This window comes from Desulfosporosinus shakirovi (assembly GCF_020595055.1).
Classification (GTDB): Bacteria; Bacillota; Desulfitobacteriia; order Desulfitobacteriales; family Desulfitobacteriaceae; genus Desulfosporosinus; species Desulfosporosinus shakirovi.
The window spans coordinates 57,672-143,057 of sequence record NZ_JAJDOO010000012.1; the positions used below are offsets into that span (position 1 = coordinate 57,672).

75 protein-coding genes, 2 tRNA genes, 1 pseudogene and 1 riboswitch (1 of these 79 cut by a window edge) are annotated in these 85,386 nt (G+C 40.5%); of the genes and pseudogenes, 15 read left to right on the plus strand and 63 right to left on the minus strand.

Annotated elements, in window-relative coordinates:
- Positions 1-95, plus strand: the 3' portion of a protein-coding gene (locus tag LJE72_RS12350; RefSeq protein WP_229247869.1) for a GGDEF domain-containing protein. The gene continues 2,065 nt to the left of window position 1, outside the view; 95 of the gene's 2,160 nt are visible here — the last part of the coding sequence; its start codon lies off the left edge, out of view; it ends in the stop codon at positions 93-95.
- A gap of 14 nt (positions 96-109) precedes the next feature.
- On the plus strand, positions 110-1,828 hold the full coding sequence (locus LJE72_RS12355; protein WP_229247870.1) for a methyl-accepting chemotaxis protein: 1,719 nt from the start codon (positions 110-112) through the stop codon (positions 1,826-1,828).
- 211 nt (positions 1,829-2,039) lie between these two features.
- On the opposite strand, the gene LJE72_RS12360 is transcribed toward LJE72_RS12355, so the two are convergent.
- The 16 genes from LJE72_RS12360 to trxB all read right to left on the minus strand — a co-directional run bounded on the left by LJE72_RS12360 (position 2,040) and on the right by trxB (position 17,269).
- Positions 2,040-2,261 (minus strand): hypothetical protein, encoded by a 222-nt coding sequence (locus LJE72_RS12360; RefSeq protein ID WP_229247871.1) that lies wholly within the window; start codon positions 2,259-2,261, stop codon positions 2,040-2,042.
- A gap of 400 nt (positions 2,262-2,661) precedes the next feature.
- On the minus strand, positions 2,662-2,805 hold the full coding sequence (locus tag LJE72_RS12365; RefSeq protein ID WP_229247872.1) for a TRAP transporter large permease subunit: 144 nt from the start codon (positions 2,803-2,805) through the stop codon (positions 2,662-2,664).
- Between the two features lie 165 nt (positions 2,806-2,970).
- The gene (locus LJE72_RS12370; RefSeq protein WP_229247873.1) at positions 2,971-3,765 is read right to left on the minus strand and encodes an IclR family transcriptional regulator; all 795 of its coding nucleotides are present in this window, start codon (positions 3,763-3,765) and stop codon (positions 2,971-2,973) included.
- Between the two features lie 322 nt (positions 3,766-4,087).
- The gene (locus LJE72_RS12375) at positions 4,088-4,570 is read right to left on the minus strand and encodes a hypothetical protein (RefSeq protein WP_229247874.1); all 483 of its coding nucleotides are present in this window, start codon (positions 4,568-4,570) and stop codon (positions 4,088-4,090) included.
- 259 nt (positions 4,571-4,829) lie between these two features.
- Positions 4,830-4,905: transfer RNA gene (locus LJE72_RS12380), tRNA-Lys, on the minus strand.
- A gap of 126 nt (positions 4,906-5,031) precedes the next feature.
- Positions 5,032-6,426, minus strand: coding sequence for a dipeptidase PepV (pepV, locus tag LJE72_RS12385; protein ID WP_229247875.1), 1,395 nt, complete (start codon positions 6,424-6,426; stop codon positions 5,032-5,034).
- 111 nt (positions 6,427-6,537) lie between these two features.
- On the minus strand, positions 6,538-8,535 hold the full coding sequence (locus LJE72_RS12390) for a penicillin-binding transpeptidase domain-containing protein (protein ID WP_396390984.1): 1,998 nt from the start codon (positions 8,533-8,535) through the stop codon (positions 6,538-6,540).
- A gap of 346 nt (positions 8,536-8,881) precedes the next feature.
- On the minus strand, positions 8,882-9,829 hold the full coding sequence (locus LJE72_RS12395) for a rhomboid family intramembrane serine protease (RefSeq protein ID WP_229247877.1): 948 nt from the start codon (positions 9,827-9,829) through the stop codon (positions 8,882-8,884).
- Between the two features lie 13 nt (positions 9,830-9,842).
- Positions 9,843-10,640 (minus strand): LarC family nickel insertion protein, encoded by a 798-nt coding sequence (locus LJE72_RS12400; RefSeq protein WP_229247878.1) that lies wholly within the window; start codon positions 10,638-10,640, stop codon positions 9,843-9,845.
- A 15-nt stretch (positions 10,641-10,655) separates the two neighbouring features.
- A complete protein-coding gene (larB, locus tag LJE72_RS12405; protein WP_229247879.1) occupies positions 10,656-11,417 on the minus strand; it encodes a nickel pincer cofactor biosynthesis protein LarB in 762 nt (253 codons plus the stop codon).
- Between the two features lie 14 nt (positions 11,418-11,431).
- Complete coding sequence (gene larE, locus LJE72_RS12410; protein WP_229247880.1) at positions 11,432-12,244, minus strand: ATP-dependent sacrificial sulfur transferase LarE; 813 nt, start codon at positions 12,242-12,244, stop codon at positions 11,432-11,434.
- 204 nt (positions 12,245-12,448) lie between these two features.
- Positions 12,449-12,730 carry a ferredoxin family protein gene (locus LJE72_RS12415; RefSeq protein ID WP_073029009.1) on the minus strand — a complete coding sequence of 94 codons (282 nt, stop codon included), beginning with the start codon at positions 12,728-12,730 and terminating at the stop codon, positions 12,449-12,451.
- The gene (locus tag LJE72_RS12420) at positions 12,727-14,019 is read right to left on the minus strand and encodes an FAD-dependent oxidoreductase (protein WP_229247881.1); all 1,293 of its coding nucleotides are present in this window, start codon (positions 14,017-14,019) and stop codon (positions 12,727-12,729) included. Before LJE72_RS12420 ends, LJE72_RS12415 begins: the two co-directional genes overlap by 4 nt.
- Before the next feature lie 12 nt (positions 14,020-14,031).
- On the minus strand, positions 14,032-15,363 hold the full coding sequence (locus LJE72_RS12425) for an electron transfer flavoprotein subunit alpha/FixB family protein (protein ID WP_229247882.1): 1,332 nt from the start codon (positions 15,361-15,363) through the stop codon (positions 14,032-14,034).
- A complete protein-coding gene (locus tag LJE72_RS12430) occupies positions 15,363-16,196 on the minus strand; it encodes an electron transfer flavoprotein subunit beta/FixA family protein (protein WP_229247883.1) in 834 nt (277 codons plus the stop codon). Before LJE72_RS12430 ends, LJE72_RS12425 begins: the two co-directional genes overlap by 1 nt.
- 158 nt (positions 16,197-16,354) lie before the next feature.
- Positions 16,355-17,269, minus strand: a complete 915-nt coding sequence (trxB, locus tag LJE72_RS12435) for a thioredoxin-disulfide reductase (RefSeq protein WP_229247884.1) — start codon at positions 17,267-17,269, stop codon at positions 16,355-16,357.
- 228 nt (positions 17,270-17,497) lie between these two features.
- Here trxB and LJE72_RS12440 point away from each other — a divergent pair, with 228 nt between their 5' ends.
- Positions 17,498-20,320 carry a UPF0182 family membrane protein gene (locus LJE72_RS12440; RefSeq protein WP_229247973.1) on the plus strand — a complete coding sequence of 941 codons (2,823 nt, stop codon included), beginning with the start codon at positions 17,498-17,500 and terminating at the stop codon, positions 20,318-20,320.
- Positions 20,321-20,517: 197 nt separating this feature from the next.
- Here the strand turns inward: LJE72_RS12440 and LJE72_RS12445 are convergent, their stop codons facing one another.
- The 11 genes from LJE72_RS12445 to LJE72_RS12495 all read right to left on the minus strand — a co-directional run bounded on the left by LJE72_RS12445 (position 20,518) and on the right by LJE72_RS12495 (position 30,342).
- A complete protein-coding gene (locus tag LJE72_RS12445; RefSeq protein WP_229247885.1) occupies positions 20,518-21,993 on the minus strand; it encodes an IS1182 family transposase in 1,476 nt (491 codons plus the stop codon).
- A gap of 185 nt (positions 21,994-22,178) precedes the next feature.
- Positions 22,179-23,435 (minus strand): hypothetical protein, encoded by a 1,257-nt coding sequence (locus LJE72_RS12450; protein ID WP_229247886.1) that lies wholly within the window; start codon positions 23,433-23,435, stop codon positions 22,179-22,181.
- A 39-nt stretch (positions 23,436-23,474) separates the two neighbouring features.
- The gene (locus LJE72_RS12455; RefSeq protein WP_229247888.1) at positions 23,475-24,440 is read right to left on the minus strand and encodes a phosphodiester glycosidase family protein; all 966 of its coding nucleotides are present in this window, start codon (positions 24,438-24,440) and stop codon (positions 23,475-23,477) included.
- A 161-nt stretch (positions 24,441-24,601) separates the two neighbouring features.
- The gene (locus tag LJE72_RS12460) at positions 24,602-24,880 is read right to left on the minus strand and encodes a hypothetical protein (protein WP_229247889.1); all 279 of its coding nucleotides are present in this window, start codon (positions 24,878-24,880) and stop codon (positions 24,602-24,604) included.
- Between the two features lie 178 nt (positions 24,881-25,058).
- The gene (locus LJE72_RS12465) at positions 25,059-25,472 is read right to left on the minus strand and encodes an OsmC family protein (RefSeq protein ID WP_229247890.1); all 414 of its coding nucleotides are present in this window, start codon (positions 25,470-25,472) and stop codon (positions 25,059-25,061) included.
- 60 nt (positions 25,473-25,532) lie between these two features.
- The gene (locus tag LJE72_RS12470) at positions 25,533-26,189 is read right to left on the minus strand and encodes a hypothetical protein (RefSeq protein WP_229247891.1); all 657 of its coding nucleotides are present in this window, start codon (positions 26,187-26,189) and stop codon (positions 25,533-25,535) included.
- Positions 26,190-26,395: 206 nt separating this feature from the next.
- Entirely contained in the window at positions 26,396-27,106 is a 711-nt protein-coding gene (locus LJE72_RS12475; protein WP_229247892.1) for a hypothetical protein, read from the minus strand.
- Positions 27,107-27,167: 61 nt separating this feature from the next.
- Positions 27,168-27,899 carry a phosphatase gene (locus LJE72_RS12480; protein ID WP_229247893.1) on the minus strand — a complete coding sequence of 244 codons (732 nt, stop codon included), beginning with the start codon at positions 27,897-27,899 and terminating at the stop codon, positions 27,168-27,170.
- An 87-nt stretch (positions 27,900-27,986) separates the two neighbouring features.
- Complete coding sequence (locus LJE72_RS12485) at positions 27,987-28,565, minus strand: hypothetical protein (protein ID WP_229247894.1); 579 nt, start codon at positions 28,563-28,565, stop codon at positions 27,987-27,989.
- 155 nt (positions 28,566-28,720) lie between these two features.
- On the minus strand, positions 28,721-29,530 hold the full coding sequence (locus LJE72_RS12490; RefSeq protein ID WP_229247895.1) for an ATP-binding protein: 810 nt from the start codon (positions 29,528-29,530) through the stop codon (positions 28,721-28,723).
- 41 nt (positions 29,531-29,571) lie between these two features.
- Positions 29,572-30,342 carry a DnaD domain-containing protein gene (locus LJE72_RS12495; RefSeq protein ID WP_229247896.1) on the minus strand — a complete coding sequence of 257 codons (771 nt, stop codon included), beginning with the start codon at positions 30,340-30,342 and terminating at the stop codon, positions 29,572-29,574.
- A 216-nt stretch (positions 30,343-30,558) separates the two neighbouring features.
- Between LJE72_RS12495 and LJE72_RS12500 the strand changes: the two genes are divergently transcribed.
- Positions 30,559-31,149, plus strand: coding sequence for an HD domain-containing protein (locus LJE72_RS12500; RefSeq protein ID WP_229247897.1), 591 nt, complete (start codon positions 30,559-30,561; stop codon positions 31,147-31,149).
- A 9-nt stretch (positions 31,150-31,158) separates the two neighbouring features.
- Here the strand turns inward: LJE72_RS12500 and LJE72_RS12505 are convergent, their stop codons facing one another.
- The 13 genes from LJE72_RS12505 to LJE72_RS12565 form a co-directional block, all read right to left on the minus strand.
- Complete coding sequence (locus tag LJE72_RS12505; protein WP_229247899.1) at positions 31,159-32,883, minus strand: MBL fold metallo-hydrolase; 1,725 nt, start codon at positions 32,881-32,883, stop codon at positions 31,159-31,161.
- A 192-nt stretch (positions 32,884-33,075) separates the two neighbouring features.
- Complete coding sequence (locus tag LJE72_RS12510; RefSeq protein ID WP_229247901.1) at positions 33,076-33,714, minus strand: response regulator; 639 nt, start codon at positions 33,712-33,714, stop codon at positions 33,076-33,078.
- Positions 33,711-34,853 carry a sensor histidine kinase gene (locus LJE72_RS12515; RefSeq protein WP_229247903.1) on the minus strand — a complete coding sequence of 381 codons (1,143 nt, stop codon included), beginning with the start codon at positions 34,851-34,853 and terminating at the stop codon, positions 33,711-33,713. The genes LJE72_RS12510 and LJE72_RS12515 overlap by 4 nt, the downstream gene beginning before the upstream one ends.
- Before the next feature lie 119 nt (positions 34,854-34,972).
- Entirely contained in the window at positions 34,973-35,842 is an 870-nt protein-coding gene (locus LJE72_RS12520; protein WP_229247905.1) for a hypothetical protein, read from the minus strand.
- A gap of 200 nt (positions 35,843-36,042) precedes the next feature.
- Positions 36,043-36,837, minus strand: a complete 795-nt coding sequence (locus tag LJE72_RS12525) for a methyltetrahydrofolate cobalamin methyltransferase (protein ID WP_229247907.1) — start codon at positions 36,835-36,837, stop codon at positions 36,043-36,045.
- Between the two features lie 83 nt (positions 36,838-36,920).
- Complete coding sequence (locus LJE72_RS12530; protein WP_229247909.1) at positions 36,921-37,883, minus strand: acetyl-CoA decarbonylase/synthase complex subunit delta; 963 nt, start codon at positions 37,881-37,883, stop codon at positions 36,921-36,923.
- Positions 37,884-37,898: 15 nt separating this feature from the next.
- Complete coding sequence (locus tag LJE72_RS12535; RefSeq protein WP_229247911.1) at positions 37,899-38,660, minus strand: ATP-binding protein; 762 nt, start codon at positions 38,658-38,660, stop codon at positions 37,899-37,901.
- Positions 38,661-38,681: 21 nt separating this feature from the next.
- On the minus strand, positions 38,682-40,592 hold the full coding sequence (locus LJE72_RS12540) for an ASKHA domain-containing protein (RefSeq protein ID WP_229247913.1): 1,911 nt from the start codon (positions 40,590-40,592) through the stop codon (positions 38,682-38,684).
- A gap of 108 nt (positions 40,593-40,700) precedes the next feature.
- A complete protein-coding gene (gene acsC, locus LJE72_RS12545; RefSeq protein WP_229247915.1) occupies positions 40,701-42,026 on the minus strand; it encodes an acetyl-CoA decarbonylase/synthase complex subunit gamma in 1,326 nt (441 codons plus the stop codon).
- Positions 42,027-42,106: 80 nt separating this feature from the next.
- Positions 42,107-44,287 (minus strand): acetyl-CoA decarbonylase/synthase complex subunit alpha/beta, encoded by a 2,181-nt coding sequence (gene acsB, locus LJE72_RS12550; protein WP_229247917.1) that lies wholly within the window; start codon positions 44,285-44,287, stop codon positions 42,107-42,109.
- A gap of 16 nt (positions 44,288-44,303) precedes the next feature.
- Positions 44,304-46,322: an anaerobic carbon-monoxide dehydrogenase catalytic subunit gene (gene cooS / locus LJE72_RS12555; protein ID WP_229247919.1), complete on the minus strand. Its 2,019-nt coding sequence runs from the start codon at positions 46,320-46,322 to the stop codon at positions 44,304-44,306.
- A 67-nt stretch (positions 46,323-46,389) separates the two neighbouring features.
- Positions 46,390-47,154 carry an ATP-binding protein gene (locus LJE72_RS12560; RefSeq protein WP_229247921.1) on the minus strand — a complete coding sequence of 255 codons (765 nt, stop codon included), beginning with the start codon at positions 47,152-47,154 and terminating at the stop codon, positions 46,390-46,392.
- Between the two features lie 480 nt (positions 47,155-47,634).
- A complete protein-coding gene (locus LJE72_RS12565) occupies positions 47,635-48,501 on the minus strand; it encodes a DegV family protein (protein ID WP_229247923.1) in 867 nt (288 codons plus the stop codon).
- Between the two features lie 338 nt (positions 48,502-48,839).
- Between LJE72_RS12565 and LJE72_RS12570 the strand changes: the two genes are divergently transcribed.
- The 7 genes from LJE72_RS12570 (at position 48,840) to LJE72_RS12600 (ending at position 54,705) form a co-directional block, all read left to right on the plus strand.
- Positions 48,840-48,916 (plus strand) — tRNA-Pro (locus LJE72_RS12570).
- Positions 48,917-49,457: 541 nt separating this feature from the next.
- Positions 49,458-49,997: a GNAT family N-acetyltransferase gene (locus LJE72_RS12575; protein WP_229247925.1), complete on the plus strand. Its 540-nt coding sequence runs from the start codon at positions 49,458-49,460 to the stop codon at positions 49,995-49,997.
- An 81-nt stretch (positions 49,998-50,078) separates the two neighbouring features.
- Positions 50,079-50,194, plus strand: a riboswitch (FMN riboswitch).
- A gap of 141 nt (positions 50,195-50,335) precedes the next feature.
- Complete coding sequence (gene ribD / locus LJE72_RS12580) at positions 50,336-51,460, plus strand: bifunctional diaminohydroxyphosphoribosylaminopyrimidine deaminase/5-amino-6-(5-phosphoribosylamino)uracil reductase RibD (protein ID WP_229247927.1); 1,125 nt, start codon at positions 50,336-50,338, stop codon at positions 51,458-51,460.
- A gap of 53 nt (positions 51,461-51,513) precedes the next feature.
- A complete protein-coding gene (locus LJE72_RS12585) occupies positions 51,514-52,167 on the plus strand; it encodes a riboflavin synthase (RefSeq protein ID WP_229247928.1) in 654 nt (217 codons plus the stop codon).
- Positions 52,168-52,210: 43 nt separating this feature from the next.
- Positions 52,211-53,413 carry a bifunctional 3,4-dihydroxy-2-butanone-4-phosphate synthase/GTP cyclohydrolase II gene (locus tag LJE72_RS12590; protein WP_229247929.1) on the plus strand — a complete coding sequence of 401 codons (1,203 nt, stop codon included), beginning with the start codon at positions 52,211-52,213 and terminating at the stop codon, positions 53,411-53,413.
- 68 nt (positions 53,414-53,481) lie between these two features.
- Positions 53,482-53,943 carry a 6,7-dimethyl-8-ribityllumazine synthase gene (ribH, locus tag LJE72_RS12595; protein WP_229247930.1) on the plus strand — a complete coding sequence of 154 codons (462 nt, stop codon included), beginning with the start codon at positions 53,482-53,484 and terminating at the stop codon, positions 53,941-53,943.
- Between the two features lie 141 nt (positions 53,944-54,084).
- Entirely contained in the window at positions 54,085-54,705 is a 621-nt protein-coding gene (locus LJE72_RS12600; RefSeq protein ID WP_229247931.1) for a sigma-70 family RNA polymerase sigma factor, read from the plus strand.
- 90 nt (positions 54,706-54,795) lie between these two features.
- Here the strand turns inward: LJE72_RS12600 and ltrA are convergent.
- From ltrA to LJE72_RS12615, 3 genes and pseudogenes are all read right to left on the minus strand, one after another.
- A pseudogene (gene ltrA, locus LJE72_RS12605) lies at positions 54,796-56,033 on the minus strand (group II intron reverse transcriptase/maturase).
- Between the two features lie 606 nt (positions 56,034-56,639).
- Positions 56,640-56,837: a spore coat protein gene (locus LJE72_RS12610; protein ID WP_229247933.1), complete on the minus strand. Its 198-nt coding sequence runs from the start codon at positions 56,835-56,837 to the stop codon at positions 56,640-56,642.
- A 15-nt stretch (positions 56,838-56,852) separates the two neighbouring features.
- Complete coding sequence (locus LJE72_RS12615; protein WP_229247934.1) at positions 56,853-57,062, minus strand: hypothetical protein; 210 nt, start codon at positions 57,060-57,062, stop codon at positions 56,853-56,855.
- Positions 57,063-57,283: 221 nt separating this feature from the next.
- On the opposite strand from LJE72_RS12615, the gene LJE72_RS12620 reads away from it, so the two are divergent.
- Positions 57,284-57,781: a DivIVA domain-containing protein gene (locus tag LJE72_RS12620; protein ID WP_229247935.1), complete on the plus strand. Its 498-nt coding sequence runs from the start codon at positions 57,284-57,286 to the stop codon at positions 57,779-57,781.
- Positions 57,782-57,858: 77 nt separating this feature from the next.
- On the opposite strand, the gene clpB is transcribed toward LJE72_RS12620, so the two are convergent.
- From clpB to LJE72_RS12655, 7 genes are all read right to left on the minus strand, one after another.
- On the minus strand, positions 57,859-60,465 hold the full coding sequence (clpB, locus tag LJE72_RS12625; protein ID WP_229247937.1) for an ATP-dependent chaperone ClpB: 2,607 nt from the start codon (positions 60,463-60,465) through the stop codon (positions 57,859-57,861).
- Between the two features lie 54 nt (positions 60,466-60,519).
- Entirely contained in the window at positions 60,520-61,512 is a 993-nt protein-coding gene (locus LJE72_RS12630) for a DnaJ C-terminal domain-containing protein (RefSeq protein WP_229247939.1), read from the minus strand.
- 330 nt (positions 61,513-61,842) lie between these two features.
- Positions 61,843-62,772: a diacylglycerol/lipid kinase family protein gene (locus LJE72_RS12635; RefSeq protein WP_229247941.1), complete on the minus strand. Its 930-nt coding sequence runs from the start codon at positions 62,770-62,772 to the stop codon at positions 61,843-61,845.
- Between the two features lie 228 nt (positions 62,773-63,000).
- Positions 63,001-64,779 (minus strand): phospho-sugar mutase, encoded by a 1,779-nt coding sequence (locus tag LJE72_RS12640; RefSeq protein ID WP_248286344.1) that lies wholly within the window; start codon positions 64,777-64,779, stop codon positions 63,001-63,003.
- A gap of 137 nt (positions 64,780-64,916) precedes the next feature.
- Positions 64,917-65,801 (minus strand): DegV family protein, encoded by an 885-nt coding sequence (locus LJE72_RS12645; protein WP_229247945.1) that lies wholly within the window; start codon positions 65,799-65,801, stop codon positions 64,917-64,919.
- Between the two features lie 90 nt (positions 65,802-65,891).
- Entirely contained in the window at positions 65,892-66,473 is a 582-nt protein-coding gene (locus tag LJE72_RS12650) for a flavodoxin family protein (RefSeq protein ID WP_229247946.1), read from the minus strand.
- 478 nt (positions 66,474-66,951) lie between these two features.
- The gene (locus LJE72_RS12655) at positions 66,952-67,782 is read right to left on the minus strand and encodes a GNAT family N-acetyltransferase (RefSeq protein WP_229247948.1); all 831 of its coding nucleotides are present in this window, start codon (positions 67,780-67,782) and stop codon (positions 66,952-66,954) included.
- Positions 67,783-67,967: 185 nt separating this feature from the next.
- Here LJE72_RS12655 and LJE72_RS12660 point away from each other — a divergent pair, with 185 nt between their 5' ends.
- A complete protein-coding gene (locus LJE72_RS12660; RefSeq protein ID WP_229247950.1) occupies positions 67,968-69,290 on the plus strand; it encodes a M18 family aminopeptidase in 1,323 nt (440 codons plus the stop codon).
- A gap of 134 nt (positions 69,291-69,424) precedes the next feature.
- Here LJE72_RS12660 and LJE72_RS12665 read toward each other — a convergent pair whose 3' ends face one another.
- Positions 69,425-69,817: a response regulator gene (locus LJE72_RS12665; protein ID WP_229247952.1), complete on the minus strand. Its 393-nt coding sequence runs from the start codon at positions 69,815-69,817 to the stop codon at positions 69,425-69,427.
- 1,081 nt (positions 69,818-70,898) lie between these two features.
- Positions 70,899-71,135 (minus strand): hypothetical protein, encoded by a 237-nt coding sequence (locus tag LJE72_RS12670; protein WP_229247953.1) that lies wholly within the window; start codon positions 71,133-71,135, stop codon positions 70,899-70,901.
- A gap of 324 nt (positions 71,136-71,459) precedes the next feature.
- Between LJE72_RS12670 and LJE72_RS12675 the strand changes: the two genes are divergently transcribed.
- Entirely contained in the window at positions 71,460-71,768 is a 309-nt protein-coding gene (locus LJE72_RS12675; RefSeq protein WP_229247954.1) for a zinc-ribbon domain containing protein, read from the plus strand.
- A gap of 108 nt (positions 71,769-71,876) precedes the next feature.
- Here the strand turns inward: LJE72_RS12675 and LJE72_RS12680 are convergent, their stop codons facing one another.
- From LJE72_RS12680 to LJE72_RS12720, 9 genes are all read right to left on the minus strand, one after another.
- Complete coding sequence (locus LJE72_RS12680; protein ID WP_229247955.1) at positions 71,877-72,728, minus strand: nitrilase-related carbon-nitrogen hydrolase; 852 nt, start codon at positions 72,726-72,728, stop codon at positions 71,877-71,879.
- Between the two features lie 43 nt (positions 72,729-72,771).
- Positions 72,772-73,713 (minus strand): LysR family transcriptional regulator, encoded by a 942-nt coding sequence (locus tag LJE72_RS12685; protein ID WP_200797885.1) that lies wholly within the window; start codon positions 73,711-73,713, stop codon positions 72,772-72,774.
- Between the two features lie 405 nt (positions 73,714-74,118).
- On the minus strand, positions 74,119-75,582 hold the full coding sequence (locus tag LJE72_RS12690) for a cobyrinate a,c-diamide synthase (protein ID WP_229247956.1): 1,464 nt from the start codon (positions 75,580-75,582) through the stop codon (positions 74,119-74,121).
- Between the two features lie 213 nt (positions 75,583-75,795).
- Entirely contained in the window at positions 75,796-76,017 is a 222-nt protein-coding gene (locus LJE72_RS12695; RefSeq protein ID WP_073029409.1) for a hypothetical protein, read from the minus strand.
- A gap of 32 nt (positions 76,018-76,049) precedes the next feature.
- Positions 76,050-77,108, minus strand: coding sequence for a dissimilatory-type sulfite reductase subunit beta (gene dsrB / locus LJE72_RS12700; RefSeq protein WP_229247957.1), 1,059 nt, complete (start codon positions 77,106-77,108; stop codon positions 76,050-76,052).
- Between the two features lie 39 nt (positions 77,109-77,147).
- Positions 77,148-78,371 (minus strand): dissimilatory-type sulfite reductase subunit alpha, encoded by a 1,224-nt coding sequence (gene dsrA / locus LJE72_RS12705; protein ID WP_229247958.1) that lies wholly within the window; start codon positions 78,369-78,371, stop codon positions 77,148-77,150.
- Between the two features lie 34 nt (positions 78,372-78,405).
- Positions 78,406-78,594: an ATP-binding protein gene (locus tag LJE72_RS12710; protein ID WP_007784269.1), complete on the minus strand. Its 189-nt coding sequence runs from the start codon at positions 78,592-78,594 to the stop codon at positions 78,406-78,408.
- 805 nt (positions 78,595-79,399) lie between these two features.
- Positions 79,400-81,001, minus strand: a complete 1,602-nt coding sequence (locus LJE72_RS12715; protein ID WP_229247959.1) for a (Fe-S)-binding protein — start codon at positions 80,999-81,001, stop codon at positions 79,400-79,402.
- Between the two features lie 44 nt (positions 81,002-81,045).
- On the minus strand, positions 81,046-81,936 hold the full coding sequence (locus LJE72_RS12720; protein WP_229247961.1) for a respiratory nitrate reductase subunit gamma: 891 nt from the start codon (positions 81,934-81,936) through the stop codon (positions 81,046-81,048).
- A 683-nt stretch (positions 81,937-82,619) separates the two neighbouring features.
- Here LJE72_RS12720 and LJE72_RS12725 point away from each other — a divergent pair.
- The gene (locus tag LJE72_RS12725) at positions 82,620-83,381 is read left to right on the plus strand and encodes a hypothetical protein (RefSeq protein ID WP_229247963.1); all 762 of its coding nucleotides are present in this window, start codon (positions 82,620-82,622) and stop codon (positions 83,379-83,381) included.
- A 146-nt stretch (positions 83,382-83,527) separates the two neighbouring features.
- Here the strand turns inward: LJE72_RS12725 and LJE72_RS12730 are convergent, their stop codons facing one another.
- The gene (locus LJE72_RS12730; protein ID WP_229247965.1) at positions 83,528-84,676 is read right to left on the minus strand and encodes a THUMP domain-containing class I SAM-dependent RNA methyltransferase; all 1,149 of its coding nucleotides are present in this window, start codon (positions 84,674-84,676) and stop codon (positions 83,528-83,530) included.
- A gap of 239 nt (positions 84,677-84,915) precedes the next feature.
- Positions 84,916-85,125, minus strand: coding sequence for a hypothetical protein (locus tag LJE72_RS12735; RefSeq protein WP_229247967.1), 210 nt, complete (start codon positions 85,123-85,125; stop codon positions 84,916-84,918).
- Positions 85,126-85,386 lie beyond the last annotated feature (261 nt).

The following is an 85,386-nucleotide window of genomic DNA, read 5'->3' on the forward strand; positions in this document are numbered from 1 at the left end:
AGCAAAATTGGACACCTTTGCTCGTTTCCGAGCGGGCTGCCCAGATCAAGAAAGAAGTTAAAGCAATTGGAGGCAACTCTTATTTAGTTAGATAGGGGGAGTAAATGTAATGAAGTGGTTCAATAACTGGAAAACATTTTATAAAATCAATGCTTTGGTTCTTATCATGGTTGTCTTCATGCTTGGTTTAAGTTTTATGGGGTATTACTATTATCGACAAGCCAAAGTGGCTATGAACGATATCTATTCAAATTCCCTGATTTCAGTGAAATTGATTAATGAGGCTAATGCTAATGTCCGAATGATCCGCAGTGTCAACACAGAACTTCTTTTGGCCCCTCTGGACTCTTCTCAGAAACAAAACTTGCTTATTCAGACAACTGTACTGCAAGGCTTGATCAATGAGTCTCTAGACAACTATACTTCCCATGCCCTTGAGCCCTTTGAAGTTGCAAAACTGACAAAAGTAAGAGATGGACTGCAAAAATACAGTAATGAATGGCAGCAGGTAGTTCTTCTCCTAGATCGTAATGACAAGGACGCTGCCTACGCCTATTTTTCTGTTAACGTTACCAAAATTCTAGAGGAAATAAACACCTTGCTTCCCGAACTTGTAGATTTCAGCGCCCAGAAAGCCCAAAGTACCATCTCCCGCGAAAATCTTAATTTCATTCGTGCCGAGAAAGTTTTATTTGGCTTTCCTCTTGCCGCCGCAGTACTGGCTGTGACCATCGGGGCCCTGGTAGCTCGTGCCATTTCCAAGCCTTTGCAAATAATGCTGGCAAATGTTCGAGAGCTGGCTGCAGGAAATCTAACAGTAACCCGGATCAATACTGAATCCAAGGACGAAGCCGGACAATTAACACAGGCTTTTAATCAGATGACAATAAGTCTGTCAACTTTGGTAAGCAGAGTTTCAAAGTCCTCCGAACAAGTAACCTCCTCTGCCAACCAGCTCTTAACTATTACAGAACAGGGATCGAAGGCCTCCGGCCAAATCTCCCAGTCCGTCTCAGAGGTGGCATGCGGCACGGAAAGACAAGCTGGCGCAGTCAGCGAGACTGTGGTAGCTCTAGAACAAATAAACGCTAACATTCAAATAGTAGCAGAGGCAGGTCAGCGCGTCACAGACCTGACAACAAAAACGGCTATTGCTACGAAAGACGGGCAAATGGCTCTCACACAGGCCGTTAAACAAATGGACAACGTCAGTGAAGGAACCCAAGTTGTAAAAAATGCTATTACTTTACTGGCTGATAGCTCTGAACAAATAGCAAACATTGCTCACTTAATAACCAGTATCACCGAACAAACCAACCTTCTTGCCTTGAACGCCGCCATTGAAGCTGCCCGGGCCGGTGAACACGGACGCGGTTTTTCCGTAGTAGCTGAAGAGGTTCGAAAGTTGGCTGAAAAGGCTAAATCAGCAACTGGACAAATCTCAGATTTGGTTGTTGTTAACCGGGAAAATATCTCCCACGCTACTGATGCAATGAATGCTGAAGAGATTTATGTCAATGATAGTATTAAAGCGGTAAATAAAGTAGGTTACGACCTCAAGGATATTCTGAAAATGGTTGATGAAGTGTCTGAACAAATTGGTGGAGTTTCCTCTTCCATACAGCAAATGGCGGCAGGAAGTCAACAAATCGTTTCAGGGGTTCAAGATATCGGCACAGTTAGTCAGAGTACAGCTGGACAGGCGGCAAATGTATCTTCAGCCATTGATGAATTCACTGCTTCTATCGATGAGATAAACCTTTCTTGTCATAGTCTGTCAAACTTTGCTCAGGACTTACAAAATGGGGTTAGCAAATTTAGGATTTAAAGCGTGCTTCACTATCAACTCTGCAATAATGATGGGGATGTAACGAAACTTGTTTTCTAGTTTATTACATCCCTGCTCTGTTTGTAATCCCCTTATATATTTGAGGACTGTTCACCACTTCAAAGGTGTACAGTCCTCTATTTTAGGATAACGCACCACCAGTTTGAAAAAATCTCAAGTTTCGTTACGGCCCCATCTTTATCAAAACTAATTAGGCATATTGGTAGTGATAACCTTCTTTAATCAACATTTTTTTAACTTTAGTCAACTCCGTTGGATCAAAGAAATGTACCTCTTTTCCGTTGCGACTTGTCCAAATCTGCGGAGATAAATGTCCTTCCTTAATAAGCTTTTTAAATTTAAACCTTGAAACTTCCAGATAGTATGTAGCTTCTTTGGAATTTAATAAGGAATATTGATATTGCTGGGTCATTGATCTTGCCTCCTTTTTAATACAGACAGGCGTAAAACCTTTAAGAAATAAATCTTTTCGGAACCGACGCAAAGTATTAATAGGATTCCGTCGCAAAAAAGTTATTAAGAGATTTTTCGATACTTTTGTCAGAGTATTGATAATACAAGGCTTGTTGTTAGTGAACCCATTTTATAGGTACCTCCTCTTTTCTATATGTATTAACACTATTAAATATATACTTTCATTGTAAAGTTTTGCTTAACGAACTTTTAGGTTTAGGTTAAAAGCATCACTCGAGATAGAATTTTAGCAACAAAGGTAAACAATCGCTATCAGGGGCAATATGAGATGCCCCCGCTCTTTCATGACCACTCCCATAATGGGTTATTTGTCACGCGACACGCCCACTAATCCCGTCTTAACGGCTTCTAGATGCACCATCGTAAAGACCTCTAAGTAATAGAGAAACAGCCGGTATTAACGCTGCCAGCATTATGTCCTTATAAGGGATATTTGAAAATTCTGCCATGATAAACGCCGCTGCTCCCATGACTGGAGGCATTAACTGACCGCCCCCGCAAAGTAAGGCCTATAACCAATGTTTTGTTCAGCGTCAAGAAATTCACATCAATATAGTGAACTCTTTCATTAAAACTTTTCTATAGAAATCGAAAATCCTACCATCTAAGTAGGAAGATCTAAATCTAAATCTTATTCTTATTTCTGTTTAATTATCAAACTCCTCACCCTTTACTCCATGATGAGGATAACCCAGTTTCACAGAAATCTCACGGGCCGCTTTCTTTACCAGTAACGAGATTTGCTCTGCCCTTTCCTCTAAGAACCCAAAAGACCTTCCTGAAACAGAAATACTTGCAAAAACGTTTCCATTATCATCATATATGGGAGCAGCCACTCCATATGCTCCAAAATCTACGTCTCCGGCCGTCACAGCAACACCTTCCTGGCGAATGCGGGTGAGTTCTTCCTTTAGTACATTCGCATCAATTGTGCCCTTATCACTTACCCTAATTAAATTCTCGTTTTGAAGATATGTATCAATAAACTCCTGTGTTTGGAAAGCTAACAAAACCTTTTTCGATGCACCGCAATGCAGTGGAAGACCGATTCCGAAAGCAGCACGAATTGCTATTGAGTATGGCCCTTCAACAATTTCTATTCCCAAACCCATTTTGCCTTGTTTCTTTGTTAAGAGAACTGATTCCCCTGTGAGTTTGCCCATCTCCTGCATTATCGGCAGTGCAATTTTACGCAAGCCCAGCTGATTAGTTGCCACTTTTCCTAATTCAATCACCTTCATACCAAGACGGTATTTGTCAGTATAGACATCCTTTTCTACAAATCCATTACGGTGCAACGTAACCAATATTCTATGTATTACACTCTTAGAAAGTTCTAATTTCTTGCTAAGCTCCGTGACTCCCCATATGTCGTCTTCGTTGGTAAAACAATTTAGGATTGCCAAAGCCCTTTCGACGGTTTGTACACCCTCACTTTGCATTGCACCACCTCCTCTCATTTACCTGCATACTGAAAGCATAGTACTCATGTTTGTTATAATATTGTATATCTCTCAACATTTAAATGCAATTCATATAGGTTATTTAATCATAGGCATCTATTTCTTAAATATATCAATGTCGTAATACACTTCGTTTCGTGACTTTTTCGAGATAGGTGTCGTTATCTGTATCACTCTCTTTTCGGACATTTTTCTGCATTATTCTCGACGTAAAGCTGTATCTGCGAAATCATAAACAGCTTAATAAGCATTCAATCTTTTATAACCATAATATAATAGTAAAACCTCTGACTTCTAAGTTTCAGAGGTTATTTAAAGAATCTCTTTTCGCAATTGAACTTGTCTCAATAAATACCCAAGTAATGATGGACCACCAAACTAAAAAGGTGAAATATGCCATAACTGGGTAAAACCAAGGTTTAAAATCAAATAATCCAACATTATGAACTAAATAACCATACATAACGCTGAATGCAGCAAACCCAAGGACATAGAAGTATTGAAACATTTTTTGTGGGGGTAAAAATCGAAGAAAACACATAACTGTAAGAATCCAACTAGGTGGAGAAAGTATGTTTTGCCCCAATACGTTGAATATTCCAGCATTTTCAAACCAAATAATATGAAATAGATTTTGAAATAAACCTACTACTACTACATCACCTAATCCTCCAAGAAGCATTGCATAAATAAAATATTCCTTAAAATCTTTCTTAGGGATGGTTATAAGTACGACAATAAACATTAGAAATATGAACGACGGATAAAAAAGTATAGATAGCATATACTCTACTCACCTTTTCCTTCTAGTTTCTTAATCAATTCAGAGACTCCTACAAGTAGGTTTTCCTTATTCTCACACAAATTTCTTATGGTTATAGTTTTAACAAAAGTTCATGAATGTATTCACAAGTATTAACTCAACTCTCATTGTCGGACCTTAATCAACTTATCGCGGGGGGATAGAAAGAAAGGCTTCAAACTGTCTAAATAACAAAAAAAGCATCTTGAAAACTCAAAATGCTTACTAACCATAACAATTTTGGTGCGCCACCCCAGATTCGAACTGGGGACCTGCCGATTAAGAGTCGGATGCTCTACCAGCTGAGCTAGTGGCGCACATGCAACAATTAAGAGTATACTTTCCGAATGTTAAATTGTCAATAACTTTATGATTATGACTTATTAATATATAGATATTATGTTTATGTCATCATGCAATCAGCTAATTTCTAGTTATTGATTTTATACGGCGGCTGCTAAGTTAAGAATAGCTTGAGCATATACTTTGGTTGTTAAAAGGAGATTGTTGATAGGAATGTATTCATCTGGACAATGGATTACTTCCGGCTCGCCTGGAAAAGTTGGGCCAAAGGCAACTCCTTGGGGCAGAGCTTTAGCATATGTTCCTCCGCCAATTGCAAAAGCAAAGGGCTCGAGGCCGGTTACATCAGAATAGGCTTTCAACAAAGACTGAACTAAATTGCTCTCTTTTGGGACGTGATGTGCCTCTTGATGATTTAATATCTTAATTCGAAATTGCCTTTCTAAAGCAATCTTTTCGATCGGCTGAAAAACATCGTCAAGCTGATACGTAACAGGATATCGGATATCAATTACTAAGCGAGTATCCTCTGATGTCAATTCTAAAATACCAAGGTTGAGGGAAAGTTTACCTGAAGGTTCATCCCTTAAAGCCACTCCAAACCCTTCTCCATAAAAGCCTGTGCCGGGATTGGTTAAAATGAAATCTAAAACTTGTTGTTCCTCGGAGCTCAGTGGTAACGTTCCCAGGAATCTTAAGGCGTAGAGAACTGCATTTTTACCATTTTGGGGGAGGCTTCCATGGGCACCTACTCCTTTAAAAACAAGCTTGATCTCTTGTTCCGATTTCTCGCTTACCAAACTACCGCTAACCCCTTCCGGGAAAGAGAAGTCGTTTAATACCTTAGCCAGATCATCGTAAGAGATCCCCTTTAAAGCAACATCACAGCGATCGGGAACAACGTTAGCTCGTTCTCCGCCGCGGACGCTTACTAGATGCGGAAAAGAGGTTGCGTGTGATTTAGCTAATTCCAGATGGAGGATACCTTTCTCAGCATGAATTACAGGGAATTCAGCATCCGGTGCAAATCCGATTTTAGGAGTTTCTTCTTTTTTTAGATAATAAGCCATATCCTCCCAACCAGATTCTTCATCAGTGCCTAAAATTAGCCGAACTCTCATCTTTAAGGGAATGTTGGCATCTTTAATGGCTTTCATAGCAAAGAGCGCTGCCAAAGTTGGCCCTTTATCATCCAAAGCTCCTCTGCCCAGAATCTTGCCATCAACAATAGTTGCACTGTATGGAGGCACTGACCATCCATCCCCTTCCGGAACAACATCAATGTGCCCCAGAATACCTAATAGTTCACCAGTGCCCATCTCAATATGTCCTGCATAACCATCAACATTTTTGACTGTAAAACCAAACATTTGTCCAAGTGCCAAAGTCCATTCTAAAGCATCTTTAATCCCCGGGCCGAAGGGTGCACCCTCTGAAGCGTGCTCAATATCTTTGACGCTCTTAATTTGGATACAGGCCTGTACTGCGGATATTATGTCCGCTTTCATTAAGTCAATCTGTTGGTCAAGACGCATATTCTAATCATTCCTTCATAATTTTATATTTGCTGATCCAACCTAGCATACCCGAATTAAGAAATGAAGTTGCATAAAACAGCAAATCGACTCTAATTCTGAATTAAGGTGTTATGTTAATGGAGAAAACTTAACTTCTACGGTTGCACCTCTGATTACAATTTTCCCCGCTTGGGGTGATTGTTGATTCACCAAGCCGCTGCCTGAGAAGTTAAAGTGTAATTCTGACTTTGCCAGCGTTTCTCCGGCCTGTCGCATAGTCATGCCTGTTAAATCCGGAATAACTATTTCCCCCCCAACGGGTGTGCGCTCAGGGATAACCGGTTGAGGCAATGGTCTGACGGCAGTGTCACTAGGGGAAATGACAACTGTGCTCTGCGTATCATTGGATACAGGAAGTCCATAATATTGCAATGCACCTTCTATTATCGCTTTAGCTCTCGGTCCCGCTAATGTCCCACCCTGATGTCCATCTTCGGTTTTGGGGGTATCGATTATTACAAGTACTGCAATTTTAGGATCTTCTGCCGGTGCGTAAGCTGCAAATGAGGCAATGAAGTCTGTTGTCGAATACCCCCCTGTTTTGGGGTCTACTTTTTGAGCAGTTCCCGTCTTTCCTGCAACCCTTATACCAGGAATACTAGCTGTATTTCCTGTTCCATTAGAAACCACTTGTTCAAGAATATTTGTCATTTGGTTTGCCGTGGATTGTGAAACAACCTGCCGCACAGAAGTGGGTTGTTTTTGTTCAACGATTTGACCATCAAAGGTTGAAATCTTATCTACTATATAGGGTCGATAAAGTGTTCCACCATTGGCGATTGCGGAAATTGCCGTTAATAATTGGATTGGAGTAACAGAATTGGCTTGGCCAAAGGACATAGTTGCAATATCAATTTCCCGAATTTTTTCTTCGGGAAGGAGTAATCCACTTTCTTCTCCAGAAATATCAATGCCTGTCTTAGACCCAAAACCGAAAGCCTTCAGATATGTATCAAAGATTTCTTTACCCATCTTTAATCCGACCTGGGCTAGTACGACATTGGAAGACAACTGCATTCCTTCGGTAAAAGTAGGATAACCATGAGGCTTTTGATCAGAATCCCAGTTTGTAATATAGAGGGGCGATATGCGTAAGAATCCAGGATCTTCAAACGTATCCTCCGGTTGAATTTTCCCTTCTTCAAGTGCCGCAGCACCAGTAATAATTTTGAAAGTCGAACCTGGTTCATAGGACATACTGATAGCTAAATTTCGCCGAACTTCGGGTGCAACATTATTATAGTCTGTAGGATCAAACGAGGGGCGGGATCCCATGCCCAAAACACGTCCTGTCATCGGATCCATAGCCAGAATCGTGACACTATTAGCATTAGTAGCTTCCATTGCCTGATCTAATTGTTGTTCAATATAATATTGAATTGTGGCATCTAAGGTTAAGGTTATCGAGTTTCCAGGCCTTGAGGGGTCTCCTTGGTTGAGCGCATCCAATATAGAACGTGCTTTTGTGTCTTGCTCTTCGGATTGGAACCCTGGCTTACCAAATAACTCCTTATCATAATAGTATTCAACACCTTCTACACCATGACCGTCTTGCTTCACGATTCCCAGTGCTGAGGCAGCAAACATTCCCATAGGATAAACACGTTTCTCTTCTTCACTGTAGCCTACTCCTGGAATTTTCAAAGCATTAATTTCATCTGCTTTTTGAATATCCACTTGATGTGCCAGACTTATCCAAGCCAGATCTTTATTGAGCTTATCAAGTATAACTTGCGGATCAATTTCTAAGATACTTCCCAGTTCTTTAGCTACATCTTCTTTGCTTCGCTTAAATTGATTGTTCTCAATCTGTTCACTCAACATCCTAGGGTCAGCATAGACTTCTTTGACAGGGATACTTTGAGCTAAGACGTTGCCTTGGGAATCAAAGATTGCGCCTCTATCTGGTCTAAGGCTTTGATCAATCGTTCGTCTCTCAATACCTTTAGCCTTGAGGTTTGAAGCCTGAACAACTTGAAGAACGACTAGCCTTCCACACACAAGAAAAATTATCACAAGCAATATTAATTGTATCCAACGATCGCGTGAAAAATAGTTGGTTTTTATTCTGCCTTTTTTCAAAGTGTCCCTCCTCTCTTCTTACATTATAACATTTAAGTGAGTACTTCCTAGTTCAATAATCGTTAATTTTAAGCTTTTATATCTTGTATGTGAAGAGAGTTATTTTAGAAAGATTATCTTCAAATCCTGGATATGTAAGAAGGGATGAAGGTACTTAGGTAAGCTTAGTTCCGAAAAAGAACTTACGCTTTCCTAACTAACGATGACTCTGTAAAAAGCCACCTTGCTAAGAAACCGCAAGTTCTTGATTCTATTTTGTCCCCTGAAGGCTCAAAAATACACTTCAAAATAGAGGTATTTTATGTAAATCCGGAACAACTTAGACCTTTTTTTAAGTATTAAATCTTGATTGATTGGACAAGAGAACAGTGGTTATTATACCCATAAGCAGACCTCCAAGATGAGCGAAATTATCAATACCCGGCTGAGTAAGTCCAAACCCAAAATTGATAAGTATGACAATAACCAGATTCATACCGAAGCCAGACTTCCAAAGCAATGGCCGTTTTAAGCTATAGTACAAGAGCGATCCTAAAAGTCCAAAAATAGCACCTGAAGCTCCCGCAGATAAGGCTGAGGAAAAGAAAAAGCTGGCAATTGATCCCCCAAGCCCACTCATAATATAGATCACAAAAAAACGTCCATGTCCAAACCTTTCCTCACTGAATGGACCTAACGACCATAATGCATAAAGGTTAAAGACGAGGTGCAAGTAACCTATATGAATAAAAGTGCTTGTAAGTAAACGCCATACTTCACCTGCTTGAATCAGGGTGTTTACCTTAGCTCCAAATGCAATAAGGACTCGCTGTTCTGTAGACCCTCCTGCTAGGGTCATTAATATAAAGACGATAAGGTTTATCCCTAAAAAAATGTAGGTTAAAAACGGAATGAACTCTTTCTCTGCCCTCTTGTTTATCCCCACGTCATTTCCGTTGGCTAGTTGTTTTAACCATTTAGGTATCAATGGATCATTTGTTGGAGGAAAGGGGAACAGGTTACCTTGTTGAGTATCCCAATACCAAAGCTGTACACCCGGAAAATGGTTATTCTTCAAATCAGAAGAATCAATTCCATTAGGGCAAAAAACAATTACATCCCATTGCGAAAGATTGCCGCAGCTTTGTATCAAGGTTCTAAAGTCTTGGGGAAGATTGTTTATATTTCCAAATAAAAGCCCGCGTTTCAGTGACTCGTGCGTCGCAGACATCCAGTTCCCTTCTAAAGTAACGAGCTTCCATCCCGATTGTCGAAGGGTATTAAATATTTGTTCGAACATATCTCACCTCTATTCAAATATCTCCTAATACTGCTCGCAACAAACTCGGTATGCCATAATCATTTTTTCCAGATCCATACCCGACATTGAGCAAAGCCATCTCCGGAAAAGTTGATTGCTCGGCTAAAGCACGAATAAGAGCAGCTCCCGTCGGGGTAATAAGTTCGCCGGTGATTCCTGAATCACGGAATTTAAATCCCTTCAACAGCATTAGTGATGCGGGTGCAGGTAAAGGCAGAGTTCCATGGGCACATTTCACAAAACCATGTGACCAAGGCAGCGTCGAAACCTTGATGGAATCAATATCAAGCTGATCTAAGGCGATACACGTTCCAACAATATCAACTAGGGAATCAACTGCGCCCACTTCATGAAAATGAACCTCATCAATCGTCGTTCCATGAATATTAGCCTCTGCCTCGGCCAAAACATTAAAGACCTTAAGGGCATTCATTCTGGCTCGTTCGGATAAATCCCCACTAATAATCATTTTTCGAATATCCGGGAGACGGCGGTTATGGTTATGCTCGTAGTCATGTTTATGTTTATGATCGTGTTCGTGTTCGTGTTCGTGGTGATCGTGATCTTCGTGATTGTCATACTCTAAGTTTTGTCCAGGAATTTCGACATTAATGTCTGTAGCTTTAATCCCATGAACTTGTCGTTCCCGTACATCAAGCACAAATTCGGTCAATCCCATCGAGTGAAGCTGATTTACAATAATTCCCGGATCAGCTCCTAAGGCAATCAAGGACCCTAGAGCCATGTCGCCGCTTATGCCAGCAAATGTATCCCAGTATAAAATTTTCAAAGTCAATACTCCCTCCTACTGATGTCTCGTTATACGGCGCACTATTGCAGAGGCTAAAGAGGCTGCCCCAAAACCGTTGTCAATATTCACGACTCCAATTCCTGAGGCACAGCTGTTTAACATACTGAGTAAGGCTGCCAGGCCTTGAAAATGAGCACCATACCCTACGCTGGTTGGCACTGCGATAACTGGTTGCTCTACCAGCCCGCCAACAACGCTTGCTAATGCCCCCTCCATTCCTGCAACAACAATTAACACTTCAGCTCGATCCATAAGTTCTCTCTGTCCCAGAAGTCGATGTATCCCGGCCACCCCGACATCAAAAAGTGTATCAACGTCATGGCCCATATAACGAGCTGTCAGCCAAGCTTCTTGGGCTACCGCCAAATCCGCAGTTCCGGCAGTCATGATTAGTATTTTGCCAAGAATTGTGGGTTCAGATAAGGGGCGCAAGAGGAGACAACGAGCTAGTCGATCATAGATAGCGTCTGGAAAATGAGCTAAGATCAGTTCTGCATTTTGGGGGTCAAGTCTGGTACCCAAAACATTTTGGTCTTTTTCGCCTAAGTGTTTAAGTATCGAAATTATATGTTCGGGTTGTTTCCCTTGACAAAAAATCACTTCTGCTTGCCCAGTTCTGAGGGCACGATGATGATCTAAGCGGGCAAAGTCTAAGTTTTCATAAGGAAGATCTTTTAATTGGTGAAACGCTTTATCTGGGGAACACGAACCTTGATGAACAGATTCTAGAAGGGCTCTTATAGTCTCTTCATTCATTAATAAACCTCCTGTTAAATGGGATTGAGACTTCCCGAACGGAGCCCCATTAAGTCTAAGGTAACAAATCGAAAACCCAATTCTAACAAAGGGGCTGTGATTTCAGCATGTTCCTGGATACATTTCGGAAAACTGTTAATGGGAATCTCAATGCGGGCAATTTCTCCGTGAACTCGCACCCGACATTCTAAGTGTCCCTTTTGCTGAAGTATGGCTTCAGCTCGTGCAATACGCTTCAGTAATTCGGCATCAATTGCATCTCCATAAGGGACTCTGGAGGCTAAACAAGCCATCGAGGGTTTGTTCCAGGTTGGTAAATTGCGAAGTTTTGATAAAATTCGTATTTCAGCTTTAGTGAGACCTGCTTCCAAAAGCGGACTAATAATGCCTAACTCTTCAAGAGCTATCCGCCCCGGACGATAATCTTGGGCATCTGAAGCATTTGTTCCATCAATAACTGTAGTATTATCCTTGCTTTTGCTCAATTCAAGAAATGTCTCGAAGAGTTTCTTCTTACAAAAATAACAACGATTTGGCGGATTATTTCGGAACTCCTGAAGACCCAAAACATCAAAGTCAATCACTTGTACCGGAAAATTATATTTTGGGACTAAAGCGAGAGCCTCCTGTTCTTCTTGAGTCGAAATCATCAGCCCGCGGGCAAAAACCGCTTGGCAATTTTGACCTAAGGATTCTTGAGCGACAGCTAAAAGATAGGTTGAATCTACTCCGCCCGAAAAGGCAACCAGGACCTTATTTAAGGATTTTAATCGTTTAATAAGTTGAACTTCTTTCTCGCAGACCGCTTCTTGCAGATTGATATCCAATGAGGATCGATCCCTTCCTTCGTCTATATTCTACCCATTGCAGAAATGCCTGTCAAAGATCTTATACAAAGAAAAGAGCAAAGATGGGTGTCAGCCCTCCCTGCTCAGTATTAAAGTTTACTACTTTGTAAGAGTACTTATCTTTTGTTCTTGCAATAAGATAAGTACCTTACGTAAAAACTTAACTCTTACGGCTATTCTAGATTACCCATTTTTCCAGGAAACTCCGAATCCACCTCTAGGATACTTCCAATCAATATTCCCAAAGGGACACCCGATAAGGCAGGTGCCACACTCAAGGCATCCTTCATAACCAACTGCAATACGTTTTTCTTCTTCGTCCCAATCATAAACATGAGCCGGGCAAAAACGGGTGCAAGGTTTATCTTGACACTGCTGCAAGCATACATTGGGGTTAGCGATCTTAATGTGACTCAATTTATCAGTGTTAAAACGAACCAAATATAGTTTGTCATCTAATTTCATAAGAGCGCCCTCCATGCTCCATAAATATCTTTAATTAAACCGCCTTTCGAACGGTTTTCGAAGGCCATCTTGATAATTTCCTTTTGACGTTGTTTCTTAGGCGTCCCATCTGCTGTTAAATACATCTTAGCAGCTTTAGATAATAACTTGGGATATACTTTTAAAAGATGTGGATTTTCCTCAAAGAATTTGCCCATATGGCGATAATGGTGAAGGTCTTTAAGAACAAAGGAATCTCGCAGGCGGGTTTCGTAAACAGTCATGGCATGGTCACTGACATCGCCAGCCTTGATGGCCTGAGCAGCAACTTCTCCTGCTATTTTACCTGAAATCATGGCAAGATTTGATCCTTCTCTATTCAACGAATTCATAAGCATTGCCGTATCTCCGACGACAAGAACCCCTTGTCGATGCAGTTTAGGAACTTGAGTATATCCGCCTTCAGGTATTAAGTGAGACAAGTATTCCTTAGTTTCACCGCCTTGAAGAAGTCGTTTTACATAAGGTTTTGATTTTAAATTCTCGAGAAGATCATTAGGGGTCCAATTATTGCGAATTAAAGGTTGAAGGATTGCACCAACGCCAATTGAAATGGATTCTTTATTGGTATAGATAAACCCTACACCCATCATCCCTGCAGTGGAATCCCCATATAATTCAATGGTCGCCCCTTGCCCTTTCTCAAGACAGAAACGATCTTCTATCTTTTCCTTAGGTAAGGCGATGACTTCTTTTACGGTAACTGCAACCGATTCTGGCCTTAGGGGTTTAGCTAATCCTGCTTTAACAGCTATGAAGTTATTTACCCCTTCAGCAAGGATTACAACCTTGGCTCCTAAATCTCCTTCAGCTCGTCCTGTACGAACTCCGACGACCTGATCTCCCTTATATAGCAGATTTTCCACCAGAGTTTCTGTAATAATCATAACACCAGCTTTTTCAGCCTGCTCCGCAAGCCAACGGTCGAACTTTACTCGGAAAATTGAATGTGCATTATACGGCTCTTTACCCCAAGCAGGATCTCGGTAACCTGCCATGATAGACTCATCGCCACTCAACATGGCGATACGTTGTTCAATGATTGGACGTTCTAAGGGTGCTTCTTTCCAAAACTCTGGTACAACCATATCAGTAGCTTTTGTATAAAGTATGCCTCCCATTACGTTCTTAGTTCCTGGATAGTCTCCACGCTCGATGACGACAGTTTTCATGCCGGCACGTGCAGCACTGAGCGCGGCAGACAGGCCAGCAGGACCACCGCCGATGACGATTACATCAAAGTTTTCCATGTTTGCCCCTCCTTAATTTGCCACGCCATGCTGAAGGCGTTTCTTAAACTCTGCAGTCATTGCAGGAACTATTTGAAAAAGGTCTCCAACAATGCCGAAATTAGCAACTTTTAATATTGAAGCTTCCGGGTCATTGTTAATCGCAATAATGCAGTCAGATGTTTCCATACCCACTAAATGTTGTACGGCTCCTGAAATTCCGATAGCGATATAAACTTTAGGCCGAACCGTTACCCCGGATTGCCCCACTTGTTGATCGTGAGTCAGCCAACCAGCTTCCACTGCTCCGCGCGTACCAGCTATAGTTCCTCCTAGGACATCCGCTAATTCTTCAGCAATTGCCAAGTTCTTCTTGGCCGCAAGACCTAAGCCAACCGCCACAATTATTTCTGCCTTATCCAAGAAGGCGCTCTTAGCATCGCTCCTGATAAACTCGATAATTTTAGTGCGGAAATCACTTTCGTCTAAGGTGAATTCCTCTCGAATCAATTCACCTTCTCGACCATCTATGCGTTCTGGCATTGCCATAACTCTTGGGCGTACCGTTGACATTTGTGGACGACTAGTGCGACAAAGAATTGTCGCCATAATATTTCCGCCAAAGGCAGGGCGGGTTTGTTGTAAGAGCTTTGTCTCTGGATCAATGCCAAGCACCGTACAATCAGCAGTTAATCCAGTTTGTAATTTAGTAGCGATAGCTGGAAAAACATCTCTTCCCATAGAAGTTGCGCCCATTAAAATAATTTCTGGTTGATATTTTTTAACCAGACTGGTAATTGCTTCGGCATAAGGTTCAGTTCGGTAATCGTTAAGAATAGGGTGATCAACTACATAGACTTTCTCAGCCCCATAAGCAAAAGCTTCCGGAATAACACTGTCGATCTCATTGCCCGTGATCACTCCGCTGAGTCCGCACCCTATAGCATCGGCTAGCTTTCTCCCTTCGCCCAGTAATTCCCAAGAGACAGGAGCTACTTTCCCATTAGTGTATTCAATAATAACCCAAACCCCACTCCATACATCTCCACCGGCAACCGGCGTAACTTGAGCAGGAATTGTCTTTTTATCATTATCTTGAGCATAGTCTTTAACCGCTTCGGGCAGAGGATCTTTTAAGTTAAATTTAGAACCAGCCTCTGGATCAAGCTCTTCTTTAGACATTAAAGGTTGATTGGGAATGGCAAGTGCATTCGTAGGGCATACAAGGACGCATTTACCGTGGTCTTCGCATTTTTTCGGATCCACCACTGCTATCCCATCGATCAGGTCCATAGCTTCCACTGGGCATTCCACGACACAAGCTCCGCACCCAATACATTTTGTCTTGTCAACTGCGACAGTCATTAGCGCTTGCCTCCCTTCGCAAGGGGATTAACCATGATAACATTCGACTGAAATAGTTTTTGTACTACAGTTGCGGCTATCGAGGCTGGATCTTTTGAAGCATCTATTATTTCCCCGCCACTGCGACTAGGTGGTGCAAAAATTCTAGAAACGCTGGTAGGTGACCCTTTAAGGCCCATTTGTTTGACATCAAACAGAAGGGTCTTGGCATCCCACGTTTCAGGTTCATAGGCGGCGGCTTTCATCATATTCGGAAGGGACGCGTAACTCAAATCGTTAAGTTCTTTCTCTACGGTAAGTAATGCAGGCAACTGAGCTTGAACAACTTGACGCCCGCTTTCTGTCTTGCGTTCGACGGTTATAGAAGTTTCAGTAAGCTCTCTAACCTTTATGGCATATGTCAACTGAGGGAATCCCAGGCGTTGAGCAATCCCCGGACCCGTTTGGGCGGTATCTCCGTCAATGGCTTCTTTTCCTGCGAATACGAGATCGATAGGTTCCGTTTCATGCAACTTTTTTAGGGCCATCGAAAGAATATAAGCTGTAGCTAAGGAATCTGAACCACCAAAAGCACGATCACTTAGGAGGATTGCTCGATCAGCACCATAAGACATAGCTTTCTTCAATGCTTCTTTAGCTTGCGGAGGACCCATACATACTATTGTAACCTTCCCTCCGACTTTTTCTTTAAGGCGAATTGCTTCTTCCAAACCATGTGCATCATAGGGATTAATAATTGATGGCACGCCCTCTCGCATGAGGGTATTAGTCACTGGGTCGATACGTACTTCAGATGTATCTGGAACTTGCTTAAGGCAGACCACGAAGTTCACAACAAATCCCTCCTTTGTATTTAATCTCCAGATTAAAAAAAACTGCCTGAAATAGTTATTATTTTTATATACTAGTATAAAAGCAACCTTATTTCAAGATTTAAACCATGTATCTTGATAATTTTAATAGGAATTCTCATAATTAGTATTATTTATACCTACTCGGAATCTGCTAAATACTTTTCAACCTCAACCCCAGCCAAAGCACCATCTCCAACTGCAGTCGCTACTTGACGCAGCGGCGTGTTGCGAATGTCTCCTGCAGCATATACGCCTTGGATATTGGTTTGTAAAAGAGCATCAGTCAGAATATAACCACGGTCATCTGTTTCAATTTCCTCATCAATAAATTGGGCATTTGGATCTGTCCCAACATAAATAAACACTCCATCCGCTGGGATATTTCGTGTTTCATTACTGAGTACATTGCGGACGCGTACCCCTTCAACATGGTTTGAACCAAGTATTTCCTCGACAACAGCATTTAGTTCAAAACGTATTTTCGGATTATCTTTGGCGCGATTTAAGACGATCTGAGAAGCACGAAAACCTACTCTTCTGTGTACAATCGTCACTTCTTCTGCAAATTTAGTAAGGTATGCCCCTTCTTCAATGGCAGCATCCCCTCCACCAACAACCACAACCTTCTTTCCTTTAAAGAAGGCACCATCACAGGTTGCACAGTAGGAAACTCCGCTTCCTCGGAAATTGTCTTCACCAGGGACACCTAATAACCTAGGCTTGGAACCTGCAGTGATAATAATAGAACGCGCTTCAAGAACTTGACCGGTTGTATGTATTTTCTTTACTGCTTCCTTTAGCTCTAATTTTTGAACTTCCTCAAAGATAAAGTCAACACCAAACGCCAAAGCTTGCTTATGAAACAGATTCATAAGTTCATATCCATTAATTCCGTCCGGAAATCCAGGATAGTTCTCGATATTTTCCGTTGATGCAGCTTGACCGCCAGGCATCGCTAATTCTACTACCGCTGTTTTAAGTCCTCCCCGTGCGGTATATATTCCAGCTGTTAGACCTGCAGGACCAGCACCCACAATAATAACGTCATACATGACTTTCAACTCCTCTTTACTATTTACTCACATACCCCTTAAGGGTATTAAATACGTAGATAGTATATCATAGTTTATCCAGAATTAAAAAGAATTTAACCCAAGTGAAATATATTAATGAAGGGATTTTAATTAATTGGGAAGAATATAATAATACGGGTTTAGTATTACACAACTGTTGCCGTTATATTTTAAGAAAGCTCGGAAGTTTCGAAGGAGGAATTTGTTCTGAAACGTTTTATTAAAATCCTAATCGGCTTTATAGTATTAGTCTCATTCTTAACCGCCTCAAGTGGGTTATACGAAGATTGGTTGTGGTTTACTAACCTTGGTTATTCTCAACTGTTCTGGACTCCATTTCTAAGCAAAGTGCTCTTTCAGGCAGTAAATGGAACCATTCTCTTCCTCTTTATTGCCGGAACCTTGCTATCTATTCGACATGCCATTGTGACCTTTGTTAATGAACGTTTACGCCTCCGGTTACGTTTAGTACAAGATATGAACCGTCCTGTTTTCAACCTGAGTCAACGCAAAGTCACTGTATGGTTGCTTGTGATTTCGGCAATCGTTAGTTTTGGCATAAGTTTCGTAGCTGGGTTTACAGGATGGTTAGATATCTTAGCTTTTACCCATGCCACGCAATTTAATCAGGTCGATCCGATTTTTGGTAAGGATTTAGCTTTTTACTTTTTTAGACTTCCCTTTTTAAGGACAATCTTTGATGCATTTTTCGGTCCCCTCTTTTTGCTCACCTTGTTTACCATTATCTTTTATATCGTTACAGGAGTCATTCGTTTCCACTCAAGAAAGCTTTGGCAAAGTGGTGCTGTCTTAATGGGACCCAGCTGTCGGAAGCACTTAGCATTTTTAATCGGAATCCTCTTTGCGTTAAAAGCCTACGGTTATTACTTAGATATTTTCAAGTTGCTCTATTCTACCCATGGACACGTAGTAGGTGCCGGATTTGCAGATTTAAATTTCACACTTCCAGCCCTCAAAATTCTAATTTTTATAAGTATTTTAGGATCCATTCTAGCTTTTATCTCACTGACTCATAGAGATTCCCGGCTATTAACAGTCCCAATTGTAGGAAGTTTTGTCTTTGGCATCCTAATCTACAGTGTCTTGCCCGCTCTTATCCAATCGTTTATTGTTCTTCCAAATGAGCTGAGTAAGGAGCAACCATATATTAAGCATGAGATAGAGTTAACTCGCTTTGGATACAGCTTGGACAATATTAAAGAAATTGATTATCCGGGTAATACACCAGTTACAGCAGAAACGTTAAAAACAGAACTAGCAACTCTTAACAATATCCGACTTAATGACGCTCGTCCCATGTTACAGACTTATAATCAAAAACAGGGTATCCGACTGTATTATAAATTTAATGACATTGATATCGACCGTTATACAATTAATGGAGAGACTCGCCAAGTAATGATAGGCCCTCGAGAAATCTCTACTCCTGATCTAACTTCTAATGCAAAAACTTTTGTAAACATGCGCTTTAAGTACACCCACGGTTTCGGAGCATCTGCTTCCTTTGCCAATGCAGTCACTTCTGAAGGACTTCCTTCTTATGCAATTAAAGATGTCCCACCTGTAAGTGAATTCCCTGAATTTAGGATGACCGAGCCAAGGATCTATTATGGTGAATTGACTAACGAATGGGTCGTTGCCAATACCACGGCCAAAGAATTTGATTATCCTCTGGGGAACTCCAATGCAGAAAATTCTTATAATGGCAAAACCGGGATCCCGTTAACTCCACTCAATAAGTTTATGCTTTCTCTTCGCCATGGAACCCCGCGCTTCTACCTTGCCAATGAAGTAACTTCAGCAAGTAAAATGCTCGTATACCGCAATATAAGTGAGCGGGTTGAAAAGCTGGCTCCGTTCTTAACTTATGACATGGACCCTTATGTGATTATTAATGCCGGCCGTTTGAAATGGATTATTGATGCCTATACAACGTCTGATTCCCTGCCCTATTCCAATATGTATCCTAATCAAGATTTTAACTATATTCGGAACTCAGTAAAAGTAATTATCGATGCCTATGATGGCACCGTCGATTTTTATGCAGCTGATCCCAGCGATCCTATCCTGAAAACCTATATGAAGATATTCCCAGGCGTTTTTAAAGACCTAGACAGTATGCCACCTAACATAAAAAACCATCTGCGATACCCAGAATCCCTTTTTAGTGTTCAAAGCAATATGCTTAAAAACTTTCATATGACTAATTCATCTGTTTTTTATAATAAGGAAGATTCTTGGGATATTGCAAAAGAACTTTTCGATGAAACAACCCCACAAAGTGTAGATCCCTACTACACGATCATGAAGATTCCCGGAGAAGCTAAACCTGAGTTCGTGCTCATGCTTCCGTTTACCCCAGCTTCTAGTGCCACGAATACACGTAACAATATGGTTGCCTGGATGGCTGCTCGAATGGATGGAGAGCATTATGGCGAATTATTACTATATAAGTTGCCTAAAAATATTGAAATTGATGGTCCATTACAAATTGAATCTCGAATAGATCAAGACCCTAAGATTTCTGAACAGCTTTCTCTGTGGGATCAAAAAGGTTCAAGCGTAATTCGAGGAAATCTTTTGGCTCTTCCAATCGGCGGCAACTTCCTCTATGTTGAACCTATTTATCTGCAATCAGATAAAGAGGGCAGTATTCCTGAGATGAAAAGAGTCGTACTCGCTTATCAAAACCAGCTAGTAATGACAGAAACTTTAGGAAAAGCCTTAATTGAACTTTTTGGTGAAGGGGCGCCTCAACCTACAACACTTGGACAAAGTAGTACACTCCCAGTCCTTTCTGAGCAAGACGAAACAGAAGTTGATCTTAACTCTCTGGACATGACGTCTGTCATTGAACAAATGAATCAAATCCGTGCGCTGCTCGACAATCTTGAAACTCAACTTAAAGGATTGCCAACTTCCTCTGGAGAAACTATACCCTCTGACGAAACTCCCACCTTAAGTGATACTCCCTCCTCTATCAAACCTCCTAATGACAGTTTTCGCTAAAACCCAAATCAGTCTTCATGTCAAGAAAAAGAACACTCTAAAGGAGGCCACTGAAAAAGATTTAGTTTTTACAACCACTAGAGGTATGTAAACCTCAGCAATAAAAACAAACCAGTAGTTGAGACAATTTGGTGGTAAATTGCTCATCTACTGGTTCTTTTTTGACTTATGTTAGTACACTTTACCGATAATATTTTTTATTTTTCTCTCATCAAGGTTATTATCCTCTTCAGATTAACCGCAAATATTGTAGTTGCCCCTTGTAAACGCATACCAAACAGACCTGAGGCTGATGCAACATCATACCCATGTCTATGCTTTAGTTCGCTATTTTTAGCCTCTATCTTGTAGCGTTCCTTGGATTTTTCTTTGAAGTACTCACTTTCTTGAAATGCAGCCTGCTCCTCATGCATATGGTGCTTTAGGGTCACAGAATAAGATTTTGTTTTTGACCCTTCTTTGTAGCACCCAGCCTTAAAGGAGCAGCTTTTACACTTTTCTACATCGAAAAAGTAGGATTCAACGGTTCCCGTACCATCTTTTGCATGTTTTTTGGGCCGGCTACTTGTTTTTTTGAAACTCATGTGCCCAGCCTGACAGACATACATCTCTGCATCTTTATTAAATTCAAAAGCGTTGGGATTTGTGCGGCCTGCCTGAAGGTGTGTTACGCTTTTGCTTAGTTTAGAGACCAAGCAAATATTATTTTCCTTTGTATAACCAATATTATCTTTTTCTGAATAAGCTTTATCTCCTATTATATTCCTGACTTCAATACCTGCCTCTTCACTTTTCTCCACCAACTCCTGGAGTTGCTTGCCATCGTGTTTTTCTCCAGATGTAACTACAGCTGCGGTGATGATCCGCTCTTCAGTCATTGCAATATGTGTTTTATATCCGAAAAATGAAGTATCGGCTGTCTTATGACCAACCTTAGCGTCAGCATCCTTTGACGATAAGGCCAACTGCTCAAGGTCATCGTCAACTAGTTCTTTTAGCATATTTATTTTTTCTTTCACAGCCGGATAGCCAGAAATGATTTCTTCATTTTCTAAGATCGTTATTAGCTTTTGGCAATATTCCAGCTCGTCTTCAAGTAATCCATTATTAACCTTTGGAGGAAATTGCTCTTTCATCGTTTCATCTATGGCATAGACCGCTTTGCGCAGCCTCTTTGAATGTTCTACTAGGTTTTCCCTCGGTGATTTTTGATTGTACCTCGCCTTTGTATGGGTGGAATCTACAATGATGGATTTGCTTTTTATGACTCCTTGCTCCAGAGCGATTTCCACAGTTTTATTGATCAATAGATCAAGAAGGTTTGAATCTTTTAGCCGGAGCTTTCTGAATTTGGTGAGTGAGCTTGCATCAATAACTCCTTCTTCTGGGGGCATATCCAAAAAGCACTTAAACGACATGTCATATTTTGATCGTTCAACTACATCTACATCTGATATATCAAAAATGCTTTTTAGCAGTAGATATTTAAACATCCGTACAGGATCTATCGCGCCTCTGCCATTATCTTGACAATAGACGTTGGCTAACTCGTCATAGATAAACGTAAAGTCCACCAATTCATTCATCTGTCGCAATAAATTATCTTTTGGTATGATCAGCTCATATATGCCTGAATATGGGCTCAGGACTAGGCTCATCTGCTTTTTTATCATCTAATCACCCACTTATGTTATTGCTTCAATTATATCAAAAAAAGAACCGGTGTTACTCATTTCTTCGTAATCCGGCTCTTTTCTTAATTTGATACTTAATTTACTTTTTCAGTGGCCTCCTCTAAAGTGTTCTTTTTTCTTGCTAAACTTAGCTTAAGTTAATTGATATCTAAATATATTTTTGACTAGTCTTTAAGGGGTTTTAACTCAACAATCGTTGATGTTCCTGATTTTTTCAGTTGAATGAGCTCAGCACCATCATCAGAGATATAATTTTCCTCCCCAAGCAATGAGATCTCTTCAAGTTGTCCGGCAGTGATTACATTGGCCGTTTGTTGACTATATATAACTATCTGCCCTTTGGAACCGATAAGCGTACGTACGTCATTAAAAGGAATTGAACCGTCCCATTCTGTTTGGAAAGTAGGATTATCCTTAATTTCGGAGCGATCCTCAGTTGATTTTATTTTAACTAAAACATCATTTTCGACTTCACCAATATACACCTTGCCATCTAGAACTCCTATGACCCTGTCATTAGCATTTTTAGAAATAGTATGACGATTCCCTACTCCTAAAGAGATGACTTGCTTGGTCCCTCCCACTTTGCTGGTAATGAAAAGTGTGCCATATCGATCAGAGGCTGCCATGCTATCAATAGTCTCTCCCGTTTTATTTAATGTACGTACGTTTTTCATGACGTCAATTTCCATGAGTCTCTCTGTCGATCCGTTTTTAATTGTGAGGTATATAAGATTTGTAGAAGTTGAGACGACAAATTCCTCGATTTTCCCGCCAGCCGGAAATTCATTAATTGTTTGATTAAAACGGTCATCTGGGACAGTATCTTCATCACTATTCGGCAGTTCAAGTGTGTACAGTTCTGTAATTTGTGGATTACCATACTTCGGTACAGTTTTAGTCTGAACAGGGACTTTTTGTTTGACTTCTTCTTCCACTTGCTTATCGGTTTTTTGATTAGGATCTTCGGGATTAAGTGGTACTGTTGACTTAGGAGGCGTCGTTGCAGGAGGTACAACAGGGTCAACAGGTACAGTTACGTAAGTTACCGGATTAGGATTTTTTTTACCATAAAAATAGACTAGGGTATCACGATCCGGAAGCCATTGATAGTTGAGAACGCCCATTGTGTTATCATTCGCAGGGGCTTTCTTTTCGAAAACCATTTTTTCTTTTTTAAGGTTAAAGATTTTGAGTGTGCCATTTTCCGTATAAGCTAAATAATCCTTAGCATAAGAAACTTGGACATTTTCAAAATCAGTACCGGGTATCGTTGCCTCAAGTCGCTCTGTTATTGGACCAGCTTCAGCAACAGGGCCCAGAACTTTAGCAACTTTGTTTTCTAAATAAGAATAAGCCCCAAATTGTAGGAAGAGTGAAACTAAAACCCAAGCAAATATCGTGCGCAGTTTCTTTTTCATGCGTTATTTTCTCCTTTTATAACAGTGCTTAATAGTTCCTTAGTTAGTAACTACAAAAGCAGTAGGAATATATCGTTCGCCAAAAATGTTCCAAAGTTTATTCATAACCTTACCATTATAGACGAGCTCTGATGATGATCCTCCATCTAAGTTGACAGCATTGACAGCATTATAATCTTCAAAGACGTTCATGAGGTCACGCAGGGTTGCCCCAATACTCCAAGTAGGTTGACGTCCGTCAATAACAACAAATATCACCGTTCCGTCAGCCATTTGCCCGATTCCTGTCCGAGGAGCAATACCCCAACCACCATCACCCGTAATTGACAGTTTACCATCGACAATTAAATTAGGTTCGAAGGTAACCACTTCACGCATGTTTTTCTCATCCAATTGCTTTGCATTCATTTTACCGAGGACAAGTTTCCCTTTTTCATCAAATCCGACAATGTTAACCGCTTTGTCTCCCACATTGTTATGAATCAACTTTCCGTCATGCATTGTTAAACCGTCCGGAAAAGCCCCATTTCCTTTACCATTAGGGTCATAAAACCCTCCAGCATTAATCCCCGCAATGGCCCCCATATCCTTGACAAAATCTGTTACTCTTTCTCCTGTTACACCAATTTCTTTAGTAACCGCTAATTTTACTCGCATCGGGTCTTTAATTAACATTACTTTACCTTTAAAGCTTTGACCTTTGATATCTTCAATTGTAATACCCGAAGTCTTATCACTCATGACTTCTGTACTTACTAAATCAATCCCGTTACCAGATCCTTGATAGTTATTAGAATTCATAATACGGCTAATCTCTTCTTGAGAAAGAAATGCCTCTACTACCTGTGGATGTCGAGACGTTGCCACTGCGCCTACTGCTACAATTTTGAGAGATTCGAAGGGACCCCAAAACAATATAAATGGAACTAGTATTGCAGCAAAAATAATATTAAAGACCAGATACCCAAAAATCTTTTTTATCCTAATTCTACCCCTTTTTTTCATTTAAGCTCTTTCTCCTTTTATAGAATTATTTGGTAAAAAACTCACTAATCGCCTGTAACAGACCTAGCCACACTCATACCCCAGCCATACTGCCATTGGATGGCAAGATAAGTGGACAGTACAAAAAAACAAGCCGCAGTTTTCAAGATGTGCGGCTTCGACTATTTAGAATGTCGTTTTCTTAACTCTATTGATAGTTTCCACAGAGAGTAGACAACAATAGCAGTCAAAAGGAAGATACTGATCTGAACAGATTCCCAGTTAGAACTTCCAAGTTTTAAATCAATTATCTGAATAGCTAAGTTAGCAAACATTCCAACAATGATGGTAACCCACATTTGAATAACAACATCGTGTTGCTTACGTCGAGTAATAAAATAAACATAAAGGCCGATGGCAATAAAAAAAATGCTTCTTAGAAAACCAAGAACTATTATCATTATGTGTTTATCCTTTAATTAAATTTCATTTATAACGTATTTAGTATAACAAAAGATGTATATTGTATCAAGGATTGTCTGCAAAGTAACACTGGGAACCAATTAACAATGTTAACATAATGGATAAAATCATAAAAAAATAAAAAGAGCCGTCATAAAAATGGCTCAAATCTTACGCTTAAGGGTTAATTTCAATTCGGTATGTGAGATCGGCTGCTTTGTCAATCATATTAGCGACACTGCAATATTTTTCCATAGAGAGTTGCACGGCACGATCAAGCTTATCTTTGGGTAGAAACTCCCCCCAAAATTTATAGACAACTTCGATATCTTTAAAGACCCGAGGATGATCACTGGCACGTTCCCCCTCTACGGTCGTTTCAAAACGATGGACTTTAACCTTCATCTTGTCAAGAATCGTAACAATATCCATTGCACTGCATCCAGCAATTGTCATCAACAAGAGTTCCATAGGACTGGTTCCATGTCCCGTTCCTCCAGCTGTTACACTGGCATCCATATTAGTCAAGACTTTAGAACTTCCTTCGCCTTGGAAATGCAGACCCTTTATGTGTTTAACAGATACTTTCATTGACGCAACTCCTTTCTGTAAAACATTAAAGCTTTTTAGAGATCCAAATTCTGATTATTTTTACTTTGCAACAGCATCTAGTTGCTGTTCTTCCTTACTATACTCCGAATTCTGTAAAATAACCGATTGTGCAGGCAAAGGTGTTTCTAACCTGAGGGGAAATATAAGGATCATCAAAGATAATCCACCTATAGCAAGCGAAAGATATTGCAACGATAAAATCGAAAAGATAACTGATGCCAATCTAGCAGATGTACCAATCGTATAGTTGAACGGCTGAATAAGTTTCAAATTAGCATTCTGTCGTTGATCAAAGGATGTCTCAGAACCAGCACCGTTAAAATTGTGAATCCACACTGGTTTCCCTTCCAAATCTACGGAATTAACCAATTCTTTTCCCATCTTATAAAAGGGATCCAATGACGAAAGGTAAATAAAACCTTTGGTCGTATATATCTTAAATAATTCAACGGTTGAACTAGTCATCCCTGTTTTTTTAGATGTTCTTTCAATTCTTAAAATATCATCCTTACCAATATTCACAGGACCATTATCTGTAATAACTGAATATAAGCCACGATCGATTAATTCGATATTTGTCACTTTAACATTCAGTAACCTGACCCCGGCCAACGTCATTAGTATAACAAACAGACTAATAAATATTATAACTCCCGATATACGTTCACGATCTATCTGTCCTCGTTTAAAAAGCACTATTACACGTCCTTTACTTTTGCTGTACGGATGTACTAGTTTATCAATTGCTTGATCATAGTTTACCCACAAAACTCATTGTACTATAAATAATTTAGTGAAACAAATTAAATTATTCTATACTAACGTTAAGGAAAGGCATTTTGCCTCCCCTTAGCCGACGATTGTACTATTATCTTGGTTTTTAGACATTCTCTTTTAGGACTTTAATCTGAGCCGAAGTGCTTTCCGAATCTAGTCAATAATTTCAGTAGATCATTGGAGTTAAAGGTAAGCGGCATATTGCTGTTAGTCAATGTATCCGGCTTTATCAGAGGCTTGGCACCTGTTGTTTCGGGTGGAACGACGGCTCTTACGAATATCGTAGCTAACAATCCAATGATCAGGAGCGGCAACGCGCCCCGAACGCCGGGAAAGGTCAGTATAGGAACAGTAAAGAGAAGATAGGGCGTATATGGTTTGTTAGAATAGTTTCCAATTACATATATGGCAAATACTAAAGGTGCTTCTGGACTTAAAGGAGTCGGAAAGCCTCGATCAGCTAAAGAACCAGTAATCTCACTATCGGAATTAATAAGTCTATTTATTCCATTAGCTGAAGTATTCAAGTTTGTAGGGTCAGACCCGTTAGCCATCCATCTCAGAAAATCATGAAGCTCAGAAAGAGGTAATTGAAAAGTTTGTTCGTTTCTTAAGTCCAGAATAGGTATACTTTTAACGTTAAAAAAGTGGTGTACGATAAATATAATAAGTTCTGCTCCTATAATAACGGCGGATGATTTAAAAACTTGTCCTGTTAAAAGAGGTTGAGTAAATAACAGTGTTGAACTGCCTGCCACTGAACTAATGGGCGCAAAAAGCTCGATCCCCATAACAATTGGTTCTCCGAAACGGCTTTCTGGTTGATTACCGGACATTTCTACCCCTCCTCAATACATTATATAGAAGGGATAGGCTTCGTGTACCCAGGACTATACCCTAGATAATCGCAGGACGGTTTTTACGGCGAGAAGCTAAATAATCCAGAACAAGCTCGGTTGAAGTATTAAGAATTTGTTCTTCAGGAATTCCGACTTCCCTCACTAAAGCTAGAGCTTGACCAAATTCTCCAACTCGATCCATAAAGTGTGCGTCACTTCCTAAAATGACAGGCCCTTTGTATTGAACCGCATAGCGGGCAAAGCGACGACAGTTTCCCCATGCATCCTTCTTTTCACGTGACAGTGAACTGTTATTGATTTCGACGGGGATGTTTAATTGCGCAGACATATAAGCAATTCGTTCAAGATCCAGCTCAAATTCCGGTCGCCCAGGATGAACCATTATATCCGTAAAAGGATTTTTCATAGCTTTAATGTAGGCCTCAGTATTTTGTTCAGACGTTCCTCCAGGGTAACAAATAACATGTAATCCTACCAGAATAAGTTTCATTCGAGCCAGATATTTAATGGGAATATCTAATTCGCCTTCATAGTTTATTATATTTGCCTCAACGCCAGGTAAGATTTTGACTCCATGCAACACTTCTGGGATAATCGCTAAGTTCCCAAAATGATAGAGAGTTGGTGCGCCCGGCATTGAAGGTCCATGGTCAGTCATACCAAGTAACTTGATACCTTTACGCGAGGCTGCAAGGGCATTTTCGGGAAGGGTACTATAGGCGTGTCCACTTGCAACAGTATGCGTATGTAAATCTACTTTTATTTCCATTTTATCCACCTCACTTAAGGTTATTATATCCTTAAATGAAGTAAAAACAAAAACAAGTGCTTAGACAGCACTTATTTCTATAAGTATTTACTGTTTGTTTACTGTGGAGGGAACCTTAACTGTTGTATCTACATTGAAGCGAAAACTTGCTTCTGTTGCTTGTACTACTCCGCCTTCAGGATTAGGATTAACTCTCAATGTAATCAAATGCTGTCCATCTGTGCCACTTTTACCCAATGCATCGCCCAAGACGTTAATTTGTCGAAATGCAATACGAGCAGTAGCACCCGGTTCTAATGTTTCTAAACTTCCGGGTGAAGTAACTTTTTTGCTGTCATTTCCAATTAAACTCACTTGTAATTCCACGGGTACATTCGTCATTTTTTTAGCAGTCATGTTCTGTACCATAACAATTAGGTCAAAGGTTTTAGTTGTAATCACCTGTGCGCCTTTTAAAGTTACGCTTCCGTAAGTGAGATCCTTGACGATTGAAGCCGGCTCGACAGTAACTCCAATCATTTTAATTTCAGGTGCAGTCATGTTCTTTGCTACATCTTCGTTCTTATTTTCCCAAAGGGAAAACCCGGCAAACCCAATAAGACAAATAACAAAAACACTGGCGACCATGGCAATGTATTTACGGTTAATTGTAATGATTTTAGCCATAGCAGAAAACCTCCTATTAATTTTTATTCACTCTTTTAAGAAACCTATGCACGTCCGGGTGAGGACATGCATAGGTTTAGAAAAATATTTTAAAAATTTTCGGAGTGAGATTATATTAATCCGAATTTTCTTTATCTAATATTAAGGCGGTTTGACTAAATTCTGCCTTCCCGTTCCTGATAAATCTGAAGACGAATATCCTTTTCCACCGTTAATCGAAAAATTCGCGAAGATTGAATTATGCGTGATGTAGTGCGTATACCAATATAAGCTTCCATTTCATCGAGAGAAAGATTGGACGTAATAACAGTAGGAAGTTGCTCATTTAAACGATAATTAATAATTGAGTAGAGTCTGTTTCTTGTCCAATCCGTATAATTATGCGCTCCTAAATCATCAAGGATTAAGATTGGCACAGACCGGGCTGTATCTAATAAATCAAGTTCGTTGAGATCCGATTTGTAGGTTGCTCTCAATTCATCCAAGAGGTCGGGAACAACAAGAAAAAGTACCTTTAAATGAGAATCCATAAGTTCATTAGCTATGGAAGCAGCTAGATACGTTTTTCCTGAACCAACGGGACCAGTAAACAATAGTCCGAGACCATAAGGAGTGCGCAGACAATCATCAACGAAGCTTTTAGCTGCCTTTAAGGCCCTGACTGCTCCGTCATGATGTATATCTGTCATGTCATCGGAATAATAATCAAATCGAAACTTTTCCAATCTGCAGTTCATCAACTCTCTAGAGATGCGAGCATGGCGAAATTGATTTTCGATTTTCCTCGATTGCATACAACTGCAAGGATAGGCAATATCTCCTTCAAGAACAATCCCTCGATCATCACAAATAGGGCACGCAGACTTATCGTTGGAATTGGGATAATCAATAACAGGCTTGGGGTTAGGATTATTTGTTTTTGTATTTAAGACATTACTTTTCAAAATATCATTTATACTTTTCATTTTGGATAACCTCCTCTAAAATCCAGACGTATCCAAATAATTTAAAGATAGAAATTTTCATATTTATTGGATGTAGTTTTTGACCCTTTATTCTTTGGTTTTGTGGTCTTCTTTTCTTGACGAGATTGAAAATTAGCGTCTTCAGCTTCGATTTCTGCTCGTGTACGCAGTCCTTTTTTTTCCCATTCTCTAAGTATTGAATCTAAATAACGGAAATTTCGGATACCTGCACTAACCCCTCTTCTTAATGCCTCAATAATAAGTTCTTCAGTAAAATGAGAAGATAGCCATCGATCTAGATTTTCACACTCCAGACGCGTGAGCAACCGACCTAGTTCTTGCTCAAAAGTCTGAACTAAATTCTCCATTACTGGATTTGTTGGATTGGCTAAAGGTGTGATATTTGGAGAGACTTGATTTTGTTTAAGGACTCGTTCTTCTTCCAATTGTTGAGAACGTTCAATGGCCCAAAGCTCGGCTAGTTCATCGATCAGCCCAACAAAACTATAACTATTTCCCCACTTAAGTTCAACTGGATTCCAATACCTTTCAATGGTCAGGAGTTTTCGCTCCACCAAACCGCCCAAATCTTCTTCTATATTCGAAGATGAAGCATTCATGCGGCCAGCTAAAGTGGCGATTGAAGGATATGGATTTGATTCAGATTCGCATAGAATTTGAATTATCACCATCATCTCATGATCACTAATTCCAATTTTAGTATAGTGTGTCAACAGGTATTTTGGAATTGAAACAACACCTGAAAAGAAAAGAGCTTGTGTAAAGCTCCCATAAACATTTACTTTATTCATTGACAATCATCTCCCCATGTACCGGTCACAGAATTATCTATAAAAATTATTCTCCCATTTCAGACATTATCCTTACTAAAACCTGTAGAGAAAGGATATTTTTTCTATTACATACAAATTAGAACAAAAAGCTTTTATTCTAATTACCACATTATGGAAGGGTTATGGAGCTCTTTTGGCGTATATATTATAAAACGAAAAGGAGGATAAAGAAATATGGATATTAGAAAAGAACTTATTCAAATAGTCGAGAAATCAGGATCTCTCTCAGCCTGGGGGGTTAAGCATTGCTTCAGGGTCTATTACTTGTCAAAAGAACTTTCCAGTCATCTTAGCTTAGATGATGAGGTTCTTTATACTGCTGCAATGTTACACGACACAGGTAAATATCCTGTCTATGCCCTTAAAAACATTGATCATGCCTTACGCTCAAAGGGGGTATCTGCAAACCTTCTGCAACAAATGATGTTCTCTTCCGTTAAACTGCCCATTGTTTTAGACGCTGTTGAAAATCACATGTATTACTCAGAACCAGGACGGAGTGATGAAGCGGTTTATTTAAGAGAAGCAGATATTCTAGATAATATGGGTAATATCGGCTTAATGCGTCTATTTAGTCTCGTAGGACAGGATGAACTAATACTGACTCCTGAAGACGCTATCGACCGCGCACGCCTTTTTGCAGATGCTCTTCCCGACAAAGTAGTCACTAAAGCAGGAAAACGTTTAGCAATTAAGCGACGTGAAGAAAGCCTTCGTTTCCTTGCAGGTATAAAACGTCAAACCTTAGAATATGCGTGGTTGTAATTTTTGAGTTTAACGTCCAGCTCTTCGTTCCTGTTCTTCAAGCCATCGTGTTATGCTGTCGAGCAGGTTAACGACCCGCTCAAAATCACGGGTTCTTTGTCCCTCATCGATAAGCCTTTTAAGATGATGTCGTAATCTTATATATGCTCTATTAACTTGTGAGCGTGATATTTTTGATGCCGATGTCTTAGATCGCTTATAAGAAGGTGCAGCAGGAATTGCAATATTCCTAAGAACCTTCTCTATGGAAACCTCATTGCCATCCTCAGCCTTAATCGCTTTAGACAACCAAACTTTTTCAGGAGCATGCTGTAGAACTTGTTCTTGAGTAAATTCTATAGTTTCTCCAAGCTGGGGTATAAGAGGAGTTTTTGCGAATACTTCTAAAACTTTATTAGAAAAACTTGTCTGAGATTCCAACTCTCCGTGAACAAGAATAATTTGTTCTGCTTTTTTCCCCAGCAGAGAGAGCCAATGAATAAGTTCAGCCTGATCTGCATGAGCGGAAAACCCGTCCATGTGACTAATCTGTGCATTAACTGCAACTTTCTCCCCGTGTATGGTTACAGTCTCAACACCATCTGAGAGAATTCGACCCAGTGTTCCTTGGGCCTGATATCCTACAAATAGAATTGTAGCATTTCTTCGCCATAGATTATGTTTCAAATGATGTTTAATTCGACCAGCATCAGCCATGCCGCTGGCAGCAATAATTATCGATCCACCTTCAATTGAATTAAGAGCCATAGAATCTTGAGCAGTTTGGCTAAAATGAACATTAGGCATATTTAGAGGATTATTTCCAGTTCTAATCAGTTCCTTAGTGATAGAATCAAAATTGTCTGTGTTTTCTTGGAAAATCTTCGTAGCCGCAATAGCCAAAGGGCTGTCAATATAAATCGGTAAAATTGGTATACGATGTTCATTCTGTAGTTTTTGAAGGTAAAAAAGAAGGTCTTGAGTTCGTTCAATGGCAAAAGCAGGGATAACCAAATTTCCGCCAGCTTTGTATGTCTCAGTAATAATTTTAGCGAGTTGTTCATAACGGTCAATTTTGTTGCCATCACTGCTTTCGGAATGAAGACGATTTCCATAAGTCGTTTCCATAACCACGATATCTGCCACACTTAATATGCTTGGATCTTGAATGTAGGGTTGGTTAACATTTCCTATATCACCTGAAAATACAATCGTTTTATGATAGTCAGGTTCTTTGACATGAAAAACTGCATGCGCTGAACCAAGTATATGACCGGCATCGAAGAATTCAAAGGCAATAGTGGGCACAAGGTCTACAATATCCTTGTAGGATACTGCACGAAAGTATTGAATGGTATCGAGTGCATCCTGAACTGTATATATTGGAACCAGGGGTTCGAGCCCTGCTCTATTTCGCTTTCGATTTTTACGTTCCACTTCCATTTCTTGTATATGCCCACTGTCCGGAAGCATTATTGAACATAATTTAATTGTCTCAGGTGTAGCCCAGATCGGACCCTTAAAACCAGCTTTAATAAGTTTAGGTAACATTCCAGAGTGGTCAGTATGAGCATGTGTCAAAATAACAGCGTCAAGACTTGCTGGATTATAGGGGAATTCTCCATAATTTAACTCTTTGAGTGCCTTTGAACCCTGAAACATTCCACAGTCAATTAAAATGCGTGACTTCCCTGATTCGACTAGAAAAGAAGATCCTGTGACAACCTGTGCTGCCCCCAAAAAGCTAATTTTCATCAATCAATCCTCCAAAAATAGCGCCTCATCGCTTTTCCTTTCAGAATATTATTCTGTGAAGAATAGCATTTTGGACGCTTTACTTTAACAATGCTATTTATAGTTTTCAATCATATACTGCTAACTCACATATCTCTACTTATTCTACCTGTTTATTCTAGGTTTAGCAATGACCATAATATATGTTGCTTTCTAATCAAGCTGAAAGAAATTCAGTTTAACAGCCTTTAAGGCAGCTTGAGTCCGATCTTCAACAGTTAGTTTACGATAAATACTTGATAAATGATTCTTTACTGTTTTTTCACTAATAAACAAAGAGGTCCCAATCTCGCGATTGGAAGACCCTTTCACAACATAATGGAGAATTTCCATCTCCCGATCACTTAAACCGCATGTATCTTTTAAAGGAGTCGGTTGGCTCAACTGATCAAGCAGTTTTCCCGTTACAGATGGGGATAAGATTGGTTCTCCAGAATAAACCTTGCGAATTGATTCAATCAGAGTTTTAGAATCAACATCTTTAAGTAAATAACCTGCTACACCAATTTGCAGAACCTGGAAAACTTTTTCGTCGGAATCATCAACCGTAAGCACTAAGATGCCAACGTTTGGACATTCACGACGAATTACCCTACCTGCTTCCAGTCCATTAACCCCAGGCATATTTAAATCCATTAATAGAATATCAAATTTCATTGTCCTTGCTACATTGATGGCACCTTGACCATCTCCTACTTCTGCAACGACTTCAATCCCATCTTCAAATTCTAAAATGCGACGAAGCCCTTCTCTTAATAAGGGATGATCATCTGCAATTACAATTCTTATCAAGTTATCATTCCTCCCTCTTGGTTCGATGGAATTGACAGTTCAATCGTTGTTCCTTTTCCCATAGTTGATTGTATCGAAAAATACCCTGAAAACATTTCAACGCGTTCACGCATTCCCACAAGGCCAAAATGTTCCCCAGGAGAATTCATAGCCGTATTCACTTCAAAGCCTTTCCCATAATCACGTATTCTGGCGATGATCCATTCATCTTTATAAATCAAACAAATCTCTACTTCAGCAGTCTGTGCATGTTTAGCGACATTTGTCATTCCCTCTTGAACTAATCTAAAGAGAGCAACTTCCATGGCTGAAAGAAGTCGCCTTTCTCTGCCTTCAATACGCAGATCACAGTTAATTCCATAGTTATCTTGAAAATTATCCAAGTATTTTGAGATTGCAGGGACAATTCCTAAATCATCCAATGCCATTGGCCGAAGATCGAAAATAATCCTGCGTATGTCTTGCAAATTAGATCGAACTAAATTCTTAAGATCTTGAAGTTCGGACTTGGCACGACTAGTATCCAAATCCAGTAATTTTTCGGCAATTTCTAAACGCAAGACAATATTAGCAAGGGTTTGGGCAGGACCATCGTGGATTTCCCTCGCTACACGGCGACGTTCCTCCTCTTGAGCTTTAATAACACGCAGACCCATCTCTAGCCGTTGCTCGTGATTCTGAGTTTGAAGGGCCTCAACAAGGCCACCTTGCAATAAGCTGATTGCCATACTGACCTGAGTCATAAGGTTTTGGGCACGTTCAATTGTTACTTCCATTTGAGTAAGAGATCTCTCAAGATCGTCGCGCCGTTTACGCAACTGAATTTCTTTTTGTTGCAAAAGTTGCAATTTAACTTGGGCATCTTTTGCTTCCGCATACGTCTGCATCATTTCTTCCTGAGTATGTTCTTGATACGCTCGATTTACCTCCATTAGATTCTGGCGCATGCGTCGTTCTACTTTTTCTTGAAAATCAACTTGTAAAATAATTTCCTGAATATCTGATTTAAGTTGAGAGAGTTCATTAACAAGCCGATGAGTCTCAGTTCGAGATGTTTCAGCTATAAAAAATATTTCTTCTTTTCCTGATTCGATGGCCTTCAAAGTATTTTTTAATATTTCTCCCAACTGATCGGACAAAATTATTCCTCATTTCAATAATATTTAAACATTCAACTTGCTCTTCTATATTATTTTATTCGACACAGAAACAGTATTTCCTACTTCTAAGCAAGAAAAATTAGATAACTTATCCTTCATTAGGACTTTCGTCCTAAACGCAGAATTGTTCTGATTTCTCTCTCTAATCTTCTGGAATAAGGAAGATCATCCTCATGCAGGACTAAAATCCTCCAACCATCTTTTATATATTTATTACTCTCACTAGGGCAGGCTGAATCATAACAGCTGATTAGCATATCCTCTACTTGAGCTAAAAATTCCTGATTCAGTAATGAAACATTCCATAAGACATGTGCTTTAGGGAAAATAAAGCTTAGAACATCATTAAGGCGTTCTGCGCTATATGGGATCTGGGAAGTTTGAACTAACTCACTAGCGTTTGCTAATATTGAAACACTTTTATGTGAATCTATATAAGAAGTATTTGATTTAACATCTGATTCAATGCACTCTTGCAACTTTTCCATACTATTAATCACTTCAAAATCCCCTGATACGATGTCAATTTTTTTATCTTTTTCTTCAATTAATACTTCCTTCTTATCACTCTCTGAAAATAAGATTTTATTTTGGCAGATCGAAGCTAAGGCAGGAATTATTTCAGGGATTTCTATTAGTTCAAACTCTTCAGGGATATCGCCCATCGCTTTTAACATACCTTCATTGATCATTCTATTCATTGTTTCGGTAAATGCAGGAAAGTTATTAATAACACGTGGATCAGGAAGTTGTTGTTCAATAATTTGTTTAAGTCCATCAACTAAATACTGGGAAGGAAATGTTGAAAATCCGTGTAATAAAGATGAGAGTTTTCCTGCAATTTGACATCCCTTTTGATATTCTACTTCTGAATCCTTCCCACTCAACAAAGATGTCGTAAATATTGTTTCAATAATTTGCTCTACCCATTCTTGAATTCTCGGATCGTTATGATAATAAGCCTCCATATTTATCCCCTTCCAAATTCTATATCTTTAATAGCTATGCTTGTATCCTTGACGGTATGAACATTCATATTAATAAAAAGAAGCTACAACAAATTTAAAAATTAAAGTCATTAACTAATTCTTTATGCAAAATAGACCTTTAATAGAATGAAAAAGAACACCCACTTGCAAGAAGCGGATGTTCTAAACTGGCTAAAATTTTAGCGAGCGCGGAAAACTTTAAGATAAGAATCAGCGTAAACGCTTCTATTAAGAAGGATCTGACAAGTAGCAGCAACGTCAACAAGATCATCATCATTGGCATCCATAATGGCTGCATCAAGTCCACTCGCAATTGCCATTGCCATATAAGTCCGATTAATCAAGTTGCGATCCGGAGATTTCTGAGATACGTTTGATAGTCCCAGTACCGTGCGTGGTGCTGGGTTTGCCAGCATTTTCACTTGTCTTAAGGAATCTAGAACTTCTGGTGCATGCTCCTGAGCAACGTTTACAGGAAGAATCAATGGATCAATGAATAGGTCTTCCATTGGCACTCCGTACTCATCTGCCGCAGCTACTAATTCCATTGCAAAAGCCACGCGATTTTCGGCGTCTTTTGGAATACCTTTCTTATCCATGGTCAGCCCGATAATTCCAGCATTATATTGTATAGCCATTGGGAAAACACGTTCTATCTTCACTTGTTCTGCAGGGCAAGAGTTAATAATTGCTGGACGCTTACAAACCTTTAAGCCCGCTTCAATAGCATCATAGTTTGTTGAGTCTAAGACAAGAGGCAATTCGGAAACTTCCTGAATAACATTAACCATCCACTCATAGGCTTCCACTCTTTCGTGAGTCGGAATAGCAGGACCGGAGTTAACGTCAAGGTAGTGTGCTCCTCCTTCTTGTTGCTTTACAGCCCAATATTGAATAGGTTTTGGATCTTTATTGCGAAGTGCATCTCCAATATCAGTAAACATTCCGTTAATCCGTTCGCCAAAAATAAGCATTCGGTCACGTCCTTTCATTTTAATAAATTAATTAGCTAAATGAAGGTAACTTTACAGATAGAAGTGTGAACCTATAATAGGGATTATTTCCCCGTCATATCGGCAATGTTCTTTTTGACAACACTCACTGCAGCAGGGTTACGCATTACAAGAATACTAGCTCCGACTTGAAGTACGCCAGAAGCTGTTACAGCCTCCCAAAGAACGCTGCGATCTGCTAGATCTCCCCATCCGGGAAACTCTTCATTAGATGCATAAGCTTCTTTACAGCGGTTAGCTTCGTATCCAACTGTACAAATGATAGGCATTGAAAGCATTTTATCATTTGCCAAGGCTCCTAGCCGTGCCCGCTCCATGATTGAATAAACATACTCAATTCCAAATCCCAGACCGGCAACCGTAGGATCAATGACAATTTTGTTTAGGGGCAGTCCCATCTCATTGATCAAGATATTGAGCTGTTTGCAGATATTAATGTCAAGTGGTGAACGGGCAATCAGAGTGTGTTTGTGTACCATCGCGGCAGCGGCAATGGACTTATAGTTATCTTGTTCAGCGATACCGATCAGGAGGTTTTCCCCTGTTGCAGCTTCAGCAATAACAGCCATAATCTCATTATTTTTTTCAGAGTCGTCGCACCCTTCCACAATAAGGGGGACCCCCACAGCTGCTAAGACATCTTTTACGATGCGTGCACAATCTTCTGGGGAACGGTTTTCGCCTTCGGGATCAGCGCCGTTCAGTTTTAGATAGATGAGATCTGCACCAAAATCATCAACGCATTTTTTAGCCCAAGCGGCTGGATCATTGATGACATCCCCAATTTGATTCATAATCATCTCATTCCAAGCAGGTACTACGTCTGTGACCTCCATTGCAATCACCGGACGGTTCTTCGTTTCTCCTTCAAAGTGGAGAAACGGTAAGGCACTGTCCCCTCCAACAGTAATTGTGGAGGTTCTAGTTCCTCCCTGTTCAGCAGTTGCGCCGAGTACTACCTCTCCAACTTTACTGGAATATTTTTCTTTTACTAACGTTACGGACATGAACTTCTCTCCTTTCTAGTTAAAGATTCCGGCACGGTTCAGTATGCTATCCACTGCCTGGACCGAGACGGCATCATCAGGCAAATCAAATAGTGGTTTGCCCGCCAAGTCATATTCCACAACTAAAGGATCTAAAGGAATGTCTCCAATAACAGTAAGACCAGTACGCTCAATCTCTTCTCTCAATGATTCCATACTTCCCTCTGTAGTCTTGGTTACAATCAAAAATATGGTTTGTACAGCAGATTTTAGCCCCCGAATAAGATCGTGAACTCTTCCCGCTGAACGAATCCCTCGAGCAGAAGAATCACTAATTACAAACATGACTTCAATGCGGGGAATCGTACGACGACTTATATGTTCCAAGCCTGCTTCAGAATCCACAGCCACAAAGTCATAGTTTTCCCCGATGTTCTCTAGATGTTTACGCAAGATGTCATTAGGATAGCAGTAACACCCGGCCCCTTGAGGCCCTCCCATGACGAGCAGATCAATTTCTTTCGACTCAACTAACGATTGTTGCAGTTTGTACTCGATAAAGATGTTTTTCGGCATACCCTCAGGAATTGCTTTAGGATCTTTACTTTGTTCAAGCAACTCCGATATTGTCGATGTAACATTCAAGCCCAACGCTTCGCCGAGATTTGCATTGGGGTCTGCATCGACTGCGAGTATTGAAGTCCCTTTTTTTCGGTGAACCATCTGCCTTAATAATAAAGCGGTGAATGTGGTTTTTCCTACTCCACCTTTACCTGCAACAGCTATATATTTAGACATAATTGACCTCCATTATAACGTTTATTGAAAAGATGGAAATAGGGACATATCCGTGTGGGGTAAAAACAAGGCGGCCATATATTCGTCCATATATGTCACTCCAACCGAAAGCTCGACATAGGTCATTTTTCGTCCTAATTCTTCTGCTTCCCGCCAGGCATTCTGAGAAAGTAAGGCGAGGCGTGCACCTTTGACGGATGCATTTCCAATAAATTCAAACCGTTCCGGTTCAAGATCTGGAAGCAGTCCAATTTGAACAGAATCATGAATATTAAGGTAATTGCCGAAACCGCCTGCAATGACAATCCGGCTAATCATTTCAATATCCACTGCAACCATATTCAGCAATGATCGGATTCCAGCATAGATAGCACCTTTGGCACGAATGACATTCTTGACATCATTCTCAGTAATGACCACATCTTTTTCTCCACCGGCTTGATAAGCCCAAGCTAAGACAAACTCCTTGTCATCCGTCGTCGCTCTTAATCGCTGTGAGCCCGACTTATGTCCTAGCTGGAAATTCCCAGCGCGGTCGATAATACCTGCACTGAGCAGTTTAGCTATACAATCCACAAGCCCCGATCCGCATATTCCTACAGGAGTTTGGTTATTAATCACCTTAAGGGACACGTCCAAGGTTTCAGGATCAATGATGATCCGTTCTATCGCCCCGGGCATAGCTCGCATACCAAAAGTAATACCGCCACCTTCAAAGCTTGGACCTGCAGAACAAGCGCAAGCGACAAGCCAATCCTGGTTTCCGAGAACAATTTCTCCATTCGTTCCTATATCAATGAAGAGAATAATATCTTCCCCATTGGCCAAGTCCGTCACCAGTGTTCCTGCTATAATGTCCCCTCCAACATAACTTGCTACTGAGGGGTAACAATGCACTATTGCCTCAGGCAACATATGGAGGCCAATCTCTCGAGCCGGGAATGAGGGAACGTTTGTCATAGTGGGAATATAGGGTTCCAACCGAATGTACCGCGGATCTACGCCTAAGAACAATTGGGTCATTGTTGTGTTTCCTGCCACCATTGCGCTAGCGATATTCATATTACTTAATGATTGACGAGTAAGAATCTTGTCAAGAAGTCCATTGACGGTTTCTACAACAGCATCTCTGATCTCTATTAAGTTCTGTTCGTTTTCAACTGCATACACTATCCGAGTTATTACGTCATCCCCATATTTCGCTTGTTTGTTATAAGTACCTTGTTGATCGACAATCTCTCCAGTTATAAGATTAATGAGATAAACAACAACTGTTGTTGTACCTATATCAATAGCAAGCCCATAAGGGGGGGCATCATTTCCCTGCTCAATATGCGTAATGGTTAACCCGGCTTCTGTATCTGTCATGGTAATGGATACATCCCAATTTGCTTTGCGAAGTGATTCAGGCAGCTGTTTAAGAATGGATAGAGGCATATGAATGGGTTTATCTCCAGTTTTTAGGACACGACGGAGTTCAATACTTAGACGTGCCCAATCACTGGAATTTTCGGTCAAGGTCGGTATGGAAAGTGAAATCCTCTGTTTAATAGCTAAAGGGTGATGCCCGAATTTATCGAGTAAATCATGTTCGCTCTCCTGTAGGAGTCCTTTTTGAACATCTCCCATCAACACTTGGTGTTCTTGTAACCTGGACTCAGGAGGCACCTCAATTGTCATATCCCCCTGGACCAAGGTTTTACAGGCAAGCCGAATTCCTTTAGCAAGTTGCTCGGGTGTTAAATTACCCGTCCCATTTACTAAGGAATCTCCACTTAAAACGTCAACTTTACAAGCTCCGCATGTTCCCTTACCACCGCACCCAGATTTGACCATAATTCCGGCTTTCGCGGCTGCGTTAAGCAGAGATGTACCCTGATCAGCTTCAATAACACGGTTCTCTGGCATGAATTTAATTCTAAATTGGGACATCGCTTTCACTTCCTTACTCTACCAAGAAATCCCATTAGTATGATGGTTTGTAGAAAAACATTGCCCATCTCTCAACGTAACGATTTGCTTAAGGTACCCTGCTCAGTCTTAAGTCAAAGATTTCGAGAAAGATACAATCCCGCTGGACTCACGTGGTCCAACAACGGTTTTCCAACCGGACAGTTCAGAAAGTTTTCCGGAAATTACTGCGACATAACCCGGAATGATGACATTGCGGTGTTTTACCTTATCGGCAATTCCACATGCATTCATTGCTTCGACGATTTTCTCAGGCTCGAATTTGCCAGCAGCGTAGGCTGTGAGGACGGATGTTCCGTCGGTATCAATTGGTAAGATATAGCTAGGAATTTTGGATGTTTCAACTTCACCTTCGACACTATAGTACGTTAGGGAGAAGTTAGTGGTAATATAAAATGGCGAATTTTCATCTACATTGCCAACAGAATGCAGTTTTGGTTCAACTTGAATTGGTTTTTGAGGATCTGTATAAATGTTCTGCTTTAAGGTCATTAACGGTAAAAGGTGAGCCTTTTTGCTGGTTTTCAAGACGACAGCACTGGCATATTTAGCCACATATACTGAGGCTTCCATGATTTCTTCCATTGGTTCAGTTTTGCTTGTATAGGCAATGACAGGGAATCCAAGCGGTCTGAATTTTTTCTTAATGGCTAAACGGCGAATATGGGTAAGATTTGCTAAAGTATCGACCGGTGTTCTTGTACCAGGATCTAAAACGAATTCTTTATAACCTAAAGCTTGTGCCTTAACTACAAGTTCTTCGAGAGCATCCAGTCCATCTGCTTTAATGATGACAGGAACTGAGTTTTCTTTAGCTAAGTTGACCATAGCTTCGTAGTTATCTGCAGTTGCCGCTCCAATAAGGGGTTTACGGGAGGCCAATAGTGCGAGAGCAGCTTTCATAGCCTCGGGATCACTGCTTAATAGAAGTAATGATTTATCTGTGGCTTCTGCCACAATAGCAGCTACCTTAACAAAGCGGGTAGCATCTCCGGATTCTTGAACTACAGCTACACCATCAATAGAGTATTGAAGACCGACACGCTCAAATTCTAAGCCCTTGATCTCCTCAATTTTGGCATTCAATTCATCATCACTTAAGGTATCTGACACAGAAATAAGTAAAGTCGTGGAATGATAAAAGGTTTTGTCATGACGGAAAAGAACTGTTTCATCTCCGAGAACAGAATCCTTACCGAATTTTATAGCTTTAATCGGAGGAGCAGCGGCAGAATCCAAGTTCTCTCGGGCAGCTTCAGTTACATAGGGGCAAGAGTCTAGAGCTGCTTTTCCTGAGGCCAATGCCATGGCAAAGGCTAGGCAAGTTGGAACGCCACATTCTCCGCAGTTTTTCTTGGGCATTTGTTTATAGATTTCTAAACCTGTAAGAGCCATTTTAAATCCCCTTTCTAATCGATCTAGGATGAAGCAGACCCGCAAGGTCCCTTTCGGGGACCTTGTCGTCTGCGAGAATATTACATTAGTGGTTCAAGGTTAAAGCATGGATGTCCATTTTCTTCAAGGAAAGGAATTATTTCTTCTACTGTGGTGCCAACGGACTCATCCGCAATCTTGTCTATGAAGTCTGCTCCTAAACCTTCATCAATGGAGCGTTGAATAAAGTCCTCACGCAAGAATTCTTTCAGTTCTTTTGGCATCCAGACAATACGGGCAAGTCCACCATCAGCAGGAATGAACTTTTTGCTGAGCAGATAAGTTCTTCCGATTCCCATGAACCCTGGAGTTTGCATTCCACCACCGCATGTTCCAGCCAGTGATGAGAATGTCATACCGCAAGGGGTCATTCCGGAATGTTCGCGAGTCGTCAGCATGAGACCGTTCGCTTCAGGAACAATTGCCATGATAGCCTCAAAGCAACCGCAAGAGGTCATCGGTTTATCCATTAAAGTATAGAGGTTAACCTCTTCTAAGGTGTTGTTCGAAGCTTTAAACAGATAATCATTCGTACTTTGCCACATACCTTTTAGCTCATCAATTGCTGGCCCTTTAGGAATAGGTTGGTTGGGTCCGTTTGGTGCGATCTCATAGGATGCTTTAGCATCTAGCCAGCTCACTGCACCACACAAACCAACCCTTTCAGGAGTAACTATACAAACATGGTTTGGTGCAAAGGACTGACAAAGTAAACAGGAATAGAAATCTTCGACTGACTCATCGGTTAAACTCCTCATACGATCGTCACGAGCACGATATCGTTCGCGTGCTTTGACAAGGCCTTCCTCAACTGCGGCTTGATCAGTAATAAGAGTCACTTGAACACGGTCTACAATAGCTGGGAATTCTTGTTTTAACTTCGCCAACAGGAGTTCACCCAGATGCTTAATTAAGAAACCCTTTGATCTGGCATCTTTGGAAATCCGCACCCAACATAAATCACGCTGAGCAACGTGCCAGACACCCTCTCCATAGTTTGCAAAGTAGTGGATTCGACGCTCCAAAACTCCTTCAAAATCATCCTGCATTTTACGTCCGAAAATGTCGATCCTAATTCCCAAAGGAAGTCTGGATCCTTCTGGGACAGTATCGATTTCAGGCCCGATGACTGTGACCTGACCGTCAACAACTTCATCAGGTCCCACTGATTGAACAAGCTCAAAGGCTGTAGAACGACCGCCACCAAATTCCACATAGGTTTCAGCTTTGCGGATGGATTCTCCTTCAAAAGCAGGCCCAAAGTTTACAGGAATCGGGATTTCAATATTAGTTAGTTTAATGCCTCGAACTTCCAGTGCTAATGGAACGATTTTCTCATAGTCAGGTTCAGATACGTACCAATCAGGGATTTGCATGTCTTCAGGAAGCACTTGATCTGAAATAGTTGGGAAGCCCATGAAAATTGCGCCCATTGAAGCTGCTAGCTTGACATCATCTGTCTCGCCAAGGCTTAGGACAAATGCCCGAATCCGACGACGTTGATAATCCCGATGGTTTTCACGTTCTCCAGCTGGAATTCCACCGAAAGCTAGACCTGCGCGGAAGGCATAGTTTACAGCGTGAATAATCTGGGTAAAGTTTCCTAGAGGAAAAGCAATGTAGTCTTCCCCAATTTTGACGTTTACTTCGAGTAACTGCTCAATGACCTCATCACACAGAAAGATCATAAATCCTTTACCCATCAGATTATCAACGATTTTCTTAGCTGCTTGAGAATCTTTTGCTCGCCCAAGAATTACCGCAACTCCTGGAATAGTCCAGTCAACCATCTTGATTCCGTGTTTCCGTACTATCGGGTCACCTAAGAATCCAGTCCAAGGTTTAACTTTAGGCTCTTCTCCACGCAGATAATTGATTGTCTCAATGACTTCAGCCGCATATAGGGTAGATTCACCCCAAAGTCTAGCATTTTCAAAGGTAAGATCTGTACGAATTTGACTGCGCATACGGTTCAGAATAGGAACCAGTTCACCTAATTTGGTCACCTTTTCTCCTGAAAGACAGGTGATAACTGGAAGGTGGTAGGCAGTATCTGGATAACCAACTTCTTGCTCAGTACCAAAATCCTTAATTGCTCGATTCAATAAGATTTCCGCATAAGTCATCGCAATGGTTGTACCATCATACGCTCTTCGTAAGAGTTTTTTTGGTTGATTATTAGGATCTTTAATTGCGTCTGCGTAAATTTCCTCCATAGACATAAACATTCCTCCTTTCTTACCAACCTTGCGCTATTGCTGTGTCGTTCTTCTCCGCCGTTTGCCTGTGAATGCCTAATTTCCAAGTTCTATACTCTAAAGCATCTAAGAGTTTTGTCGCTCCAATAGCAGGATCGACTTCAAATATAAAATTTCCGCCAAAAACGTCATGGGCAATTTGAGTCGTAATTCCATAGACAAGGTCACTGCCTTCAACTGGGGGCAATGAACCGACATGGGTGGGCAGTCCTAAAGTGACACACCAAGAACCAATCGCAACAGCTTTTTCATGCATGGCTTCAGGAGCAGATGCGACAAAAGGAACTTTAGGAATATCAACTCCAAGTTCATTAGCCATTGCAACTGCCAAATCTGCCGCTCGGCTGTTATCCACACAAGAGCCAACATGAAATACTAGGGGAAGACCGGTGGCCAATTGGGGATTTGCTGCTTCCAGGGTTTGAATGAATGACTTAAGCCCTTCCCCAGCATAAGTATCAACCGCTAAGGGGGACATAAGACCAAATTTCGCAAACGCTCCTGAGGAACAGCCTGTGGAAATAACGAAAACGTCATTTTTCACGAGTTCTTTCAAGACAGTTATATGGGACTCATCTTGAGCCCGTTTAAGATTGTTACATCCGGCCATGAGACATACTCCTTTGAGCTGTCCACTCTGAATGGCATCTGTCAGGACGGATATCGGACGTTCGGGGTTGATCTTTGAGAAAATCTCGGTAAGCGCTTCTATACTGAAACCAGCTACAAGCTTATGCTTTTCGTTAGGAATGGAGATTTTCTTGGGATCCCGATGCTTATAAGCTTCAATAGCAATCTTTATAAGCTTCTTGGCATCTTCCATAGCTGTGGTGGTGTTGAAAGCGATGTGTTGAGCACTTGGGACTTTCATAATAGCTTCTGTAGTAATAACTTTTGTATGATAGCATTCCGCTATGGTTTGCACAGCTGGATAGATACACTGAATATCTACGACCATCGCATCTAAAGCACCCGTTAAGATGGCCATTTCTTGAGAAGCGGAAGATGTTGCTAAGTATACACCTTCCCGCATGAGCAGTTCATTACCTGTACAGCAGATTCCTACGATATTGACCCCTTCAGCTCCAACTTTTACTGCCTCTTCTTTCATCGCTCGAGCAGCAGCAACTACCATTTCGCTCAGTACCGGGTTATGCCCGTGAACAGCAATATTCACCATTTTGGGGTTAATTACACCTAAGTTTGCTTCCGATACGATAGGTTCGGGAATTCCAAACAACACGTCGCTTAGATTTGTGCCGATATATTCCCCACCTAAGTCAGCAAGTGCACTTTTGAGTCCTCCGAAAATGATATTTACCGGATCACTGTCGACGCCCATGGCGGTCTGAGCAATAAGCTCAGTTATTGATCCGTCAATATTTTTCGGCATAATATTAGTGTGCCGGAATTTCTTACAGCGTCCTTCAGTCATAAATGAATCAAGAAACGCTAACGGACGATCTTGATAACGTCCAAAATCTGCATATCCAATCTCAACAACGTCTCTGAGGATATCCTTATCCCCACGGTCAAGAGTGGCTACTCCAAGTTTTTCTGCTAATTTATGAAGCTTTGCTGGAGATTTGATTTCGTAATCGTCGGCATGTCCATCGACTAATGCATGAGCTGTGTGCAAAACATGGCGTGCATGCTCAGAGTGAGATGCGGCTCCTCCAGCAATCATGCGGACAATGTTACGTGAAACAATGGTATAAGCTGAGGCTCCGCAGATTCCACGACTTCCAGGACCGTCCTCTTTTTTAACACGACAAGGGCCGGCGATACAGATACGGCAACATATCCCTTTGTATCCAAACGCACATTGAGGTTGTTGAGCAACTACCCGATCATAAACCGTCTCAATATTCTTATCCTTAATCATTTCCAACATTTGAAGGGCACCGGGGTCGGTTGTACGAATGGGATTCTTAGGATCTACGACTCGCGGTGCGTCGGATGGTCGGGCGGTATGGGTTAAATCCCGATATCTTGGCATATTACACCCTCCTCTTTATTAAGATCTTGTTTCTTAGAAAATATTCATCTCTACTACGAAACCTCTGTCATCTCCCTTCGTCTACGATTTTTTGGTAAATTATATTGAGCTCAACTCCCAGAGACCCACCAGGCAACTCGATATTACCTGTATTTAAGGACATTTCCAACAGCTCGTCACTGTAAGGGATGATGCCAATAAGCTGTTCTTTAGGAAAGTGGTCTCTAAGAAAACTTTCATCTTTAGAATTGCGAACTTTGTTGCCAACTACAAGTACTCGAGGAATACCCAGTTCAAAAGCGAGCTGTTGTATTACCTTTACGGTTTGAATGCTTACCTTACTCGGTTCTGTGACAATGACTAAAACATCGACTCCTAAAGCTGTGCCCCTGGTTAGTTGTTCAATTCCTGCCCCCATATCTAAGATGACTGTATCTTTCTCCCCAAGGATTAGCGAATTAACTAAGGCTTGAAGAAAGCTGTTTTCTTTACAGTAACAAGAAGTGCCGCCTCCTTTTATGTTTCCCATGCGAAAGAACCTAAGAGCTCCCAACGAGATGCTGTAGTCATCAAGTATATTATCTACGTTGGGATTAAGTGGATAATAAGTTCCACTTCCCCCCATGCGCTCTTCGATTAATTGTTTCATATCAACAATCGGCTTTAGATTCGCAAGTACATCATCAGAGATTCCTAAGATCGTCCCTAAACTGGCATCTGGGTCAGCATCAACTGCTAATACAGATATCTCTTTATTTGAGAGCCATTGGGCAAAATTTGCAGCAAAAGTAGTTTTACCAACGCCACCTTTGCCAGAAATTGCTATTTTCAACGAAACTCAACTCCTTCTCTGCATTTAATCATAAGCCTGTTAATCTAATGCTGCGCTTTTATTAATTATATATTCTTTTTTTGTTTCACAAATCCTGCAAAATTTCTGAATATATTTTTTATTTTAACCAACTTTTTTAAATGACTAAGAACGTGGTTTTATTGTTTAATATTTCTGTATATTCAGATAAATGTCACATTTTTTTAATGTAACTCACAAATTAAACGATTTTACCTTTAAAATTATAATATGCAACTTAATTTCTATTTAGTTTTAAGATATAAAATTAAATTTAGGCTAAATTATGTCTCCGTTATTATATTTGAATTCTAAGAGAATTAATTTATGGATTGCTCGTTTAGAGGTCATTAAACATTGCTCATGCACTCCAATTATGTACGCCTTCAATCGACCTATTCTAAGGGCTCTGATAAATAAAAGATCATTAAATTCACTCTTCCTGAAAACTAATATAAAATTTCAGACAGACAGTTTAGTAGGCCAAGGGTGAAATGCAAGTCCAAACGCGCCTGCTCCAACGTGAGTTGCTATAACTGGTCCGGCTTCAAATAAACGAACTTCATGCTCCGGATAGCGAACCTGAAGTTCGTTAAGCAATACTCTTCCCTCTTCAGGTATATTGACGTGCATAACACAAATTCGATAACGTTTGCCAGCAGATAATGCCCGATCTAATTGTTCAAGAACAGTCTGCCAAGCCCGTGAACGTGAACGTACTTTATCAAAAACATCAATATGGGCGCTTTTATTAAAATAAAGAATTGGTTTAATTTGTAGCAATGTCCCTACCAGAGCAGCCGCTCCACCAATTCGCCCGCCTTTTCGAAGATTTTCTAATGTATCCACTATGAAATAAAGTTCCGTTTCTTGGATCAGAATTTTTAATTTGTCCATAATTTCTAAAGCACTTAAGCCCTGTTGTGACCACTCAGCTGACGCCCATGCCAAAACACCAAGACCTAATGCAGAAGATCTTGAATCAAAAATGTGAATATTTGGGTTTGAGGCCAGCTCCTTAGCCATTTGCGCGGAATGCAATGTGCCGCTTATTGCTGAGGAGAGATGAATACTCACGATATCCTCGATACCTTCAGAAAACATAGCTTCGTAAGTCTCTAAAAATTTGCCAACGGAAGGTTGAGATGTTGTAGAAAGACCGGAGATATAACTTAACTTTTTAAAATAAATCTGATTGGTTAATTCTGTTTCTGAATACGTTTCGTCTCCGATATTCACATTAAGAGGCACTACGCGAATTTGAAATTGTTCAAGAATATCCTTCGATAAATATCCTGTCGAATCCACAACTATCCCTATTTTCCTCAAATCTATTTCTCTCCCTTATGTCTAAAAAACCTTGGAATTTCTTAAAATACATTGTTTGAATAAAGTATATCTTAAATCAAAAGGGGTAGCAATCAAAAAACCCAGCAATTGGATTAATACGCTGCCTTTTTACCTATATTTTAACATTTTTAGTAATTGTGGTAACAAATCGGTATAGGAGTATTCTATTATAAAAAGTAAAATTTTTCAATGAATAGTCATTCATTTTTAGAATATTTTATAATTTTATGTATTATTTTAAATTAAGTAGATTGGTTATGCCTAAATAGGTTGACAGAACTAATATGATTTGTTAGTATGATAGACGTTCTTAAATACGGGGCGTGGCGCAGTTTGGTAGCGTGCTTGGTTCGGGACCAAGAGGCCGTGGGTTCGAATCCCGTCGCCCCGACCACTTTGAACTTCCACTAGGAAAACAGGTTTTGAAATTATTAAAAGTAATCAAGCTACTGCAGGTTAACGATATTTTACTTAAGGTCAACGATTTCTTACTATACTGAACCACTTTGTTCTTGCATATTTTAGAGAACAAAGTGGTTTTTATAATTCTACCACCATCTTCCAGCAGTTACTGCCTACTGTGAGACACCTTGTTTTTCTTAATGATAAATATGTCTTCTTTAAAAATATATCAGCTATGTCAATCACTTGATAAATATAAGAGCACTCTATAAATAGAGGCCTCTAATTAATATTCAGTATATTAAGCTTAATCAAACTATTTGAAACCTCTTAATACAAAATTCTTATAATTCACAGAAGGAAAATATCTTTATAAAAGCCCTTCTTTTAATATAATTCTATTTTTGTTGACTAATGCTCCCTTAGTTGCTCTTAATCTGAGAATAATGATAAAATAATCTTAAGAACCTAACCTAGTTTAAAGTGCAACGTTCTAAATAATTGGGTTAATTTAATCAAAGGAGTCTTTTATAATGTTACAAGGTCTGAAAACATTCGTTCGGACAGTAGAGGAAGATGATATTGACACAATATACCAATGGTATAGTGATCAAGAGGTTAATTTTTGGTCTTCTGGCGCTTGGCCTCTAAATACTCTGCAGAGCAAAGATCAGATTGCTGTTAAATTTCTTGATGGGTCACCAGATATTTACCGCTATTCTATACTCGATGAAAATGATCACCTCATCGGAACTATTGGTTTTAAGGAACTCAATATACCTGGTCGATCAGCGTCAATTTATATTGTTATTGGGGATAAAGCTTATTGGGGAAAAGGGTATGGAACAGATGCCTTAATTGTATTTGCGCGTTTTCTCTTCACGCAGTGGAATTTCCACCGACTCTCGCTAGATACTTGGGATGAGAATATCCGAGCTATAAAAGCGTATGAAAAAGTTGGGTTCAAAGTTGAAGGCCGTCAACGTGAAGCTCGTTACGTGTTAGGAAACTATCATGATGCCATTCTCATGGGTTTGTTAAACAGTGAGTTTCTGGCCCTTCACGGAAAATAATCCGAAGCTAAACTTGAATCTTGGTAATAGGGTTGCTAAAATCAATAGTCTGGAGTAAACTATAAGAAATTCAATAGTTGTATACTCCTCTGGGGTTGGGTGAAATTCCCTACCGGCGGTAAAGCCCGCGAGCCTTTTTTGGCAGATCTGGTGAAATTCCAGGGCCGACAGTACAGTCTGGATGAGAAGAGGAACAGTTACAAATTGCGTACTTACGCTTTTTTTGAGCTGTGTCTTATTCAACACCTAGAGAAAAACGGGTGTTTTTTTGTTTTCATTTTTATCTAATTTATCGCTTTTTGGAGACACTAAATCAAATAATTAGAAAGGGAATTCTTATGCACAAATCAAGTCCCTCCGATCTTAACGATGAACAATTTATGAAAAGGGCGCTCGATTTAGCGGCCATGGCATTGGGCAGGACCAGCCCTAATCCTTTAGTTGGGTGTGTTATCGTTAAGAATGATAAGATTTTAGGTGAGGGGTTTCATCATAAGGCCGGAACCCCTCATGCCGAAATTCACGCTCTGACAGCCGCAGGTGATCAAGCACAAGGAGCTACTGCGTATGTTACACTGGAACCGTGTTCCCATTTTGGCCGAACTCCTCCCTGTGCTGATGCATTAATCCGCGCTAAACTCAGACGGGTTGTCGTTGCCATGAAGGATCCTAATCCACTGGTCGCAGGCCGAGGTCTAGAACGCTTGCTACAAGCCGGAATTCAAGTTGACGTAGGGTTATTCTTAAAAGAAGCCTTACTTCTAAACGAAACCTTCATTAAATCAATAACTGCAGGCCTGCCATTTGTTGTTTACAAATCGGCAATGACCTTAGACGGAAAAATTGCCACAGAAACTGGGGATTCACAGTGGATAAGCAATGAAATCTCACGCCAATATGTTCATCAGCTTCGTGATCGTTATGATGTTATCCTAGTAGGCAGTCAAACCGTTCTTCAGGATAACCCTGCCCTCACTTGCCGTCTTCCCAGTGGGAAAGACCCCATTCGACTTATTGTAGATGGAAAATTAGTCATTGACGAACATGCCCAAGTGCTTACCTCTTCGAAATCCAGTCCCTGTATAATAGCCACTTCGCTTTCAGCATCGAGAGAGAAAGTTGAACGTCTGCGAAGCCTCCATCAAGTTGAAGTGTGGCAATACAATACAGAGAGATATGTCCCTTTGGAAAAGCTGATGCGTGATCTTGTCCAGCGCGGTTGGATAAGTGTCTTATTAGAAGGAGGAGGCGGACTGGCGGGTGCGCTTCTTCAAGAAAAGTTAGTCGACAAAGCAGAGTTTTTTATTGCACCTAAACTTGTTGGCGGAAAAGGTCCTTCTCCCCTTTCAGGTTTACACATCGGACGCATGGCTGATGCTATAGGGCTAGACAATCTCTGCATTGATATGAAGACAGGCGACCTGCACGTTACAGGATATATACACCCGAAAGGTTTAGATTAGGCTATTATGCTATCTATGACTTAGACCGCAGATGCATTAGGGAGGAGAAAGATGTGTTTACCGGAATTGTAGAAGAACTAGGCATCGTCCGAGCCCTTCGACTCTTGCCAGAATCAGGTCAACTTACTCTTGAAGGAAAAAAGGTTCTTGATGGAACCCAAATTGGAGACAGCATTGCTGTCAATGGAGTTTGCTTAACCGTTATTCGACTAGGTGACCGAGAATTCACAGTAGATGTAATGGCCGAATCATTATCAAAAACGAATTTGGCTGGACTAAAGAGTGGCAGTCGTGTTAATCTGGAACGAGCTTTACAGCTTCAAACCCGTTTAGGCGGACATTTAGTTAGCGGGCATGTTGACGGGGTCGGCAACATTCGTCGAATTGTTCCATGGGGCATCGCTCAAGTCTATGAAATCAATGCTCCCCCTACTCTTCTTTCATATATGTTACCGAAAGGTTCAATTGCTATTGACGGAATTTCTCTTACCACGATTGACGTAGAAGCCGATTATTTTACAGTCTCTCTGATACCCCATACTTCCAAGGAGACTACCCTGGGATTCAAGGGAATTGGAGCGAGCGTCAATCTTGAAACAGACCTTATTGGTAAATACGTTGCTCGTTTTATGGGGCTTAATGCGACTTCAAGCGATTACAAAAAGGATTTGTCACTAAGTTTTCTAGCTGAACATGGATTTATCTAATTCGAATCGTCCGATAGATGGAACAATGAGGAGAGTGTAAACAATGTCATTTAATACAATAGAAGAAGCTTTAGAAGATATACGACAAGGTAAAATGGTTGTAATGGTAGATGACGAGGACCGCGAGAACGAAGGTGACCTTGTTATGGCTGCCGAAATGGCAACTCCAGAAGCAATTAACTTTATGGCAACCTACGGACGAGGTTTAATTTGTGTTCCGATGACCAAGGATCGAATTCATGCCTTACAACTTGAGCAGATGGTAACTAATAATACCGATCCTCATGGTACGGCCTTCACGGTAAGTGTTGATTCCGTCACAAGTTCTACTGGAATTTCCGCTTTTGAACGAGCGGAAACTGTCAAGGTTCTTGTGAACCCTCAGAGCAAACCAATCGACTTACAACGTCCCGGGCATATCTTCCCACTCCTGGCTCGAGAAGGCGGAGTTTTAGTTCGTGCAGGTCACACGGAAGGTTCTGTTGATTTAGCACGTCTTGCCGGACTGAAACCAGCAGGCCTGATTTGTGAGGTTATGAATGAAGACGGAACAATGGCAAGAGTACCAGATCTCCAATTATTTGTAGAAAAGCACAATCTTAAATTGGTTACCTTAAAAGATCTAATCAGTTATAGACGCCAAGCGGAAAAACTAATAGAAAAGGTTGAGAGTATTCAGCTCCCTACTGGTTTTGGTGAATTTCGTGCTGTAGGTTATCTCAGTATTCTTGACAAAGAAGAACATGTTGCATTAGTTAAAGGTACAGTTGACGATGGTAAACCTGTGCTGGTCAGGGTTCACTCAGAATGTTTAACCGGTGATGTTTTTCATTCCCGTCGCTGTGACTGTGGAGAGCAACTTTCTGCCGCTATGCAAGAGATTGAGCGTGAAGGACGCGGAGTGTTGCTTTATATGCGTCAAGAAGGCCGCGGAATCGGTTTATTAAATAAATTAAGAGCGTATAAACTTCAGGAAGAAGGGAAAGACACTGTGGAGGCAAATCTCGCCTTAGGATTTCCGGAGGATCTGCGAGACTATGGCGTTGGTGCCCAAATTTTAGCCGATCTTGGAATTTCTCAAGTCCGTTTAATGACCAATAATCCACGCAAGATCGTCGGACTAGAAGGGTATGGTCTAAAAGTAGTTGAACGTGTCCCTTTAGAGATCTCGTGTAAACCAGAAAACACAAAATATCTTTGCACTAAGAAACAAAAAATGGGACATATTTTATCAGAAGTACAGTAGTGGAATCATTAATATTAATTGGTCGTTAAAGATAAGCTTTGTTCAGATACTGAAAGGATGGTTATAAAATGAAAACTTATGAAGGTAATTTAATTGCTCAAGGGCTAAAAATCGGAATTATTGCTGCGCGTTTTAATGAGTTTATTACAAGTAAATTAGTAGGTGGCGCAATTGATGCACTACAGCGACACGGGATAACTGAAAACAATATTGAATTAGCCTGGGTCCCCGGAGCCTTTGAAATCCCCTTAGTTGCTCAAAGAATGGCCCTCTCTAATAACTATGATGCAGTCATATGTCTTGGTGCTGTTATTCGTGGGGCAACACCTCATTTTGACCTTGTCAGCAATGAAGTCAGTAAAGGAATTGCCCAGGTTGGCTTACAAACCGGGATACCAGTGATTTTCGGTGTCATTGCAACTGACAGTATTGAGCAGGCAATTGAACGAGCGGGAACTAAGGCAGGAAACAAAGGCTTTGACGCAGCAATGACTGCAATAGAGACAGCAAATTTACTCAAATCATTTTAATGATAAACTATTTATAGCTTTAAAAAACAAAATTAATTAGAATAATATGGAGGTTTGTCCACTAAAAACTCCTTGTCAAATAGTATAATCTTTATTAAACTCTTATAGGTGTCTATTTTTTGACAAGGAGTTGAGAGTGCCATGACTTCGAACCTTCCCAACGTAGCCAAGGAGATAGCCATGCTTGAAGCTGCGCGCTCCGGCAATAAAGATGCTTTAAATGAAATTATTCAACATTATGAACCTGAAATCCGTATGATTGCTTCTAAGTATTTCTTACCTAGAGCAGACTATGAGGATTTGTTACAAGAAGGTCGAATTGCGATATATCGGGCGATTATATCGTATGACGAAGAATCCGGTATTCCCTTTCTTCATTTTTTAAGGATGGTTATTAAACGGAAACTCATCGATAGCCTTCGTAAATATACACGCCAAAAACACGCGAACCTTAATGAAGCCTATTCTCTTAATAACGTAGTTTCTGAGACAGAGGAAACAAGCTTTTTAGAATTATTACCAAACGCTGAGGACCCAGCATCAATGGTTATCGCTAACGATGAAGTCCATTCCATGATTCAAGATTTAAATAAGAATATGTCAAATCTTGAACGCTTGGTATTTGAACACTATTTCATCCAAGGATTTAAACAACGGGAAGTGTCCGAGCACTTAGGGCTTCATCCGAAATCCTTAGATAATGCAATCCAACGCATACGCCACAAAACTGCACTTTATCGTTCTAGACAAGTTGCAGGTTAATTTTTAAAATATTTTAAATCGAGTAGGAGGCGGAGTTTCTCCACCGTCCTCTCACACCACCGTACGTACGGATCCGTATACGGCGGTTCGTTAAGCGTTGCGAATTTCCAAATATCGGTCCATGAGGCTCATTAGTCCAAGCTTTTGCCAGTATTCCTTCGTCAAGATGAAATTCAGAAGCAGGGATGCAGCCCATGGGCCTTTTCTTGTATTTGAATAGCCCAAGGCCATCCACTCTGGAGCACCATGTGCTCTAAACTCCCGAATTCTGTCTTGACTCTCTTCCATTGCTTCCATACACACATGCGTAAACGATGACGTATCCATTCGTCCATATGCCCAAGTATCTTCTTTGCGTCAGCTAGAGCATAGTAGCCCATCAAGTATTGAGAGAGTTCCTTTACCCGATCCTTCATTGGGATCGGGGTTTTCCTTTGAGTTAGTTCCCGTATTTTCTCTCTCAATCGTTCAATCGTTTTAGGGGCTAGGCGAATGCCAATTTGCTTACCTGTATAGAAGCTAAAACCCAGAAACTTACGTTTCCAGGGACGATCTACTGAACTCTTTTCAAGGTTTACTACTAGCCTCAATTTCCCTTCCAAGTACTTGGTTATGCTATCCATGACTCGTCTGCCTGCTCGGAAGCTCTTTACATAAATGTTCACATCATCTGCATAACGCACAAAGTTGTGCCTTCGACGTGTGAGCTCTTTATCAAAATCATCCAACATGATGTTCCCAAGTAACGGACTCATTGGGCCTCCCTGCTGAACTCCTTCTTCCGATTTAGTTACGATTCCCCTTTGGAGTACTCCTGCTTCTAGATACGCCCGAATGAGTTTCAGGACACGCTTGTCCTTGACCTTTCTGGCTACCCTCGACATTAGCCTATCGTGATTTACGCGGTCGAAAAATTTGGACAGATCGGTATCAACGACGACCTTGTATCCTTGCTGGATGTAGTCCTTTGCTTGACGGACTGCGTCATGCCCCTTCTTTCCTGTTCTGAACCCGTAACTATACGGGGAGAAATCCGGATCAAAGATTAGGGTTAGTACTTGGTTTAGGGCTTGTTGAATTAGACGGTCTACAACGGTAGGTATACCTAGCAATCTTGTTCCGCCGCCGGGTTTTGGTAATTCCACTCGCCGGACTGGACTCGGTTTGTAAGTACCTTCTAGAAGAGTTTCTTTGGTTTTAGCCCAGTTTTCTTTGACATATCGCCGGAGGTCTTTTACCGTCATGCCATCTATTCCCGGGGCTCCTTGGTTTCTCTCCACCCGATGACGTGCCTGAAGCATGTTCTCTCGTTCCAATACCTGCTCCAACAATCCGATTCCTTTGTTCGGGGTTGTTCCTTTGGGTTGCGCCGTCTCAAAACTAGGCCCTTGACCTACGGCCCACTGTGTATTCACCACATTCTTCCGTAAGAAGGCTTCTTGTGAAGTTTTCTGCTGTCTCTGCTTTGAGTTCGAGCTTACCAAATTCCATCCCTCACTTATCGTTCTGGCCTTCACGTTCGTTAATTACCGAAAGCTACTATGCCGTCTGCTGACTTCTGCCACTTCAATCAAACTTCTCAGCTTGAGTTACAAAGTTACTTCGTTAGGTGGCAGATCTCCCCGGGTAAGAACGTTGTCTTTCTCTCCATCTACCTGCCTCATTTACTCCCTGCAATCTTCGACAGCATGGACTTCGTTTTGTAATGCAAACTCATCCAATTGCAAAGAGCCTTATATAAGGTTCGTGTTCCTCAGGCCGGAGATTTGCCGCTTGCTTCCTTCAGATTTCACCTCACGGTGAACACCCTTGCATTAAGCTATGGCTACTGCTGTCTTCACCTTTCGGGACTTTCACCCTAGAGACAACGCCCATGCCGGGCGCACAAAATAAAGAACCGGGAATTATATTCTCGGTTCTTTATTACGCTTGAACTATGCTATTCCACCACTTTGAGTTATCAATTTACTCACTTTACTATGCGCATTAGTCGCTTCGTTGGCTAAGCGTAAGTATATATCTCGTAAATTAGCATGATGAGCACGCGTGGCAAAAGTCATGTACCCAGTAGCAGCAGCCGCAGCGTCTTTTTCATAATCATAAAGCATATCCAAATCGCTAAATTGGCTCATTTTTCTACCCCCTTTCTATTGAATTTCTACCATTCCTTTTTTAAAATAACCTACTACATCTTCTAAACCTTTGGCTTGTTCTTTAAAGAAACCCTTAACAGCGGTGTCTTTTGCCATTTCATTGTAAATTTGGCACTTTCTCATAGCGGTTTCGGTCTCAATTAAGCTTCGGGTTAACATGCCTTGGTCAAGGATTTTCTTCGTTTCCATATCATTTAGTTGCATCAAGAACCCTCCTTCTGAAAAACTAATTTACATAACATTCTCAGGATGCCTAAATAATCCTTAAATTATTCATAATAAATAAACACAAATAGTTCAAATAGATACTATGCTGGACAGGCAGGATGTTCATGAGTTAAACTGAAAAGGTACAAGGATTATTATACACATTGTTAATAGAAACATTACATAATTTTAGGTTTTGAGAATGGAGGTATAAACATTTGGAGACACCAGAATTCAAGCGTGGTTTCCGCGGGTATGATTCCGATGCTGTTGACCAAGCGTGGGCAGAAAGCGAACGACAACTATCTGAAGCAAATGCAGCTAACAAGGAACTGCGCTTACAGATTAACAGTTTAAGGGAACAAAATTCAGAATGGGGAAATCGCCTCAAGTATTATGAGCAGATTGAAAAAGATCTAAGAGATGCCCTTGTAAGCGCCCAAAGAATCGCTAATCAAGTAAAAGATGAAGCAACAATACTGGCAGAAGAGCTTCTTCAATCCGCTCGCAGCGAGAGTGAAGTCATACTAAGTAAAGCAGCGCATCTTTCGGAGTCCAAGGAAATCGAAGCAGACAATATGCTCATTGAAAAGCGGATGGAAATTGTACAACTAGAGGAACAGATTCAAGGACTGATTGAGCAAAAAACGGAACTACAGACTCTCGTTGATCAAGTCAGGCAATATTTGGATAAAATCAAGGACTTAATTATGTAAATAATATTCCATAGATGTAAAGGCAGAATCCCTTGACTAATTTTCATTAGATCAAGGGATTCTGCCTTTAATTATTATTAACTCACTTTATCTTTAAAGGGAGAAAATGAATAGTTCCCCAATTCGTCAACATCGACAAAAATATCTTGCCCTTCCTTAAATTCTCCTTTCAGAAGTTTGAGAGCCAAAGAGTTCTGCAAACGTTGTTGAATCACTCGTTTAAGAGGCCTTGCTCCGTAAATTGGGTCATACCCTTCATTCGTAAGTTGTTCCTTTGCCTTTGATGATAGGGTCAGTGTGAGTTTGCTTTCACTTAAGCGTTTACGTAGCTGACCAAGCTGAATATCGACAATCTGTCCAATATGATGACGTCCAAGTGGATGAAAGATTATAATCTCATCAAGTCGATTGATAAATTCCGGCCGGAAATAGTGTCGAAGTTCTTCATTAATGCTGGATCGCACTTCTTCCTTGCCAGCGTTGCGTTGAGTTAATTCTTGAATAGTCGGACTGGCAATATTACTGGTTAAAATCACTACTGTGTTTTTAAAATTTACTATTCGTCCCTGACCATCGGTTAACCTTCCATCATCTAGAAGTTGCAATAATATATTGGAAACATCGCTATGCGCTTTCTCTACTTCGTCAAAGAGAAGGACACTGTAAGGTTTGCGTCGGACGGCTTCTGTGAGTTGTCCCCCCTCTTCATAACCGACATACCCGGGAGGAGCTCCGATCAGTCGTGACACAGAATGTTTTTCCATATACTCGGACATGTCAATCCGAACCATTGCTTGTTCATCATCAAAGAGGAATTCTGCCAACGCCCTTGAAAGTTCTGTCTTCCCTACCCCCGTAGGACCTAGGAAGAGGAATGAACCTAAGGGTCGATTCGGGTCTTGCAACCCTGCTCGCGCTCGACGCACGGCATCGGCAACAGCACGAACAGCTTCTTCTTGACCAATAACTCGCTGATGAATTCGATCTTCCATCTCAATGAGCTTTTGCATCTCACTTTCCATTAATTTGGATACGGGAACATGGGTCCAGGTTGCCACGATTTCCGCAATGTCTTGTTCAATTACTTCTTGTTTCAGTAAAGTATTTTTCTTATCTTGCAGTTTTTCCTCCGTGCTTTTCAGTTCTTTCTCCAAATTAGGGATTATTCCGTATTGAAGCTCTGCAGCTTTATTATAGTCAAGTTGCTGTTGAGCTTGCTCCATTAAGATACGTGAACGATCTACCTCTTCTTTTAGTTGTTGAATCCTAACAAGAGTTTCACGTTCTCCCTGCAACTGAGCCTCCATGCCAAAACGTTCTTCCTTAAGATTACCTAATTCTTCCTCGATTTTCGCTAAGCGCTCTTTACTGGCATCATCCTTCTCTTTCCTTAAGGCTTCCCGTTCTATTTCGAGTTGCATCATTCGACGTTTAATTTGGTCTAAATCATGAGGGTCACTAGTAATTTCCATACGCATGCGTGCACCGGCTTCATCAATTAAATCAATTGCTTTATCAGGCAGGAAGCGGTCACTAATATAACGATCTGAAAGAACAGCTGCCGCAATAATTGCCCCATCAGTAATACGTACACCGTGATGTGTTTCGTAGCGTTCTTTAAGACCGCGCAGAATTGAAATAGTATCTTCCACTGTGGGTGCTTCCACCATAATAGGTTGGAATCGCCGTTCGAGAGCGGCATCCTTCTCAATGTGCTTGCGATATTCTGCGAGTGTTGTAGCACCCAGCATACTGAGTTCTCCTCGAGCAAGCATCGGCTTGAGCATATTACTGGCATCCATTGCTCCTTCAGCTACTCCGGCTCCTACAACTGTATGCAGTTCATCAATAAATAAGATTACATCATCACGGTCCTGGATTTCTTTGAGTACGGCTTTTAATCGTTCTTCGAACTCCCCACGATACTTAGCTCCAGCAATTAAGGTTCCCATATCTAGAGAAATCACTTGTTTATCCTTAATTGCCTCCGGAACATCTCCACGAACAATTCTTTGAGCTAAACCTTCTGCGATGGCTGTTTTACCAACCCCTGGCTCACCAATGAGGACAGGGTTATTTTTCGTGCGTCTGGATAGAGTTTGAATGACCCTGCGAATTTCTTCGTCCCGGCCGATAACTGGATCTAGACGTCCACGCCTTGCTTGTTGCACTAAATTAAGCCCATATTGCTCGAGCGCAGCGTAGGTCCCTTCAGGATTGGGACTCGTGACACGTTGGGTTCCCCTAACTTCACGCAATGCTTGAAGCAATTTTTCTCGAGTCAATCCGGCTTGCTTTAGAACTTGTTGGGCAGACACTCCGGCCTTTTCCCAGATCCCAAGCAGTAAATGTTCTGTACTGACGTACTCATCGCCAAACGGTGCCATCTCATCATGAGCAGCTACCAAAACACTGCGCAAGCGGGGAGAAATGCTCATTTGCACATTTCCGCCGTTAATTCGAGGAAAGCGGTTGATCTCTTGACGTATAGTTTGGATGATGGATCCAACTGCCATGCCTAGTTTAGTTAATACTTGAGGAACAACGCCATCACCTTGCTCTAAGAGGGTGAGTAATAGATGCTCCGGTTCAACTAGACTGTTCCCGTTGCGTTCCGCCATTATTTGGGCACCTGTGATTGCTTCCTGTGATTTTTGGGTAAAACGGTTGGTATCAAATGACATAATCGCTCACTCCTTTTCAAGCTGGTTTCAATTTTATAGCGCTATGGTATGACACTACAGAACAACTCCTCGTTTATCTGCCAGGTCACGCAGAGCCAAAATTTCAGAATCGCTCATATTTTCGGGTAACTTAATCGAAACTTCTAGAAAAAGATCCCCCTGTTGAGCAGGCTTCTCTAAATTTGGCATACCTTTGCCTTTCAGGCGAAATTTCTTTCCGTTTTGGGAAAGTGGGGGAATTTTTAGCAAGACTTCACCACTAAAAGTTTTGACACTGACTTCTCCTCCTAAAACCGCTCGATAAAAATCAACCGGGATTTCGGCCCTTAAGTCATCTCCATCGCGAAGGAAATAGGAATGCGGTTTTACCGTTATAATTAAATAGAGGTTCCCGGCTGGTCCGCCCGAAATTCCCAGACTGCCTTGACCCGAAAGCCGTACCTTAGAACCGGTCCGTACCCCTTTTGGGATCTTGGCCTCAATTTGCTTTTCACCTGTTCGAATGACTCTAGTTGTACCAGTATAAGATTCCTCCAGAGTTACTTGAACTTCAACTTCAAGATCCTGTCCTTGACGGGGACGACCAGCAGCGGGCCCTCCGCTAAATCCTCGACCTGGTCCTCCAACTCCTCCAAAGAGAGTTGAGAAGAAGTCAGAATACCCTTCCCCTCCAAAATTAAATCCACCTGTTTTACCCGAGCCACCGAACATTTCTGCAAAATCTTCCGGGGACATGGTATAGGTATGCCCTCCGCTCCCACCACTGGGATTCGATTGCCAACGATCCCAATTGTAATCCCCGCGACCTCCTCGGGCTTTCCATTGTTGATAGTCTTGACGCAACTCATCGTATTTACGTCGTTTTTCAGGATCACTAATTGCTTGATATGCCTCTGTAGCCTCTTTGAATTTTTCTTCAGCAACTTTATCTCCGGGATTAACATCCGGATGATACTTTTTAGCTAGTTTCTGATAAGCTTTCTTAATGGTTTTTTCATCGGCATCGGCTGAAACACCTAAGCTCACATAATAGTCTTTAAAATCCATACTTTCACCTCATAACACTACATTTAGTCAGCATTATTTTATATAGAGTAGCTATCCCCTAGATTTTTATATCCTAAAAGACTCTTAATAATTTACAGTATTTTTCCTTGTTGACAAAATTATAGTCTATTTTATCCTGAAGGTCAATATTGGTCAGAGATTTTTATATCACTATTTGATCTGATCACATTAACTTTTTTTAATAAAATACTTTTTTAACCAAAATAATTCTCAATTAAAACAGAGATAGGTATTCAATGAATACCTATCTCTGTTTTAATTGGATGCATTCAATGAGATTTTCTGGCAGGCTTAGAGCCGGCAAATTATTTAACCCCATAAACAAAGAATACGAGGAATATTTTTAAGATAGATAGGTCCTTGACCGGGTTGCTCCCCATCAATATCCAGCAGAATTCTTTCAGCTGAAGTGATGACTACGGAGCGGCCGCGCTGCACGCTAACCCCGGGGATCGAAAGATGAGTGCCTCGATAGATCTTTGGTATATGCCGTAAAATAGTCCAGGTTGAAAAGTCTCCTAGAGACACTATATCAAAAAGACCATCATCAAGTTCTGCATGTGGTGCGATCATCATTCCACCACCAATATAACGACCGTTTGCTACCATAATACTGTTGAGTCGACCATTACAGATTAGCTTTCCATCGATTTCACAGCTCATAACTTTATTACTGTAACGAAGTATGCTTACTACTGATCCAATAAGAAAAGATAGTTTACCTCCAAGCAACTTACTTTGCTGATTGACACGAGCAACTGTCTCCCCACCTAAACCAACGTCTGCAACGTTAAGGAAATAACGGTGGATCTGTTGTCCATAATTATCATCAAAGAGGACTTCCCCGACATCGATTTTTCGTTTTCGACCTTGTTTCAGAATATCGATAAAGCCCTCAATTCCTTTAGGAATTTTTAAGGTGCGAATAAAGTCGCATCCAGTACCATGTGAAAAAACGGCTAGCTCTGCCTGTGGGTTAATCAGCTGATTATTAGAGAAGAATCCATTAACTACTTCATTCATAGTCCCGTCTCCCCCGACAGAAATAATGCGAGTACACCCTTCTTTCAAGGCTTTTTGAGTGATATGAATTGCATCACCGGGTCCAGACGTATAAGTGAAGTCGATAGGATATCCTTCTTCTCGCAGTCGTTTCAAATACTGAGGCCATCGTTTAAGAGTACTGCCATTGGATGAATGCGGATTTACAACAGCGAACCAGTAGTTACTTATTTTCATTAAGAAAACTCTCCCTTTTGGCAGACACATATATCATGTACAGTCAGTTTATACTTTCTGACTAGTATTAGCGATAAAAAATGCCTATATATGCCTCATCTAGAGAGAATTCGACGTTTAAAATGAAAAATCCTTTTCGTTCGTTTACCCTCCATTGCAATTCTCTCTAAGAGTGTTCTTTATATGTTATCGTAAGAGCCAATAAGACAGCCATTTAAATTTCTTTGTTTAAACAGAACGTATCTGATTGATGCGTTGCATGACATCTTCTTTTACTTTGCGAAGGAAATCTTCTGCCCCAGCTAAGGTATCAGCTTTCACTGAGAAGTAAAATTTAATTTTGGGTTCTGTACCAGAAGGTCGTACCATCACAAATCCTCCACCCGCAAAAGAATATCTTAAAACATTTGACTGAGGAAGTTTGAGAGGATATGTTTGTCCTGTTTCATAGTTTTTGCCTATTCTCAGTTCATAATCGTCAAATCTTTCAATAGACATCCCACACAATTCATGAATCTCTTCTTGACGGAGTGAATCCATAATTAAAGCCATCTCTTCTTTTCCAAGTTTCCCTTCTAGGTCAAGGGACTTTTGGTCATCAAGGTAATATCCAAATTGTTGATAGATGCTTTCGAGAACAGCAAAGAAATTGCGTCCTTCAATCTGCTGATAATAGAGGGCAGCTTCAGCCAAGATGACAGAAGCGATAATTCCATCCTTATCTCGGACAAAATCCCCTGCTAAATATCCGTAACTTTCTTCAAAGCCAAATTCGAAGGTTCCCCAACCGCCCTCCTCCATTTCCTTTTCCTTTTCAGCGATGAATTTAAACCCTGTCAGAACATTTTCAACTCGAACATTAAAATATCTTGCAACTTCATCTGCCAAATCAGTTGAAGCAACCGTTTTAATAATCGTTGCATTATCAGAAAGGATTCCTAAAGCCTTTTTCCGAGATAAGATATAGTATGTTAACAGTATTCCGATTTGATTCCCTGTAAGCTGTATATAGTCCCCTTGAGGAGTACGTAAGGCCACCCCCAAACGATCCGCATCAGGATCTGTAGCTAGAAGAAGTTCTGCTTTCACTGCATTTCCATATTTTCGAGCAAGTTCAAACGTTGCCGGAATTTCTGGATTGGGATACGGGACGGTTGTGAATTCCGGATCAGGATGCTCTTGTTCGAGAACAACATTGACCGAACTGAAACCGAGTTCAGACAAAGCCCTTCTGACTAGGATATTTCCCGCTCCGTGAAGCGGCGTATAGACGATACTGAGTTCCTTCCCTTTTTTCTTGTCGAGATCTGGGTACAGTGCCAAATTCCTGACACGAGCAAGATAAGGTTTATCAATTTCTTCTCCAATTATTTGAAGAAGTCCACATCGCTTAGCTTCTTCAAGGGATAGAGGTTCGAGTCCCAACCAGCTCTCACGGGCTTCTATGCGGGCAAGAATTTGATCTGCTTTTGCAGGAGGCACCTGTCCTCCATCATCCCAATATACTTTGTACCCATTGTAGATTTTAGGGTTGTGACTCGCTGTCACAACAATCCCAGCCAAAGCACGCAAATGGCGGACCGTAAAGGAGAGTTCCGGTGTGGGACGAAGTGAATCAAAAAGATATACTTTGATTCCGTTCTTGGCAAGCACCAGGGCGGCCTCGATAGCGAATTCAGGTGAATACCTGCGCGAGTCGTAAGCAATCACAACCCCTCGTCGCATTCCTTCTTGCCCATGATCACAAACACATTCAGCCAACCCCTGGGTTACTTTCCGAACAACATATTTGTTCATTCGATTTGTGCCTGCGCCAATAATACCTCTTAACCCACCTGTACCAAATTCTAGATTCGTATAAAAACGGTCCTCAATTTCTTGTGGATCGGTGATTTCTCTTAGCTCTCGCCGTGTTTCTTCGTCAAAATAGGGGTCTTCCGTCCATAAGTGATAACGATTTTGAATACTCACTCTGACAAACCTCCCATATCGTTGTATTATCGACATAATTAGATTTTCATGACCTCACTGAGATTGCCTTATTGGATAATCTTCCCTTTTAAGCGAGTATAACATAACCTTGTTAAATTTAACAAATTATCATAACGAGGTAAGGCACTTGGTAAAATAGAAATAAGCCCAGTCTAAGACTGAGCTATAAGTACTGGAGAAATTATAACACCAACAAGTCCAGGTCCTGTATGGACCCCCATGACCGGACTGATCTGATTGAACAACAATTCTTTAATATTTGGAAGTTCTTTAGCATTTTTCCACAGCTTACGAGCTTCCTGTTCTGCTCCGCCATGTACAATAGCCACATTATATTGTCCATCCTGAGTACTTTCAATGAGTATATCGTATAATTTTTTGAGTGATTGATCTCTGCCGCGGACTTTCGAATATGTAATATATTTTCCTTCAGAATTTATAGAGATTATTGGTTTTATGTTAAGAAGCTCTCCTATGGTACCTGAAACGTATCCGATACGTCCACCCCGTTTTAGATACTCCAATGTAGATAAGACAAAATATAGTTTAGTCTGCTCCGAAACTTTCTTAGCTACCTTGAGTACAGCCTGAAAATCAATAGATTTTCGAAGCTCTCGAGCCGCCTGGAGAACTGGAAAACCGAGTCCCATGGAAAGCGCTTTAGAATCCAAGACTTCAATTTCCATTTCCTCATAATCTTTGGCTACCTGACATACAGTTTCATAAGTACCGCTTAAACCACTTGATATGTGCATTGTGAGAACATGAGTAAACTTCTCCTCTCTTAGTCGGTCAAACAAATTAGCGATTTCTGCTGGAGAAGGTAATGATGTTGTAGGAACTTCAATATCCATATTGTCATATACCTCATTTGGACTGATACTGACCCCATCGAGATACTCTCGATCTTTATACACAACGTGCAAAGGAAGAATCTCAATCCCAAACTCCTTAGTCATATCTGAGTCTAGATCACTTGTACTGTCTGTAACGATTGCAATTTTTGGAAGGCTTAAAGGTATTGAAGTTTCTCGCATGAGGCATAGTTCCTTTCCATCAAAACTGTAATATTTTAATAATTAGTATATCATAATAGCTAACGATTCGACTAGAAAGTTTTTGTAATATTAGGATATCAAAAGAGTTTGGGTAGCTATACGCACTTCTTCCAATGAAGCCGGAGAAGCTTCAATATCTCCGATTTTATCGACTCCACTATATAAGCAAGCTTGAGAATATTGAATGTCTAACATATGAAAAAAAGTTTTAATGGAACGCTCGGCACACTCAAATACATTTGGGAGACGTGTTCCCGCCGTAGAAATAAAAAGTCCTATTCGTTCAGGTCCAGCTGGATTTAGTAGCGTTTGATTAAGAAGATACTTGCGTGCCCAAAACGTTTGCATTCGATCAATCATTGTTTTAGTTTGAGAATTGACCCCCATAAAATAGATTGGTGCGGCTAAAATGAATCGGTCAGAGTGAATTAGCTTCTCTTGAAGCTTTAGGATGTCGTCATTTATTACACAAATTCCTTTGGCAGAGCAAGCACCACATCCTTGGCAGGGATTGATTTTTAAGTCAGAAAGATAAACCACCTCCGTGCTATGACCCTCGGCCTGGGCAGTTCCAATTCCCTCTAACAGCAATTTCGTCGTATTACCGTTGCGACGTGGACTGCAGGCTATTCCAAGTACTGATAATCCCATATGTAATTTCTCTCCCATCAATTTTAGTTTCTAGCGTGTAAACAAAATATAACTCATCCAAATATAAAAGCGAGGTTCTTAATTATTTAAGAATCTCGCTTTTATATTTGGCTCTTTCCGAATGGGTTTAAGCTCATTAGGTTACACTTTAGGATTAGAATCCGGGTCAAAATACCGCTCCCTTTCTGTAACTACTTATCCTTCTTCATGAACTTGCCTTAGGGTCTGAGTAGACTTAATGGGTTCCAGTCCAACAGACTCTAAAATTGCATTAATCATTAACTGCTCTTTTTTCGTCATACGCATTCTGTCCTTTCATTTTTTTAACAACATTTTAATTATATACCTTCTTTGAAATAATTACAAGTTTTTCGAAAATTAATAATTATTAACATCTGTCGTTTAAAACGAACCAAAATGACCCCGCTTTTGTGTTATTTCATCCGGACTCTATTACCCTATGTGCAGAGAATGCGGTTTATGACAGTTCAATACACATTTCTAGTTGTTTGGCACTAGGGTTAATTCCATGAGCCCTGAGAAAGGTGGAAATCCAATCATTAGGTTGATTAGTAAGTGAGAACGATGGGCCTGACCATTGAAGTATAGTGGGAAGAACTTCTTCTGTTCCAGCTAAATTCGCTCCCCAAATATCAAGCAAAAGACCCGATTTTTCCTCTGCAAACAAGGCACCCGCAGTTTTAGTTTGATTAATATAAGCTAAAAGGTTACCATGTCGTCTGAGATACCCCTCTCTTCGTTGCCAAGCCGGATTAAAAAAGGCATGGTTGCGATTTTGAAAGTATTCGTCTACCGATATTAGTGCAACCGGATGTATCTGAAGCATCTTATCGTTAAAATCAGAGATGTTTTGAGCACGATAAACATTAAGTTGACGCACATCGACAAAACCGACGGACTGATAGATTTTTCTCGCGTAATTCTGTTCCAGTACTTCAAGATAAATCCGTTTAAGAAAAATACTTTTTGCAATATTTAACTGAGAACGTAACAGGACTGCAAAAAGGCCATTTCGTCGGTAATCAGGATCAATACAGGTGCCAGCAATCCATCCATCTTTATCATCTATTGACAGCAAAGTAAACCCTACAACACGATTATCAACAAAAATGGCAACAGAACGCGACAAAGAAACTTGACTCAATGCAAGCCAAGCTTTCATATGTTCTTGTTTATATGCCATATTATAATAATACCCGAGCCAACAACGGTTCCACATCTCAGTAATATCTTGCAAGTTAAAACCTTCAAGAGTTTTTATGTAAACATTTTTAATATTAATCGTCAATTTAATCCCACAATTCTTTTATAATAGATGGTCATCGCTTAACTTTCTATATGGTATGTCAAATATCCTTCAACCTTAAGAAATACCAGCTAATATATTTTAGAGGTTGATTAATATTTGCTTATCTCTTGCTATTTACTTATAGTAAGAATCACCAACAGAAATTTGAAAGGCGGTCTGACATAATGAAAACTACATTTATTAATGACTCCGAACTAACCTTCGCTCATGAACTCTTGCATTTTATTGAGGAAAGCCCATCTTCCTTTCATGCCGTGGAAAGTGTTAAGAAATTGCTGGCTCCTCAGGGATTTCAAGAGTTATCTCTTAACAGGAAATGGACCTTGACTCCGGGCGGGAAATATTTCATAACTCGTAACTATTCAGCACTGATAGCCTTTTCGGTTGGCATGGGTGAGCCAGAAAAACATGGATTTCGCCTGATTGCAACGCATACAGACAGCCCTGCTTTCCGTATTAAGTCCTTACCTGAAATATCAGTAGAAGGTCATTATCTCAAATTAAATATTGAAACGTACGGAGGTCCAATTCTTAATACCTGGTTAGATCGTCCTCTTTCTTTAGCTGGTCGAATTATTCAAAGAGGAGAATCTCCCTTTTCTCCACAAACCAAACTCTTCCATAGTGATCGACCCTTACTTGTGATTCCCAATCTTGCGATTCATATGAACCGCAAAGTTAATGAAGGTTTAGAATTAAATAAACAGAAGGATATGCTGCCTTTATTAGCTCAAGTTACTAAAGACCTACATAAAGAAAATGTTTTAATTCATTTCCTTGCTGAAAGCCTGCATTGTCTGCCTGAAGATATTATTGACTTCGACCTATTTCTTTATGAAGCTGAAAAGGGTTGTCTTGTCGGGCTTCAACAAGAGTTTATATCAAGCGCGCGTTTGGATGATCTAGCCATGATTCATGCAGGAATATGGGCCATTGCCAAGGTAAAACAATCATTGTCCACTCAGGTCCTTGCCTGTTTTGATCATGAGGAATGTGGAAGTATATCCAAGCAGGGGGCGGCATCTCCTCTTCTGTCTCATGTGCTGGAACGAATCCTGCTTGCTCAAAAGAAAAACCGAGAAGCATATTTCCAAGCCTTAGAGCATTCATTTCTTATTTCCGCTGATATGGCCCATGCGCTTCATCCCAATGCCAGTGAGATGCATGATCCTAGTAATCGTCCTATCTTGAATGGCGGCCCAGTGATTAAAACTAGTGCTAATCAGAGCTACACTACTGATGCAGAATCTGCCGCAATATTTTCTGCCCTCTGTCAATTAGCAGATGTACCTGTCCAGAAATTTGTCAATCGTTCTGATGAACGAGGGGGCTCTACCATTGGCCCGATATCCAGTACACACCTCGATATTCGTTCTGTGGATATTGGTAACCCTATCTTAGCAATGCATTCTGTACGCGAACTCGGGGGCGTGAAAGACCACTTAGCTGCTGCAAAAGTCTTTAGTGCGTTCTATGAATCGGTTTAAAGCCTAAATCTGTTCAATAGTGTTGTCTTTCCAGTTCAATTCTTCTCCGTGCTGGGCATTTCTCTATTTCCCCAACCGGCAGAGAATTCCAGAGTTACTAGTTTTGGGGCAGTTAATCACTTTTACCTGTTTTTTCAAAAATTCCTTTTCTGTTGATCTAACTCGTAAACTTTGGCAATAACACTGGAAAGCTCATCTCCAGTAAAGGGCTTGACAATATATTCTCGTGCTCCGGCCATCATTGCCCGACGCAAATATGCCTGTTCTCCTTGTACCGACATAATAATGACAGAGCATTCCGGAGCACGGTGGGCGAGTAACTCTGTTGTACGCATTCCGTCCATTTCCGGCATGTTAAAATCCATCAAAATAATATCAGGCCTGTTTGCTTCTGCAAACAATATTGCTTCAGAGCCTGAACCTACATCACCCACGACTTCAACATTATCTTCAAACTGGAGAAGCCGTCGGATGCTGTCCCGGGTGTCACTGATATCGTCAACAATCAAGATACTGATGTGTCTCACAGTAACCCCTCCTTACTTATAGTTATTAATAAACCTGGTCTATGAATATATTTTCAGCAAAACGTATTTTGGCAAATTCTGTATTTACCGGGTTCTATAACAAATGCAGATTAACTTTTTCACTGCTGAGTGTGACACTCATTGCTCGAGGAACGCTCAATGCTACATCCTGAGCTCTAGAGTGTTTACGGTCACGAGTGTATATTTGCATTTGAGTCAATTATTATCGATTGTCACCCACGCATCAACATGATCACGAAATAATGGCATAACCTACCGACACATACTGTACTTGCCAGTAACTTCTCCCGACACTACTCGTCAACTTTAGCTCTCACCATGAACTGTATTTAGTAACAGTACAGTTAAATAAGCCGAAAAAATTATTATGACTTTTTGTTCTCACCAGTGGTGAAGGCATCAATACTAATTTGAATCCTAATGCAAGGTTTTGACTCCATAGCAAGCCCCTTGTGTCAAGAAACCCTACTGCAGGCAGTAGGGTCCTTTTTATTCCATGTAAGTTAGGCTAGGGCTTTCGTGGCAAATATTTAAAGCTGATGTCAGCGTTGCTACTAAGGCATTAAATAGTGTGCTGAGTTGACCGCCTATGGCTGTTAAAGCAAATAATAACTCCAACCGCTACGAGAGCGATAACGAGTCCCTCCCCTGTCATTGCCAGACCCATGAAATCCTTCAGTCCTTTTTAAACTTGTCTTCCTTTTAATACCTCCCTTTTTAAGTATTCATATCTTCTTAATTTAATTATAGTTACTAACCGTATAAAACCATATAAGGCAATAGTCGCAAAGTTAATATCAGTAAGTCCTAGTCTTTAGTCCTAGCTTAATTATTTAAATTCTATTGTTGTAAGCGCAATTGATTTTGATCCGATACATAAGGATATAATAGAAAATTCACCTTTTGCTAAGTATGCAATCAATGGGAGAGAGAATAGTTATTTTTCCTGACAGACAAAAAAGATAGGGCTGTTAGATAGCTCTACCTTCCTTACCATTATCTATTTGATTAATCTTCGGAGTTATTCTAGTTTTTTAACAGATGTACTGATTGAAGTAACCTATTGAATGCTTGAGATACATTTCTGCACAAAATCCGGCGCGAAGATACTGCTTACTGCTATGACATTGTCAGTTAATGGACTAAGCGGCAAGAAGATCGCTACGACTTCATTAAAGTTATAGATTCTTTCTCCGCTTGACTGACAAATCAAATAACCCTTCTGATTAAATAAGGTTTCAAGTCTCTGCATGCCAACGATCCGATTGGGAAGTGTCTCAATATCATTGTACCTCAACGTGCCCACCCCTGTCTAACAGACCATTGCCCATCATTTCTGACTGGTATCGGTCTCTTGCTTTCCAACTAATTACAATTATAAGACTGTAGGCTTATTATTATGCAGGAAAAGCCTTATTTATTACATATTACCTTACACTTGCTAATACTGGTATATTATAGGACAACTCCTAAAGGGAGCATTGACTAATATTTGGTATTTAGTTTATAATTAAATTGCTCGAAGTACTTGAGGATTTAGACAAACTTCTCGATTGCCTAAGGCTGTGGGAAGATTCTGAACTTCCCATGTCGCGGGTAATAAAATTTCGGAGGTTTTTTAATGTTTAGTGACAAAATATTAGTTTGCAAAGATTGTGGTCGTGATTTTGAATTTACAGCTTCAGAACAAGAGTTCTATGCGGAAAAAGGGTTCACCAATGAGCCTGGCCGTTGCCCGGAGTGTCGTGCTGCCAGAAAAGAACAGAATAGAAATAACAGTGGTGGCGGTTATTCTCGTCAACCTCGTGAAATGTTCCCAGCTATTTGTGCTACTTGTGGAAAAGAAACCACTGTACCTTTCCAGCCTTCCGGCGATAGACCTGTATATTGCAGAGAATGCTACCAACCAAGATCACGAAACAATTGGTAAATAGAGCACTTGTCCTTTCATGAAAGTATAATCACAGATTTTCATTCTTAATGACTAGTATAAAATGAATCCCTTCTCAGGCTCATGCCTAGGAAGGGATTCTATTTTTTATTTATCTAAAATGTCCAATTCTATAAGTTCATGATAAAGCTCCTTGCGTCGATCGGCCAAGAAGAAACTATCTCGCATAGAAGTACGCTCGGGGCGGCGAATATGGTTAATCCGCTCAGCCGAAAGGATGGCAGTATATATGCTCTCATTCTCGATTTGCACCTGCTCAACTAGGTCCCCCTTTGGACCTATAACTAAAGTTCCGCCACTAAATTTTTTTGATTTCCCGTTACTTCCTACTAAATTACAGGCACCTATATACACAGAATTATCATAAGCTCTTGCTCCAAGGTAACGTAACCAAAGCTCTTTTCGATCTCCAGCTACTAAAGGTGAAGCATGAGGCGCAAATAAGACCTCGGCACCTTTAAGCGAATAGATTGCAGCAGTTTCGGGAAAGTGCCAATCCCAACAAATACCTACTGCGAATGAGGTACCGTGGGCTGAGAAAACCGGAAAATGATCTCCTGGAGAAAAGTACTCTAATTCACTCCGACCTAAATGTACTTTACGATAAACCTCAAGTTCCTCTCCTGGAGATAAGATAACCTGCGATATGTAAGGTCTATGTTCTCCTGATCTTTGCTCAATCATACCAACCAAGAGAGTTATCCCTAAGTCCGTTGAGCATTCTCGTAATTGTTTAATCCATTTACAATCCAAGGGGTTGGCAATTGCTGTTGCATCATGTGGCGAATACCCATCTAAAGCGCATTCCGGAAAACACAACAGCGAAATTTCCTGTTTTCGAGCAATTTCGGCTAATCGAGTTATGTTCTGTAAATTCTGTTCAGTCTCCCCTACCATAGACTCCATCTGAACGAGTCCAATCCGACAGTCCTGTTTCATATAATCTTGTACTCGCCCTTTCTTCACTCAATCAATTAAAATCTTATTCAAGATCCACTAATTCATTGTAATCCCTGCTTAGAACATCAGACAGCAACCTATGATCGTGAAGCAGGTTAATTAAGATGCGTTCATCTTTAGTCTGTGTAGTTCGGGCATTGGTAAGAATACTAAGAGGGCGATAAATAGGCGCATCTTGAATTTTCAAAGTCTTAAATAACTTCTGGTCCCCTTCTCGACTTACAGTCAATGAAGAAATTATAGTTATTCCAAGTCCCGCAGAAACGAGCTGCTTAATCGCCTGAGTACTTCCGAGTTCCATTGCTACATTTAACTGCTCAGGATCAAGCCCTCTCTCTTGTAGAGCCATCTCCATTACCTTACGAGTTCCCGATCCATCCTCGCGTGTCACCAGACGCTCATTTGGAAGTTCTGCAAGTGTAATGCTTTTCCTTGAGGCCCAAGGATGAAAATTAGCAATTACGACTACCAACTCATCCTCCCAGAAATTCTCGACATTTAAATCTTTATGCTGAGGGACTGGCCCCTCAATTAACCCAATATGCAATTTTTTTTCAAGCACATCCTGAGAAATTGACTCTGTATTAGCAATCTTTACTTTGAAATCTACGTCAGGATGAGTTTTAAACAAAAACGCCAAGATATTGGGAAGTATATATTCTCCGATGGTTAAAGTGGCTCCGAGATATATCAACCCTCTCTGATCTTTTGCTAAGGCACTTATCTGTTCTTTCGCATTTGATAATATGTCTAAAACACTGCGAACATGGGCATAGAAAATTTTACCCTCTTTAGTTAAAGTTACACCTTTATTGGTTCGATCAAAAAAGCGGGCACCATATTGGTTTTCTAAATTTTGAATTTGCAAACTTATACTGGGTTGACTCATGTGCAGCTTTTTAGCGGCTAACGTAATGTTTCTAGTTTCTGCAACCTCTTTGAAGACAAGAAGGTGTTGTTCCATGATTAATGTATCCCCTTCCCTAGATCTCTATATTAGCTCTCCACTTTAGTTCCTGTTATAAATATTTCCATCCATAATATTCACAATCATAGTATATAAATAATCTATAATACCCAATACTGGTAAGTTTGGGTTTGTCCATTAATCATAAGGAAATATAATGATTGACATTCTTACTCATCCAAGACATGAATGATTCAATTTCAATTCTAAAATGAAGCTTATCACTATTATAATATCATCCAAAGGACTTATTAGCCAGATATAGACTCATCTTTTCAAAAAAAAGGTTTGAAAATCTATTAATAATACTAAATTTAAAAAAGCTTTCCATTTGGAAAGCTTATATATTAATTAGTATAGTCATTTTTAATACATAAAACTAACGATTGTTTAAGGAGCGTATTAGCTTAATAACTCATCTGCCTGTGCCCACTTAGACCTGTGGTAATTTACAGCTAAATTCATCATTCCTGTAGCCCATTCGGGACAGCCTAAAGCATGAATATGATTATATGCAGCAAATACATTTTTATAACAAATCCCATCATGCTGCCCATCAATTCCATGACCGCGCTTAACAATTAACCCGAATTTCACATGCGGCGCTAAGTTAATCACTTTAGAGTTATGAAATTCATGCCCCCTAATTTCTGCCTTTTTCTTAAACCAGGACTGGTCAGGATTGGTTTCCATAATCGTATAGCCATGTCCCTGCGGTTTACCTTCCATTTGAGTGTCAAATGGCAGTAAACCAACCATCTCATAGTTCTGAGAAGACGTCCGAATAGAGCGTCCCAAGTACATAAGACCTCCACACTCTGCATAAATTGGCAAACCCTTTTCTCCGGCTATTCTAATGTCTCCACGCAAAGTTTCATTTCCCTCTAGTTTTGCTGCAAAAATCTCTGGAAAACCTCCGCCAATGTAGAGCCCATCAAGATCACCGGGAAGTCGAATATCTGTAAGAGCACTAATAGGAATCACTTCTGCTCCTAGTCCTTTTAATGCTTCTATATTTTCCGGATAATAAAAACTAAAGGCTGCATCCTGAATAATCCCTATTTTTGCTTTTAAACCCCTATTTTTTAAGGAGCATTCAGCTGTTAGGTTAGGAACGATAGATTCTGAGAAAATCGGGAGTTCAGGTGCGCTTCGAGCTAACGTTAAAATTCTATCTAAATCGACATGTTCACTGATTACATCAGCAAAATAATCTAGCAATTTTTCTGTTTCATCAAACTCACCTTTTGTAACAAGTCCCAGATGACGATCAGGGATACATAAGTTTACATCCTTTGGAATTGCACCTACTACAGGAATTTCGCAAAATTTTTCGATAGCTTCTTTAGCCATCTTCTCATGACGAACTCGGGCAACTTTGTTAAGAACAACCCCAACAATTTGAACATCCGGATCAAAGTGCTGATATCCCATTACCATTGCAGCTATACTCCTAGTCATTCGAGTAGCGTCTACAACTAACAATACAGGTGTACGTGTTACCTTGGCTATTTCGGCAGTTGAACTGCTTCCTTGTAAATCCAGTCCATCATAAAGTCCCATAGCACCTTCAATAATAGTAATATTTTTTTCAACAGATTGATCAAATATGGATTTGCATATTTGATTTCTTTTCATGAAGAAAGAATCCAAGTTGCGACAGGTATAACCGGCTGCCGCAGTATGCCAACTGGCATCAATATAGTCTGGTCCCTTCTTAAAGGGCTGTACTGCCATTCCTTGCCGTGCAAAAGCTCTGAGTAATCCCAAAGTGAACGTTGTTTTTCCACTTCGCCCCTGAGGTGCTCCAATTACTAAGCGAGGGAGATTTTTGTTATTCTGTTCATTTAGTGATAATGATAACATAATACCCACACCTTTCTTGGAGATTTTATTCAGGATAGAGTACGCAAGGCCTATCTCAAAATGAATTTGGATAGAATGAAGATAAAATTGACCACCCTGAAACCCATCCCCATAATGCAGATATGAATCAGCAGAAACAGGGACATGGGCATTTAGGATGGTCTATAACGCTATGATAACAATCTTTATCTCTGGCCCATCAGAAGATCAGGTTTAATCTGGTGTTTGGACCTTTCCTTTAAGGCAAATAAATGTTGTTGTAATATAGAGATATTCAACGAGGTCTTCAGCAGTAAGTTCCTTTACTGCGTTATCCACATCGCTTTTTGTCGCACCAATAGCTACTGCGACATCTCTACTCTTAGCTTTTTGGACTTTCGCAAGGTATTCTAGAACCTTGGCTTTGACTTCGGGATCTGCTGGTCCTCTTGCCATTTTAAATACCAACTTTCTAAATTTTTCCTAGATTAGTACTTAAATGATGCTGAAGTACGGAATGTCTCTCTGGAGAAGATATAATCATCAATCAACATATCTGAGAACGGTAGCTCAGCCAAGCTGAAGAACTTCTCCCAACCAATCCGCTCAACCCACTCACCCACACGCTCACCTTTACGAGCGTTAGCAATCCAGAGTTCAATAATTTTACGAATTGCTTCAGTTGTCTCAGGCCAACGAGGAGCAGTATTCGGCAGGAATGGAATGACCATACGTGAGAAACTCGGTGCTGAACGAGCATTAGAGGTTTTACCACCAATAAGAATCGCAATTCCATCGTTCTTAGGATCATATATTTCCATTCCTGGAGACATTGTATAGCAGTTACCACAATACATGCATTTATCTTCATTGACGATAACACTCTTGTTCTTAGGATCCGGACGAATAGCTCCTGTCGGACAGCTTGCTACGAGACTTGGAATCTCTGTACCTTTGCGAATAACATCATGGTTGATACGAGGTGGAGTTCTGTGAACACCAACGATCGCAATATCACTGCAGTGTGCAGCTCCACACATATTTAAACAACAAGCTAAGCCCATTTTTAATTTAGCAGGGAGTTTCATGGTGTTGAAATACTCATATAAATCGTCCATAACGGCTTTAACAACACCTGATGCATCAGTAGCCGGTGTATGGCAGTGTACCCACCCTTGTGTGTGTACGATGTTGCTTATGGAACGCCCGGTTCCGCCAACACTTAAGCCTTCAGCTTCTAATTTCTCGAGCAATGGGTTAAGTTTAGCGTCATCTGAAACTAAAAATTCAATGTTATTACGGGTTGTCCAGCGAAGGAATCCGTCGCAATATTCATCAGCGATTACGCAAACGTCGCGGATAAAATCAATACTGACAAGACGAGGAGTACCCACACGTACACTGTATAGAGTTGCGCCACTTTCAGCAACATGCTTTAGTACACCTGGACTGGGAATCTCGTGATATTTCCACTGTCCATAGTTTTCTTGTACAATCGGAGGAAGCATCTTTTTATAATGCGGAGGTCCTTGATCTAAAACTGCCATTATTATCCACCTCTCGTTAGCTACTTATTTTTTTAATAATTAGAGTTTCGATCCATCGAGTGCCGTTCCACTTCTGTCAAGATCATCTTGATTCCAGAACACATATGGGTTTGCACGTGGGCGGAAGACCATTTGCGGTACAGGCTCGACTTCAATTCCCTGAAGGAATTTAGTCATTCCTAGACGATAAATAGTCTCACCTATCCGCTCGCGGGATTTACCGTGCTCATCCCACCACTCCCAAATACGACGCATGAGATCTTTAAATGGCTCGAAATCATCTTCTGTTTCCATCTTCATGAAAGGCACAATAACCCAAGACATGAAAGCTGACTGAACGATCGTCGATTTACCACCGATTAAAATAGTAGCACCCTTTTCTTTTCCTGCACGAATAGCTTTAGGCATCATATTAATACAATGCATGCAACGTGTGCAATCTTCACCGACTACGCTGAGTTCTTGAGTCTCTGCATTGAATGAGAGACACTTGGTTGGACATTTGTCACAAACCATTTCTTGAATATCAAATTTATTAGCTACGTACTCTTTCACAGCGTCTTGGTCAATTCTTAAAGTATCGCGCCAAGTACCGATTACAGAGCAGTCAGATCGAGCAATAGAAGAAGTACAGTCATTTGCACAACCGGAGAACTTAATTTTGCTCTTATATGGCCACATAGGACGATGAAGCTCATCCATGAATTCGTTCGTAACATTATAACATGCCTCTAAGGTATCATAGCAAGCATGTTCGCAACGGCCTGGTCCAACGCAACAGTTAGGAGTTCTTAGGCAAGATCCTGAACCACCGAGGTCAAATCCTGCTTCACTAAACTCGTCGAAAATTGGTTGAATTTGATCAGTTTTGCACCCTAAAAGAATTATATCTCCTGTAGAGCCATGCATATTGGTTAAACCGCTACCATGTTTCTCCCAAATATCACATACTGTACGAAGTGTTTTCGTGTTGTAGAACCATCCCGATGGTTGAAGTAAACGGATCGTATGGAACTCAGCAACATTAGGATAAGTTTGAGGCTCATCGACATAACGGCCAATTACGCCACCGCCGTAACCTCTAACTCCAACAATTCCACCATGTTTCCAGTGTCCTCTACGCTCTGCATAGGATCTTTCCAAGACTTGGAGCAACTCGCCTGCAGCTTCACTCTTCACCGCAGCGCGCTTAATTTCCGTCACAAAACTGGGCCATTTTCCTGTTTCTAGCTCGTCCAGTAGTGGCGTTTTCTTTTCTGTCATGGCACACCCTCCGTCTTCTAGTTTATGGGATTACTTACATTTCAGTAATACTGATAGCACCAGTTGGACAAACTGATGTACAGCTTTCACAACCCATGCACTCTGATTCATCACCAGTTACATGAGCCTTGTCCTCACTAAAGCCAAGCAGGTGAGCTGGGCATCCTTCTGTACATGAGTCACATCCTGAGCACAGATCTTCATCGATTGATACAATAAACACAAATTACACCTCCTTAAACTATTAAAGAGAACAAACAAACATTGGACACTGGGAAACTTTTCACTTGTGTAAATTAACACTAGTCCATGTACTTAATTTAACACCTTGAGTTCCATTCGTACAATATATAATACAGATTGTACTATATCGAAAACTAATTATCAACAAGTTATAAAGAAGTAAGGATTTTTACTTAAAGAAAGCTTTCATGACCGAGATCCCCTCCTTGGAGAAAAGCGACCTCTTTTGGTCCTTTTAGCATGCAAACTGCTTCATATCCTCTAATCCCTAATCCACAAACTGTAACAATTAATGAATCAGTTTGGATCTCTTCCTAACGATCCCGTAATTCACTCGATTGGCAGAGGACTGGCTTCAACCTCTTCTAACTCACGTGCATCAAGAATATACAGTCATTCTCCGGCTTTGAGGCGTTTTTGAACCGTTTCCGCAGTAATTCCTTTGGCTAACCCCAAAGGCATATTTTCCATAGTGTTGCGACATGAATCAGAACGTCAATAGCTGTGGCAAATGGCGGTGCATAGGGTAATAATGATTCAAGTCAAAGGCCTGGAGAACAGACGTTCCCTCGACTGGCTCAAAGTGCGTATTCCCCCAATATGATCTGCTATAACCCTCCCTACTTTCAACTTTGAATTCTCCTCCAATACTCGAGGTTCTAGGCTCGCTACTCGAGAGGTCGACCTCGAATTACTTTCTTAAAAAAATTCATAAATCAACCTAATTTCGAATCAATTCTGAAATGGTCCATTCTAAAAATCATAGATTAATACCGACAGATCGCCTATTCTAGAAACTCAAGAAAAGGTTTTTTCAAACTCACAAGAGCATTTACCATAAGTTCAACTAAACCGCCATACTGAAGGTTGTACTTCTCGGTTGCATCGTAATGTTCAAGAAGACCTCTCATAGCCCCTTTGCAGTTAGAACAAGGTGCACAGATGTATTTAGGAGTTGAGGTATCCTCCATAGTTCCTTTAAATGCTCCAAGAATCTGGTTGAATTTCACCCGTGAAGCAACTTGTGTTCTAAACTCAGGGAAATTAGCAGAATTCATGATAGCGAATCCGCTTCCTCCGCCACAACAATAGTTGTCTACACCATGGGGAGTCATTTCTCTAAACTGAGGACAAATAGCTTTAAGGACATTACGTTGTGGTTCCACAATTCCCATTTGTCGCACGACATTACATGGATCGTGAAGAGTCACTGGAAAGTTATTCTTACTGGGATCAAGGATTAAACGTTTACTCTTAACCATATCCCAAAGAAGAGGTAAACAACTTTCCACCGGAAGTCTATCAGTACCCATACGATCAGCTGTAATCATTGAAGCCTTATGAGCGTGACCGCACTCTGCCACTACTAGTCTCTTAACACCAAAATCTTTGGCAACTTTCATCTGCATCGTAGCAATTTTCTTAGCCTGAACATCATCATACCAAAGACCGTAGTTTACGCTATCATACCCCATAATTTCACTGCTAAGGGTCCAATTTAAGCCAGCCGCATCAAAGAGAATGGCGAAAGCAACAGGGTTTTCTGGCCAGGCCATAAACTCTCCCGCATTATGCAACACTAAGATATCAGCACCTTTTTTGTCTACCGGGAATTTAAGTTTAATACCAAATTTCTCTTCAGTATCTTCCTCTAAAAACTCCAGAGTATCTAAAAAGGCTGGTTTACTTAACCCGGTTGATGAACCAGTTTTAATCTGCAACATCGTCCCTTTAGTATGAAGAGGAGTCGGGGCAATACCCATTTCTTGGCTGAAAATCTTGCGAATTTCTTTCGTGAGGATGGCGTTATCCAATCCCAATGGACATGTTTGAGCACAACGACGGCAAAGATTACAGCGATAAGCTAATTCTCCCAGCCGAGCAATCGTTTCCCAATTCACATCGATATCTGCCCCTACAAAACCTCCAAGAAACTTGCCGCTCGTGGTAAAATACTTCTTTACGATTTTTCGCAAAACCTCGGAGCGGTAGATCGGGCGATACAGTTCATTGTTTCCTGCTGCTGTATAGATATGACAGGCATCTGAACATGTATTGCATTTCGCACAGTATTCGAAGGACAATAACAACGGTTGCAGAACACCATTATTAGCATCGGAAAAGATTTTTTCTAACCCGCTGAGAAACTTTCGAACGAATTCATCTTCTTCCTCTTTAGTTTTTGGGCGAGTAAGGGTATCAATTCCTATATAACCATCTAACGACGTGCAGTATTTCTCTTTCCAGGCAGGTTTAGGATCAGTCAAAGGGGACTCCATCCCTGGTTTATCATATGGCGTTAATAAAGGTATAAGATTGTCCAGCTTGATTAGTTGCTCATCTGAACGCCCCATATCCTTTGGACGTAAATCTTTTTGATCTAACATACTTTGATCCCTCTTTCCATAAAGTTAAGACACACGAATCAGCGTTATTTCTCGGGTGCAACGGGTGGCTTAATATGAGGAGCAGACCATGAGGTGGTCGGACGGAATGACGCTGCATTTTTCACTTGTTGCTCAACACCACTCCCTTTGAGATTCGGGTTATTATCCCACAGAACCTTATGGAACGTAAAATACTTGCCAACATAGTGGCTCATTTTGCTGATAGGAATATAAGTTAACATAATGCCTACAAGGACAACATGTAATGTGAGTAAGCCATCGGCAACAAAAGGCGTAAAAGTAACAAGGTTTCCAGTTACTTCCCTTGCATAGCCAAAGGATAAATCATTTCCCCATGTAAAAATTCCTGTAATGAGTGCAACAAAAATCAATAAAAGATTAAAATATTCTTGAGGAGTTGTATATTTTTTCAACGTATTATCGAACGCTCTGCGAAGAAACAGCATCCCTGAACCCAAAGCACCCAAAGCAAGCCCGATATACCCAGTCACAATGGAAAGGTAGAAAACCAACAGCCCTAAAATACTTGAACTGTCAGCTGCGACAAGAATCCCATTGAGTTCAAACATCGCTCCTATGACCAATAAGATTGTCCAAGCCATTATCAAGTAAATTCCTAAATGTAACGCGTAAGAAATCCACCAGAAAGGACGCTGATTTTCAAATAATTTTTTAATAAAAATAATTTCTTTAAGCATTTCAATTATTTCTCTTATATGAGAAACTTCATGTGGTTTACTCCACCAAGCCGTTTCCTCGAAGTAGGAGCCTCCGTGTTCATACCCCTTTTCTTTAGGGACAGGATAGAGATCCATTCTACCATGAAAGGGCATTCCAGCAAATTGATACGCTTTGTAAACAGATATTCCTAGGAAAAGAACAATGGATAGATACGCAATAATACTAAGAATCACAATCCCAACCTCCTTCTCTTGTTATCCATGCACACTTTATCTTAAGTGAGTTTGTATGGCTTGTAAAATTATCATTTCTCATTATACTATCGCAGAAATTGATGACTGTGTAAATTAGTACCTTCTAAAAAGATAACGGTTTCATTACAATTTTCTTTAAATTTTAAAACGATAAAGAACATCTCCGAAGAAAATACCTCACAGAGATGCTCCTCATATTTTGATTTGTTTTTAAAAGATGACTCCTAGAGCGATGAGAATAAGGATAGCGATTGAGATTATACCGACACCAATATAACTCCCTACACCACAGCCGACTCCGTATCCGTACATGAAAGCTCCTCCTTTCAAAACAATTATGCTTGATTTTTACTAGAATACAATTCCCATTGCTATGAGTAGAAGGATAATAACCACTACAACAGCAATTCTGGATAACCAGTTAGGTCCATGTGCTCCTTCGACAACTCCACCAAATGCCATTATATATTCCTCCATTTCCTGTAATATATGGTAAATTTCTCAATCCAATGTATGCATAGTGAAAGAAAAATGTTACCAAATTATGGAAGTTAAAGCTTGACTTAAATCATAAATCTTTTTCAGAAACTTTATTATCCTATAGTTTTGGTATAACATATAATTGGATTTTAAGTAAGCCGAAAAAAATTAGGAGGAAATCAATGAAAGCACTGATTACGTTAACTTCTAGTGAGTCGAAACGACTAATTGCAAAAGGGATAAAAGGAATGTCCAGTATACAGAATGCGATGGAAAAGCATACTGTCATAGTAGCTGGCGGTACGACGAATGCCTTTATAGCTGAAGAGTTACTTGGTATACAGCTTGAGGACAAAACCAGTTATACAATGGGTATCGTCACTGGAGGAGAGTTAGGAGTGAGTAAGTCTTCAAAAAAAACACCTCCCTATGTTATTTCTAACGGGCAGTCTCAAGAAATTTCTTGGAAAGATTACTTACCTAAATTGCAAAGAGGAGACGTTTTTATCAAAGGTGGTAATGCCGTAGACCACACCGGCTTAGCAGCGGTAATGGTTTCGGATTCAATGGGAGGAACGATCGGAGCAGCTCAAGGGATCCTTTATGCCCGAGGTATCGAATTGATTGTACCTATTGGGCTAGAAAAAATGATTCCAGATGTGAAAGCAGCTGTTGAATTTATGACTAAATCTTCAGTCGACGAAGCGATTGGAAATAAGGTTGGTCTTGTTCCAATGGTTGGAGCAACTGTTGTCACAGAATTGTTGGCTCTGGAAATTCTCTATGACCTTGAGGCGCGCTGTATTGCTGCGGGTGGAGTTGATGGTTCAGAAGGTTCTGTGACGATTGCTATTGAAGGGCTTGATGAAGAAGTTCAGCGGGCAATTAAGGACATAAAATCTTTAAAAGGTGAACCCCAAGTGAAAGTTCACAAGATTGATTAAACAAAAAGCTGTCTCAATAACTTTTTTTTAGTTTTTGAGATGGATAAGGATCAATAAGCTACTTTCCGACTAATTCTAAAGATGGGTTGTTGTTTCATGAACGTTTTTACATCATCAACTACAACCCATCTTTTTAACTTTTTTAATTATTTAGCATATGACGCTCTTGGAGGACGAGGACCAAAAAATTGAAAATAATGACATTCCAATCGACCATTATAGAGCTTACGACTTTTATCCCAGCGTCGCCCAATTAACCTTTCCGGGAATTGGTAAGTAGTAAGCATATGAAGTGACCAGTCATCTAATCGATTAAACGTTTCACCAAGTTCAAGATAAAGTCCTTCCACATCTTTGATATCCCCAAGCCGTTCACCATAAGGCGGATTAGCTATCATGTGTCCATATTTAAATCTGGACCTGACTTCTGCCACAGGTAATCGTTGAAAATGTATAACATCATCTACCTCCGCCTCAATAGCATGTGTGCGAGCCAATGCCAGAGCATTAGGGTCAATATCAGAACCGTAGATATGTAATGGAGTATTACGTTGCCAAAGATCTAAACCCTCCTGCCATGCCTCTTGCCAAAGCACCTTAGGAATACGCGGCCATTTCTCAGCTGCGAAACTCCTTTTAAGGCCTGGCGCTCGGTTTTGAGCTATAAAGGCTGCCTCAATGGGAATAGTTCCAGTTCCGCAAAAAGGGTCAATTAAGGTGCGATCCTTGTTCCAGAAGCTAAGCTGAATCATAGCCGCAGCTAAAGTTTCTTTGAGAGGTGCTTGCCCTGCAAGTTCTCGATAACCGCGTTTATGAAGACCTGCCCCTGATGTGTCAATGGTTAATGTAACCTTATTGTTTAGCAAAGCAACTTCAATCTGATATCGAGGCCCAGTTTCTTCAAACCAACTTCGGCCGTACGTTTCTTTAAGGCGTTCAACAATCGCTTTTTTCACTATGGCTTGACAGTCTGATACACTAAACAGCTTCGATTTTATAGATTTTCCTTGCACAGGGAAATTCGCATTTTCTGGCAACCATTCTTCCCATGGAAGGGCTTTTGTTTGTTGAAAAAGCTCTTCGAATGTCCGAGCTTCAAATGATCCCATTTTTAATAACACGCGATCAGAACTTCGCAGCCAAAGGTTTGTTCTGCATATTCCCAACTCATCTGTTGTAAATGTGACTTTTCCATTTTCCACGACTAATTCTTCATACCCAATTTTTTTCAGTTCACGAGCAACAATGGATTCTAAACCAAATGCAGCTGTTGCAATCAGCTCAATTTTTGCCATCTGGATCAACCTCTCTCAATTCAAACGGTAACCCTCCACGGTTGACCGAAAAAATTCACTTAAACTTTTCTTTTACTATCATAAGTTGTGTTTGTCCAAATGGCAAGTTAGTTAAGTGTCTATACTCTTAATTCCATTTTTTACAATATCCTCAAATTGATCCATATAGATTATCCTTTTCTTAATATGTTCGATAATCAGTTATAACTATTCTTAACCAAGAGCATTACTTTTAACCATTACTCACTAACCGCATCTACTTTTATTCCTACCGTCATAACTTCTAAGATCTCATTTTCTTGAATATTTTCCGAAACTATGTCTGCCAAGGGCTGGGATACCCATACCCCTCTTTTATTTTCTTCCACTTTCCACGACCCTTCAAGAATAGTTTCTGCAGATTGTTCTCTTAGTGACTCTTTCATAAGTTCTACAAGATGATTTAACATTGAATCATCATAATCTTCAAGGTAACATTTACATATGCGCTCAGTGTTCTTATCATTAACCCTCTCTTTTTTAATTTTCTCGCTCGAAATTAGATTACTAAAGTTTCGCACCCCTAAAGTTCAAAATTAGCCACTTTTCCGGTTTAAATGCTCATGTTTAATTAAAGCCAATCAGCATTTATCTGGCCTTTTCAATCACTTTCATCTGTTTATGCAGAAAAGAATTCTCGAAAAGTTCCTTTAAATACTGAAATTCAATGG

Excerpts from the sequence above, each read along its gene's own strand:
- LJE72_RS12680 (WP_229247955.1), bottom strand. The coding sequence starts at position 72,728 with ATGAAACAGGACTGTCGGATTGGACTCGTTCAGATGGAGTCTATGGTA.
- LJE72_RS12610 (WP_229247933.1), bottom strand. The coding sequence starts at position 56,837 with ATGAGCCAATTTAGCGATTTGGATATGCTTTATGATTATGAAAAAGAC.
- LJE72_RS12520 (WP_229247905.1), bottom strand. The coding sequence starts at position 35,842 with ATGGAGGCTTATTATCATAACGATCCGAGAATTCAAGAATGGGTAGAG.
- LJE72_RS12500 (WP_229247897.1), top strand. The coding sequence starts at position 30,559 with ATGGATATTAGAAAAGAACTTATTCAAATAGTCGAGAAATCAGGATCT.
- LJE72_RS12715 (WP_229247959.1), bottom strand. The coding sequence starts at position 81,001 with ATGTTAGATCAAAAAGATTTACGTCCAAAGGATATGGGGCGTTCAGAT.
- LJE72_RS12475 (WP_229247892.1), bottom strand. The coding sequence starts at position 27,106 with ATGTCCGGTAATCAACCAGAAAGCCGTTTCGGAGAACCAATTGTTATG.
- dsrA (WP_229247958.1), bottom strand. The coding sequence starts at position 78,371 with ATGACAGAAAAGAAAACGCCACTACTGGACGAGCTAGAAACAGGAAAA.
- clpB (WP_229247937.1), bottom strand. The coding sequence starts at position 60,465 with ATGTCATTTGATACCAACCGTTTTACCCAAAAATCACAGGAAGCAATC.
- dsrB (WP_229247957.1), bottom strand. The coding sequence starts at position 77,108 with ATGGCAGTTTTAGATCAAGGACCTCCGCATTATAAAAAGATGCTTCCT.
- LJE72_RS12505 (WP_229247899.1), bottom strand. The coding sequence starts at position 32,883 with ATGAAAATTAGCTTTTTGGGGGCAGCACAGGTTGTCACAGGATCTTCT.
- LJE72_RS12485 (WP_229247894.1), bottom strand. The coding sequence starts at position 28,565 with ATGGCTAAAATCATTACAATTAACCGTAAATACATTGCCATGGTCGCC.
- LJE72_RS12630 (WP_229247939.1), bottom strand. The coding sequence starts at position 61,512 with ATGGATTTTAAAGACTATTATGTGAGCTTAGGTGTTTCAGCCGATGCC.
- LJE72_RS12675 (WP_229247954.1), top strand. The coding sequence starts at position 71,460 with ATGTTTAGTGACAAAATATTAGTTTGCAAAGATTGTGGTCGTGATTTT.
- LJE72_RS12415 (WP_073029009.1), bottom strand. The coding sequence starts at position 12,730 with ATGAAATTAGATGACAAACTATATTTGGTTCGTTTTAACACTGATAAA.
- acsB (WP_229247917.1), bottom strand. The coding sequence starts at position 44,287 with ATGTCTATGGAGGAAATTTACGCAGACGCAATTAAAGATCCTAATAAT.
- LJE72_RS12640 (WP_248286344.1), bottom strand. The coding sequence starts at position 64,779 with ATGTCGATAATACAACGATATGGGAGGTTTGTCAGAGTGAGTATTCAA.
- LJE72_RS12530 (WP_229247909.1), bottom strand. The coding sequence starts at position 37,883 with ATGTCCGTAACGTTAGTAAAAGAAAAATATTCCAGTAAAGTTGGAGAG.
- ribH (WP_229247930.1), top strand. The coding sequence starts at position 53,482 with ATGAAAACTTATGAAGGTAATTTAATTGCTCAAGGGCTAAAAATCGGA.
- LJE72_RS12420 (WP_229247881.1), bottom strand. The coding sequence starts at position 14,019 with ATGGAAAACTTTGATGTAATCGTCATCGGCGGTGGTCCTGCTGGCCTG.
- LJE72_RS12635 (WP_229247941.1), bottom strand. The coding sequence starts at position 62,772 with ATGAAAATAAGTAACTACTGGTTCGCTGTTGTAAATCCGCATTCATCC.
- LJE72_RS12445 (WP_229247885.1), bottom strand. The coding sequence starts at position 21,993 with ATGATAAAAAAGCAGATGAGCCTAGTCCTGAGCCCATATTCAGGCATA.
- LJE72_RS12455 (WP_229247888.1), bottom strand. The coding sequence starts at position 24,440 with ATGAAAAAAAGGGGTAGAATTAGGATAAAAAAGATTTTTGGGTATCTG.
- LJE72_RS12645 (WP_229247945.1), bottom strand. The coding sequence starts at position 65,801 with ATGCGAGAAACTTCAATACCTTTAAGCCTTCCAAAAATTGCAATCGTT.
- LJE72_RS12600 (WP_229247931.1), top strand. The coding sequence starts at position 54,085 with ATGACTTCGAACCTTCCCAACGTAGCCAAGGAGATAGCCATGCTTGAA.
- LJE72_RS12540 (WP_229247913.1), bottom strand. The coding sequence starts at position 40,592 with ATGTCCCAATTTAGAATTAAATTCATGCCAGAGAACCGTGTTATTGAA.
- LJE72_RS12725 (WP_229247963.1), top strand. The coding sequence starts at position 82,620 with ATGAAAGCACTGATTACGTTAACTTCTAGTGAGTCGAAACGACTAATT.
- ribD (WP_229247927.1), top strand. The coding sequence starts at position 50,336 with ATGCACAAATCAAGTCCCTCCGATCTTAACGATGAACAATTTATGAAA.
- LJE72_RS12460 (WP_229247889.1), bottom strand. The coding sequence starts at position 24,880 with ATGATAATAGTTCTTGGTTTTCTAAGAAGCATTTTTTTTATTGCCATC.
- LJE72_RS12590 (WP_229247929.1), top strand. The coding sequence starts at position 52,211 with ATGTCATTTAATACAATAGAAGAAGCTTTAGAAGATATACGACAAGGT.
- LJE72_RS12525 (WP_229247907.1), bottom strand. The coding sequence starts at position 36,837 with ATGCTTATTTTTGGCGAACGGATTAACGGAATGTTTACTGATATTGGA.
- LJE72_RS12480 (WP_229247893.1), bottom strand. The coding sequence starts at position 27,899 with ATGGAAATAAAAGTAGATTTACATACGCATACTGTTGCAAGTGGACAC.
- larB (WP_229247879.1), bottom strand. The coding sequence starts at position 11,417 with ATGAATGAAGAGACTATAAGAGCCCTTCTAGAATCTGTTCATCAAGGT.
- LJE72_RS12450 (WP_229247886.1), bottom strand. The coding sequence starts at position 23,435 with ATGAAAAAGAAACTGCGCACGATATTTGCTTGGGTTTTAGTTTCACTC.
- cooS (WP_229247919.1), bottom strand. The coding sequence starts at position 46,322 with ATGCCAAGATATCGGGATTTAACCCATACCGCCCGACCATCCGACGCA.
- LJE72_RS12370 (WP_229247873.1), bottom strand. The coding sequence starts at position 3,765 with ATGCAAAGTGAGGGTGTACAAACCGTCGAAAGGGCTTTGGCAATCCTA.
- LJE72_RS12495 (WP_229247896.1), bottom strand. The coding sequence starts at position 30,342 with ATGAATAAAGTAAATGTTTATGGGAGCTTTACACAAGCTCTTTTCTTT.
- LJE72_RS12650 (WP_229247946.1), bottom strand. The coding sequence starts at position 66,473 with ATGGGATTATCAGTACTTGGAATAGCCTGCAGTCCACGTCGCAACGGT.
- LJE72_RS12735 (WP_229247967.1), bottom strand. The coding sequence starts at position 85,125 with ATGTTAAATCATCTTGTAGAACTTATGAAAGAGTCACTAAGAGAACAA.
- LJE72_RS12360 (WP_229247871.1), bottom strand. The coding sequence starts at position 2,261 with ATGACCCAGCAATATCAATATTCCTTATTAAATTCCAAAGAAGCTACA.
- LJE72_RS12465 (WP_229247890.1), bottom strand. The coding sequence starts at position 25,472 with ATGAAAGTATCTGTTAAACACATAAAGGGTCTGCATTTCCAAGGCGAA.
- LJE72_RS12615 (WP_229247934.1), bottom strand. The coding sequence starts at position 57,062 with ATGCAACTAAATGATATGGAAACGAAGAAAATCCTTGACCAAGGCATG.
- LJE72_RS12730 (WP_229247965.1), bottom strand. The coding sequence starts at position 84,676 with ATGGCAAAAATTGAGCTGATTGCAACAGCTGCATTTGGTTTAGAATCC.
- trxB (WP_229247884.1), bottom strand. The coding sequence starts at position 17,269 with ATGTATGACGTTATTATTGTGGGTGCTGGTCCTGCAGGTCTAACAGCT.
- LJE72_RS12535 (WP_229247911.1), bottom strand. The coding sequence starts at position 38,660 with ATGTCTAAATATATAGCTGTTGCAGGTAAAGGTGGAGTAGGAAAAACC.
- LJE72_RS12355 (WP_229247870.1), top strand. The coding sequence starts at position 110 with ATGAAGTGGTTCAATAACTGGAAAACATTTTATAAAATCAATGCTTTG.
- LJE72_RS12425 (WP_229247882.1), bottom strand. The coding sequence starts at position 15,363 with ATGACTGTCGCAGTTGACAAGACAAAATGTATTGGGTGCGGAGCTTGT.
- LJE72_RS12375 (WP_229247874.1), bottom strand. The coding sequence starts at position 4,570 with ATGCTATCTATACTTTTTTATCCGTCGTTCATATTTCTAATGTTTATT.
- LJE72_RS12660 (WP_229247950.1), top strand. The coding sequence starts at position 67,968 with ATGAAAACTACATTTATTAATGACTCCGAACTAACCTTCGCTCATGAA.
- LJE72_RS12365 (WP_229247872.1), bottom strand. The coding sequence starts at position 2,805 with ATGCCTCCAGTCATGGGAGCAGCGGCGTTTATCATGGCAGAATTTTCA.
- acsC (WP_229247915.1), bottom strand. The coding sequence starts at position 42,026 with ATGGCTCTTACAGGTTTAGAAATCTATAAACAAATGCCCAAGAAAAAC.
- pepV (WP_229247875.1), bottom strand. The coding sequence starts at position 6,426 with ATGCGTCTTGACCAACAGATTGACTTAATGAAAGCGGACATAATATCC.
- LJE72_RS12695 (WP_073029409.1), bottom strand. The coding sequence starts at position 76,017 with ATGGCAAGAGGACCAGCAGATCCCGAAGTCAAAGCCAAGGTTCTAGAA.
- LJE72_RS12395 (WP_229247877.1), bottom strand. The coding sequence starts at position 9,829 with ATGTTCGAACAAATATTTAATACCCTTCGACAATCGGGATGGAAGCTC.
- LJE72_RS12685 (WP_200797885.1), bottom strand. The coding sequence starts at position 73,713 with ATGGAACAACACCTTCTTGTCTTCAAAGAGGTTGCAGAAACTAGAAAC.
- LJE72_RS12575 (WP_229247925.1), top strand. The coding sequence starts at position 49,458 with ATGTTACAAGGTCTGAAAACATTCGTTCGGACAGTAGAGGAAGATGAT.
- LJE72_RS12690 (WP_229247956.1), bottom strand. The coding sequence starts at position 75,582 with ATGTTATCATTATCACTAAATGAACAGAATAACAAAAATCTCCCTCGC.
- LJE72_RS12490 (WP_229247895.1), bottom strand. The coding sequence starts at position 29,530 with ATGAAAAGTATAAATGATATTTTGAAAAGTAATGTCTTAAATACAAAA.